Origin of the sequence: Legionella shakespearei DSM 23087, assembly GCF_000373765.1 — a bacterium.
GTDB classification, from domain to species: domain Bacteria; phylum Pseudomonadota; class Gammaproteobacteria; order Legionellales; family Legionellaceae; genus Legionella; species Legionella shakespearei.
This window is the reverse complement of record NZ_KB892436.1, coordinates 1-110,354: the sequence shown is the minus strand read 5'-3', so window position 1 is coordinate 110,354 and position 110,354 is coordinate 1. Positions and strand designations below refer to the sequence as shown.

Below are 110,354 nucleotides of genomic sequence, written 5' to 3'. Positions count from 1 at the left end.
GACTTGTCCTGAGATAAGTTGTGATGTCTTCTTTGATGAATGTGAGTGGAAGTCTGTTTATGCCGTGCTAAAAAAAGAAAAACCACCCAAAGTCCCCCCCTCTCTTAATGATATGATTATAATGATAGCAAAGCTAGGGGGCTTTCTGGCTAGAAAATCTGATGGATTTCCTGGCCCAAAAGTAATGTGGCAAGGCTTACAGCGAATGCGCGATTTTTCCATGGCATGGATAACATTCCACGCCATGGATGGTTATTAAATAAGTTGGCAATACTTATGTATAAAGATATGTCCTGACGGTCGCGGCTCGGTTTCCGGTGCACGATGAAGTCAATACGAACGCACGAAAACCGAGCCGCGACCGTCAGGAAGCGGAAGTTTTGTTGCGGCACAGAGCCTTATTTGTGTCTGATTTAAATCTATTTTCGCTTCTTTCCGACCTTGATTTTAACGCCTTTAATCGTATTATCGCTGACCTTCAATATTTCAATCTGATAATTCTCTATAGTCAGGCAAGATTCTGCGGGAGGGATATAACCTAAATATTCGATGATTAGTCCACTTAAGGTCCTGGGGCCGATTGACGGTAAATTCCAGCTCATCATACGATTCAGATGACGAAGGGTTAAACTTGCATCAACGATAACCGAACCATCATCCTGTGGTGTAATATCACGGCTTAAAGCAGCAATATCAGTTGTAAATTCGCCAACGATTTCTTCAAGTATGTCTTCCATGGTCACCAGGCCTAATATATCCCCGTATTCATCAACCACAAAACAACTGCGTCGTTTCATCTTTCTGAAATTTAAAATTTGAATGTTTAACGGGGTGGCCTCAGGAATAAAATAGGGGGCATCAGCGCTATTCAAAAAACTGTCAATGTCCAATTTATCTTCCAGGGCTAAATTAAGCACATCGCGGGCATGGATCATGCCGACCAGATTGTCGATAGAGCCCCGGTAAACAGGTAGTCGAGTATGTTGTGCTGTTTCCAATTGTTCGAGAAGTTGTAACCAGGGCTGATCCAAATCAATGCCGACAATATCTGATTTAGGCACCATGATGTCTTCGACGGTTGCCTGTTCCAAATCAAGTAAACTGATTAACATACTTTTATGCTCAACCGGTAATAAACCACCCGCTTCATGGACAACAGATCGTAACTCTTCTCCAGTTAACGCTTCTTTTTGAATGCGGCTGATTGAAATGCCAAACAAGCGTAAAATGCCATTGGAAAAGAAACTGATAGCACGGACAAGAGGGGCAAAAATTTTGAGTAACATTTTTAATGGAAATGATGAGGCAAAAGCAACTTGTTGAGGATAAATCGCGGCCAAAGTCTTAGGAGTCATTTCAGCAAAAACCAAAATCACAAAAGTCAAAAGCGCTGTAGCAACGGCAACACCCAGATCACCATAGTATCTCTGGCCTATTAAGGTTGCGATGGTAGAGGCAACAATGTTAGCCAGGGTATTGCCAATCAATATGACGCTTAATAATCGATCAGGACGAGAGAGCATCTGGTTAACGCGGATTGCCTGCTTGTTATTTTTTTTAACCAGATATCTTAATTTATAGCGGTTGATGGACATCATGCCAATTTCGGATCCCGAAAAAAAGGCTGATAAAAAAATCAAAACAAACAGAGCGATTAACAGCGTAGAAAGATGAAGTTGCACCTGATTTCCTTAGGGTCTGTTGACATTTCATTTTAGGCTCAAAATACCCTTCCCTTTTTTGTACCCCGGAGTTTCAAGCTTGAATGAGGAACTCCGGGCTACACATCGATTACTTGTGTGTCTGGTTAAAACGCTCAACGCTGGACATAATCTCTGCACGAGCTTCTTCAGGACCTACCCATCCATCAATTTTAACCCATTTGCCTTCTTCCAGGTCTTTGTAATGGTTAAAGAAATGCTCCAGAGATAATAATAAATGCTGGGGTATGTCTTTATATGTTTCGACCGATTGATACATCTTACTGAGTTTTGTGGTAGGTACTGCCAGTAATTTAGCATCAACTCCTGCTTCATCCGTCATTTTTAACATACCGATTACACGACAGGGGATTACAGCGCCACTAATTAAAGGCACCGGAGTAATAACCAATACATCGACCGGATCACCGTCTTCAGATAAAGTGTTGGGTATGTAACCATAGTTTGTTGGATAAAACATAGCTGTCGCCATAAATCGATCAACAAACAGGGCTCCGGTTTCTTTATCTACTTCATATTTTACCGGTTCGCCATGCATAGGGATTTCAATAATAACGTTGATTTCATTTGGGACATTCCGACCACTCTTGATTTCCATTAAACTCATTTATGTACCCTTATACTAAATAAAACAACTATTATGCGAAAAATTGCGCCAAAAGGCAAAGACAAGCTGTCGCAATCTCATGAAGGAACTGTATAATATCATTTTTTTAATTACGCTCACACCGAGTATACACATCAGGGTTTGTTATGAATTGCTTATTCTGCAAAATTGCTCAAGGTGAAATCCCGGCTACAATTGTCTTTGAAGATGATGATTTAATCGCTTTTCGCGATATACGGCCTCAAGCCCCAACCCATGTACTCATCATACCCAGAAAGCATATTGCGACAATTGATGACGCTCAGGATGAAGACCAGCAACTGCTGGGAAAAATGATTTTAAAAGCCAAACACTTAGCTAAAAGTGAAGGGCTAAGTGACGCGGGTTACCGTTTGGTTTTTAATGTTAACTCTGGTGGCGGGCAGGAAGTTTACCACATTCATTTACATTTATTAGGCGGACGTCAAATGACTTGGCCGCCCGGTTAGGAACTCTTGCTATGGAACAACTGTACAAAAAATTACTCAAAGAACTTGGTGAAGATGTCACTCGAGAAGGGTTGATTGATACCCCCGCCCGAGCGACTAATGCCATGCGTTATCTGACAAAGGGTTACACTGAAAACATTGATGACATCATCAATGGCGCTTTGTTTGAGTCTGAAATGAGTGAAATGGTCATCGTAAAAGATATAGAACTTTATTCATTGTGCGAACATCATTTATTGCCTTTTCTTGGCAAATGCCACGTTGGCTATTTGCCCAATAGTAAAGTCATCGGTTTATCCAAAATTGCTCGTATCGTTGATTTTTATGCTCGTCGCCTCCAGATTCAGGAACGATTAACTGGTGAAATTGCCCAATGCATCGAATCCATTACTGGTGCGCACGGTGTCGCTGTAGTTATCGAAGCCAAACATCTTTGCATGATGATGCGCGGTGTTGAAAAACAAAACTCGGTGATGACAACCTCTGTGATGCTAGGTGAAATGCGTAGCAATGCTGACAGCCGCATGGAGTTTTTAAATTTAACTCGTTGAACTCGCCTGTATCAATGTTCTGTATAAGAATGTTCCGCCCCTCAGATCTACGTCGTCCTGAGCGCGTCTTTTTGCGTAAAGAAAACCGAGCCGCGACCGTAAGGGAGCGGAAATTTTGGAGATACACCTACAATGGAGTACATCGAACTGTTCCGCTTCCTTACGGTCGCGGCTCGGTTTTCTTAGCATGATGCTCTTTTGTATTCTTTATTAGGGAGTCACAATACAGGCCGCGAAGAGTACAACATTAAGGTAAGGCAAAGTGCCAGTCCATTACTTTAGATAAGCCTTCCAGCATCATTTCTCCCCTTATGCTGTTTCCTTTGTCATTCACTCTTGGACTTAAGACTACAATCCCGGCTTTCCCTGGAAGAACAGCAATAGTATAGCCAGATACCCCACTTTTAGCAGGCATACCGGTTTTAACCATATGGGTCCCGCTTTCATCATATAACCCGCAAGTAGCCATAATCGCCAAGGTAATTTTGCAGGTTTCGGCTGAGATGACCCGTTCACCACTGTCTGGCGACACGCCACCATTAGCTAACAAGGTAGGTAAAAAAAGCATTTGTTCTAACAGCGCTTCATAGGAACACAAAGCAAAATACAAATCTAATGTTTCATGGACATCAGTCCCAAGGTTATTTCTGCTTTTAAGTAAATAGGCGAGAGAGCGATTGCGGTTGCCCGTTCTTTTTTCAGAGGCAAAAACCAGGGGATTAATACTGAGCTTTTGATTAAATAATTTTTGCACCCAGTGTTCCAGCCATCCAAACTGCTGCTCACCTGTTCCTGGAATACGCGAACACAAAGTGATGGCACCGGCATTTAACATAGGATTAGACGGCTTGGGGCCAAATTGCTCCAAACGGGTAATGGAAGCAAAATCATCACCTGAAGGCTCTACCTTAACCCATTCAAATAACTGCTCTGCACCACACTCTTCCAGCAGGCCAATCAAAGGGATCATCTTGGCCGTGCTTTGTAACGTAACCGGATGAAGGGTATCGTTACTATAGGACAGCGGACTTTGACCCAATGCATGTACCGCTATTGCTGTTAGCTCCTGATTCACATTCGCTAACTCTGGAATATAATCTGCTGTTTTTCCTTCCTGATTTGGTTCAGCCTTATGCACCAGATCTTCTAATATGTTTTGCGTTACTAATTTAATAGGCATAATACCGTTCGTTTTAAAAAGGGGCATTATGATAAATTTAGCACATCCAGACAACTCTTTTATTATCTATAAGCTCAATTTGGTAATAAAGAAATAAAGAGGTGATGGCTGGACTGTTGTCACTAAAGATCATAAATTATAAGTACAATGGAGGCATAACAGCAAAAGACGTGGGTTATGCAAGAACTCTATTATTTAATCATGCATCACTATAGGACATAAATATGAATGCTGAAACCATCCTTAATTTCTGGTTTAATGATTTAACACCTGAGCAATGGTGGCAAAAAGATCCTGATTTGGATCGCATGATTACCTCGCGTTTCACGTCCGTACATCACAAGGCCAGTCTTGGTGAGCTTGCTGATTGGCGTCATACTGTATCGGGATGTTTGGCTGAGATCATCATACTCGATCAATTCTCACGAAATATCTTTCGCAATAAACCGCAAAGTTTTGCTTATGACGGCATGGCTCTGATATTGGCCCAGGAAGCTATTCGTCGCGGAATACCTGCGCAGTTACCCACAGTACAGAGAACGTTTATGTATCTGCCTTTTATGCATAGCGAATCAATGGCGATACATCATCAGGCCTTAAAGTTATTCTCAGAACCAGGGCTTGAGTACAATCTTGATTTTGAAAAGCAACATGCCAGTATCATTGAGCGCTTTGGTCGCTACCCTCACCGCAACCTCATTTTAGGCAGGCAATCCAGCAAGGAAGAAAAGTTGTTCCTACTTGAGCATCCTGGTTTTTAAATGGTGCTCAAAGCGGTTTATATTTTCGCTCCCCCATATGCTCGCTGAAGCGTAACATGTACCCTGCCTCAGGAATGGTTTAATCAAATAAAAAAGCCTGTTAATGCCCCAACCGAAATGGCAGGACAATTAACAGGCACAATTTATAGATGCTGATTATTCTTCAGCATCATCACTATGGGCATTAACAGGCTCGGATTCTTCTGCATTTGCAACAGCAGGTGCAGACTCACTTTTAGCAGGCGTTGCGGCTTGTGGCTTGTCTTTCCACTCCAGCTTTACTCGGCCTTGCTTATCAATACCTGCTACGAATACTTCAATGTCTTGACCTTCTTTTAAAACATCTTCGACTTTTTGGGTTCTGTCATTACAGATCTGAGAGATATGCAGTAGACCATCTTTGCCTGGCAGTAAATTAATAAAGGCACCAAAATCTACAATTTTGCTGACTTTACCCTGATAGGTTTGTCCTACTTCGACTTCTGCAATTAATGCTTTAATTTGCTTTTGTGCTTCTTCCAGGGCATCAATGTCTGGAGAAAACAGTTGAACCACTCCAGTATCATCAATATCAATTGACACTCCAGTACTTTCAATCAGGCCTTTAATTGTAGCGCCACCTTTACCAATGATAGTGCGAATCTTGTCTTCTGCGACTTTCATAGTAGTAATTCTTGGGGCATGGCGAGACAATTCTTCTCTGTGCTCAGACAGGGAATTATTCATTACACCAAGAATATGCATACGGCCCGCTAAAGCCTGCTCCAGAGCCTGCTCCATAATTTCATTGGTGATACCGGTGATCTTGATATCCATCTGTAAGGCGGTAATTCCATTTTCGGTTCCAGCTACTTTGAAATCCATATCGCCCAAATGATCTTCATCGCCCAGAATATCGGTCAATACAGCAAAACGGTCACCCTCTTTGATCAATCCCATAGCAACACCAGCAACAGGTGCTTTTAAGGGCACACCGGCATCCATCAGAGCCAGACTGGTACCGCATACAGTAGCCATAGAACTTGAACCATTAGACTCCGTAATTTCAGATACAATACGTAATACATAGGGGAAATCACCTGCTTCAGGCAATACTGCCATCAGAGCACGCTTTGCCAAACGGCCATGGCCAATTTCACGACGCTTGGGACTGCCAACTTGTCCGGTCTCTCCAACAGAGTAAGGAGGGAAGTTGTAATGCAACATAAAGCGATCTCTGGTTTCACCATTAATTCCATCAAGAATTTGTGCATCACGATCATTACCCAAAGTTGCAACGACAATTGCCTGAGTTTCACCACGGGTGAATAAACAAGAGCCATGAGTTCTGTCAAGGAACTTGGTGCGTATGGATATAGGGCGAACAGTTTTATGATCGCGACCATCAATACGTGGTTCACCATCAAGAATACGATTACGCACTGTTGCACGCTCGAGTTCGCCAAACATGTCAGCAATAGCATCAGCCTTCAACTCATCATTTTCTACCATTAACGCAGCAACTGTTTGATCTTTTAATTCACCAAGACGCTGGTAACGCTGTTGTTTATCTTTAATCAGATAAGCAGCTTCAACTTCTTGTTTTGCTACGTCAGCAATACGATTTTGCAGCATGGTATCAACTTCTGGAGCAGTCCATTCCCATCGCGCTTTACCAACCTCTCTAGCCAGCTCTTCTATTGCCTTGATAACAGATTTCATCATTTCATGGCCAAACATGATTGCGCCACGCATGATGTCTTCACTTAATTCTTTCGCTTCAGATTCAACCATTAAAATGGCATCTTTAGTTCCGGCGACAACCAAATCAAGTTGTGATTGTTCCAGATCCTTTCTGCTGGGATTCAATAAATAGATACCGTCTTTATAACCCACACGGGCAGCACCTATAGGTCCGTTAAATGGTACACCGGATATTGCCAGTGCAGCAGAAGCGCCAACCATAGCCAATATATCCGAAGACACTTCAGGATTAAGTGACAGTACGGTAGCAATTACCTGAACTTCATTGCGGAAGTTATCCGGGAATAAAGGACGGATTGGCCTGTCGATAAGGCGTGAAATTAATGTTTCGTTATCGCTTGGTCTGCCTTCGCGCTTTTGAAAACCGCCAGGAATTTTACCAACAGCGTAGAATTTTTCTTGATAGTTTACAGTAAGAGGGAAGAAACCATTGTTTTCTCCACCGTCTTTTTTACCGACAACAGTTACCAAAACCTGTGTCCCATTCATACTTACCAGTACAGCACCATCTGCCTGACGGGCAACTTCCCCGGTTTCCAGCACTAAAGTATGATCACCAAATGCTATTTCTTTTGTAATTTTAGTCACGTAATGTTCCCCATTAAGTAATTTTAACGAAAAAAAAGGCGCAGAAAACTGCGCCTTTTTTTAAACGATCATATGTTTGATGCGTCTCCCAAGAGACTGTTGTAACCTCATCAATCAATAAGAATCTCTCAATCCCAGACTTTGGATTAAAGTTTGATAGCGACCTTGATCATTACGCTTCAAATATTTTAATAGTTTGCGGCGCTTGTTCACCAATTCTTGCAAACCACGTCTTGAATGAAAATCTTTTTTATTTCCTTTAAAATGGTCAGTCAAATATTTGATTCTGCCAGTAATTAAAGAAACCTGTACTTCAGGTGAGCCAGTATCTTTATCGGCACGCTTGTAAGTATTAACAATTTCTGCTTTTTCCGCGCTATTTAGCGACATTATATACTCCTGGAACTAAGCTAAGTATTCATTTAAAGGCGGACATTCTACCAAGGCAAGCAAGACGAAACAAGTGCTGGAAATTAATTTGTGCAAAAAATTTCATATTTTCTTTCCAAACACGGTCTAATTGGCTGATCTTAACAACACATATCTGACAATCTTATCTTAAAACAAAAAAATACCTGTTTAAGAAAGCACAGATAATAACAGCCCCATTAATATCATGATGGGAAAGCAAGCAAGCGTTTCGCTTTTAAATGACCATTGGTTTGTTCACCCAATCCAATAAATTGTGCACCTTCATCATACAGGCGTACACAATTTTCTCCATTAACATCCAACTTATTAACAACTACTCTGCCTTGACGAATAGTAAGCACTTCATCCGCTGACAAAGTAACTGCTGTTAAATAATCAACAGCCTTATCCATAGGAATCAGGCAATCTCGCTTCTGTTCTAAAGACATTTCCTGCAATTCGTCTATAGAATACATCGGCATATTTTCAAATCCTGAAGTATAGCACCTGTGTAAACGGGTTACATGAGCACCTATACCCAAGTCATCACCAATATCCTCAACCAGATTACGTATGTAGGTTCCTTTGCTGCATTTAACAGTTAAGGAAAACTGTTTGCCATCAAAGTGATCCAACTGCAATTGGCTAATTAAAATGTCACGGGCCTTACGTTCAATCTCAATCCCTTCCCGTGCGAAACGATATAAAGGTGTTCCATTATGTTTTAATGCAGAAAACATAGATGGTGTCTGTTTTATTGTGCCCTTGTATCGTGACAGGACTTCCAATAATTGTTCTTCTGACACGGTAAATGCATCAACTTGCGCTATTACCTGGCCAGTAGAATCAGAGGTATTCGTCTTTATTCCTAATAACCCTGTTGTTTCATAACATTTATCTGCATCGAGTAAATATTGGCAGATTTTAGTTGCCTCGCCAAAACACAGAGGTAACATTCCGGTAGCCAAAGGATCAAGACTTCCTGTATGGCCAGCTTTTTTTGCACCAAAGAGATGCTTTACCCGCTGCAGCGCTTTGTTAGAAGTGATTCCCTCTGGCTTATTTACAAGTAGAATTCCGTCTATTGCACTAAGGTTTTTAGTTACTTTCATCATCGTCTGAAGAAGGCGGATTGACTTCATCAATCAGGCGGCTTAAGCGTTCACCATATTCTATTGATTCATCATAAATAAAATGCAACTGAGGAACCGTGCGTAAAGTAATGCTTCTTGCCAATGCACTACGCAAATAACTTGCTGCCGCATTTAAAATGCTCGCTGCCAGTTTTTTGTCCTCATCAAGAATAGTAAAATATATTTTGGCATGCCCCAAATCAGCAGCAACTTTTACTGCTGAGATGGTAACAAAACCTTTTAAGCGCGGATCTTTGACTTCCTGAGGAATTATCTGGGCCAACTTGCGCTGGATCATCTCAGCAATTCGATCAGTTCGTTTAAAGTTATTACTCATAATTATAAATCACGCTTTATTTCTACAGTTTCATATACTTCAATCAAATCACCAGGTTTTACATCGTTGTAATTTTTCACTCCGATGCCACACTCAAAGCCTTGACGCACTTCAACCACATCGTCTTTAAAGCGCCTTAATGATTCCAATGTACCTTCATAAATCACCACATTCGAGCGTAATACACGAATTGGGTTATTACGTTTGATAGAACCTTCCGTAACCATACAACCAGCAATAGCACCAATTTTTGGTGATTTGAATACATCACGTACTTCAGCAATACCAATAATTTCTTCTTTAAATTGCGGTGCCAGCATTCCGGTTAATGCACCTTTGATCTGATCAACAATGTCATAAATAACACTGTAATAATGTAAGGACACTGACTCTTGCTCAGCCAGGCGTTTAGCACCAGCATCTGCCCTCACGTTAAAACCAATCAAAATTGCATTAGATGCTATAGCCAAATGAACGTCAGATTCAGTAATTCCGCCCACACCATTGGAAATGACTTCAACTTTCACTTCATCATTGGATAATTTCACCAGAGCATCAGAGATTGCTTCCAGCGAACCTTGTACATCCGCTTTCAAGACTATGTTCAATACCTTGGATTCTGTCGCTGTCATATTTTCCATGATGCCTTCTATTGACGACTTTTGACGGCGCGCTAATTTTACATCACGGAATTTACCTTGACGGAACAGAGCTACTTCTCTTGCCTTTTTCTCATCAGGAACGACTACTGCTTCATCTCCGGCATGTGGAATAGCAGATAAGCCCAGAACTTCAACAGGAATAGATGGTCCGGCACTTTCAACCAAATCACCATTATCACTAACCAGAGCGCGAACGCGTCCATATTGGAAGCCGGCTAATAATATATCGCCCTTTCGTAAGGTACCACTTTGTACCAATACAGTAGCTACAGGACCTCGGCCTTTATCCAGACGTGATTCGATCACAACGCCCTTGGCAGCACCATCCGTCAGAGCGGTTAGTTCCAGTACCTCTGATTGTAATAAAATGGAATCAAGCAAATCATCAATACCCAAACCAGACTTGGCTGAAATATTAACGAACATCGTATCACCACCCCAGGCTTCGGGGATCACTTCGTGAACAGACAGTTCATTCATAACCTTTTCAGGATCAGCATCCGGTTTATCCATTTTATTAATGGCAACGATAATGGGTACTTTTGCTGCTTTCGCATGCTGAATCGCTTCAATTGTCTGAGGTTTGGCGCCATCATCTGCAGCAACGATCAGAATAACAATATCTGTTGCCTGCGCACCACGAGCCCTCATTGCGGTAAACGCAGCATGTCCAGGGGTATCTAAAAAGGTAATATCCCCTTTAGGCGTACTTACGTGATACGCTCCGATATGCTGGGTTATACCTCCAGCTTCACCTGCAGCAACTTTGGTTCGTCGAATGTAGTCGAGTAAAGAAGTTTTACCATGATCCACATGTCCCATAATGGTAACAACGGGAGCTCTGGATGCTGTGTTGCTGCCTTTGGATATTGATTCTCCCAGCCCTACTTCAATAGCATCTTCTTTAATAACAACTGCTTTATGCCCCATCTCTTCGACAACAATAAGCGCTGTTTCCTGATCAATAACCTGGTTTATGGTTGCCATAGCGCCAAGGCTCATCATGATTTTAATCACTTCAGCCACTTTTACTGACATACGTTTTGCAAGTTCAGCAACTGTTATCGTCTCAGGGATAAGGACTTCTCTAATTATTGGCATAGTGGGCAGAGCAAAACCGTGTGTTAACGATTCCTCGGCTTCTCTGTATTTATCTGACTTTTCAGAGCCTTTACGTTTTTTGAATTTGCTGCGGCTACCCCGGCGATGCGCGTCTTGCTCATCGTCTTCGCGATCAAAAGTTTGATATTTGGGTTTCTTTTTACCCTTCTTAAATTCTGCAGATTCAGATTCGCTATTAGTTTGTTCTGTGTGTTTCTTCTTTCCTGGCTTTTCAGATTTAACTTCTTCTTTTTTGGGTGTTACAGGAGCAGCTTCAGCAGCCACTGCAGTTTGAATAACCTCAGCCGAGGAGACGTTCAAAGAGTCTGCTTCCACTGTAGTTTCGGCAGCTTCTGATTGCATCTCTGGAGCAGTTTCTTCGAATTGTTCGTTTGGAACAACTTGCTCTGTATCTTCAGAAGGAACTGTATCATCGACTGGAGATACTGAATGCAAATCTTCAGCTTCTGTAACTTCTGGTTCAGCCAGGACAACTTCCTCAGGCTCTGGCTGTTCTACGATAGTGCTTCGCTTGACAAAGGTTTTTTTCTTACGAACTTCAATATTCACCGTTTTTCCACTATGGGCATCATGGCCAACAGTAACTTGACTCAGGCTTTTACGCCTTAATGTTATTCGTTCAGGTGCAGCACTTGTATCACGTGCTGAGCTGCCTTTTAAATGATTAAGCAAAATACGCTTTTGATCTTCATTCACAGTCTGTTGATCATCATTAAAAGACAATCCTGCTTCCTGCAACTGGTTCAATAAGCGTTCAACCGGAATACCAACGACTTGAGCTAATTGTTTAACCGTCACATCCGCCATATTTAGTCCCCTTTCCGCAGTGTCGATAATAACTGCATATATTCTATACTACTTGCACCAGATTGGTGTGTAGATTATCAAAAAAGCATGGTTTATTGAAACCATGGTTCTCTGGCTTTCATAATTAAAGCTCCGGCTTGTTCCTCAGAAATACCGTCAATTTCCAGCAGCTCATCTACTGATTGCTCTGCCAGTTCTTCCATGGAAGTAATACCTTTACTTGCCAGTTTATTCGCCAGTTCTTCTGTCATTCCTTCCATTTCTAACAGTGAATCATCAGGAGAACCTGCCAGACCTTTACCCGATGTCAGCGCCATGGTGAGCAAAGTATCATTTGCACGATTTCTTAATTCTTCGACTATCTCTTCATCAAATTCTTCTATAGCTAACAGCTCATCTTTTGGTACATAAGCAACCTCTTCCAATGAAGAGAAGCCATGTGCTACCAGCAACGCGGCGATCTCATCATCAATTTCCAATGCTGAAGTAAACAGTTTTACAATTTTGCCGGATTCTTCCTGATTCTTGTTTTCAAACTCATCGGTGGTCATTACATTTAATGTCCATCCTGTCAGCTGACTTGCAAGACGAACATTCTGTCCGTTGCGTCCAATTGCCTGTGATAATTGTTCTTTCTCGACGGCTAAATCCATAGTATGACTGTCTTCATCAACGACTATAGAGGAAATATCAGCAGGAGCCATGGCATTAATCACTAATTGTGCAGGGTTGTCATCCCACAGAATGATATCAACACGTTCGCCACCAAGTTCACTGGATACTGCCTGTACACGAGCGCCTCGCATACCAACACAAGCACCTATAGGGTCAATACGTCCGTCATTTGTTTTTACAGCAATCTTTGCACGATTTCCTGGATCACGTGCCGCAGATTTAACGTCAATAATGTTTTCGCCTATTTCAGGCACTTCTATCCGGAATAATTCAACCAGCATTTCATTACGTGTCCTGCTCACAAAAAGCTGGGGACCACGTGCTTGTGGTGTTATTTCATATAAATAAGCACGAACTCTGTCATTAGGTCTGAACATTTCGTGGGGAAGCATTTCATTACGGGGTAAAAACGCTTCTGCCTTTCCACCTAAATCAATAATAATGTTGTCACGTGTAACCTTTTTAACCGTTCCGTAAATGAGTTGCCCCAGCTTATTGCGAAACTGGTCGATTACTAACTCACGCTCAGCTTCTCTGACTTTCTGCATAATAACCTGACGCGCAGTTTGGGCTTCAATGCGTCCAAATTCGATAGAGGGAATTACCTCTTCTATACGGTCACCGATTTGTATTGACGGATTACGCTCTTTTGCTTGCTCTAAGGTTAACTGGTGATCCGGGTATTCTAATTCGTCATCATTAACCACATCCCAATATCTGAAGGTTTCATATTCTCCAGTCTTGGAATCCATTTTAATGCGCACACCTATGTCCAATCCAAAAATTTTCCGAGTCGCAGACTCCAATGCAGCCTGAATAGCAAGTATAATAACGTCTTTACTAACGCCTCTCTCATTGGATAACGCTTCAGCAACTAATAACAATTCTTTGCTCATTGTTCGCCTCTCTAGACTGTCAAACTCGCTTTCACAATATTTGATAAAAGTAGTTCATGATGTTCATTATTTATATCCAAAACTACTGCATCTTCTGAAGCAGAGACAATAGTTCCCGATAACTTGCGTTTACCATTTACAGGTTTAAAGGTTTTAACCTGGACGACATACCCTATGTAACGTTGATATTGCCAGCTGCTAAACAGAGGTCTGGGAATTCCAGGAGATGAAATTTCCAAACTGTAATTTCCAGGGATGGGATCTTCTACATCAAGTAAGGCACTAACTTGTTTGCTGACCTCCTGACAATCTTCAATCCCTATGCCTTCTGGCTTATCTATGTAAATTCTTAATAGCGAATGCTTCCCCTGTGAAAGGTATTCACAACCCCAGAGTTCGTATCCCATATCACTGATTGTAGGTGATAATAATTGTACTAATTCATCTTGCATCATAATATTAGCAAACAAAAAAAGGGCGCACACGCCCAAGTCTGTTTAACTGACTTAGATTAGCACAATACCCTATTAAACATAATAAAAAACCCCATAAATGGGGTTCTGATAAAGTGGTAGCGGGGGCAGGATTTGAACCTACGACCTTCGGGTTATGAGCCCGACGAGCTACCAGGCTGCTCCACCCCGCGTCAACTGAGGCCAAGTATACTGGGACTTGGCGTTCTTAGCAAGCACTTTTGTTAAAGAATATAAATTAATTAACAAAAGCATTAATACAAGCGGCTATAAGTGCCCCTGGAAATACTCCCAAATATAATAATGAAAGGCAATTAAGTGAATAGACAACATTATTAGCAGTGCTGATTACTACTTTTTCAGGATGAGCAGGTTGATCAAAATACATTATTTTGACAATCCTCAGATAGTAATAAGCACCAATTACCGTAAAGAGTAATCCCAGAATAGCTACCCAGGTTAATTGGACATCTACCAATGCCTTGAGCACCAATAATTTGGTGAAGAATCCAACTGTAGGTGGAACCCCTGCCATTGAAAACATGACAATAAGCATCATGAACGCAAGCCAGGGATTTCTCTTATTCAGACCTTTCAAATCCTCTATGCTATCAATTTCCATACCTTGTCTGGACATTAGAACTATTAATCCAAAACCAGCAGCAGACATTAATGCATAAACTACAATATAGTACAACGCAGCTGCGTATCCTGCGGTACTGGCAGCCAAAACGCCAAATAATGCATAGCCAATGTGTGATATGGCTGAATAGGCAAATAATCGTTTAATTTTGGTTTGTACAACAGCCAGTAAATTACCCAGGCCTGCTGATAATAGGGCCATCACCAGGATTATTTGTTGCCATTGGACGGTAATGTCAATTAAACCAATCGTTAATAATCTGAATGCCATCCCTAATGCAGCAACTTTTGGTGCAGTACTAATGAACAAGGTTACAGAGCTGGGTGCCCCCTGATACACATCAGGAGCCCACATGTGAAAAGGGACAGCTGCCAGTTTGAAACCCACACCTGCCAGAATAAAGACAAGGGCAAAGGCCAACAGCGTATTTTGCTGTTGCCAATTTACAGCAACAGTATTGGCAATTTCCAATAAATCCAGTTTACCAGTCGCGCCATATATTAAAGAAATACCATACAACAGCATCCCCGAAGCAATTGCTCCCATAACAAAATATTTCATAGCAGCTTCAGAGGCATCACTGTCTGTTCGGCGGATTGCAGTCATGGCATATAGAGGCAATGACATTAATTCAAGCCCAAGATATATGGTCAAAAGCGAATGGGATGATACCAGGATCATCATTCCCAATGTGGAAAACAATCCTAATACATAATAATCACCTGCAGGCATTTGTCGTTCATCAATATAATTTCTTGAATAGATGAAGCTCAATAAGACAGTGAGATAAATGAAAAATTTCATTATATGTCCCACATCATCACTGATAAACATACTGTTTAATATAAGCAGCTTGTAACTGCCAATAAAGAGATAACTTACTCCCGCAGCAACAATTAGGCCAGCACAGGCAGTGTAAAATGCTGCTGACTTGCATTTGTGTCGAAAAAATAAGTCGGCAAGCAATGCAAGACACGCAGTGATTAACACTATTATCTCAGGGAGTGCTACATGTATATTTTCAAGTAATGCGATCATATTGATTAACCTTGCAATGTTACAGTTTTGATTTATCAGCCAATGCCAAAGTATGGCTTACAGTTTGATGTACGTATTCCAGCATGGGTTTTGGATACACACCCATTGCTATGACCATCAGGGCAAGCAATGCATAAGCACTGAGCTCAAAACCGGATATATCTTTTAGTGCAGCTACTTTTTCGTTTGCCACAGGGCCAAAAATAACCCGCTTGTACATCCATAATGTATAAGCAGCGCCAATAATTAAAGTGGAAGCAGCCCAAAATGCAACCCAAAAGCCTGCTTTTATACTTCCGACAATTACCATAAATTCGCCAACAAAGCCTGATGTGCCTGGTAAACCTGCATTTGCCATTGCGAACAACATGAAAAATGAAGCAAAGACAGGCATGGTATTCACAATACCGCCAAAGTCAGCCAAATTTCGTGTATGCATTCTGTCGTATATATACCCGACTCCGGCAAACATTGCACTGGAAACAAAGGCATGGGAAATCATAACGACTATAGCTCCCTCCAATACTAATCCAGCACTGCTCAAGCCTGTATTCTTGGCAATAGCAAATATGGCAAAGCAACCTATAGTCACAAAACCCATGTGCGAAATAGATGAATAGGCAATAAGTCTTTTCATATCCTTCTGGATGATAGCTACCAGTCCTATATAAACCACCGCAATCAAAGAAAGGACAACCATCAATGATGCATACTTGCTACAAGCATCAGGAACAATTGGCAGAGAGAAACGAATGAACCCATAAGCCCCCAGCTTCAACAGGATTGCAGCCAGGATCACTGAACCGCCAGCTGGTGCTTCAGTATGAGCATCAGGTAACCATGTATGCACCGGAAACATAGGGATCTTGATTGCAAAACCAAGGAAGAACGCAATAAAGATTAGTGTCTGTGCAGTCATCGATAACTTGATAGCATAGAACGTTTCAATCTTGAATGATCCGGCTATGTAGCCCATATACAAGAAGCTGGCCAGCATGAGTACTGAACCTAAAAATGTATAGAGGAAAAATTTAATCGCTGCGTAAACACGGTTGTCTGAACCCCAAATACCAATGATCAGATACATTGGGATAAGCGTTGCTTCCCAGAATATATAGAATAAAATCGCATCCATTGCCGAAAATACACCAACCAGCAAGCCCTGCATAATGAGAAAAGCAGCCAGATATTGCGCAACCCTCTTGGTTATACTGTCCCATGTCGCCAGAATGACGATTAAATTGGTAAAAATACTTAATACGATAAGTAACAGAGACAAACCATCGATGCCAAGGCTATAGCTTATGCCTAAGGAGGGCATCCACGGAATCTCTTCGATGTATTGCATACTGAAGGTTTGCAAATCAAAGCCCGAAACCAATGGGATGCATATGATTAAACACAATAAAACCGTGAATAAGGATAAATAACGCGATACGTTAGGGTTGTTATCATCCCCGGTAAAGAGGACAAAAACACCACCAATAATCGGTAACCAAACTAATAAATTGAGCAAATGATGCATACCTTCACCTTATCTTCAGCCCAGTATCAACCAGCACAGAAAGCCTAATAATCCCAATACCATTACTGTTGCATAATGGTAAAGATAACCATTTTGAAAAGCACGTCCCTTGGTGGAAAACCAACGAACCAGACGACCGCTTCCATTAACGACAAGACCATCAATTAATTTTTGATCGCCTACACTATAGAACATCCGTCCCATTCCTTTAGCTCCTTTGACAAAAAAGAAGTCATTGAAGCTATCAAATCCATATTTGTTAAGCAGTATCTTATAAATTACTGATAAATGACGAGCCAGATATGCTGGAATCGATGGAATGGCAATATAACAAACCCAGGCAATCACAGCTCCCGCAACAGTCAGCCATAATGTTAGCGAATGAAGCGAGTGAATAGCACTGGCTAAAGGCGAAGTAACCTCTCTGGACAACTCTGCCAGAACATTATGTTCAGGTAAGACAAAAATAGAAGAGCTCAGTAACGTTGGATTATCAAAGAGCATGGGCATATACAGCACATAACCAAGAATTACTGATGGAACTGCCAGAATAACCAATGGAACCCATACTACCCATGGAGACTCATGAACGTGGCTTAATGTTTCTTCATCCATTCTGGGTTTACCATGGAAGGTCATAAACAGAGAGCGGAATGTATACATTGCTGTCACCATTGCGCCGATCAATACACAGAAGTAGGCATAGCTGCTGCCTGGAATTTCCGATAACTGAGCGGCCTCAATAATGGTGTCTTTAGAATAAAACCCGGCAAAAGGAGGGAAGGCGCACAAAGCCAAACTGCCAATCACGAAAGTCACATACGTTATAGGCATTTTATTCCACAAGCCACCCATTTTTCTCATGTCCTGTTCGTGATGCATACCGATAATCACAGAACCGGCGCCAAGGAATAATAATGCCTTGAAGCATGCATGAGTGAGTAAATGGAACATACCGGCACTGTAAGCAGAGGCACCCATTGCAACCATCATGTAACCAAGCTGCGATAGAGTTGAATAAGCAACAACCCTTTTTATGTCATTCATTACAAGTGCCAGAATTCCGGTAAACAGAGCACCTGTAGCCCCTATAACCAATACAACACTCAATGCTGTTGTGGACAATTCTATCAGCGGAGAAATACGTGCCACCATGAACACACCAGCAGTCACCATTGTAGCGGCATGTATCAAAGCGGATATAGGAGTTGGGCCTTCCATTGATTCAGGCAACCATACATGCAGAGGAACCTGAGCTGATTTACCCATGGCACCAACGAAAAGTAACAGACAAATCACGGTCATTAATGACCAGGAATGGCCACTGAATAATTCTATATTTTGGCTGGCCAGATAGCTGGCACTATTAAATACAGTTGCATAATCAAGACTGCCTGTATAAGCAAAAACAAGTGCAATGCCTAAAACAAAACCAAAATCACCCACTCGGTTTACTAAGAATGCTTTCAGACTTCCTTCAAGAGCAGATTCTTTTTGATACCAAAAGCCGATTAACAAATAAGATACCAGGCCAACACCTTCCCATCCAAAGAACAGTTGTAAAAAGTTATTGGATGTGACAAGCATTAACATCATGAAGGTAAACAAGGAAATATAACTGAAGAAGCGTTGGTATCCATCGTCATCAGCCATGTAGCCGATACTGTATATATGTACCAATAGCGACACGAAATTAACGATAACCAGCATGGATACGCTTAAAGGATCAATTAAAAAGCCAATATTGAATTCATATGGAATTAAAAGTCCACCACTCGCCCAGTTGTAAACCAGTTCATTGTGAGTCGGTAGGGTACCAGAGAAAATTCCGCAGGCTACATAGATTGATAATATCAGAGCAATAGATACGCCAAGGATGGTAACTGTATGCGCACCAACGCGACCTATTTGATTACGGAAAAAGCCAGCAATAGCTGAACCAACCAAAGGAGCTAAAACAATTATCAGACAAAGTTGTTGTATACTCACGATTTTAACCTTTTAAATGATTCATTTTATCTACATCAATATTGCCGCGATTGCGATACAGCAACATGACTATAGCGAGACCTATTGCAGCTTCGGCTGCCGCCACTGTTAAAATAAAGAAGACAAAAACCTGGCCGCCTACTTCATTGTAATAGTGAGAAAAGGCTACAAAATTTGTATTAACGGCTAATAGCATCAGTTCAACACAGACAAGTAGCAAAATGATATTTTTGCGATTTAGCATGATGCCAACAAGGCTCAGGCCAAACAAAATCGCACCCAATATCAGATAATCAATAACAGGTATCATAAAGGGTTCCTCAATTTTATTTCTCAGATTTCATACTGACCAATTTAACTCTATCACTGCTTTGAGTCATAATTTGTTGTGTAATATTTTGTCGTTTGGAACGAACTGCCCCTCTGTGTACCAAAGTGATTGCAGAGACTATAGCCACCAATAAAATGACTGCGGCAAGTTCAAAGGCCAGGAAATAATCTGTATACAAAACCATACCTAAAGCTTCTGTATTGGACACAGCAGTTTGAGTCGGTATTGAGTTATCCTGAACTGGCGCATTGATTAGTTGCGATCCGGAAGTAACAATGTCTGGTGATACCTGAGTAGCTGCTTTAAATGAATCGGCAGGTATCGCTACTAATAAAAGTCCGGTAAGCAAGGCAACAATGATCAGGCCGAAAGGGAGATAGCGAATAAAATGGCTTTTCATACTTTCTATATCAATGTTGAGCATCATGACTACGAATAAAAACAATGTCATGACCGCACCGACGTAAACGAGCACAAGTATCAGCGCAAGGAATTCGGCTTGCAATAGCATCCACAAAACGGAGCTTGCGAAAAAAGTGAGAACCAGAAACAGTACGCAGCGCACCGGGTTGTTCTGGCTTATGACCATAAGTGCAGAGCCTACGGCCAGGACAGCGAAAATGTAAAAAATTACCTGCAGTAATAAATCATTCATAGATTACCCCATTAACGGTACTTTTCATCGGCAGTACGATCTGCCGCAAGTTGTGGTTCCATCAAATCGCCAAGTGCCAGCAATTTTTCTTTAGTCATAATATTCTGACCGCGCTCGCTGATATGGTAATGATGTATTGGGGTTACGACTATAGAATCAACAGGGCAAGACTCTTCACATAATCCGCAATTGATGCATTTGAACATGTCAATATCATAACGCGTAGTACGTCTCGAACCATCTTCACGTTCATCCGATTCAATAGTAATTGCCAACGCCGGGCATACGGCCTCACAGAGTTTACAGGCTATGCATCGCTCTTCACCATTAGGATAGCGGCGCAATGCCAACAAGCCCCTGAACCGAGGTGATATGGGCGTATGTTCCTCAGGGAACTGTACTGTGGTTTTCGTCTTGAAGAAATATTTACCTGTCAGCTTTAAACCAGATAAAAGTTCTAACAAAAGAAAACTGCGTATGTAGTGTTTTAAATATCGATATGCTTTTTTCATCGGCTTCTCTATTAACCATTAAAACCAAGGTTTAACGTGAGTAACAACCATTAATGCAGTTACAATAATCCAAACGATGGTAACCGGAATAAGTACTTTCCAGCCCAAACGCATGAGCTGATCATAGCGGTAACGCGGAAATGTAGCTCTTACCCATAAATACACAAAAAGGAAGAAGCTGATTTTTAATAGCAACCAGACAAAACCTGGAACTATAAAAAATATCTCTTCAAGAACAGAAATTCCATCGAAAGGCGATAACCATCCCCCCATGAATAACAGGGCCATCACGGTCGAAATCAAGATCATGCTGGCATATTCCGACAGGAAGAATAAGGCAAAACCTATCCCTGAGTATTCTACATGGAATCCAGCTACAATTTCTGACTCACCTTCAGCCAGGTCAAAAGGAGCACGGTTAGTTTCTGCAATACCGGCAATCCAAAACACCAGGAACAAGGGTAAAAGCGGAATGAACCACCAATGCAAAATACCGCCTTTTTGTGAAAGAACAATGTCAGTCAGGTTCATGCTGCCAGCTGCCAGCAACACGCCAACAAAGGAAAAGCCCATAGCAATTTCATAAGATACTGTTTGCGCTGTACTTCTTAATGCACCAAACATGGCATATTTGGAGTTAGAGGCCCAGCCTGCAATCAGGACACCATAGACACCAAGTGAACTCATCGCAAATACATAAAGTACCCCTGCATTAATATTTGCCAGTACCATACCTTCCTGGAAAGGGATTACCGCCCAACCAGCCAGAGATGGTGCCAAAGCAAACAAAGGTGCAATGACAAATAAATATTTGTTTGATTTAGTCGGTACTATAATTTCTTTAGTAATTAACTTAATCAAGTCCGCAAAAGGCTGTAGCAGGCCTTTCAATCCAACTCGGTTTGGACCTATCCGTACCTGAATATAGCCAATAACCTTACGCTCAGCATAGGTAAGGTAAGCAACGCATATTAGTAGCGGAACTACTATCACGAGGATTTTAATGATGATCCAAATCAATATGCTAATATTTTGAAGCATTTTTTTACCTATCTAGCGCTTAATAGTTATTGCAGCAAATGAATGGCCTAAATCAACTGTCTCAGGCATTGCGTTTGCTACCCACACAACATCTGCCGCAATACGCTCATCACGTTTTAGCGGCAATGTTATCTCAATATCACCCTGAGATACAGTGGCAATTTCTTCTAAATTCAATCTATCTGCAGTAAGGGGATTAATCCTTATACATGCTGATTCAGAAGCTGCACATAATTGCAGGTCTTTTGCATTTCTGACGATTGGATCGATACGATATAGAGGCCACTCGCCTACACGAACTAAAGACTGGTTAATAACAGGTAATGACTCAGGATAATAGGGTGTGTATTCCTGAGTCATGGTCATTGCAACACTGTCTTTTATGTCTGTCAGAATATCTTCAGTGGAAGTATATTCAAATCCTTTGCAATGCAACAGGTTACCAAGTACTCGTAACACTTTCCACGCCGGACGTGCTTCACCATGTGGAAGCATGGCACCTTTTACAGTCTGCCAGGTATTATCAACATTGATATAAGTACCTGAAGTTTCAGCAAAAGGAGCAATAGGCAAGATCACATCGGCGTAATCGCGCATGGAATCATGGTGGTATGCTGAAAGCATCACCACAAACTCTGCAGCAAGCATGGATTGTCTTGCACCATGTGGATTGGCAAAATCAAATCCAGGCTCCACAGCCATGAGGAAATAACCTTTTAACTTGGCATCTAAAGCTTCTTGTACATCAAGCCCTGGTTCAACTACATTCTTGCCCGCAACAGTACGATGTGGCAACATTCCGGCAATACATGCTCCCGCTGAGTTAGCACCAGTGGTTAACCTTAGTACTGAAGCACCGCTTAACTTTTTAATCACCGAAACCAGGGTCCGTAATAAGGAGGCTTCAGGGTGGTTTTCGCACAAAGCGCCGGTAATGATGCAGGCTTTTTCTTCTTTAAGTGCCTTCGCTGCTTTCTTTGATTCTTTATCAACTTCAAGACCTATCAGCAGCTTTTGTACTTCTTCAGGTAATGTTTTAACATCGGAAGCCAAAGCTAAGGCCAGTTTTGCCAATTGCATAGGCATTTCTAAAGGCGAAATGACTGTGTTGGTATCAAGATCAAAACGGTATTCGAAAGATACTGGGTTGATAGCATGTATTTTCGCGCCATTTCGGAAAGCTTTACGTACGCGCACTCCAGCCAGAGGTACTTCGCGGTCAATATTACACCCAATCAGAATAATAGAATTTTGGTGCTCTATTTCTGCATAAGGCAGAGTACTTACTGGCGTTGTAGACTGATTAAACTGATCTCTGAAATCGGTCTGCTGTAATCGGTGGTCAATATTCTGCACACCAATTTCACGCATTAATTTTTGTAATAAATACATCTCTTCAAGAGTAGAAGAGCTAGAAGCGAAAGCAGCCATTTGTTCCGGGCCATTGTTCTTAATGACTCGGCTGACTCCTTCTGCTGCGAATTTCAGCGCTGTTTCCCAATCAACAGTTTCCCATTGACCATTGCGCTTAATTTGTGGCTTGCTGGCACGCGCTTCGCTTTTTAATCCCAGATAACTGAATCTGTCTCGGTCTGACAACCATGTTTCATTAATTGATTCATTTTCTTTAGGAACCACTCGCATCAGCGTGTTATTTCGCGTATGTAAATAAATGTTTGATCCAAGGCAATCATGGGGAGCAACGCCGTCATGCTGTGTTAATTCCCAGGCCCTCGCAGTAAAGCGATAGGGTTTGGAAGTTAGTGCACCTACAGGACATAAATCGATAATATTCCCTGATACTTCTGATGTCATGCTGTGTTTGACATAAGTACCTATTTGCATGTCTTCGCCACGCCCGGTAGCACCGAGCTCTCTCACGCCAGCTACTTCATCACCAAAACGAACACAACGGGTACAATGAATGCAACGAGTCATTTCAGTTGCGATTAAAACGCCCAGGTCATCATCTTCAACCGCTCGCTTGCTTTCGGTGTAATCAGATTCATCATGACCAAAGCCCATGGAAACGTCTTGTAACTCACACTCACCGCCTTGATCGCAGATAGGGCAATCCAAGGGGTGATTTATAAGCAGAAACTCCATAACTACTTTCTGTGAATGCAGTGCCTGTTCCGATTTGGTAAATACTTTCATGCCATTGGTAATAGGAGTTGCGCAGGCAGGAACCGGCTTCCTTCCATTCTCAACTTCAACCAGACACATACGGCAGTTTGCTGCCACTGACAATTTTTTATGGTAACAAAAACGGGGAATATAAATTCCCGCATCATCTGCTACTTCAATAATCATTTTACCGTTATCTACTTCTAATGTTTTACCGTCGATTTCAATAGTAGCCATGGTCTAACCTTCTCAATTATGCTGCAACGATCGAGCGTTTATGCTTAATGAAATATTCAAATTCATTATGGAAATGCTTAACAAAGCTTTGTACAGGCCAAGCTGCAGCCTCACCTAATGCACAGATTGTGCGTCCTTCAATGTTATTTGCCACATTCACTAACTTTTCTACATCACCCGGTTCACCATGACCGTGTTTAATCCGATGTAAAAGCCGTACCAACCAGCCAGTACCTTCGCGGCAAGGGGTACATTGGCCACATGACTCATCCATGTAGAATTCAGAAATGCGGTACAGTGCATCAACCATACAGGTTGTTTCATCCATAATAATCACGGCACCAGAGCCCAGGCCTGAGCCTGCTTTTTGAATACTGTCATAATCCATATCAAGACCCAGCATTACATCGCCAGGAAGTACGGGCATAGAAGTACCACCAGGAATTACAGCCTTGATTTTCCGGTTTTCGAGTACACCGCCTGCTAAATCCAGAAGCGTTTTAAAGGGGGTTCCCAAAGGAATTTCGAAATTACCGGGCTTATTGATGTGACCACTGACACTAAAGCATTTTGTACCGCCATTATTAGGCTTACCCAGTTTTAAAAACCATTCGCCGCCCTTTTCCATAATAACGGGTACTGACGCAAAAGTTTCTGTGTTATTAATCGTTGTGGGTTTACCGTATAAACCATAGTTAGCCGGGAAGGGAGGCTTGAAGCGCGGCTGTCCTTTTTTACCTTCCAGAGAATTCAATAATGCGGTTTCCTCACCACAAATATAAGCGCCAGCACCCAAATGATTATAAAGATCAAAATCGACACCGCTGCCTAAAATATTTTTTCCCAGCAGGCCGGCTTCATAAGCTTCTTTTAATGCTGCTTCTGTACGCTCATAAGGTAACCAGAACTCACCACGAATATAGTTATAGCCAACGGTCGCACCCATGACGTAACCAGCTATGGCCATACCTTCAATAAGCTGATGCGGATTTAAGCTTAATATTTCTCTGTCTTTGCAGGTCCCCGGCTCACCCTCATCGGAATTACATACCACGTATTTTTGAACTGGAGAATTACGGTTCATAAAACTCCACTTGAGGCCTGTGGGAAAGCCCGCACCACCTCGTCCGCGCAGAGCAGAGGTTTTTAATTCATCAATAATTACCTGAGGTGGAGTTTGTTCTTTTAATATCTTTCGCCAGGCACTATAACCACCAACACTTTCATATGCAGATAGAGTCCAGGGCTCTGATAAATGAACTGTTCGATAACATACTTGGTTTAATTCAATCATGGCAGCCACCTCTATCTTATTGGTATTGTTCCAACACTGCATCTATAGATTCGGCAGTCAGATTTTCATGATAATCTTTGTCCACCTGCATCATTGGTGCATTGACACAAGCACCCAGGCACTCTACCGACCTTAAAGTAAATCGACCGTCATCAGTGGTTTCACCCAACTTGATGCCCAGTTTCTTTTCTAAATGCTCAACTACACCTGCTGAGTCTCTTAATAAGCAGGAAATGTTGGTACATACATTAACCAAATGCTTTCCTACGGGCTTATGTTCGTACATAGTGTAAAAGCTGGCTACTTCATAAACTGCAATAGGAGCCATATCAAGATAATCAGCAACCGCATCCATAAGTTCAGGAGTCAAATGGCCATGTTCTTCCTGTACAATGCGCAATGTACTCATCACAGCGGATTGTCTTTGATCTGCTGGATATTTCGCTATCCAATGGTTTATATCACGCATGAGCTTTGCGGGCATAAATTGATGTAATATTTTTGCTGAATTATCAGACATTTCTAAACCTTTATCTCGTTGTAATTACTGATGGCCAGAGTAAAGGACATCAGATTTAAATTATCGGTCTATTTCACCAAACACTATATCCTGGCTTGCTAAAATTGCCACGCCATCGGCCAACATATGTCCTTTTGCCATATCGTCATAACTGGAAAGGTGTGCAAATCCTGGTGCACGAATTTTCATGCGGTAGGGCTTGTTCGCACCATCTGAGATCATGTAGATGCCAAACTCTCCTTTGGGCGCTTCCACAGCAGAGTACACTTCGCCGCGCGGTAAGCAAAAGCCTTCAGTAAACAGCTTAAAATGGTGAATCAAAGCTTCCATATCATGCTTCATTTCAACGCGTCTTGGTGGTGTGATTTTATGATCGTCAACTTTAACTGGCCCTGGATGCTTTCTTAACCATTCAATGCATTGGCGGATGATGCGGTTAGATTGCCTTAATTCTTCAACTCGGACTAAATAACGGTCGTAACAATCTCCGGTTTTACCTACGGGGATGTCAAATTCTACCTTGTCATAAGCGGCATAACTTTGCTTTTTACGTAAATCCCAGGCAATACCAGAACCTCTGAGCATGGGACCGGTAAAACCCCATTGCAATGCATCTTCCGGAGACACAACTCCTATATCTACGGTACGCTGTTTCCAAATTCTGTTATCGGTCAGAAGTGTTTCATACTCGTCAACACAATGCGGAAAACGCTCTGTGAATGCCCAAAGAAAATCCAGGAGACTGCCCTGTCTGTTGGCATTCATTTTCTCTACTTCACGATCATTATGCCATCGGGAGGGCTTGTACTGTGGCATAGTATCAGGCAGATCTCTTGCCACGCCACCAGGTCTATAATACGTTGCATGCATACGCGCACCTGATACAGCTTCATAACAATCAAACAGGTCTTCACGCTCTCTGAAACAATACAGGAACACCGTCATGGCACCGATATCCAGCGCAATGGCGCCAAGCCACAAGAGGTGATTTAATACTCGAGTCACTTCATCAAACATAGTACGAATATATTGCGCACGTATGGGGGCCTCTATACCCAATAGCTTTTCTATTGATCGTACGTAGGCGTGTTCATTACACATCATCGATACATAATCCAGTCGGTCCATGTAACCGATGCTTTGGATGTAAGGTTTGGTTTCCGCAAGTTTTTCAGTTGCCCTGTGCAGCAGGCCAATATGAGGGTCGGCACGAACTATAGTTTCGCCTTCCAGTTCAAGAACAAGACGCAAAACACCGTGAGCTGCAGGATGTTGAGGACCAAAATTTAAAGTATAATTTTTAAGTTCTATCATTTTTCGCCATCCTCATTCCCCATGTACCTGTTATCATTACGGATAACTTTAGGCACTAATATTCTTGGTACTATATCAACTGGGGTATAAATTACTTTTGCGGCTTTTGCATCATAGCGCATTTCCACCTGACCGCTTAAAGGGAAATCTTTGCGGAATGGATGCCCGATGAAGCCATAGTCAGTTAGAATACGTCTTAAATCAGGGTGTCCGTCAAAAAGAATTCCATATAAATCATAAGCTTCACGTTCAAACCAATTCGCACCTTTCCATAAGTCATGCACTGAAGGCACTATTAAATGGCTTTCTTCAATGAATAATTTGACGCGCAAGCGATGATTTTTCTTAGTGGACAGCAAATGATAAACCACTGCAAATCGTGGCTTATCCATTACATAAGCTTTTGCTTCCTGGCGCTCTACACCACGGGAAAAGCCATTTTCTGTAGCGGAATCGGTTTCCCAGTCATATTCACCATAAGTCAGGTAATCTACGCCGCATAAGTCTATCAATTGATCGAAAGAAAATGCTTCATGATCACGTAATTCAATCATTATTGGCTTTAAATTATCCGCATTACATTCCAGCGTCACTTCACCATAAGCGATACTCACTTCGGTTATATGATTTGCTAACTCAGCATTAAGCTGTTCAACCAAATAATCGTTTTTAGTCATCTGTTTTGCACCTTTGATGAGGTCTTATGCTTCTAATACATTTTTGCGTTTGATTTTATTTTGCAATTGGATTATGCCATAGAGAAGTGCTTCAGCAGTCGGTGGACAACCAGGCACATAAACATCTACTGGAACAATACGGTCACACCCGCGAACTACAGAGTATGAATAATGATAATATCCGCCGCCATTAGCACAGGAACCCATGGAAATTACCCAGCGTGGTTCAGGCATCTGATCATATACTTTACGTAAAGCAGGAGCCATTTTATTGCACAAAGTACCCGCTACAATCATAACATCTGACTGGCGCGGACTGGGACGGAAAATAATTCCGAATCTGTCCAGATCATAGCGCGCAGCACCTACGTGCATCATTTCTACTGCACAACAAGCCAAACCAAAAGTCATAGGCCACATAGAGCCACTACGAGCCCAACCGACCAGTTTATCGACCGAAGTCATTCCAAAACCATTTTTTTGCAATTCTGCAACCGCCATAGCAAGCCTCTAAGCAGTTAAATAATAAAAAGAATACTCGGAGAGTGTTCTTGACGTTGAACGAGATAGAGTTATTCCCACTCTAAAGCACCTCGTTTCCATTCGTAAATAAATCCGATGACCAATAATCCCAGAAAAAGCATCATGCCTAAGAAGCCGAACCAGCCAATTTTACGTAAGGCCAGTGCCCAGGGGAAAAAGAAGGCTGTTTCCAAATCAAAAATGATAAATAATATAGCAACAAGATAGAACCGAACATCAAAAGGGATATGCGAACTTTCAAATGCACTGAAGCCACACTCATATGGTGAGTTTTTCTCTGGATCAGGGCTGTGTTTGGAAAATAATGAAGCACCCCCTATCATCGCAAGGCCTAACAACAAGCCTATTATGATGAATACGAGAACGGGTAAATATTGAGATAGCATCAGTTCACCTTGCTCGGATTATATAATGGTGCCGAAGGCCGGACTCGAACCGGCACGGCTTACGCCACCGCCCCCTCAAGACGGCGTGTCTACCAATTCCACCACTTCGGCATAACTCTTGTGCTCTCTCATATTTGGTGCATCTTGAACGATCTGGGTGGGGGGAAAAATGCTCACATACTGATGTATGCTGCGCTTTTTCCCCCCACCCAGATCGTTCAACCTGCACTCAAATCTGAGGATCACATCTTTTTTACTGTTCCTTGGCTAATCATGCAAAGGAAAATACTTACATATTTATTACTGCTGGCTGTTATCAACCGGTACTGGAACGGAGTTCACTGGTACGTTGGTTTGTTGCGGTATTGCTTGTTGTTCTGCTCTTTGGTTCTGCATGGAGACCAAGTAGGATAACGTCAAGCTGGTGACAAAAAATGTCAGGGCTAAACCACCGGTTAATTTAAACAAAAAGCCTCCGGTTCCCTGGCTGCCAAATAATGTATTTGATGCACCAGAACCAAAAGCAGCGCCTATATCAGCACCTTTACCATGTTGTATAAGCACCAGACCAATTAAGGTCACCGCTACTAATACATGAATCATTAATATCAATTGATACATTTCACAATTTCCACAAACTGTTTTGCATTCAACGATGCGCCGCCTACCAAACCACCATCAATATCTGGCATGGCAAATAATGCTCTGGCATTATTTTCGTTTACACTGCCTCCGTAAAGGAGTGTTAACTGTTCAGCATCACTCTTATTTATCTTTGCAACCATATCTCTAATGAAATGGTGAACTTCCTGTGCTTGTTCCGGTGAAGCTGTTTTACCAGTACCAATAGCCCAAACAGGTTCATAAGCGATGATACAATTTTTGAAACAGTCTTTACCGTTTTCGCTTACAGCCAGCAATTGCCTGGCAATTACTTGTTCTGTTTGTTCTTTTTCACGCTCAATAAGCGTCTCACCCACACAAAGAACAGGTATCATATCATGTTCTTTTACATGGTGGAATTTTTGCGCTACAAAATTTTCATCTTCATGAAAATATTGTCTGCGCTCCGAATGTCCTACCAAGACATAACGGCAATTGAAATCCTTTAACATCGGAGCAGAATGCTCTCCGGTATAAGCGCCAAAATCTTTCGGATAAATATTTTGCGCGCCTGTAGCAATAGCTGATGAACGAAGTATCTCACTCACCATGGGAAGATAAACAGCAGGTGGCATCACTACAACCTGGGCTGTTACAGAAGAAGCGATTAATTCGTTTAAGTCATTGGTTAATTGCTTCACCTGTTGAAACTGGCCATTCATTTTCCAATTGCCGGCCACCATTTTTTGTCTCATATTCACTCCCTATTGCAAAGGTGGACTATACCCAAACTTGAGACAGAAGTGTAGCACTATTTATGTGTTTTTTTTAATGAATCTTTTGTCATTTATTTTACATAAATTCTCATTTGCTACTTGCTTAGTCTTCTGATTTGGATAGAATCCTAGTGTCTGTACACGGAGGGTATACCAAATGAACGAACTCATACTGCGTTTAATGAATGACATTTCTGCTTTAACTCAACCTGTTGACCCTTTATTTTTAAAAGTAATTTTTGATTCATACTCACTAATCGAAGAGTCTCCATCTGCTGATGTTGCAGCTCAGCATCAAATTTTATTACACTTAAAAGCACTCACAACTGAGTACTTGAATCTAACTGAGGAATTAAAAGACCAGGAGTTAAACCAGAAAAGGCTAGACACCCTGATCGAAGCAAATAATGAGGCACTACTTACCCGTGATGCTTTATTTAAAAAGATTCAAATATCGCAGCAGCTGTTAACTACTGACTATGCAATAATAGATAAGGCAGCAAATATTTTTTTGCAAACACAAAATCCTTTAGCCACGCCGGTTCATTTTCCTGAATTGAATGATATGCAGCACACTTTTGTTACCGACCTGGATGTGGAACTTGAGAGATTAATCCGGGAAACTGACCTGAAGAGAGCTAAATTACAATTAACTCTGCTTAAGCATAAATTAGCTGCATCCAGTGAAGAATTGATGGCTGCCGGCTTCATTCCTGATGCCGATGTATCATCGCCTCGGTTAAACACCATTGCCGCATCCATTCAAAAAGAAATATTCAAACTGGATCGCACTCTTAAAGACGGTGAACGTTTGCAAAGCCAATTTGCCCGGCAATTATCTGTCACTGAACTGCAGTCAAAGAAAGATGGGGTGATGCGAGAAATACAAGACCTTGAAGAAAAGTTATCCAAGATTGAAAAGGATATTTCTGAGTCGACACTCTCTGCAGAGGTACAATCCCAAATAAGGCAGGAGTTTGAAGAAAGCACGAATATCCCTGAACTTCTTTCTGCTTACGAAAGCAGGCAAAGCAGTGTCTGGTCCTATGTAGATCCCTCTGCGTGGTTCTCATGGTTGAATTCAAATCAGCAATATGATGAACAACAGAATATGTATGCGCAATCATTCATCTTCTTGCAATTATTGGACAGAAGAAAGGAGTTTATTCTCCAAAAGGAAGCGCTCCTCAAAGAGCAGATACAGCTTGAGCGAATCGTCCTGGATAATCCTGAGACTGAAGATCAAGGTTTGATGCAATTAATTACTGATACGATTGTCTTGCTCAGGTCTATACCATCTGGAGTTGATGCAATTAACCTGACTCAAAATACCCCTGCTATCGATTGCTATTTGACATTAATTAAAAGCTTGCCAGCAGTTTCCGATTCGCTTGACCAATGCAAGGCAACCTTAGATAAATTAAGCGAATTAAGTTCTATTGTCCTGACGATAGAAGCTTTGCGAAATGAATTCAGGTTAACCATTGAAAACGATGGTGAACTTCCAACTATAGAAGAAGCTGAAAAGGATGACGGTAACCTGTTGACAGAAGAGCCGCTGCAAAAAGAACGGGCCCTGTTAAAAACATGCAAGCGCTATCTCATTAATTTGCAGCAACTTAATGTTATAATTGAAGAACTTGATGATGCGATTATGGATCAGGAACTTATTATCCAGCACATTGACTCACGAAAAGGACAGCTGCTTTCAAAAGAACAAATAGATAAAATTGGCGCTCATTTAATTGTATTAGCAAAAAATATCGCTGAACAAATTGAAGAACTAAAGCGTCTCCCTCTTCCTCAGGTCCAGGACGAAAAGACTGTAATCCGAGATGCCACAATTTCTGAGTCATTAGTCGATGAAACTCCAGTTCCTGAAGAGAGCCGTGACTTTGTTTCTGAAATGAGTGAGACCTCCGACCATTCATCCTCACCAGAATCTGCAGATGAAGACTCTGACTGGTCAAAGGAGACACAAATTGATACTAATAGTGTTGCTTCACCCTATGAAGCTACTGAAGTAAGCAGCTCAGAGTCATATTCTGATGATTCTGAATCAACGGAGCTATTAGTTTCTCATTCACCTGATTTGATGCTCACAGATACCGCCGATAAAGGTGTTACAGTACCCACTGTTGCTACCTCCTCTGATGCGGATTCCGATGAATATAAATCAATAGAATGTGAACTTATTTCCGTAGGTGACTCACCATCTCAATTGCGTCTATCTGATCTTGATGCTGTATTAGATACTCCAATGGCTTATGATGCAGTTGTTCCAGGTTCTGTACGGGATACTGATATACTCCCTGATTTGAGTGAAGGCTTCTCTCAACAAGACGATAATGAACATCTCAACTCCAATTTTTCAGATAATTCGCCTGCACCTGAACAAATTGGTATGTCAAAGCTTCCTGTCAGAAAATCACTTTTACTTACCACCCTTGATAATATCGATAAGTGGCATCATGAAAATTTGTCTCTATTGGTAAATCATCCTGACGAAGTTCAAAATTGGTATCATGCCTTACATCAATCAATCAAAGAATTATCTTTTGATGAATCTCAATGCCATAAAGCCTCGCAACTTCTACGCGATATTCTCTTCGAATTGCAGAATAAAAAGGACCTGAGTGTTATCCAGGCATACATGAGACTTTGCCCTGATCCAAAATTATCCGTCAAGCCATTGCTGGATCTGAAACCTGCGTTGCTGATCACGGATATGTCTTATAATGAAACCAATGAATTAATGGACTGCCCGCTGGAACTAAGACAGCATTATGCTCACTATTTCAAGTTAAGGAATCAATTCCCTGTTGAAGCAGAATTATTCCTGCAAGCCGTTCGTACAGTTCATTTAATCAAACTCTATATGAATATACCTGGTCATAAAATAACCCCAGATCAAATTCCTTCACTTGCGGCCGATCCTCGCTATGAACCATTAAAGCGTCATCGTGGATTTTTAAGAGTTTGGGAGTTTCTGGAGGATCTGTGCCGATTGATTTTTGCAAAAATTACCGGTCAGCCTGAACATGAATATACAAATCGCCCTTGCCGGTTTTTTAAACCCAAGTCAGCACAGTTAATTGAGGAGGCGGATTTAATGATGCGCAGCGCACTCCCTGAAAGTACGGTTAGCCTAAGTTAGTCCAGATCTACTCCTTCCCGTATTACGGCTAACGCCTAATACGGGCTACGAATCTACATATCTTTACCATTGTATGTGTTCAGCCCTATCTCAACCTGAGCTCAAATCTGACTGTTCGAGTACACATAAGCCCATACCCCCTGAACGGTTACTTACCATTCCCCGATCTACGTCCTCCTGAGCGCGTCTTTTGGCGCGAAGGATCTCCTGAAAGCGGCATGGTGTCAGTATTGGGAGATCCTTCGCGCAAAAAGACGCGCTCAGGACGACGTAGATCTGCGTGGAGCTGAGAGAGACGCTGGCAGGGTCTGCGCACTATTATTTTTTATCCTTAAACAGGTTCTTTGGTATCATTCAAACGTGCGTCAATAAGGCTGATATCATCACATAGTTTTTGTGCGTATTGCCTTACAGAAGCCTCATTGCTGCCTTCTACCATGACCCTTAGTAAAGGTTCGGTGCCAGATGGCCTAAGCAATACTCGCCCCTCACCTTTCAAACTTTTTTCCAAATTGGTGACCGCATGAAGTACTTGGGGATTTGAAGCTAACAGTCCAGCATGATCTGTTTTCAAATTGACTAAAGCTTGTGGTAACAAGGTAATCCCTTGAGTTAATTGTTCCAGGGTTTTGTCTTGTTTGACCATAATGGATAAAACCTGCAAGGCAGCAACGATTCCATCGCCTGTGGTTGTTTTATCCAGACACACGATATGACCTGATGTTTCACCACCAATACGCCAATCCTTTTCTCTCAGAGATTCCAGAACATATCTGTCCCCAACCTTGGAACGAAGAAAAGGAATGCCTAGATCAGCAAGTGCTAATTCCAAACCGTAGTTGCTCATGAGGGTACCCGCAACGCCCCCGTGTAATAAGCCCCTTTGGTGTCGATCTTTGGCAATAATATAAAGGATCTGATCGCCATCGACTATATTTCCCCTGGCATCAATCAAAACAACACGATCACCATCGCCATCAAGTCCAATACCTATATCAGCATTGTGGCTGACTACTTTTTTTCTTAACAATTCAGGGGCGGTTGAACCGCAATCCTGATTGATATTGAATCCATCCGGTTTATCCCCTATGGAAATAACCTGAGCACCTAATTCTGAGAACACATTGGGTGCGATATGATAAGTGGCTCCATTAGCACAATCCACAACGATTTTTAAACCCGACAAACGGGTCATTGAAGGGATGGTCGATTTACAAAATTCGATGTAGCGGCCTGCGGCGTCGCTGATACGTGTTGCTTTGCCTAATTTTACTGACGCGACTGTTTTTAATTGCTTTTCCAAAGCAGCTTCTATATCCATTTCTACACTATCAGGTAATTTACCACCATCAGCTGAAAAGAATTTAATTCCATTGTCTTCGAATAAATTATGCGAAGCACTGATAACGATGCCGGCATTTGCCCTTAGTGTTTGAGTGAGATAGGCAATTCCAGGGGTAGGCATTGGGCCGAGTAAGGCCACATCTACACCTGCAGCTGATAATCCTGCTTCCAAAGCAGATTCAAGCATGTATCCCGAAACACGGGTATCTTTTCCTATGACCACTTTTTTTCTATGGCCATTAGCCAACACTTGTCCGACAGCCCAACCGAGCTTCAAAACAAATTCGGGATTAATACTGGATAAGCCTACGTGTCCACGTATGCCATCTGTACCAAAATATTTTCGTTGACTCATCCTCAATGCCTCTTTATTAATTAAGTCATCCAAAGCTTAGGAATTCCAGCTCTCTAATATACTACAATAAACCTCGGATTTAATATTATATTTCTATTCAGCCTGAGCTACTGCTTCAACCATCTGTAATGCCTGTCTGGTTTCATCAACGTCATGCGTCCTCAAAATTCCGACTCCGCCTTTAATGGTTGCATAAAGGGCCAAAGCGATACTTCCGATTAATCTCTGTGTTACATCCTTATCCAGGACAGCGCCGATAGTACTTTTACGAGAAACACCTAAAAGAAGGGGTAAATTAAAATCATTCAATTCATTGAGCCTTCTTACTAAGTTTAGGTTATGTTTCACTTTCTTTCCAAAACCAAAACCAGGATCCAAAATTAATTGCTTTTTATTCAGACCTGCCAGTTCACAAGCTTCAATACGTTCCGCAAAAAAACGAACCAGCGCGTCCATTATCCCATCAGGATAATCAGGATTATTTTGCATGGTCAGCGGTTCGCCTTGCATGTGCATTAAACATACAGGAACATTGAGCCTGGATGCCATGGCCAATGCTCCCTCTTTTCCAAGCGCATAGACATCATTGATGATGTTTGCACCAGCCTCAATGGCTGCTTCCATTACCTCAGGCTTGTAGGTATCAATTGAGATACATACCTCTGAGTTCTTGCGAATTTGTTCTATCACCGGTATTACCCGTGACAATTCCTCATCCAGAGAAACCTGAACCGCCCCAGGTTTGGTTGATTCACCGCCAATATCAATGATATCAGCTCCATGGTCAATTAAATTAAAGGCGTGCTCACAAGCCCTGTCCATGGATAAAAAGTCACCACCATCAGAAAAAGAATCTGCGGTACTATTTAATATGCCCATTATTAGTGGTTTTTCAAAAACCAATTGCGACTCAGGCTGGCTTTTTCGCTCAAGCCAGCCCGTAAATTGTTCTGGACTCACCTGACTCTCTCTATTTACTCATATTAAAAATGTTTCACCTTATAGCCTGTAACATAACGCGGCGGCAAGGGAAACATCAGGTTCATTGGTGTTGTAATCCCGTATCAGACCAAGCGGATACGGGCTACGAAAGAATCACAGCTCTTCAGCGGGTTTTTCTATGGTTTGACCATTAACAGCTTTAGCAGGTGCTTCATTGACTGCCTCTGATTTCTCAATAGGCTTTGAAGAACCCCAATCAGCAGGTGGTGAAGGTTCTTTTCCAGACATAATTTCTGCAATCTGCTTCGTATCAATGGTTTCATATTTGATAAGGCTTTCTGCCATCAAATGCAGTTTATCCATGTTAGCGACCAGAATTTCTTTAGCTCGCTGATAATTCCTGTCAATAATTGCACGAACTTCATCGTCAATTTGTTGCGCTGTCCGGTCAGACATTTCCTTGCGCTTGTTCATGGAGCGACCTAAAAATACTTCTTCCTCCTCTTCACCAAAAGTAAGAGGGCCTAAAGTAGATAATCCCCAGCTGGTAACCATTTTACGAGCAATCTCAGTGGAGCGCATGATGTCATTTGATGCTCCAGTGGTTACGCTTTCAATACCAAAAATAAGCTCTTCTGCGATACGGCCACCAAACAAGCTGGATAACTGGCTTTCCAGACGGCGTTTACTATGACTGTAGCGATCTTGCTCAGGTAAAAACATGGTCACCCCTAGCGCACGTCCGCGAGGAATAATGGATACTTTGTATACAGGATCATGTTCAGGAACGGATAATCCTACGATGGCATGTCCTGCCTCATGATAAGCAGTCAGTTTTTTCTCATTATCATCCATCACCATGGAACGTCTTTCCGTACCCATCATGATCTTATCTTTGGCTTTATCCAGTTCTAACATGCCTACTTTTCGCTTGTTCGCTCTGGCAGCAAATAGTGCAGCCTCATTGACCAGGTTTGCCAGGTCCGCGCCTGAAAATCCAGGTGTACCTCGTGCAATATCCATAACTTCAACGTTATTATCAACGGGGACTTTCTGTAAATGAACTCTTAAAATCTGCTCACGGCCTCTGATGTCGGGTAAAGGTACAACAACCTGACGGTCAAATCGACCCGGGCGCAATAAAGCAGGATCCAGCACATCAGGACGGTTAGTTGCCGCAACAACTATCACGCCTTCGCTGCCTTCAAAACCATCCATTTCGACCAGCAACTGGTTTAAGGTTTGTTCACGCTCATCGTGTCCACCACCAAGCCCTGCGCCTCTATGGCGACCTACGGCATCGATTTCATCGATGAATATGATACATGGGGCATGTTTTTTCGCTTGTTCAAACATGTCTCGAACACGAGAAGCTCCAACACCTACAAACATTTCCACGAAATCAGAACCAGAAATAGTAAAGAAGGGTACTTTGGCTTCGCCGGCTACCGCTTTGGCTAACAAAGTTTTACCGGTACCTGGAGAACCAACCAACAGTACGCCACGAGGAATACGTCCACCCAGATTTTGGAATTTGGTAGGATCCCGCAAGAAATCAACTAACTCTTTCACTTCATCTTTAGCTTCGTCAACCCCAGCCACATCAGCAAAAGTCACTTTAACCTGATCTTCACCCAGCAAACGCGCACGGGAACGCCCGAACGACATGGCTCCTCGGCCACCGCCGCCTTGCATTTGCCGCATAAAGAATATCCAGACACCGATTAATAACAGCATAGGGAACCAGTTGATGAACAAATGCAAGAGGAAACTCTCTTGTTGCTTTTCCTGACCGCTTACATCAACCTTCCCTTTAAGCAGCTCACCTAACAGGGCGTTATCCTGCATAGGCATGTAGGTGACAAAACGTTTGTTATTTTTCGTCATCCCTTTGATTATTTTGTTATCCTCAATAGTCACTGAGTTAACCATGCCCTGATCAACTTCTTTTAAAAACTGACTGTAGGAAACCTTCTCAGCAACAGAGTTACGAGGGCCAAAATTACTGAAAACAGAGACGAGAACAATCGCTATAATCAGCCATAAAAATAAATTCTTAACCATGTCGTTCAAAGTATTAACCTCGTTAGTTACTTACAGCTTTGTTGTGAGAACGATAAAATAACCTTTCCAAATCAAATTGCCAAATCAGCAGTTCATGATCTATCAAGCTATATATATAAAGCTACTATAAATTATAGCCCTTTGCCAGCAAATAGGTTTCTTTTGAGCGAGATCGTGATGCGGAAGGTTTACGAATCACTACCTTGTCAAATGAAGCGCGAGCCTGTTTTACTAAATCATCAAAACCGGAACCATGAAAAATTTTAACCAGCATGGTTCCCCCCGGCTTTAACATTTTTTCGGCAAAATCAAAAGCCAGCTCAACCAAATACATAGCCCTGGGAATATCAATCGCCGTACTCCCGCTCATATTTGGGGCCATATCTGATAATAACAAGTCTATACTGCGCTCTGGAATCAAATTTATTAATTCCTCAAGCACTTCATCTTCACGGAAATCACCTTGAATAAAATCTACATCAGGCAATGCATCCATGGGCAATATATCAAGAGCCACAATACGCCCTTTACCATTTAATTTTTCAGAGACGTATTGAGTCCAGCCGCCAGGGGCCGCTCCAAGGTCAACAACGGTCATGCCAGGCTTCAGAAGTGACTCTTTTTCATCAACCTCTTTTAGTTTATATACAGCCCGACTGCGATAGCCTTCTGCCTGCGCTTTTTTAACGTAAACGTCATCAAAATGTTCTTGCAACCAACGTTTACTACTTTTAGTACGACTCATAACGGTCAATTAGAAATTCAATTTCTGCTATGATACTGAATTTTACTACCTTTTCCCAGCAAAACGTGCAATAATTTGCCATTTTAAAGATCAGGAAGCAACATACGTGGATAATTCATTCAAACGCGAACTAAAAGCTAAGGCACATCATTTAAAACCAGTGATTTTACTGGGGGCAAAAGGATTAACTGAAGCAGTTATCGCAGAAACCAATATTGCCTTACTCGCACATGAGTTGATTAAAGTAAAAATTAATGGTGCAGAAAAGGAAGGCCGTATCGAAATGGCTCATGAACTCAGCGAACAATTACAGGCGGAACTGGTGCAAATGATTGGTCATACAGTAATCCTCTACCGTAAAAACGAAGAAAATCACAAATAAATGTTTAGGTACGTCATCCTGAGCGTGAAGGGTCTCCCAAAACAAGAATGGTGCCAACATTTGGAGATCCTTCGCAAAGACGAGCTCAGGATCTGAAGTATCCCCACGAAAATGATTTTTTTATGAGCACTACATTTCCTGTTTGCTTATGCTCTCATTACCTAAAGAAAACCGAGCCGCGACCGTGAGGGAGCGGAAATTTTGATTTACACCTAATGAGCAATCAACAATGGAGTGCAGCGAACTGTTCCGCTTCCTTACGGTCGCGGCTCGGTTTTCTTGGCATGATGCTCTTTTGTACTCTTGATTAGCGAGTCACAATACAGGCTCAAGGGGATAGTTCGGGGGATTCCTCAGCTCAGGAGGACATTAATGGGTTACCAAATTCTTTCAAATATAAAGCGCCAAATTGATAGGAAGCGTAATCGGTTATGTGTCCTTCGTCTCTGAAAACGGGAATGCCATTCAATCCCGCATTACATTCTCCGTTTTTGCACTGCACTTTTTTAGGGTCAATGAGAATTAATTGCGGGTATTTCACTTTCATTTCAGCAAATAATCCGTAAATCCAGCGCTCATTTTCTGAAAGCTGGATAGGGAAAGTACACTGACTGGAATCATAAGGCTGCCGCAATTTAACATGTTTAAAAAAGCAGTCATGAACATTGCCATTCGTTGTCGCAGTCGATTTAATGAGAACCGGTTTTGCTCCGGAAGCAACTATTTGCTGCAAGGCTTTATCCAGGGCAATGCTAAAGCGCTGTTTCGCCAACTCCATAGAACGATCATCACCTTCCTGATTAATGAGGCTGGTTGATAAATAATTACCCCAGACTTGCCCAATGATGACATAGTCATAATGATTTTCCTGAATCATACGATAATATCGGGCGGTTTGATCATGACATTCCTGATAAATTTTATCTTTAAAATGCCACCAGTCAAAAAGGTCAACTCCCGGCAAAGTAATGCAAGAAGAAGTTCCCTGAGCCAAAATGGAAACGCCTGCAGCACGCCCCAGAGTATCCATAAACCCCCAATAATGGTTAGAAAATGAATCGCCTATCATTAGCGCCTTTTTATTTTTTGCATCAGCCGCACCGATAGTACACTGCTGTTCATCATCGGTATGGTGCTTACTAATACACAAAGGCCTTCGCTCACTGGCATATCGCTCCAGTTCTTGATAAATAGTCACCAACTCCTGATCAAAGCGCTGAGGAAAACCGGAGTGATTTTTAATTAAATAGGATGCGGCATGAGTAAACAGGACAGGTAACAGAAGCAAACTGGCAAAAGTGTAACGAAAAGGAACTTGTTTTAGTCGCCGCGATGGCTTTTCAATACAACGCCAGGACAAATACCCTGATAGAAAAGTGGCGCTGTACGCAAAAAGCAGTACGGACGACGTTTCATCAATACTTTGATATCTGATAATCGAAAAAATAACCCAGTGCCATAAATAAAGTGAATAGGAAAGCAATCCTATAAAAACCAGGGGTCTGCACGAGAGTATGGCGACACAGTGAATGCCAGGATAAAAACGCCCGAAGGCAATGAGTACACCTGTAGCGACACAAACAGCAAAAGCATACCAATCAGGATATCCAAGTAATATATGATCCCGGCTGGCTATGTAGAAAATAGTCACTACAGCCACCAGAGCAATGCCATTTAACAGAAAATGCTTCATGGACGATAATGCAGATGCGTCAGAAGTGCTGCTCAAAGGCATTAAAGCAACGCAAGCACCAATCAGGAACTCAAAAATACGGCTGGAAAATTGGTAATAGGTTTGAGCAGGGGCATTTTGTGAGTTATAGAGCGCCAGGAACAAGAATATAAAAGTAAGAATAAAGACGACAAAAATAATTTTTCGTTTGCTGAACATTCGGTGCAGACAATACATGGCTATGGGTAAAAGCAAATAGCATTGCCATTCAATAGATAAAGACCAGGTATGCAGTAAAGGAAGTTGGTGAGTATCAGGGGAAAAATATCCCGTCGTTGTCTGGTTAAAAAATAAATTAGAAAGGAACAGGGACGTTTTACGTGCACTACGACTGTATTGAACCAAATCGTCCGGTAGAAAAAAAATCGCCGTCAGGACTGTTGTTAAAAAAATCACACACACGAAAGCGGGCTGAAGTCGCCATAATCTGCGGTTGTAAAAATCGATAAAAGAAAAATTGCCGCTATTTAATGAATTATGAATAATACTCGTAATCAGAAAACCTGAAATAACAAAAAATACATCGACACCAACAAAACCGGAAGGAAAAAGGGAAAGGCCTCCGTGGTAGATTAAGACTAACAGAATCGCAATAGCGCGCAATCCATCAATATCAGGCCTGTAATTCATTGATTCAACCTACCCATAAAACAAAGTAGTGAATTTTATCACCTAAGTGATGAGACAGAAACAGTTACTTAATTCTCCATGACATTCTATATCGTAGTCGTAGCCTGTATTAGCGAAGCGTAATACAGGATCGAAGTAGCAATGTCGTTAATACAGGCTTCGAAACTGCGCCCTACACGGCTCCACGTCGTCCTGAGCGCGTCTTTTTGCGCGAAGGATCTCCTGAAAGCGGCATGGTGCCAGTATTTGGAGATCCTTCGCGCAAAAAGACGCGCTCAGGACGACGTAGAAAGAAGTTGATCAGGAATAGACCGGGCTACAAAACATCTTAAGTACGGCCGGTTCCTTACTGTCATTAATTATTTATATAACATTCTTGCAAATGAGAATGATTATCATTTATATTAATATGTAAGGTATTAAATTCTGGAGATGGTAATGGCCCTGGCATATGGAAGTTTTCATGAACTCAGTCATCAGTTACGGTTTTTATTATTCGAAATTGGCATAGGGCTTCCGCAAAATGCCATAGATTATTTTATTACTCTGGCTCATAAGGAAACATTACGACGCTTACAACACGCAGCGCTCAGTGAGGGCTTGATTAACGCTCCCATCGCAAGCCATCATGTGCATGATTTTATTGATCAGTTACAGTTGAAGTTGAAAAAATCCATGCCAGCCAGCCAGTTTTTTCAATGGGAAACTATTCGAAATGAGTTGGATGAATCTATTGCTAATGAAGCTTTGGCTCAGGCATACAGGCAATGCTGGAACAATCAATTGGCTAATGAAGCAAGCCCATACCAGAGTTTGTGGTCCTGGATAAAGAATAAATTATCAACCCATCAATCATTATTATTTTTAGAACAGTGGGGGGCTAGCGGTCATCATTACCATCCTTCCTTTCAAGCCAAAACAGGATTTACCCGACGTGAAGTACTGCAAAACTCACCTGAGTTCCAGGCCAAAATCAGTATCCACTGGTGTGCCCTGAAAAAGGATAAAACATGCAGTACTGCTGATTCGATGCTTTTTAATACAGTAATAGCCAGAGAGTTCCCCTATGAATATGCCTTGTGGCAAGACAAACTGCGCTGCAATCATTTGAGTCCTCAGGATTACTACCCCGTCCCGGTTCACCCCTGGCAATGGCGCAATCAATTACAGAATTTATGTGCAGAAATGATTGATGACAAGTCACTTGTCTTATTGCCTCATCATCAGACGTTAATCCCTTCCATGTCTTTAGATACTTTGTTATCGGAACGAAATCCCAACTGCTGCATGCAACTGGCAACAAGCGTCAATACCCCCTATGTAAAAGGCACTCAACTTACTGATTTTCAGCCGCAAAAGGCTGAAATTTCCAACTGGATTGAAGCAGTTTTAACTGCGGAAAACCATTATGGCAATACATTATTTATTACCAGAGAGTTGGGAAACATACGATTATTTGACCAGTCACTCCCTCAATATCAAGCCAATAAATTTTCAGCCTGTCTGAAACAGAATCCAGTCCAATTACTGGCAGCAAACCAAAAAGCAGTTCCCTTGAACAGCTTGTTGATGACATCGCCCCTGACAAAGACCACATTACTTCATGAAATAATTAAAGAAAGCACATTGGAGCCCTTAAATTATTTTTCTCTTTATTGTCAAAACATTTTATTTAGCCAAATGCATTTGTTATTAAAATATGGAATAACCCTTAATGCGCAACTGCACAATACTTTAATTGTTTTTACTGATGATAAGCCTCAAGGCTTAATAATCAATAATTCAGACTTCATTAAAATTGCCGATCATCCTTTATATAAAGAAATAGCCAGGCCTGGATCATTAGCCAGTTCGTCTGTAAACATCAGCGATCTCAATGCAATAAGAACTCTTTTCATTCAAAGTACATTACAAAATAACATCAGCTCTCTTATTGATAGTGTGAGCCATGAATTTCAGTTATCTGTTCAAGAATTGTGGAATGAAGTGCGAAGCGTGCTCCTTAGCGTATTCGAGGCATTGCCTAAAGATATTGACCCCAGACTTTTAAGTTGGCAAAAGCATTTCCTATTACAGGAAACCTGGCCACATCTGTGTTCTTTTACTATGAGGTTGAGATCAAATCACGCTCAAAATGTATACATCAAACAGGACAATCCTTTGTATGGTAGTAATCTATAATCGGGTCTGACAAGCACTGCATTAAGTCAACGTGAGTTATGAATAACAAGATTGATTTACTTCGATGTCGTTCGGGCTGAGGAGAGGCGATAGCCTCGTCTCGAAGCCTTAGCACCATGCCAAGGCTTCGAGACAGCGCTATCGCGCTTCCTCAGCCCGAACGACATCGAAGTAACGACTGGATAAAACAAGCTTCTTATCCATAACTCATAAGTTAAGAAATTCCGTCGTCCCGCGACTTGTTTGCGGGGCGGCGGACTGCAAAACAAGATACCTTCGCCAATCACGTGACAGAGGCACTGGTATTGTATAAACTAGATCATACCAATGCCAGCATCCATCCCTGTGGATGCAATTATGGCGCAATATATTCCCTCAGCAGGTTAGGGAATTAAAATCGTATGGGATATGATACTAAAACACTTACCCAATGCATTGACATTGTTTCGGTTAGGACTAATTGTTCCGTTCTTGATGTATTTATTTCATGATGAGTACGTTAATGCGTTTTATACATTTATTCTGGCCGGATTTACTGATGGACTGGATGGCTGGTTAGCCAGGTATTTCCATTGGCAAAGCTTTTTTGGCTCTTTTGTTGATCCTTTAGCAGATAAATTGTTAGTCGCATCCAGCTTTATCTCACTGGCCTTACTGGGTTCATTGCCCTGGTGGCTGGTTATTCTTGTTTTTCTGCGTGATTTGACTATTTCACTGGGAGTTCTTGCCTGGTATTGGTTTATTCAACGTAAGCTGGATTTTGAACCCACTTTGCTCAGCAAATTCAATACAACCTTCCAATTAGCCCTGGTCACCTTATGTCTGTTTGAGCTTGCCTATTTTAAATTCCCCCAATATATAGAAGACATTTTAATTTACTTAACCGCCTTCACTACTGCAACCACTTATGTTGATTACATTTGGACCTGGGGAAAAAAGGCCTGGCCTAAAAAAGAACTATTAAAATGAACAAGCAGCTCGCTCTAGCCATAAAAATAAATGATGAAGCCACTCTTGCTGATTTTAACTGGGAAAATAACGGCCTGTTACAGCAACAACTGCATCACATGCTTACCCTGAAAGAAGACCGGTTATTATACCTTTGGGGCGTTAAAGGTATTGGGAAGTCCTATTTGCTGCAAGCCTGCTGTCAGGCCATCAATTCCACCCAATCAGCAATATACCTGCCATTGGCATTATTAAAGGAATGGGGACCTCAGGCGATTGAAGGACTGGAAGACCAGGCTCTTGTTTGCCTTGATGACATAGACACCATAGCTGGTGATCCGGCCTGGGAAGAGGCGTTATTTCACTTGTATAACAAAATCAAAGATGGGGAAACCGGCCTGTTAATTATTTCTGGAGACCAGCCACCGGCTCAAAGTACCATTCAGCTTGCAGATTTACGATCCAGACTTGGCTGGGGTATGGTTATTCAACTCAATGAACTAAGTGATGAAGAAAAGGTTAATACCTTAAAATTGCATGCAACAAAACGTGGCTTTGATTTGCCAGAAAGCGTAGGGCATTTTTTAATTAATCGTTGCTCACGTAACATGCATGACTTACACCAATTGCTGAACCGCCTGGATGATGCTTCACTAGCGGCTCACCGTAAAATCACCATCCCCTTCGTCAAAGACATTCTGAATATTTGAATTACGCTCTTGCCCGAACGGTCGGATTTGAGTGCAGGTTGATGCGCCAAATACGACCGTTCCCGTTTGACAATTTGAAAGTTATGTCTATATATTAATAGGTCGTACAATTTTTCATGCACTGTACAGCCTGGCTATGGATGGCTTTGGAGATTGTTCAATGGAGAGAACCATGAAGAAGCAAGATGTAATAGCAATTGACTCATATGTAGTTGATTATCAAAATAATATTCCTCAACAGCTATCTACAGATTTATATCACTTTCTCGCTAAATCATATCATCTCGCCGATCAGGATGAATTCGAACACTTGATTATACGTCCTGACATAGATGGTGAATTGACTGTGCTTTATGGTGTCAACGATGAAATCGCGGGTTTTTCACGTACCTGCAGGCAAGTACTGACTATAGGACAAAAGCAGGTAACGACTTACTCTGCATATCTCTATCTTAGCCCCCATTTCAAGACAAGCGCTACAGTAGAAAGTGTAGGCCTTACCGAGGCTATCAAGTATAAACTTGCCAATCCGGATGAAGAAATCATTTATCTGGCTTTTGCAAATACTCCCATAGCTTATGAATTCATTTATCAACTCAGTGATACTATCTACCCTAAACCCAATCAGAATATCCCGGAAAAAATAATTCAGGTAATAGAAGCCTTTAAGAAACAAAATGGCTGGATTTCTACAGGCCCACATCCCATGGTGATTAATTCACCGCTGGTGCCCTTAAGAAGCCAAAGCGCTGAATTAATTGATGAAAAAAGTGAGTTAAATGGATTTTATTTATCCGCAAATCCGGATTTTTTACAGGGACATTCCCTATTAGTGTATATGCCGCTGCATTTGGCAAACATCAGTTACGGCTTAAACCACCAGGACTCTAGCCATTGTTATACGCAAAAACAGCCGCATAATTCTCAGATTCGTCCTGGAGGCGGCGCGGCGCAGTGGCGTTCCTAGAATGGTGAAATGAGTAGATATTAGCCCCTGCTTTTTCTCCTGTTGGCTCAGATTTGACAGGAGAAAAAATACCTGCCTCATCAGAAATTTCTCCGACAGATTCAGCCTGCTCCTGATGATTTGTTATTCGCATCATCAGTTCCCGAGTGCTGGTTATTTTTTCTTTTAAGCTCATTAATTTCTCTTCATTATGTTCTAATTTATTCTCATCACACAACAAAGTGATTTTTTCTTCATCCAGGCCAAACCAACCGCTTATCAGTTGTTTTACCCCTACACGCTGTACATACCAATACAAACTAAACGCAGCAACGCCCACTAACGCACTGAATAATATTACTGGCCAAAAGGTTGGGGTAACTGTGGTGATAAATAGCCCCAAAACATAAAGTGCTACCGATTGGCCCGCAAAAAAGCCGCTGCCGAAAAAGAGTAAGCCTGCGGCAGAAGAAAATACTTCTTTCACTATCAGCATGGTATTACTGTTCAAAGCAGCATCAAATTGCTTGCTCGCTCGCAGGACTGATTGAAAACGTTTTTCCAGTATAGAAACAATGTGTTCTAACTGCTGTAGCTCTTCCAACGACATTGCTGCAAGATTATAAGAATTTATTTTTTTCCTAATCGCTTTGATTTCGTTCATTTGTAATAAATAAATGTCCAATAATTTTGGAGCATCCATTAATTTGATCCCTAAGTTTTTAGAAACCTGAACCAGGTCAAAACCGTAAAAAACAACCAGCGATAATAGAGAAAAAAAGATTCCAGCGCCTAAAATAACTGGCGCTGGCAAGGCAAGCACCGTTAACATGGTGGCCATAGAATCAAAACCCTCACAGGCAGCCAAAAGAGTACCTGCTCCAGCAAGAAGGACAAATTTAATTTTGTTTTCCAAAGTCGACTGTTCTTCCGTATGGTTTAATGCACTAGCCTTTCCTTTCAGGGAAGCAAATAAATCAGTCAACAATTCAGCGTGCAAGGACGCACGGAGAAATTCAATGTCTTCATGATTGTCAGTTGCAGTACAAGCAGGAATAATTTCATCATTCAACAGGGCAAGTAATTGAGTAGCTTCAGAAGCGCCAGAAAAAGTTATCCCGGGATCGCATGCCTGTATATACTGCTCAATCAGCTTTTGAGAACGTTCGCTTAATTCTATTTTGCTCTTCATCCCCCCTCCGGTAATTTAAGAAAAGAGTCGTTTTGAGCATAGTTTACACATTTTTAGTTAAAAAATCATTGTATGGTTAAATTTAACTCAATCCATGGGTTGAAGGCCGATGTAACCGAAGCGGTACTCCACCGTCCCGCGGCTTGTCCGCGGTATCCAGAGATCTAAGTTCGAAGTGAGATTCCTGGATCCCGCGGACAAGCCGCGGGACGGCGTAACTCCTTAACTTAATGGCAGTGAGGCGATAGCCTCGTCTCGAAGCCTAAGTACTATGCCAAGGCTTCGAGACAGCGCTATCGCGCTTCCTCAGCCCGAACAGCATCGAGGTAACGACTGGATAAAACAATCTTAACTCACGTTATTTATAATTACTGTTAATTAATGGCTTGGAATGTAAGTTGTAGAATATTCTACCGCTTCTATTTCATTATTTTTTTTATCACTGTCTGTGCCAATGTAACGACTCAGGCGTGGCGATAAGAACCACATTAACAGGGCTATGCTTAAAGTGACCAGACCAATACAGGCAAAGACATCTGTATAGATAATTAATGATTCGACACCCGGTTTAATGTTTTCTGGAAGAGCCGTATAAGATGCTACAGAAGCACCAATAAAACCGGCAACTGCTGAGGTCAGGAACCACATACCCATCACAAAGCCTGCAATACGCCCCGGAACCAGTTCAGCGACCATGGCCACACCCAAAGCAGAAACCAATAACTCACCAAGACTCTGGAACAGATAACTGAGAATCAGCCACCAGGAAGAAACCATGCCGTTACCTGTATAGAAATATCGGGCAAAATAGAGCATTAAAAAGCTTACGGCACACATGGTCATGCCCAAGGCGAACTTGTAAGGAATGGAAAATACAACGCCTTTTTTATGTAATTGCCCGTAAAAATGCGCTAATACCGGACTCATCAATACAATCCAGATAGGATTCAAAGCCTGAAAGCTCTGCGCATCAATAGTAATACCAAAGAAAGTGGGTATTACGTTATTCACAGCGAACAAATTCAAAGAAGTAGGCATCTGCTGATATAAAGTGAAGAAAATAACCGCCTCCAACATTAAGGCAAAAGCGACCAGCATTTTCATACAAGAAGCTTTTCCTTCTTTCTTCATCATAAATCCATAGGCAACCACCACCAGGATAGTAATACACCATAAGAGGTTTTTAGCGAGCATGACGTGCTGCAGCAAATAAGCAGAAAACTCTGTAAAGGCAGCGACACCGAGAAGTACTATAGCCCAATGACGCAGGGTTATCTTACGCTTGTCAGCGTCAGTATTAATATGCGATACATGCTGATGCTGGAACCAATAATTTGCCAATCCTAAAACCAGGCCTATAGCACTAATCAAATAAGCATAAGAATAGCCATAACGACTGGACACTGCTGGTCCCACAAATAAAGCAACCATACTGCCCAAATTAATGGCCATATAATAAAGGGTAAACCCTCCATGCAAGCGGGGATCATTTTCTTCATAACATTTAGACAATAAATTGGAGGGGTTTGCTTTAAAAAGCCCATTACCTACACAAATCAGCCCTAAAGCCAGAAAGACATGTTCTTTATCTGTTATCGCCAGGGAAAAATAACCCGCAGCTAAAACAACCAGCCCCAAAACTATAGTTCTTTTGGTGCCAAGTACCCGATCACCCAGATAACCACCTATGACCACCATGCCGTACACTAATGCGGAATAAGCGCCAAAAGTGTAATATGATGCAACATCGCTGTATCCGAGATAACGGATGAAATAAAGGGTGAGGATGCCCTGAACGGTATAAAAGCCGAATCGCTCCCACAACTCCAACATAAAAATCATGTGAAACGCACGCGGTTGCTCACGAAATAAATTCAACATGATTTTCTGTTCCTTCTGGGAGGGTAAATTTTTAAATTATAGGAATTTTTTACTTTTTGCAATGTACTTTAATATCTATTTTTCAGGATTTTAAAGTGTATTAGCAGTTACTGTATTTCTTTCTTGCCAATTCAACCCATATTCAACTATATTTCGTATTAATAATTATAAAAAATGTAACGTTATGACGGCAAAAAAAGCCCTTTATTTAGCAGGTGGCGGTGCTCGAGGCGCATATCAGGCTGGCGTTTTGAAAGCAATTGGCCATATTTTACAAGTCAAAGCCCTCCCATTCAAAATGGTTAGCGGTGTGAGCGTTGGTAGTATTAATGCTGCGGTGCTCGTTGAGAATGCGGATGATTTTCCAGCAGGCCTGGATAAACTCGAATCGATTTGGGGTGAAATCCATTGCCAGCAAATTTACAAGGCAAGTAATTATGAATTGGGTAAATCAGTAATGAGAAATCTGAGTACCCTGATTATAAAACAACGTCAATCAGGGCATTTACTGGATACTACGCCTTTACGACAATTTCTTGACGAAACTATAGATTTTAATCGCATTGCAGCAAATATCAGCGCAGGTTATGTAGACACTTTCGAGGTTTTAACCGCCTGTTATGAGACTCACCAAACGATTTCTTTTTATGATCATTGCCAACAAACACCCTTTGAAGATTGGAATTATCCTCGCCATACCAGTCAGCACGCGATTATTAATGCGCAACATATTTTAGCGTCCAGTGCCCTGCCTTTATTCTTTCCTCCTATTCATCTTGATGGTTTTCATTATGGGGATGGGAGTGTTGGGCTTGGTACCCCATTGCGTGGAGCAATTCGCTCTCAGGTCGATAAAATCATGATTTTGGGAACCCGGGAACTGCCAGAGTTTACTGATCCAGAGTCTCTGCGTAATGGCGATATTGCCTTTGCCCATATCTTGGGAAATATGATGAACGGGCTCTTTTTGGACAATCTAGACAGGGACATTGAAATGGTGAATCGCATGAATGAAATTGCGACTCTTCTGTCCATGTGGAAAAAACGCCGTTCACCCTGGCGACCAATTACCACTCTGCATCTAAGACCAAGCAGAGACATGGCATCAGTAGCCCAAGAACATTTTAGCAGCATGCCGGTACTCTTGAGGTATTTATTGAATATCCTCGGGGCAAAAAGCCATTCTGGTGATCTGTTAAGCTTTTTATTGTTTGAAAAGGAATTCACTCGTGAACTGATTGAATTAGGCTATCAGGACACCATTGCCAATGCGGCAGAAGTGACTGCCTTTTTTAATTAAGCCAAGTGATTAATTGGTCTGTTGGCGTAATAGATCAAATATTGTTTCTGTTTCAGGCAAGACTCCATTCCATATAAAAAAAGACTCGGCGGCCTGTTCAACCAACATGCCCAGTCCATCGACAGCCTCACACCCCTGGCTTTTCGCATAATGAACAAAAGAGGTGTCTTCTTTTAGCTTGTAAGACAAATCATAACAAAAGGGATGATGAGACATCAGCGCCTTTGGCAACTCAAGAGCGTCGTCAGATAAACTGGCAGAGGTTGCATTAATCACCAGGTCAAAACGGCTATTTAATTGGTTCAGCCCAATAATCTCTATTTTCGGAAAGGTTTGTTGTAACTCGTCTGCTTTTTCTATACTGCGGATGGCTACCGTCAATGAGGCTGGAGCCATTTCCAGCAAGGGATAAATAATGCCACGTGCCGCGCCCCCTCCGCCCAGAATTAAAATACTCTTCCTATTCAACTCCATATAGCGCAGGAGATCACGAACCAGGCCAATGCCATCTGTATTATCTGCATGCAGTTGCGCATTGCTCATCCATAAAGTGTTCGCAGCGCCCGCACGTTTGCAACGTTCCGTAGCCTGACTGGCGAGAGCAAATGCTCTTTGTTTATAGGGTAAGGTAATATTAAGTCCCGAGCCATTATGTCTAAAAAAAGTGGTAATTTGCTCTTCAAACACTACATCATCTCCCAACATTTTTTCGTAACTCAAAGACATCTTACATTGCTCGGCAAAATGCTGGTGAATCACTGGTGACACACTATGGGCAATGGGATTGCCAACAACTGCAAATCGTTTCAAAGACTATCTCCCGGTTGGGCTAATTCAGAATGTTAATTTAACACGAGTTATGGGTAAGAAGCTTGATTTACTTCGATGCCGTTCGGGCTGAGGAGAGGCGATAGCCTCGTCTCGAAGCCTTAGCACCATGCCAAGGTTTCGAGACAGCGCTATCGCGCTTCCTCAGCCCGAACGGCATCGAAGTAACGACTGGATAAAAAAACTTCTTATCCATAACTCACATTAATTTACAGAATAAAAATCATAAATTAAAGATAGCTTTTTAATAATTTATTAAGTATTTTAGACATACAATCGCAATATTAAACAGATTGAACAGTGGGAGTAATTGAAAATGGCTCTAAGTACGGAAATAAAAGATGCGAGTTTAACCGCTTTGTTGCGGCATTATGACAATGATACCTGGCAGTTAACTGATACAGAAAGACAGATCCTTACCCGCATTAACCAGTTAGCCGCAGAAAACGATATTCCCTTGTCTTCGCAAAGTCGTGACTTGTTGGACACTTTATTAAGAACGGTAAAACAAAGTTCTTCAATAGAGAATCTCACTGCTGAACAAGCGCCTGATGTAATCTTTGGTTTTCTGCTGACCGCCTTGGGAGAACAATCTCTAGCGAACCAAAGCCGACATCGCTCACAAGGACGCTTCGACACGACTCCTCTCTATCTGCGGGCCGCAAGAGATCAGATGCAAGATCATGACATGACCCTCCTGATGCCAAAATCCACTGACCGTATTTCAGTTATGGCCGTGTTAAATACGAATGACAACTCAGCTGCGGCAATCCAGGATAATCTTGCAAGTGAAATTTTTGATGAGCATATCAGGCATATTATTATCCCCATTGGTCCTGGTCATTGGAGAGGCGTCTATTTAACGAAACATGATGGCCTGTTTGATCTTGAATTATTTGATCCCTATGGGGGCACTGGTGCAAGGGCCATTGAATCGTTTATCCTCAGACTATTGGAATCTTGTGGTTTATCCGAAGACCTGTTGCAAATACGTTATTCCGGCCCTGTACACCCGCAGGGTGATGCTTACTCTTGTGGCGATTTTACCTGTGCTTACAGTCACAAAAAGATGAAGGAATTTGGTGCCACAGCAGAGCAGTACAACGAAAATCTGATTGCAACGCTGGATAGTTTGGGTAATAAGGATAATGTTCTTAGATTGGCAACACGGGAAGAAATTCGCAAATTAAGCGAACCCTCAGTAAGCATTGCGGAGCCGGAGGCGTCCATAAGACCAATTCCAGTGCCGGTTCCAGTAATTGTTCAAGAACCTGTATCACTACCAGTTCCAGAACCTGTAAAAGTGAACGTATCAGACATGCCTGCAGCATCAGAAGAATCAAATCCTGTGACACCTGAACCAGTTGTTTCCAAACCCCAAAGTGCGACAACTAATGCACCCTCAACCGGGTTGACTATTGGTACAGCAACCATCATTGGAGCGTTCGCAGGTGCAATTGCCGGATTTGTGATTCTACCTGCGGTTGCAATCGTTACTCTGGCAGTTGTCATTGGAGCCGGGATTGGTGCTTTACTTGGGCTGGCCGTAAATGCTTTAAGCATGTTGTTTGCTTCTCCAAAGGTATCAATACCAGAGAATAAAGTTCAGGCAACTCCCGTTAACCCGACATCAGCAGCAGAAGCATCTTTAAGGTCTGTTGTACAGCCAGAGCAAGAGCCCATTATAAGTGGACCTTTATTTGCACCGGTACCTGCCAGAGGGACGGGAGAAGAGCACGAGGAAGATCCAGGCATTGCATTAAGAAGATCTTGAGAGCAGTCGTAGCCCGGTCTGCTTGCAGCCGGGATCAAAGTGGCACCATGCCACTTTCGGGAGATCAATCCTTCGCGCCAAAAGACGCGATCAGGACGCTATGAATCAGAGTGGTTAACCCGCCAGGCTTTTATCCACCAACTCACGTAAATCCGCTGACAATTCCAATGCAGCTAAGCGCTCTAATTGCTGTTTCATCAACTTCTGTCTTTGGCTATCAAAACGCTGCCAACGCGTAAATGGCGTTGCAAGGCGTGCTGCAATTTGCGAATTGATTTTATCCAGCGTGATCAGCAGTTCTGTTAAAAAGGCATAACCACTGCCGTCAAGAGCATGGAAATTACGCGGATTAGCCATACAAAAAGCGCCAATCAGTGATCGAACCTTGTTAGGATTTTTGATACTGAATGCAGGGTGGTTTGTCAATTGTTTCACACGACTTAACGTATCAGGTAATTCGGAGGTGGCTTGCAAAGCAAACCATTTATCCAGAACCAAATCGTCTTCAGACCATTGGCTGTAAAAGTCATTAATTGCTTTTTCTCTGCAGGTCGCATTGGAAGAATTAACCAATAAACCAAAACTCGCGATTTGATCGGTCATTGTTTTTGCCGCAGTAAACTGATGCTGGCAATTGTCCAAAGCAGACGCTTCATCAGCCTTCATCATCAGCCATAGACAAATATTACGCAATTTTCTTCGCCCATACGCCAGGCCATTCATACTGTGATCTTCTGCCTGCCATAAGTTTTTATAAACCTGAGACAGTGATTCATACAGGCTTAAGCCCAATTGTTTACGGAAAAAATCACGTACCGATTCCAAAAGACTTACATCAACCGAATCTACCTGATTAATCACGTCTTCAAACCCTGGCGGCGTCAATAATTCTGCACGCAGGTCATAATCCAGGGAGTCATTCAGCAGCACATGCTCAAATGCAGCAATTAAGGGCTCAGGTATCTGCCATTGTTCCGATGGTAAACCCATACATTCATTAATACAATTAAGAACCAGGCGTTGTGCCGCATCCCATTTGGCATATCCATCCGTCTCATGACGTAATAAAAATAATAATTCGTCCTGAGTCAATTCATCTTTCAATTTTACTGGTGCTGAGAACTCTCTTAATAAGGACACCACCGGTTTTTCAGACAAACCTGCAAAAACGAAACTCTGTTCTTTCTCCTTTAATTCCATAATGTCGTTGTCAATGGCCATCATATGACCTTTTGAATCAAACAAAGCAATACGAACCGGAATATGGAACGGTTTTTTATCCTTACATTCGGGAGTTGGCGGACAATTTTGTTGCATGGTCAGTGTCAAACGACCGTCAGCATATTCGCTTTTGACGTGAATTTCAGGTGTTCCTGCCTGACTGTACCAACGCTTGAATTGAGTCAAATCAAGACCATTTGCATCTTCCATTGCAGCGACAAAATCATCAATAGTCACTGCGTGGCCATCGTGGCGTTTAAAATATAAATCCATCCCTCGTCTGTAACGGTCTTTACCTAACAAGGTATGTTGCATCCGAATAACTTCAGCACCTTTATTATAGATGGTCGATGTATAGAAATTATTAATTTCCTGATAAGACTCAGGCCTGACAGGATGTGCCATGCTGCCCGCATCTTCGGGAAATTGACCACTGCGTAACAATTTGACATCCATAATCCGATTCACATCACGCGAATTCATATCCCGTGAAAACTCCTGATCACGAAAAACGGTTAATCCTTCTTTTAAGCTTAATTGAAACCAGTCACGGCAAGTGACCCGGTTACCGGTCCAATTATGGAAATACTCATGGGCAACAACGCCTTCAACATCAGCAAAATCCTGATCGGTTGCTGTGTCGGGACGTGCAAGAATATATTTGGAGTTAAAAATATTAAGTCCTTTATTCTCCATAGCACCCATATTAAAGTCACTTACAGCAACTATCATGAAGATGTCCAAATCATATTCACGGCCATAGACTTCTTCATCCCAGCGCATGGATTTTTTTAATGATTCCATTGCATGCAAGCATTTATCTTCATTGCCCGGTTCAACATAAATGCGCAAATCCACTGTACGTCCGGAACAGGTAGTAAATTCATCGTTCAGGCAAGCCAGATCACCCGCAACCAATGCAAACAAATAGGATGGCTTTTTAAACGGATCATGCCAGACAACCCAGTGACGTCCATCAGAAGTCTCACCAGATTCCATGAGGTTGCCATTAGACAGCAATATGGGGTATTGCTTTTTATCTGCAGAAATTTTTGTGGTATACGTAGCCAGTACGTCAGGCCTGTCCAGAAAATAAGTTATTCGCCGGAATCCTTCCGCTTCACACTGAGTACAAAACAGATGATTTGAGCGATATAAACCTGATAATTGGGTATTATTCTGGGGATAAATACGCGTCGTTATTTCCAGAATCATTTCATCAGGGCAACGATCTATAATAAGAGCATCTTCACGAAGAGTATAATCTGAAGCGCCTAATGGAAGTCCGTTCATCCGTACTGAAATCAGTTCCAGCTCATCACCGTACAAATGCAAAGCGCCATCATGTTGACGTGTTAATTTCATGGTACTGTTGACCATTGCGTGGTCGACGTGCAAATCAAAGGCTAACTCCACAGTGTCAATTGCAAACGAAGGTGGCTGATAATTTTTCAGGTAAACGGTTGTATCTGGCATAATCGTTGCTTTCCTTGTAAAAAAACAATTAAGTTTATTGATTTAAGTATTAATTTTATCTGCATAGCTAGCATATTTCGCTGGTTTCGATACTATACTAGAAATATAAAGAGGTATTTTTGTTGTTTTACCAGCGATAAGAAAAAAAAGCAAAAAAATAATAAGCGAATATAAGATATATCCTTCTCAGGGATTAAGCAAAAGGGGATAGCAATGAATACACAAGACTTTTTGGCCGGTTATACCAAACGCTTTGTTGATAACAAAGAAGAAGAAATGAGTTTGGACGAGTATTTGGAGCTCTGTAAAACAGACCCTTCGGCTTACGCCAATCCCGCGGAACGCCTGTTGATGGCCATCGGTGAACCTGAGATGGTTGATACTCGACATGATCCTGTTTTATCACGCATTTTCTCCAATAAAGTCATTCACCAATATCCTGTATTTAAAGATTTTTACGGCATGGAAGAGCCCATAGAACAAATTGTAGGGTTCTTAAAACACGCGGCTCAAGGTCTGGAAGAGACCAAGCAGGTACTTTATCTTTTGGGTCCTGTGGGTGGTGGTAAATCGTCTATTGCGGAAAAATTAAAAGATTTGATGGAAAAAACTCCTTTTTATGCCATCAAAGGATCACCAGTTTTTGAATCGCCACTAGCCCTGTTTAATCCCCAGGAAGACGGTGAATTGCTGAAAGAGCGTTTTGGCATACCCACTCGTCACTTGCGCTATCTCATGTCTCCATGGGCAGTGAAACGCCTGCAGGAATTTAACGGTGACATAAGTCAGTTTCGTGTAGTCAAAATCAAACCCTCTCGCTTAAAGCAAATTGCTATAGCCAAAACAGAGCCTGGAGATGAAAACAATCAGGATATTTCTTCATTGGTTGGTAAAGTCGATATTCGTAAACTTGAAGAATTCTCTCAGGATGATCCGGATGCTTACAGCTTCTCTGGCGGATTATGCCGTGCAAACCGCGGTTTGTTAGAATTCGTGGAAATGTTCAAGGCACCCATCAAAGTATTACATCCTTTGTTGACAGCAACACAGGAAGGAAACTACAACGCGACTGAAGGCTTGTCTGCAATACCCTTTGAAGGCATCATTTTAGCACACTCTAATGAATCAGAATGGCAAACGTTCAGAAACAATAAAAACAACGAAGCCTTTATAGACCGAATTAATATAGTCAAAGTACCTTATTGCCTGCGCGTTTCTGAAGAAACCAAAATTTATGAAAAACTGATTGATAACAGTTCTTTGTCTAAAGCCCATTGCGCACCAGGTACTCTTGATATGCTGGCTCAGTTTTCCGTTCTTACCCGACTCAAAGAACCACAAAACTCAAGCATCTATTCTAAAATGCGCGTGTATAATGGCGAGAGTTTAAAAGATACCGATCCTAAAGCAAAATCCTATCAGGAATACCGTGATTTTGCCGGCGTTGATGAGGGAATGAGCGGTATATCCACGCGTTTCTCCTTTAAAATTCTGTCTAAAGTATTCAATTTTGATCACAGTGAAATTGCGGCCAACCCCGTTCACCTGATGTATGTGCTGGAACGTCAGATCGAACAGGAACAATTCCCTCAGGAGGTTCAGGAAAATTATTTAAGCTTTATTAAAGAATACCTGGCAACCAAGTATGTGGAATTTATTGGTAAAGAAATTCAAACCGCCTATCTGGAATCTTATTCTGAATACGGACAAAATATTTTTGACCGTTACATTACGTATGCAGATTTCTGGATTCAGGATCAGGATTATCGTGATCCTGACACCGGTGAAATTTTTGACCGAGGCCTGTTAAATCTGGAACTGGAAAAAATTGAAAAACCGGCAGGAATTTCCAATCCTAAGGATTTTCGTAATGAGGTAGTCAATTTCGTTTTACGTGCTCGTGCGAACAACCGAGGCAAAAATCCGGTATGGAACAGTTATGAAAAGTTGAAAACGGTCATTGAGAAGAAAATGTTCACGAATACCGAAGACTTGTTACCTGTCATTTCTTTCAATGCAAAAGCATCAGAAGATGATAAGAAAAAACATGAGGAATTTATCTCTCGCATGGTGGAAAAGGGCTACACACGAAAACAAGTTCGGCTACTTTGTGAATGGTACTTAAGAGTACGAAAATCACAATAAGGCTTGAACCCATAAGACAGTCAAGGTTTGATGTCTGTGCGTTAAAGAAAGTTGACGCAAATGACCTGTGAGATAAAACTCACAGGGCCTTGACCATAATAACCTGTTCAAGGTGTGGAGCTAATTATGTCGCAATTGATTGATAGACGACAAAATGCCGGCAAGAAAAGTACGGTGAACCGCCAGCGCTTTTTGCGCCGTTATAAAAACCAAATCAAACGCGCTGTTTCAGATGCTGTGGGTAAACGCAGTATTACTGAAATTGATCAAGGCGAACAAATTACTATTCCGGCAAAAGATATTTCCGAACCCGTGTTTCACCGTGGAAGAGGGGGGCATGTAGAACGGGTGTTACCTGGAAACGACAATTTCATTACTGGTGATCGGATTAAACGCCCTAATGGCGGTGAAGCCGGTGGTGGCGGAGGTGATGCCAGTGACAGCGGTGATGGAGAAGATGATTTCGTATTTGAACTCTCGCGTGAAGAATTTTTAGAATTGTATTTTGAAGATTTGGAGTTACCTGACTTAGTCAAAAAGGAACTGGCTCGTATCAGCACCTTTAAAACCGTGCGTGCCGGCGTTTCCACCAGCGGAATTCCAAATAACATCAATGTGCTACGCTCAATGAAACAAGCTACAGGACGTCGTGTCGCTTTAGCCTCACCCTATAAAAAGCAATTAAAAGAGGCAGAGGCTGAATTGGCTCGCCTGAAAGAACAACCTGATCCCGATCAAGTGGCCCTGTCAGAACTAGAGCGAAGTATTGAGGTATTAAAAAGAAAAATAAATAATGTACCTTATATAGATACTATAGATCTCCGTTACAACCATCGTGTCCGTATCCCGGCGCCTTCAACCCAGGCAGTCATGTTTTGCATTATGGACGTGTCTGGTTCTATGGATGAAGCCAAAAAAGATATTGCAAAACGCTTTTTTATTTTACTTTATATGTTTCTGACCAAAAACTATGACCGAATTGAACTGGTGTTTATTCGTCACCATACCTCGGCAAAAGAAGTGAATGAAGAAGAGTTTTTCTATTCAAGAGAAACCGGAGGTACCGTAGTTTCCAGTGCCCTGGAATTATTAAATACGACAATAGAAGCACGCTACCCTCCACAGGCATGGAACATTTATGTAGCCCAGGCTTCAGATGGAGATAACTGGAATGCAGATTCCCCTTATTGTCAGGAGTTGCTCCAGGAAAAAATTATGCCTTTATTACAATATTTTGCTTACATAGAAATCATGCCCAGGCATCATCAGAGCCTTTGGGAAGTATATCAACAGGTGAAAGAGCGTTATCCTAACTTTGCTATGGAAAATATTGATACTGTGGCCGATATTTATCCTGTATTCCGCGAATTATTTAAAAGGAAAACCGCATGAAAAGAAAGCCTCTATCAACTGGCGCAGAATGGACTTTCGAGTTAATACAGGCCTATGACCGGGAAATTGCCCGTATTGCCAAAGAGTTTAAACTGGATACCTATCCGAACCAGATAGAAGTAATTACTGCCGAACAAATGATGGATGCCTATGCCTCAGTTGGAATGCCTATAGGATATCACCACTGGTCCTTTGGAAAACATTTTGTCGGCGTAGAAAAAAATTACAAGCGGGGACAAATGGGTCTGGCCTATGAAATGGTCATTAATTCAGATCCCTGTATTTCTTATCTGATGGAAGAAAACACCATGGCCATGCAGGCTTTGGTTATAGCCCACGCCTGTTACGGTCATAACTCCTTTTTTAAGAACAATTACCTCTTTAAAATGTGGACTTCTGCCGATGCCATCATTGACTATCTGGTCTTTGCGAAAAAGTACATCAGTGAATGCGAAGAACGCCATGGAATTGATGAAGTTGAAGCGGTGCTTGATGCCTGCCATGCCCTGATGAATTATGGCGTGGATCGCTACAAACATCCTACCGCCTTATCCATTCAGGAAGAAAAAATAAGACAACAAAACCGCGAAATTTACATGCAGTCCCAGGTGAATGAATTATGGCGCACCATACCGCACAGCAAGCAATTAGATGAAAACGGCCGTAAAAAACGCTTTCCAGAAGAGCCTCAGGAAAATATTTTATATTTCATTGAAAAAAATGCGCCACTGTTGGAACCCTGGCAAAGGGAAATTGTACGTATAGTAAGAAAATTGGCACAATATTTTTATCCCCAAGGCCAAACCAAGGTTATGAACGAAGGCTGGGCCTGTTTCTGGCACTATACCCTTTTACATACCATGTATGACGAAGGCCTGGTCACCGATGAATTTATGTTGGAAATCTTGCAAAGCCATACCAATGTCATCATGCAACCTGCCTATAATAGCCCGTATTTCAGCGGTATTAACCCCTATACTCTGGGCTATCATATGATGCAGGACATCAAACGCATATGCGAAAACCCTACGGAAGAAGATAAAAAATGGTTCCCGTATCTGGCAAATACCGATTGGTTAACCAGTCTGGATACTGCGATGCGCAATTACAAAGATGAGAGTTTTATTGCCCAATATTTATCGCCTAAATTAATTCGTGATTTAAAATTATTTCACATCGTGGATGATGATCGCAGCCCGGAGCTTTATGTACACGCCATTCATGATGAACCGGGATACCAGCAAATCAGGGAAGCTTTATCCAGACAATATAATCTGGGTTATCTGGAACCCGATATCCAGGTCTATTCAGTTGATTTACAAGGCGACCGTTCACTTACCTTGCGATACACCCAGCAAAATCGGGTGCCTTTAGGTGAAACTACCGCCGACGTACTGAAACATCTTCACTCATTATGGAAATTTCCTGTCATACTGCAATCAGTTGATTCAGAAGATAAAATTGCCGCTGAATTCAGATGCCCTCCCCTTTCAGCCAAAACCAGCTAAAAACCCTCAGGTCTGGCAACGGACCTGATTTTAACACCAGGGTGGTAACCTAATAATTTCTTAATAATTGTGAGCTATAATTAGGCATAAATTCTCAGCGGAGGACATCATGCCTTTAAGTCAAACCAAAATTCTGGTGAATACTTACGGTCGTAAGTTGCAAGATGGCAGCATTTCAGATGCTGAAATAGATTATCTGCTACAGAATGATACGTTTAAAAAGTCAGAAGGGTATGTTGACACATCCAAACCACTTTCAGATTCCAATTTCAGTAAAATGGACTCCATCAAAGATTTTGTTCTTACCATTGCTCCGACCATACCGCAGGACAAGCTCCATGATTTAACCGCCCGACTTATTGCGCGCTCACCTGAGGGTGATAAAAACACCTTCATGAGAGGTTCTTCTCTGGAAAAAGCTTTTTTGGCTTATGAATTGCTGCATTATCCAGCAACAGCAGAGGCTCATTTTGATTCTGAACGTGTGAAAAAAGAGTTTCCCGGAGCAAATGATATTCCCAACCTGAAGGCAGTTATTTTAGAACCTATTATTGCATTTTATCGTACTGCGCCCCCTCCTGCAAAATTACAGAATCTCATCAAACTCTGCTCTGATTATAAATCACATTTAGAGTCCTCTGTTGGTATTGAGAAATTAAAACAATCCGCTAATGAAGTTCCCACTCTGGCTCAGGCAAAATACCAGATCGTGAATCAAATGCTGGATAAACTTAATGACAAGACTCTGGAGAGTGCCGATCGTATTAAAAAAATGTCAGAAGTACTCACCCCGCAAAACAGGGAAACACTCAAGAACAGGCGAGATTCATCAGCTGGTGCTCGTTTTCTCGAGAACATTTTACATGTTTTAACGCTGACACTTTATTCCGTATTTTCCAAAGGTACAGCAAGTTTTTGGAAATCGCATGGCGAAGCATTAACTGACAACATTGATAAGGAAAACGAAGCGGATAATTCTAATAAAATGAAATAGATCGTTTCACATACATGAATGGGGGTAAAATGTCTTTAAAACAGTGGGTTGTATCTGCCACCGCAAGCTTGGTACTGGTTAGTAATTTAGCGTTTTCGCAAAACCTGTCACCGCAACAAATCCAGGCATCTCAGGCTTTTAATCAACCAATCAGCCATCAAAAAGAAATTAACACCGCCTTGAATGAAGTAGTAGCCGCCAACATTTGGCAGACCTTAGCTCATTTAACGGCCTATCCTAACCGTTCTGCGACCAAAGAAACGGGTGTTGAAGCAGCAAATTGGTTAAAAGCGACCATAGACGCAATGATTGTTGAATCAGGACGTAGCGATACTGAAACCTATTTTGTTAAAACGGGTTGGTACAAACAACCCTCTCTGGTGACCGTCATAGGTAAAGACTTAAAGGCTCCAGCTATTGTGATTGGTGCTCATATGGATACCCCGGATGGACATATGCCAGGTGCTGATGAAGGAAGCGGTGCTGCCATTATTATGGAAGCTGCCCGTGTTTTATTATCCTCTAAAACTGCATTAAAGCGCCCGGTTTATATTATCTGGTATGCTGCGGGCAATAGAAAATACGCAGGAGCTCAGTATGTAGTAGAGCATTTTCAACAAAAGGACATTGCAGTTAAAGCAGTACTCCAGTTTGATAAGAACGGCTACCGCTCCAATCCACGAGATGCCACCATGTGGGTCTTTAGTGACAGCAGTAATAAGGATTTAGGTATTTATACCGCAAAACTGATTGATACCTATATTCATGTTCCTATGGATTATTCAAGTTGCAGTAACGAGTGCAGCGACCATAGTGCCTGGACAGAAGAAGGAACTGCGGCGGCTTTCGCGACCGAATCCAATATAGAAAATATGAGTCCTTATGTAGGGACTTCTTCAGATACTATGGCTTTGTTGAGTCTGGAACACATGACCAACTTCTCCAAACTGGCGGTGGCTTTTGTTATGGAACAGGCGCTGTAATAAAGAATTATCAGCAATCCGTAGATCACATCATTTACGTCGTCCTGAGTGTAGTGGTTTAATGGACGACGTAAATCATCCCGTATTACGGCTATCGCCTAATACGGGCTACACACTCCATCTTTGCCATTCTCCGGGGAACCGGGATGGATAGAACTCCACCAGACGCTGTGCCTCAATAAAAGTTCCGCTCCCTGACGGTCGCGGCTCGGTTTTCGTGCATTGTATTTACTCTGTCTTGCCCCAGAAAACCGAGCCGCGACCGTCAGGGAGCGGAACTTTTTGAAATACGAAGAAACAAAGCTGTAGCCCTGATGCGGGCTACGAGTCAAGATTATTCAGATGCCAGCTCAATAGCAAAAGCTACTGCCAGTTTGGAGAAGTTGGTCATGTGTTCCAGACTCAACAAATCCATAGTATCTGAAGAACTGTGAATGTAAGGGTTGTGTTCATCAAAGTTGGATTCACAAGGGAATGCAGAAGGAATGCCTTCTTCAGTCCAGGAAGCATGATCACTGCATCCATAACCACATCGTGAATAATCAACAGGTACATGAACATAAGTATCAATCAATTTCGCAATATAGTTACTCAAGCCCTTGTCAGTGTAGTCAGTGAAAACCCACATGGTAGGATCTTCGGCATGAACACGATAACCCGTCATATCAAATTGCACAACCGCTTTGACAGGAATGGATTTGTCCAGGAAATGTTGTACAACGTACTGGGATCCGACTAAACCACGCTCTTCAGCAGCATACCAAATGAAGTATACCGGGCGTTTTAATGCGGTTTTGGAGGACAATAAAACACGGGCTGCTTCCATAATACTTGAAGAACCACTGCCATCATCACCCGCACCAGGCATACGGCCATCAAGGGTATCCATGTGTGCACCAATCACAATACCCGGAGCCTTGATGTCTTTACCTATAACAGTAACCAGTGAAGGTTGCTTGTACCAACCGGTTTTAACAAAATAGGTTTCTGTATCAGTACGGCCATACTGAACTGCCATGGCTTCAAAAGAAGTCTTTAACCAGTTCGCAGCTTCAACTCCAGTATCTTTAGTCGCAGAACGATTGGTATAAGAAGTCAAATGAGTCAGTGTTTGCCAAATGTTATCAGCTACTACTTCTTTCAAAGCAGCATTCACTTCATCCTGGTGCTTAATTTCATACACTTCGCTGTTTGATTTAACTGGCATCAGCGATTTTAATTGAGTTTTGTGCAGAATGTTTTGAGCTGACTGTTGCTTGTCAGCGATCAATGCACCATTCATTTTATGACTGACATTCACAAAATGACCACAGTTCACCTGATCGGCCAAACGAGTGAGATACTCTACATCGCCCGACTGCAGCTCAATAATTTTAAATTGCTTGTTCTCTGCCAACACTTTATGGGCAACAGTTATTTTTGCTGCCAGACATTGTGGCACTTGCAATTGCTCAGGTACAACAGATATCGTTGCAAACAGTGAATTACTCGCAAGTACACACCCTGCAGTAACTGATATCATCCATTGGTTCAATCGCATATACTCTCCTAAGTTTATTTGAATCATTGACGATACTACATGATGAAATAAATCATGCAAGTAAACTTTTTCAAAATCATAAAAGGTGTAAAAATGTTTTAAATTTATCCTCAATGCTATTGATAATCATTTTCATTTGTTATAAAGTTCAGCTTTAAACTTTTATGGGCAAATATATTACAATGAAATCAAAAAACACGCCAGTTAATCTAAAAAAAATCCCTTATAATCTTGCCCTTATCTTATTAACCCTGGGCGCCAGCTTGATTCTCGGCTTTTTAAGCTTTAGTGGCATGTACGCCTTGCTGCCTGTGCTACCTTTTGCTATTGCTGCATTTGGATTATCAGTGGCTTACGAAGGAGAGATTTACCTACAGAACATTAAAGGTGCTCTTAAAAAATTATTTAAAAGCAATTATCTTGAAAATTCCCTGGCTAAAGAATACTTGCTCACCCATTTTCCTGAACAGACTCATGATGAAGACTGCCCTCAATTTTTCAGGGACTATAAAGCACAGCTCAAACTGCTGGCCAAGTTTAACCATAAAGAATTGAATGCGGACAGTAAAAAGCGTAAAAAACAAATTGAAAAAACGCTGAGCGACATGGAAAAGTGGTTTGCCCTGCAATTATTTTCAGCTCAAGATGAAACAAACAGCGAAAAGTCAGAATACGCCAAAAAATTACAGCTTTGGCTGGCTGAGCATCATCAGGAAGAATGGCAACAGCGTTTGGAACAGCGTGGCTTTTACTACAATATAGCCAAGGGCTTCAGCATCTTTGCTGGAATATTCATGGGCTTGGGCAGTACCTATCTTATAGTGGAAGCTTTTGCAGTTATCCCGTTTTTTGCCGCCATTCCCTTCGCATTCTGGCCAATACTCATTCTTCCTATGGCCGCCATTGCAGGTGCAGCATACGCCATGCTCACCTTTAATTCGATTACCGATATGATTAACAACGATACTGTAGTCAAATGGTATCAGCGTATTCGCGATGACTTAAGTGAAGGCATCACATTACGAAGTGTCTTTATGGCGAGCACGGCCATACTCCTGGTTGGCCTTGCCCTGGCCCTGACTGTTTGCACAGCCGGAACATGGTGGACTATAGCAACGAATGCACGCCCCCTGTTTGACTGGATGAAAAAAATACCCAGCTTTGTGATGGGAATCATCAACCCAATCATTACAGGATTGTCTGCAATATCCTTTAATATTCAAAATTCTGCTGAATCACTGGAAATGATCGATGAGGCAACCCGCAGTGAAACCAACATATTTCAGTCTGTCTATGATGGTGTAGTCAATGGGTTTAAACATTTGACCGAAACAGAAAACTGGCTGCAAATACTCAACCCTTTTCGCCTTATTCTTAAATTAACCGTTACACCACTGCGTATTCTGCTATTTTTAGGCCATCTGCTCAGTATTGCCCTGACCGCTGATCGCATGCCTGGCGTTCCTCAAATTGTCGCCATGTTAATTGCAATTATCAGTGAAGGTTTTGAGGATGCCCATTATTTTATAGGAATGGGACATTCAGAAGAAGAACACGGTCATGAGGGCCATGAACATCGTACAAATAAAGAATTACTGGAAGAGCATCTGGATGAAGATGCCGGACATAGCCATGACATGGATATTCCAACCTGGCTATTGGTCACCGTAGCATCGCCTCTTTACGCCCTGGCGGCTTTGTGGGACAGTGCTGCAAGTCAATTAAATTCGGCCAGTGACACAGAGAAAAAACCACAGCCCCTATCTTTTGCACAAGCCTGGAATAAGCAAAGAGGGATTTTGGAAGAGCAGGATGTAGTGCTTGAACCAACCGCTAAACGTCCTTCTGCAGAATGGCAGGTAGAGCATGCTGTCGCTCGAATCGAGAAACAGGAACGAAAATTGAGTAATGTCTCTGTTGGACGTGAAGTAGCTGATGAAAAAATCACTGCCCTGAACGAATTAAAAAGAGACCTGCGTACTCCAAAGAAAGGCCAAACGCTGGCAGAAACATTGCATAAAGCAACTGAAAATCCAGTGTATAACAAGCATCGGATGTTCGCACCAGCAGGCACCAATACCAGTACTCAAGACTTTATTGAAGACCTGGCGCCACGTGTTAATGCGGTTCAGGCTTAGAAGGTAGAACCGAGCCGCGGCCAGGATTTGCGAGATACCTTAACATCGTCCGATTCACGTCGTCCTGAGCGCGTCTTTTGGCGCGAAGGATCTCCTGAAAGCTGGCAGGGGTGTGTAGCCCGGTCTGCTTGCAGCCGGGATCGAAGTGGCACCATGCCGCTTTGGGGAGATCCTTCGCGCCAAAAGACGCGCTCAGGACGACGTAGATCGGAGAATAGCAAAGATGTGTAGAAGAATCAGCTGCTTGCAGTTTCGTAGCCCGTATTAGCGAAGCGTAATACGGGAAATTACTACTTCGATCCTGTATTACGCTCCGCTAATACAGGCTACAAACCCACGTCCCGGTAGCAATAACGTATCTCATACAGGTCTTAACTTAACGTGAGTTTCTTATCCATAACTCACGTTAACTCAACATGCTTTTCAAGCCTTCCAAATGCGACTTGGCCAGATTTTTGGATTTCTCTTCACAACGTTCGCTGTTTTTACCAAACCATTCCAGGCTTTCCTGAGGCAGTTCGTCTAAAAATCGGCTTGGGGTGCAATCCTGCAATTCTCCGCCTCTGCGCCGTTGTTTTGCAAGAGTAAAACACAAGCCTTTTTGTGCCCGGGTTATTCCCACATAGGCCAAACGCCTTTCCTCTTCAATTTGATCATCGTCTATACTGACTCTGTGCGGTAAGAGATCTTCTTCCATTCCCACCAGATACACATAAGGAAACTCCAGGCCTTTTGATGCGTGTAAGGTCATTAACTGCAAGGTCTCTGTATCTTCCTCATCGGACTGTTCCAGAATATCAATCAGAATTAATTTATTCACCACATCAGCCAAAGTGCTTTCCGGTTTTTTTTCTAATAATCGCCCTACCCAGTCCAGTAACTCCCAAACGTTATCCATCCGCTTCTGTGCTTTGGCAGGAGAATCACTCTGTTCGTAAATGTGCGCCTCATAACCGCTGTCCTCCACCATTTGCCGCAGGTGTTCCAAAATGGATCCAGAAGCCAGTTTGGTCTTCACTTCATCTATCCAGGCTTTAAACATCTGTAAGGCTGCTCGAGGCTTTTCAGCAATATGTTCACTAAGCGCCAAATGATCTGAGCCGGCATACAAACTGATTCCCCTGCTTTGCACATAACGCCCCAATGCATCAAGACTGGTTTCACCAATACCACGTTTAGGCGTATTAATTACCCGTAAAAAGGCGGCATCATCTGCTTCATTACACAGTAATTTTAAATGGGCGAAGACGTCTTTGACCTCTGCCTTGGCAAACCAGGATTGGCCGCCGCTGATATGGTAGGGAATACCGTAATTTCTTAATACCTTTTCAAATATGCGCGATTGATGATTGCCCCTGTATAAAATAGCGTAATCACCATACTCAGTCCGCGTACGCATTTTATGACTGATCAAATCAGAGACTACATGCTCTGCTTCATCGTTTTCATCACGGCAACTGATCACCCGCAACGTTTCACCATGCCCCAAATCGCTCCATAACTTTTTTTCGAACAAATGAGGATTATGGGCAATCAAATAGTTAGCTGCATGCAAAATTCGACTGGTAGACCGATAGTTTTGTTCCAGTTTGATTATTTTCAGCTTAGGGTAATCTTTTTGTAATTGCGCCAGGTTTTCAGGTTTTGCGCCACGCCATGCGTAAATGGACTGATCATCATCCCCTACAACCGTGAAATGAGCACGGACACCGACTAATTTTTTTACGAGCAGATACTGGCTGGTATTGGAATCCTGATACTCATCTACTAATAAATGGCGAATTTTATTCTGCCAGTATTCCAATACGTCTGGATGCTCGGTAAGCAAAGCAACAGGAATACGAATTAAATCATCAAAATCAACAGCATTATACGCTTTTAAAGCCTGTTGATAGCGGGGATAAACCAGTGCAGCCTCAGCAAACAGGGGAACATCAGAGGCAAGTCCCATCACCGCTTCAGGGCTTAAAAGATCATTCTTCCAGCGTGAAATATGCTGCTGGATTTGCATCATGAAATCACGTTCATTCGCTCTGTTCGCTGGCAGGAACCCACGCATCACCTGCAAACAGTCTTCACTGTCAAAAATGGAAAAGCCTTTCTTCAAGTCACACAATGCCGCATCGCGCTTGATCATACTTAAACCTAAAGTATGAAAGGTGGCAACCTTTAATCCTCTCCGGCTGGCTGCGGGTAAAACCGTAGCAACACGGGCACGCATTTCATTAGCGGCTTTGTTAGTAAAGGTTACGGCACAAATGGATTTGGCAGAATAACCACAGTTATTGATCAAATAACCGATCTTTTGGGTAATAACCCGGGTTTTACCGCTTCCAGCTCCAGCAAGAACCAACAATGGCCCATCTATATAATGTACTGCAGCCATTTGTTGGCTATTCAACATAGTATGCTCTCGTTCAATAAAGAGGCATTATCTCTTAGACCCGGTTTTTGACGCAACTGTTAATTGGAAGAAGGCTCGGCATCAAACTCTTCTTCATTGTCACTTTGCGAAAATTCAGGTTGATTTTCCAGCTCATGCAGATCGTCAATGCCAAAAAGCACTTTATCTATTTTTCTGAATAAGGGGACTAAGATACTGTTATTTTTCATTTTTATTCCTTAGGGTTTTCTCAGGGGGTTTTTTAAGAATAGTTCAAGAAATTCATTTCTCAAGAAAATCAGATTAATTATTTTTAAGATAAAAATTAAACCTGTCTCGCTATAATCTGTACATTTTATGTTAGAATACCTCCCTTTGTTTGATGAGTTAATTCTGATGAAAGATCCAGATACCCTGCAAAGATTTATTTTTGAACACGCTCATATTCGAGGAGAGATTGTTCACATAGAGCACACCTTTCAAACGATAATGAATCAGCGTGACTACCCGCCCATGGTAAAGAATTTACTGGGCGAAGCCATTGTTTCCTGCCTGCTTTTGGCAAGCAGCATTAAATTTGAAGGCAGCCTGAATGTGCAGTTTCAAGGCGATGACCGATTGCCTTTGCTTCTGGTGCAATGTGATCATCATCTCAATATTCGCGCCTTTGCCAAATTTACTCCAAATCTTGAAATCATTGATTACGCCACTGCTTTTCTTCAAGGGCAAATGGTAATGACCATTAACCAGGACAATCAGACTCAAACCTACCAAAGCATGATTCCCATTCAGGCAACGTCCATGAGTGAAAATCTGATGCATTATTTTGCCCAATCAGAACAGATTGCAACACGAGTATGGCTGGCCGTGAACGACACTATGGCTGCCGGAATGTTGCTGCAACTCATGCCAGGTGAAGATACGGCGCAACGGGAACAATTTTGGGAGTACGCCGTACAGTTAGGACAAACAGTCAGTGAAGAAGAGTTACTTACACTGGATAATCCGACCTTGCTTTATCGACTTTATAATGAAACGGACATCCGGATTTTTGACAGCCGCAGTACACAGTTTAAATGCCGTTGCAGTCCTGAAAAAATGAAGCAGGTACTTAACGTCTTAGGTGAAGAAGAAGCTAAAGAGCTTTTAAAAGAGCAGGAAGTGATTACCGTGAATTGTGATTTTTGCAATCAAAAATATACTTTTGATCCTATTGATATCACCATGATGTTTCGTAAATAAGCACCTGTCATCCTGAACACTGCCATTAAGTTAAGCGCTACTCCGCCGTCCCGCGGACAAGCCGCGGGACGGCGGAACTCCTTAATGACAATGGCCATCCTGAATGCCGCACAGTGCACATTCAGGACACTCAGGGTAACCGTTCAGGGAGTATGGGCTTATGTGTACTCGAACAGCCAGATTTGAGCTCAGGCTATTCCTCAGAAAAATATGTTTTGTACAGGCTCAAATAGACATTATCCTTTTCCATGGTCTCTAATAACTGATTGATACGTTGTATCAAAGCCTGATTTTTAGGCAAGGACATAATACCAATGCCATCACCAAGAGTAAGTACATCTCCAATAGCTTTAAATTGCCCGCCTCCGTTTTCCACCCAGTAGACAACAGAGGAGCGATGAAGAAAGGCTGCTGAAATCTGGTTGTTATTCAAAGCGGTTACCAGATCTTCCATATCATTGAATTGAGTTATTTTAAATTTTCCACCATACGTGTCGAGCAAATAATGATACGAAACACCCCCTTGCGGATCCCCTTCAATTACCCCTACAGTAGTCCCGCTTAAATCATTAACAGAAGTAATAGTGCTGTTTTTTAACACCATAAACTGTCTTTTACAGAGCATGTAGGGCAAGGTAAAAATATAATGCTGTTCGCGTTGTGGAGAAATGGAAATACCACCTATTGCGATATCAATTGTTCCATCATCCAGTGCGGTGTATAGCTTATTAAAATCCATGGGAATTATGATGCATTGTTCATTTAACCCCTTACACAACAGGTGGGTCAGATCAATGTCAAAGCCTTCACCCAGGGAGAGAACAAAAGGGGGATCAAAGAACAAGGTACCCACTTTAATATTGGAATAACTGGCAGAGGAAAATAAAAAACAAAACAGGAGCGGTAATAACATTTTGGTTTTCATTGGTTCAATTCCTTTTGTACGGTCTTGCTATCCAGATCAGATAATTTAAGTTTAGCTGATAAACTGGAAGTGTACTTTTTGAATACCGATCCACGTCTCCAAATACTGGCACCATGCCACTTTCAGCTTGTAGCCCGGTCTGCTTGCAGCCGGGATCGAAGTGGCACGATCCCGGCTGCAAGCAGACCGGGCTACAGATTATGCCAAATCAAGGCTCCTTTGTTTCCCCCAGGAGGACGTACTCTTTTACTGCAAGGTCATGGCAGTGGAAGACAAAATCCCGCTGTCTCTTTGGCTAAATTGTAAATATTCACCACGCATGGCCTGCAATATTTGTTGCAAAGTGACAAATTGCGCACTTAATTGCAAATATAAGTCTGAAGTTTGACTGTCTTGCAATTCGCCAACAGTCAAATAAGCCGCTTGTCCCATATCCGAAAAGTAACTCAAACTCACATGACGCCTTTGCGCCATGCCGGGGAAAAGACCGCAAAACAACAAACTTTTATCACCCACATCGCGTAATAATTCTAATTGTAATTGTTTGGGTTTGCGCATGGACTCCAGAAAATCGAGAGCAACTACAGATTCAATCAACTTGGGGCCTTGAGAAAAACGCATTAACAGAAAAACCAGGTAACTTTCCGTATTTTCATTGAGGACAAGCCGAGTCGCAGCCTGCGCTTCATTAACCAGGGCATGCCATTGGCTAATATCGGTGGGATGTAAAATTAGTTGCTTCATAAATACCCCCCTTTTCTTTACTTCTCACTTTTAGTGTAGCAAAACATGTACCAAAGATCGGTAAATGTCAGGTAAATAAATGAATTATTTTAGGGAGATGAATTATGTGAATTGTATCGTCTAAGCCTCGACTCCACATCATTTCAAGGATCCACGTCACTCCTCCGATCCGCGTCGTCCTGAGCGCGTCTTTTTGCGCGAAGGATCTCCAAATATTGGCACCATGCCACTTTCAGGAGATCCTTCGCGCAAAAAGACGCGCTCAGGACGACGTAGAGCTGGGGGGCGACCTGGATCTGGGGGGCAACGTGGATCTGAGGGACGACCTGGATCTGGGGGCGACGTGGAACCAGAATGGTCGTTGTCACAACCACTGCCATTAAGTTAAGCGATACTCCACCGTACCGCGGCTTGTCCGCGGTATCCAGAGATCTAAGTTCGGAGTGAGATTCCTGGATCCCGCGGACAAGCCGCGGGACGGCGGAACTCTTAATTATTCATTGCCTTCCATATTATTCATTGCCTTCCATTCAGACCAGGTACCGGTATAACCCGCTAAAACCTGCTGGGAATAATTATAAAACTGTCTTAAAAACTCAAGCCTGAGAATATAATAAGGTGTAAGTTCAATATCATTCCTGTAGATTTCCAACAAATTATAATAAGGTGAAATGGACGCCTGGCGGGCTATTATTTCATCAAAACTGACTTTGTCAGCATTTTTTAGCATATCAAACATGGCTAAAACAGTTGAAGTTCGTCCTTTGCCACCGCGGCAATGTACATGATACCAGGTGTTCTCCGGCTTGCTTTTGACCAAGCGCAAAAAGGCATCCACCTCTGAATCCAGTGGGGCACGATGATCGGAAATATAAAGGCGCTGGTATTCAAAACCCCATCTCGAAACATAGTATTCTTCATTTTTTATAGATCCAACAGCCATTGATTTACCGCGGATATAGTCTTTTTCACGGTATTGTGCCAAGGTCAAAATTCCATTAACTATTTTTTTGGCTGCCAAAGAGGACAGCCATTTTACCTCATCAGCATGGCTTTGCTGATTCGATTTTCCCAGGTTAATCCAATTGTAATTGGTGACCAGAGTAATTGCCCGGCCGTTGATGTAGCCATGACTTTCCTGTCGTAAGTCCAAAACCACGACTGGGTGCCCCCCCTTGGGCTTTCTCATTGCAATGTACCCGGCGATAGAACGCCAGCCTTTCTCACTGGGCTCTTCACTTCCCGAGACATGTATGTCTTTTATTCCCAGAGTATTCCCCTGGTATACATCAGCGATCACAGCAACATCTCGCATCCATTCCACAGGAGAGGATTTGGTCTTACTGTCTTGAACGATACAGGGATGTGCCTCAGTCGAATCACAGACATGAGGGGGGAGGGATTCAGCAAAAGAAAAATTTTGCAACAAAGTGAACAACATACAGACAACTTTAAATCCTTTAAAGCTTCTCATATACGCAGCCTGAAAATAAAACTCAATCCATTCTATTTAAAAGATTTTTTTACTTCAAGCTGAATCCGGTTAAAATAAAGAAAGAAATTGAATTATCACTATGGGCGGATAGGATTTAAGCAGCAATTCATGTATAATGTCGAATCTATGAACAAATGCTCAGCTTTTTACCCGGGTTCTGTGTGCTTATTGCCAGTCAGAAAACCCAGGGCACTGCTATTTCCAATTAGGGTTACTTATGATAGAAAAGATACGCAATATTGCCATAATCGCACACGTTGACCATGGCAAAACGACTCTCGTAGACAAATTACTCCAACAAACCGGTACCTTAAACGAAAGAGCACCTAAAGTTGAACGTGTGATGGACTCCAATGCTTTGGAAAAAGAAAGAGGAATCACTATTCTTGCCAAAAACACCTGCGTGTATTGGAATGGTTACCAGATTAATATTGTGGATACTCCAGGACATGCTGATTTCGGCGGAGAAGTAGAGCGTATCTTATCTATGGTTGATTGTGTTCTGTTGCTGGTGGACGCAGTGGACGGCCCTATGCCGCAAACTCGCTTCGTCACTCAAAAAGCCTTCGCGCGAGGATTAAACCCGATTGTTGTCATCAACAAAATAGACCGGCCAGGCGCAAGACCACACTGGGTTATGGATCAGGTATTTGATTTATTTGATAATTTGGGTGCCAATGATGCCCAGCTGGACTTCCCGGTTGTTTATGCCTCGGCTTTAAATGGTTTTGCCAAGCTGAACCTTGAAGATGAAGCAACGGATATGACCGCACTGCTGCAAACCATTGTAGATAAAGTTGCTCCGCCAGATGTGGATGAAAGCGGCCCGTTCCAAATGCAAATCAGTTCTTTAGCCTATTCATCTTATGTAGGTACTATTGGTATCGGACGCATTACACGCGGCCAAATCAAAACAAAATCCGCAGTGAAAATTATTGATAAAGACGGCAATATGCGTAGCGGCCGCCTGCTGCAACTACTCGGATTCAAAGGTCTGGAACGGGTGGAAATTGAAGAGGCAGGTGCTGGAAATATTGTCGCAATTACCGGTATTGAAAACCTTAATATCTCCGATACAGTTTGTGATCCCAACATGGTAGAAGCCTTACCTGCCTTGATGGTTGACGAACCAACCATTAGCATGACCTTCCAGGTCAATGATTCACCTTTCGCAGGGCAAGAAGGCAAATTTGTTACCTCCCGTAAAATACGTGAGCGACTGGATACAGAATTATTGCATAACGTAGCCTTGCGTGTTGAAGATTGTGACGATCCGGACAAGTTCCGCGTATCGGGCCGAGGCGAATTGCATTTATCTATTTTGATTGAAAACATGCGCCGTGAAGGATATGAATTAGCAATATGCAAACCGGAAGTGATTATTAAAGAAGTCGATGGCGAGCAGCAAGAGCCTTATGAGCGTCTTACTGTGGACGTTGAAGAAAATCACCAGGGTACCATTATGGAAAAACTCGGTGAGCGCCGTGGCGAAATGCAGGACATGGTTCCAGACGGTAAAGGCCGGGTACGCCTGGATTATATTATTCCTACTCGCGGCCTGATTGGTTTTCACAACGAATTTTTATCCTGTACTTCAGGTACGGGTTTAATGTATCACGTTTATGATCATTATGGTCCAGCGATTAAAGGCCGTATTGGCAAGCGCATTAACGGGGTACTGATCGCCAACTGCCAGGGTACTGCACGTGGTTTTGCCCTCTTTAATTTGCAGGAACGTGGCCGATTATTCCTTGATCCACAGGCTATTTGTTATGAAGGGATGATTGTTGGTATCCATGCCAGAGATAATGATTTAGTGGTCAACGTAACTAAAGAAAAACAATTAACCAACATGAGAGCTTCGGGTACTGATGAGAATATCATTCTGACTCCGCCAGTGAAAATGTCTCTGGAACAAGCTCTGGAATTCATTGATGATGACGAATTGGTTGAAGTAACGCCTGTTTCGATTAGATTACGTAAAAAAGCACTCAAAGAGCATGACAGGAAAAAAGCATCGCGAATCGCTAATAGTGAAGAATAATAACAACCATGAAACAAAAATTTAAGCGGGTTATCTTATACGCTCGTCAACACAGAGCCAATCAGGGTGTAAGTGAAAGCTTACACCGATTGGTTGATTTTTTAGAACAGCAGAACATTCAGATTTTTCAGGATATTGACACTACCGCAAGTTTTGAAATGAACATTCCTGTATTACCCAGAGAAAACATGGGTGACAAGAATGATTTAATCATTGTAGTAGGCGGCGATGGCAGTCTGCTTTCCGCCGCCCGCATGGCAATCAAGGTAAATACCCCGGTAATTGGAATCAACCGTGGCCGCCTGGGTTTTCTTACTGACATACTTCCTCAGGACATAGAAACGCATTTAACTGCTGTTTTAGCGGGAAAATATGAAGAAGAAAAACGCTTTCTGCTACGTACCCGAATTTTTGACGATGAAAATACCTATTTCGAAGGTGATGCACTGAACGATGTCGTTTTAGGCCGTGGCAGTGAAACGCATCTGATTGAATTTTCTGTCCATATCAATCAACAACTGGTCAGCCATTACCGTTCTGATGGAATGATTCTTTCCACACCAACCGGGTCAACAGCTTATGCCTTATCAGCAGGTGGACCTATCATGCATCCGCAACTCAATGCTATTGTGCTAGTCCCCATGTTTTCTCATAGCTTAAGTTCCCGGCCGCTGGTTATTGACGGAGAAGCGCAAATCGAACTGCATATCAGTCCATTTAATGAAACTGAATTACGTATCAGTTGTGATGGTCATGAATCCAGAATGGTGAAACCAGGAGAAAAGGTTTCTATCCAGAAAAATAGCAACCAGCTGCGCTTGCTGCACCCCCTTGATTACCATTATTATGATACATTACGCAGTAAACTTGGCTGGGAATCCAAACATCAGGGATAAATCATGCTCACAACCTTGTGCATTGAACAATTCGCTATCGTAAAACAACTGGAGTTAGATTTTACTCAAGGCATGACCGCTTTTACAGGCGAGACTGGTGCGGGTAAATCGATAATGATAGACGCGCTTATGCTCGCTCTTGGCGGCCGTGGAGATGCATCGGTAATTCGGCCAGGCCAGGAGAAATGCGACATCACGGCAGGATTTACCTTTGATAAGGCATCTGAACCGGCACAATGGCTGGCAGAACATGACATTTCATGCGATGACGGAGAGATTTATCTCCGGCGTATTATTTATGCCGAAGGGCGTTCAAAATCCTACATCAATGGACAACCTTTTCCACTGCAAAAGTTAAAAGAACTCAGTGAAAAACTGGTTCATATCCATGGCCAACACCAGCACCAAAGTCTGATGCAACACCCGACACACAGACAACAACTGGATCAATATGCCAGCAACCAAAATTTATTGGATGAAGTAGCCAAACGTTACAAACAATGTCAACAGATCAAACTTGAAATAGATACTCTGGAAAATCAGGAGCAACAGGCTGACAAAATCAGGTTACTGCAATTTCAAATTGAAGAACTGGCAGCATTGAATTTACAGGAAGGTGAAATCGAGGCCTTGCATCAGGAACATCAGATGCTGCATCATGCCCGTGAATATCTGGAATACAGCCAGCAAATAAACAACCTTTTAAACAGCGAAGATCAACCTGACATTTGTTCGGGTCTTAATCAGATACTGCAGTTAATCAGTCAGCTTCCCCAGGATCAGGCTCAAATAAAAAACAGTTATGAATTAATTAATGGTGCATTAATTCAATGTGAAGAAGCCATTGATGAAATGCAACAGTTTGCAGAGCGGGTACAACTGGATCCAGAGCGCTTGCATGATGTAGAAACCCGTATGAGTGCCATACATCATTTAGCACGCAAATATCATATTGATAGCAGCATGCTGCGAGAACATGAATTGCACCTGAAACAAGAACTCAAAAAATTATCTGATGCGGAAGGACGGCTTGCTCAATTGCAAGTGCACTATCAACAATCACTCAAAGAATATGAAAATACCGCGTTAAAGCTCCGCGAGGCACGACAGCTGCATGCGAAAAGATTAGCGAAAGAAATCACTGCAAGCATTCAAAAATTGGGGATGCCCAAAGGTTGGGTAGAAATAGAGATATCGCCTCTGGAAAAAATGCAGGTGCATGGTTTGGATAAAGTTGAATATAAAGTCTGTACCAACCCAGGCATGGAACCAGACTCGCTGGGTAAAATTGCATCTGGAGGCGAATTGTCACGTATAGGCCTTGCAATACAAATGATCACGGCGCAAAGAGGCTCAACTCCTACCTTATTATTTGATGAGGTCGATGTTGGCATTGGCGGAGGCACTGCGGCTCTGGTAGGACAAATGTTGCGGAAATTGGGTGAGCGCTTGCAAGTATTCTGTGTGACACATCAGCCGCAAGTTGCAGCCAGTGCCCATCATCATTTTATGGTTGAAAAGCAAAGTGACAATAAACAAACAGTCACCCGCATTACCTTATTACATTCTGCAGATAAGATTGATGAAATTGCGCGCATGTTGGGTGGATTGACGATTACAGATCAGACTCGATCTCACGCAAAAGAGTTATTATTACAAAGCACAGAGTGACCTTTTGAGCCAAATTAGGCTCACTAAGGGCAAAATAAACCCAAAAATAGACTATTTTTAAAAAGAATTAAAAATATTTAATAAAAAAACAGCACAAATAATAAAATAATGCTACAATGGGCTGGTAACAATTTAGGAAATTAACATGTCAGAAAAAATTCGTGGTACAGTAAAGTGGTTCAATGAGTCCAAAGGTTTCGGTTTTCTAGAAAGTGGCGGTAAAGATTATTTTGTGCATTTCAGCGCAATCCAAAGCAGTGGTTTCAAAACACTTGCTGAAGGTGCAACTGTAATGTTCAAGGCTAGCAATGGACAGAAAGGTCCTCAGGCTGAAGAAGTTGAAGTAGTCTAAATCATTTATTTTCGCCCTGTTCATCTTAAGATAGAAATATCTCACGATAAACAGGGCGTTTTTTTTGTCTGAAATTCCTGCTCGGGAGTTTTTATGTCATTAAAAAGTTCGACTGTTTTAATGGTTCCTCCAAACAGTTTTCAATTTAATCCTGAAACTGCAACAAGCAATACTTTTCAATCAGAACTGCACATAGACAACATTGATGAAATCGCATCCCGGGAATTTACCGATATGGTTGCACGTTTAAGAGCGGAAAACATAAACGTTCTTATCCTGGAACAAAATAAAGAACTCCCTGATGCAGTATTCCCTAATAATTGGTTTTCCACTCACTGTGATTCTGCCGGAAATAATCTTTTGATTATTTATCCCATGCTGGCCAGAAATCGTCAGGCTGAGGTTAATATTGATGGCTTAACCCGAGTATTTACAGAAGCACAATTCAAGATCGATCAGATTATCGACCTGAGAAATCAAAAAAATGAAATACTTGAAGGTACTGGCAGCCTGGTTTTAGATAGGGAAAACCGCTTACTTTACGCCGCACTATCTCCTCGAACATCAGCCAATCTGGTAGAGAAGGTAGCTCGAATATTAAATTACAAGGCTATTGTATTTCATAGCGTTGATGAACATAATCATCCCATATACCACACCAATGTAATCTTAAGTGTCACCCGAAATTACGCCATTATTTGTTTGGATTCGATTAAAAGTGAACTGCAAAAAAAGGCTATTCTCCGTAGTTTTGACATAACCAATAAACTGGTAATCAACATTAGTCTGGATCAGGTAAGTCATATGTGTGGGAATGTTTTTGAACTTTATGATGAGCAAAGCAAAAGCATTCTTGTTCTTTCACATCAGGCAAAAGAACATTTCACTGCAGAACAGCTCAACCTTATGCAAAAATATTCAAAACTGATTTCTGTAGAAATACCGGTTATCGAAACAGTGGGGGGAGGCAGTTCTCGTTGCATGATGGCTGAAATTGATTTTGGTATGTAGCAATTAGAAAACGACGCCTAATGCCTTTTCTTTACATCGTGAGCGTTTGCGTAGATTCCGTAGCCCGTATTAGCGATAGCGTAATACGGAAATTAGTCCATTGCCACTTCGATCCCGTATTACGGCTGACGCCTAATACGGGCTACACTCGCTAAGAAAACCGAGCCGCGACCGTAAGGAAGCGGAAATTTTGGATGTACACCTAATGAATAATCAACAATGAAGTGCATCGAACTGTTCCGCTCCCTTACGGTCGCGGCTCGGTTTTCTTAGCATGATGACAGCATAAGCAAACAGGAAATGTAGTGCTCATAAAAAAATCATTTTCGTGGGGATACTTCAACTCAGAACGACGTGCCCCACTTTAACCCAGTCAATCCACCTTACTTTTTTCAAAGATCGCCCAAGCCTTATGAAAAATTAAATAAGCAATAACTGCAATCCCCCCTGCAATAACCCCAGTAACAAAATCAACTGCCAAGGAAACAAGGGACGGCAAATTCTGTGCGTAATGGTGAATAGCAGGAATTCCGTGAGCAATAATACCGCCACCGACTAAAAACATAGCGATGGTTCCCACCACACCAAGTACTCTCATTAATACAGGAGCAGTACCAATCAAAAGCACACCAAGCTGTTTGAAAGGACGCTTTTTTTCACGCAACAAAAAGCCCAAATCGTCCAGTTTCACGATACAGGCAACCAGTCCATAAACACCAACAGTCATGATGAGTGAAATTAAAACCAATACCATTACCTGATTAGCTAATGAAGTAGTTGCCACTACACCCAAAGTAATGACAATAATTTCAGCTGACAATACAAAATCGGTGCGCACTGCACCTTTAATTTTTTGTTGCTCGAACAAAACCAGATCCCCATTCGTTTCATCGAGTGTTTTTATCGGATGATCATTTTTCTTATGAACAATTTTTGCAATAATTTTCTCAAAACCTTCAAAGCATAAATACAAGCCACCAGCCATCAATAAAACAGTGACCAGAGGGGGTACAAAGAAATTAATCAACAAAGCCAGTGGAATAAGTATTAATTTATTCACCGCAGAGCCTTTGGCTACCGCCCATACAACAGGCAATTCCCTATGGGCATGGATGCCTATCACCTGTTCTGCATTAAGCGCCAAATCATCCCCCAGAACACCTGCTGTTTTTTTAGTGGCAACTTTGGTCATCGCAGCCACATCATCCAGGGCGCTGGCAATATCATCTATCAACGTTAACAAACTCGAACCAGCCATATCAGGCTACCTCAATAAACCAAGGGTTTAATCATATTAGAATAAATTCATCTGATTGAGTAGGGACTGCTACTGTGAAGAAAAATCCAAACCATCTACAGTCCGGATTTAAAATGGAACCAGCCTTGACTCTATTTCATCAAAACAATTTTGGCTTTTCACCCTCGTACCAAGGTCTCATACCCTCAATATCTTTCTTGGCCTCAGCTCCCTCCGCACTGGAAACTGCAAAAAAGCGATGTGCTCTATCCGGTTTAGTGCCCCTGAAATGCCACGGCATACGATATTTTGCGAAAATAAAGGTGCGGTTAGGTAAACTCGATTATATGGGTAATAATTGTAGCCCGGTCTGGATTTAATGGGGTTACAGGACGGGCTACGCTTTAGGCCAAGTTCTTGCTGTGTCTCTTAAAATCCAGTAATAATTCACGCACTGTATTCAAAGGCAAGCCCATTACCGAATCAAAACAGCCTTCGATGCGGGAAATGAATTGACCGATATAACTTTGAATCCCGTAACTGCCTGCTTTATCTTTGTAATTACCACTGGCCAGATAATGTTTAATCTCTTCATCAGTCATAGCTGAAAAAGTTACTTCCGTCGTGTTCATTATTATTTTTTGATAATCATTATAAATTAAACCAACACTGGTAATGACTTGATGACTGCGATTAGCGTAACTTTTTAACATCTGATAAGCATCTTGCTCATCCTGCGGTTTTCCCATTATTTTGCCATCTAAAATGACTTCCGTATCGGCACAGAGCACTGGCATTAAGGGCAGTTCATTTTGAATAACCGTATTCCAGGAAGCACTCATTTTTTCCTGGGTAACACGTTTGGAATACTCTTCAGGTAACTCACCCGGTTGCACAATTTCCGGAGTATCAACAAGCAGCAGTTCAAACGCAACATCCATTTGCCTGAGCAATTCCTGACGTCTCGGGCTTTTTGAAGCCAAATAAATGTTCATAAATCACATACAACAATTGAGAAAATTTATTTTAACATAATTACAGTCAGAAAAGCGTGTTGATAATTCAAGGTGCGCTAATTGCTATACACCTGAATCAGCAGAAAGAATCTTATGCCCATTTCGTTTATTTTATACTTATTCAGTGATACATTGATGAGTACTCTCCGCCAATAGTAAATCATTGGCTGCTGTTAACAGAAAGGGACATTCTGGCATACATGTTAAAAATACTTCTCATCACAAGTTGTTTTTTTCTTAGTTCATGTATGGTTGGACCCAACTTTAAAGAACCGCAAAAAAACATCAGTAATCATTGGCTCATATCCAGCAAAGCTGTCCGCTCAGCCCCTGTTCGCAGTGCAAACTGGTGGAAGGTTTTTAATGATAGCACGCTGACTTCTCTTATTGAGAGGGGCTATCATAACAATCTGTCCTTACAAAGTGCCGGAGTTAAAGTATTACAGGCAAGAGCCCAGCTGGCTCAATCTGTGGGTGAGTTATACCCCCAACAACAGGCGCTTGCGGGCAATTACACTTACAATCGTATTGGCGGCAGCCAATTACAAGGTCTTCTACCACCCGACTTCCTTACAGCGGCAACCGGCTTTTCTGCAAGCTGGGAAATTGATTTCTGGGGCAAATACCGCCGAGCCATTCAATCCAATGATGCTGTTTTTATGGCTTCCCTTGCTGCCTACGACTCAGCCCTGGTTACCCTGACCTCAGATATAGCCCGTACCTTTGTACAGCTCCGTACCGATGAAGCATTAATTAAGGTAACGCAGGAAAACATCAGAATTCAGACCATCAGCCTGCAAATAGCCAAAGCGCGTTACAAAGGCGGCCAAACCAGTTTGCTTGATGTGGAACAGGCGTCTACTGAACTCGCTGAAACCCAATCCAAACTTCCTCAATACGTGAGCGATCTGCAGCATCAGAAGGATTCACTGGCAGTATTGCTGGGAACAACTCCGGACAGGGTCAATGGGTTTCTTAAAAAGAATCATGGCATACCTAAAGCTTCGGCCCAAATTGCTGTAGGCATTCCTAAAGAAATTATAGTCCGTCGACCCGACGTTTTTCAGGCACGTATGGAAGCCGTTGCACAATCCGCAGCGATTGGTGCTGTAAAAGCCAACCTTTATCCATCCCTGTCCTTGGCAGGAACCTTTAATTTCTCTTCCAATAATATTGGCAGCTCCACCATCAGTGATTTATTCAACTGGTCAAATCGCTCCATTATGGCAGGTCCTGCTGCCACATGGCCCATCTTGAACTATGGCCAAATTACCAATGCGGTGCGCGTACAGGATGCGGCATTCCAGCAGTCGTTATTGTCTTATATGAATCTCGTCCTGAAAGTACAACAGGAAGTTCAGGACAATATCACTCGTTATATAGAATCAAAGAAAACCGAGTATTCACTCACTGTTGCCAATGCTGCTGCCATTCGTACGACCAAACTGGCATTAATACGATATAAAGAAGGTGAAGCCAGCTATACCACCGTCTTGAATGCTGAGCAGCAACAATTACGGGTACAGCTTTCGCTGGTTAATGCCCGCGGAGAAGTATCCCAATCAGTCATTGCCCTGTATCGCGCACTGGGTGGCGGATGGCAGATAAGAGGACATAATGACCTCGTTGCAGAGCAAATTAAAGAAGAAATGGCCGCCCGCACCAATTGGGGCAGTTTACTGCAACAGAGAAATCATCAGCCCCCTGCAACCAAAGGGCAAAAAATAAAACAACTCTATTTACCAACCTGGTGATGAGAATGAACGTTCAAGACCGAACACAAGTAATTAAATATGCAGGTATTGTATTCATTGGATTGTTTCTCCTTTACTTGCTGATCCACTCTTTTTCCAAACCACAGCCCAAAGGCCCACCGCCACCTATGGTGGAAGTACAAAAGCCTCAGATGAAAGAAATGGCAGAGTACGTCATCCAAACGGGCAACACCGTTGCATATCAATCCGTTAATTTGGTCGCCCGTGTTGAAGGTTATCTCGATTCTATTGAATTTACCGATGGCGCTTTTGTTAAAAAAAATCAGCCTCTCTTCGTCATCGAGCCACAACCTTACATGGAGCAAGTACGTGCAGCGCAGGCAACTGTTGCGGCACAAACGGCCGCATACGAATACTCAAAGCTGGAATACGCGCGCCAGCAACAAATGTACAAACAAAATGCTACCTCGCTTAAAAACGTGGAAAAATGGAATTCCAAGGTAGCTGAATCCAAGGCAGAGGTAGATAAAGCAGTAGCCGATGCTAAAAACACAGAAATTACTTATGGCTATACCCATGTCTCAGCTCCATTTGATGGCAGAATGGGACGTCATTTAATCGACGCAGGCAACCTGGTAGGTAATGGTAAAGCTACTGATTTGGCCACCATAGAACAAATTAATCCCCTTTATGTGTATTTCAATTTGAATGAGCTGGAACTGATTAAGATCAGAAATGCCGCCAGGGCAAAAGGCTTAAAACCCATGAAGGTAGCAGAGATTCCCATAGCTGTAGGTATGCAGAATGAAGAAGGCTTCCCGCATAAAGGGACTCTGGATTTCATAGATACCGGTTTAAACGCCTCGACTGGAACCATGACCTTTCGTGCCTTGTTACCCAATGATAATTTTGATTTAGTTCCAGGCTTATTTGTTCAGGTCAGGGTTCCAATATCCAAGCCAACACCGCAGCTGACTATCCCCGACACCTCCGTGCAGTATGACCAAATTGGCGCCTACGTTCTTGTGGTAGATAAAGACAACATTGTCGTTTTAAAACGGGTCACCCTTGGCAGCACCGAAAATGGTGCCCGGGCCATAACCAAAGGGCTGGAGCCTCAGGATAATGTCATTGTCTCCGGATTACAAAATGCGATCCCCTCCCATAAAGTAACACTGAAAACAAACCAGGGAGTGGAACAAGCAAAATGATGTCACAATTTTTCATTGAAAGGCCAGTACTGGCCAATGTTATAGCCCTGTTTATCGTTTTTTTGGGATTAATCGCTATAGCTATTTTGCCAGTGGCTCAGTACCCAGCCATTGTGCCACCTACCATTCAGGTAACCACCAGTTATCCGGGTGCTGATGCCAAAACCATGATTAATACCGTTGCCTTACCTATTGAGCAACAGGTCAATGGTGTAGAAGACATGCTGTACATGCAATCAACGAGCACCGATAACGGTACTTATAATTTGATTGTTACTTTCAAAATAGGCACTGATCTCAATTATGCCCAGGTATTGGTGCAGAACCGTGTTCAGGCAGCTATGGCGCAATTGCCAGAATCAGTGCAAAAGCAAGGGGTAGTTGTTCAACAAAAATCTACAGCCATTCTGCAGTTTATTACCCTGACTTCTAAAAATAATGAATACGATGGTGTCTTTCTTAATAGTTATGCCGTGATCAATATGCAGGATGAATTATCACGTTTACCCGGAGTAGGGAATGTCCTTGTTTTTGGTTCTGGAAGTTATGCTATGCGGATCTGGCTTGATCCTAAAAAAATGCTCGCTTTTGGATTAAACCCCAGTGATGTATTAAATGCCATTAATTACCAGAATAAAGAAGTTTCCGCAGGTCAGTTGGGGGCGCCACCCACTGCGGGCGCACAACCCTATCAATTTACGGTCAATGTTCCAGGGCAACTTTCAAGTCCTGAAGAATTTGGCAACATCATTATAAAAACCAGTGATACAGATCCGGATCAAAATGCGAATGCAAGCAGTTCTGCACAGGTAGTGCGTATCCGCGATGTAGGACGGGTCGAGCTGGGTTCTTCCAGCTACAATCAGCTGGCTAAATTGAATAACAAGGCCACTGCCGCGATTGGTATCTTCCAGTTACCCGGCGCGAATGCCCTTCAGGTTGCAAAAGAGGTACGGGCAACCGTTGCTAAAATGGCCAAAAATTTTCCTCCCGGCCTGGAGTATTCTATTCCCTTTGATACCACTATGTTCGTTACGGCATCCATATCAGAGGTGTATAAAACCCTTTTTGAAGCAGGGATTCTGGTATTGATAGTTATTGTGGTGTTTCTGCAGAATTTTCGTGCGTCTTTAGTGCCAGCTACTACGGTGCCAGTTACTATCATCGGGACATTTTTCGCACTATTACTATTAGGCTATAGCATTAACTTGCTTACCTTATTCGCATTGGTTCTTGCCATAGGAATTGTGGTAGATGATGCCATTGTAATTGTTGAAGGGGTAACGCAACACATAGAAAAGGGCACACCGCCTAAAGAATCTGCCATTATAGCAATGAAAGAATTATTTGGTCCTATTATAGGGATTACACTGGTGTTAATGGCTGTCTTTGTCCCTGCCGGATTCATGCCCGGTTTGACGGGCTCCATGTATGCCCAGTTCGCCCTAGTGATTGCAGCAACAGCCTTTATCAGTTCGATCAATGCAATGACACTAAAACCCACCCAATGTGCTTTATGGCTTAGGGCGCCCGATCATACCAAACAAAAAAATATAGTCTTCCGTGCTTTTGATCGCATGTATCTGCCTGTTGAAGCGGCTTACGTCAGACTTATGGACAGACTGGTACATCATAGCGGAGTAGTATGTCTTGCAGGGGTTATTTTGGTTGGCCTGGCTATATTTGGTTTAACCCGTATTCCAACCGGCTTTATTCCTATTGAAGATCAAGGCTATTTAATCCTGAGCGTCCAGTTGCCTGATGGAGCCAGTCTGGGCAGGACTGATACTGTTTTAAATCGCTTAAGTAAGCAGGTTTCCGAAGTGGCCGGTGTGGATAATATTATTGCCATCGATGGTGTATCCCTTCTGGATAATAATGCCAACCTTGCCAATGCCGGGGTTTTATACGTTATTTTTAAGGACTGGGATGAACGCGGCAAGTCAGAAAATCTGATGGCTCTTTATACCCATCTCAATAAAATTGCGCAAGAAACACTGGATGCCAAGGTTTTGGTGGTTGTACCGCCCCCTATTCAAGGTTTAGGTTTATCAGGCGGCTTCCAAATGCAGTTAGAGTTACAAGATGGCACTTTTGATTACCGTAAATTACAGCAGGCAACCGATCAACTGATAGCTCAAGGCCGTGAAGAGCCACAACTGCAAAATCTGATGACTTCATTCCGTGCCAGCGTGCCGCAAGTCGCGGCCCCCATCAACAGGACTAAAGCAGAGTCTCTGGGTGTAAAAATTGATGATGCGTTTGGAACCTTACAGACTTATCTCGGTTCCTCTTATGTGAATCTGTTTACCAAATTCGGCCAGGTTTTCCCCGTATACGTACAGGCAGAGGCGTCATCACGGGTTAATAGTAGTGACTTAAAAAATTATTATGTAAGAAATCAATCGGGTTCCATGGTTCCTTTAGGTACTCTTACAGACGTAGGACCTGCGGTCGGTCCTTCCATTATTTCGCTTTATAATCTTTACCCGTCCAGCAATATTAATGGTGCGGCTGCAAAGGGATTTAGTTCAGGGCAAGGGATTAACGTTATGGAGCAATTGGCCCAGGATCAACTGCCTCCAGGCATTTCCTACGAATGGACCAGCACTGCGTATCAGGAAAAAATTGCTGGCAATATGAGCTATTTCATCTTTGCTTTATCACTGGTTTTTGTTTACATGATTTTGGCAGGTCAATATGAAAACTGGCTGACACCCTCATCTATATTGCTCAGTGTGCCGTTGACTCTGATTGGTACGGTACTGGCGCTTGGCAGTCTTGGTATGGACAACAACATGTACACCCAAATTGGCTTATTGCTGTTAATTGCTCTTGCTACCAAAAACGCTATTTTGATTGTTGAAGTGGCTAATGAACAGCATTTAATCCATGGCAAATCCATCATAGAAGCAGCAGTTCTTGGCGCCAAAACACGTTTTCGCCCCATCCTTATGACTTCTTTTGCATTTATTATGGGAGTAATGCCTTTGGTTTTTGCCAGTGGTGCCGGAGCAAATTCGCGTAAATCTATAGGTATTGCTGTTTCCAGCGGGATGTTGGCGTCTACCTGTCTTGCTGTGGTTTTTGTCCCTGTCTTTTATGTGCTATTGCAGACCTGGCAGCAAAAGAGGAAAGCAGCACGGACTGATAAAGCGGAAATGGCGTTGAAAGAAGCAGATCACCATTGAGTGGGCTGAGTATTTATTATTTATATTAAGGAGTTTTATTATGGCTAAAAAAATTGCAGTTATAGTTGGAAGTCTCCGTAAAGATTCATTAAATAGAAAGATGGCCAAAGAGTTGATTAAAATGGCTCCGGCGTCTATCAAATTGGACTTTGTGGAAATAGGCGACTTACCTTTATACAATCAGGACTTTGATGATGAAGGACAGGTACCAGCGGCCTGGACAAAGTTCAGAGAGCAGATGAAAGGATATCAAGGAGTGCTGTTTGTGACTCCTGAATACAATCGGACCATACCAGCCCCTTTAAAAAATGCCATTGACGTGGGTTCGCGCCCCTATGGGCAGAGTATCTGGGGCGGCAAGCCTGGCGCTATCATCAGCGTATCACCCAGCGCCGCAGGTGGATTTGGTGCCAATCACGCTTTAAGGCAAGCACTGGTATTCCTGGACGTTCCCACTCTGCAACAACCCGAAGCCTACATTGGCAATGCCGGAAATCTGTTTAATGACAAGGGTGAAATTGCTAATGAAGACACCCGTAAATTCGTGCAAAAATTTATAGATGCTTATGCCAAGTGGGTTGAGACTAATTCTAAATAACGCAAGCCCTGTATAAAAAAGTAACTTTCTTGCATTCGCACAATCCGTTCGTGCTGAGGAGGGGGGGATAACCCTGAGTGATCCTCTCATATTGAGTACCACTCAGACCTATGCAGGATCGCCTTCCCCTCTCCGGGGGAAGGTGCCCGACAGGGCGGATGGGGGGATCAAAAAAGGAGTTTCTATNAAATAGACCNTNTTNTTTTAGACCTTTCTACCTTAAATAAGTTCTCTTTTTGATCCCCCCACCCGCCCTGTCGGGCACCCTCCCCCGGAGGTGGAGGGGCTACTTGCGCTGATCATCCTGCTTATTTGCATCTTTTTACAGGTTAAAATTATGAGAGGATCACTCAAGGTTATCACCCCTCCTCAGCACGAACGGTTCAGTGAGTGGGATGAGATAATAAAATCCTTATTTCGGGTTAACATCAGTTCTGAATAACACCATAACTTTTTTGCACTCGCACAATCCGTTCGTGCTGAGGAGGCGCGGCCTTTTGCGCCGTCTCGAAGCATGGCACAGACCCTTTGCTCTGATGCATGCTTCGAGACGGGGTTTCCACCTCTCCTCAGCACGAACGGGCCGGTGGGTATGTGGTTTTTCTTAACTGGTTCAGGGGATGAGATCCCGTATTACGGCTATTCGCCTAATACGTGCTACGAGACTGTTTTATTCCTGGCTGAGATGCGTTCGTCGTTCGCGCATTGTTTCTACGCTATTAATGACGGTTTGATAGCAAATTTCTTTCATTACTGGAATATCCTGCAAAGGAGTTCCTGAGTGGATGGTATAAGCAATTAAAAAGCTGTCCTGCCATACTTTTTCATTCAATTTTGCTTTTGCCTTCGCCCATAATGCAATCCATAAAAAATGGAATTGCCATTGTTCTCGATGTAACTCCATTTCTTCTGCGAAAACAGCATCCATTGCATCAGCCAGACGACATACTTTTACCCCGTCCACAAAACTGCTGTTATGATTCACAATTTTATCAATCAATGGACTTTCCAAATACCAGGATTCAGTGAATTGCTTGTTCTTCAGCCATAACTTTGTTCTCTGTAATGACTCCTGAATCACCTCTTCCGTAAAAGGAGTGATTTGAATGCTTAACTGGTCAAAGAGATAATCCAAATCCAGCTTGTTTGGCCTTAAACGAAGTCCCAGCAACTCCTGGATTTCAAGAAAATGGAGATAAGGAACTTCTCCTTTTTCCACCGTAATTGCAAGAAAGTGCTCTATCATTAATTGCAGATAATCAATATCTACTTCACGCAGGGTTACATTTTCGTCAAAAGCCTGTCTGTAATAATCAGCCACTTCTTTAGCTGAAATCGCTGGGGTTATCCAGGCATCTTTCAAACCCAAATCATATTTCAGCAATAAACCACACAGCCGGTTTTTCCGTTTATGGCGCACATGGATAAAAATCCCCTGAGAACCACTGCCATCCACTTCGGTCGCTTTAATCGTCATGGTTGCAGTTTGTGGTTCTGGTTCGAATACCACCCCTTTTTTACGCTGAACTTTAATCCATCGGTCAAAGATTGAATGATAACTTTCAGAATACCAATTTCTGATCACCTGCAAGCGGGAAAGCGAGGCAGATGACAGTGTAATTTTATCCATCAAATGATTCAGGGTAGCCAGAGCAATTTCCCTGACTTCCGCCTTGGGATGGAGCAAAATCAATAAGGCAATATCCTGACCTTCTTTTATACTGTACAAATCAATAATCAAATCAGAAAAAAAGTCAGGGGGCATTGCATAACTTTGAGCAAAGAAGTTTTCGGCTATGTCAAAAACAGAAAGATCAGACAATTCGTGTATTAAATCCCGGATTGAATCCAGATGGGTCACCTCATCCATTTCCTCCATACCATCATCTTCCTGGCTGGCCAATTCGAAATAAGCGTCTTTTAATTCCGGAGTCAATTCCACATGCACTTCGTAAAATGCATTTAGCACAGGCAGCCAAAAACTTAACGTATGTTTTTTAGTGTTGATGACTTCGGCCAGATAATTCATTAAAGCAGTCAACGACTTGGCTATCACCTTATTATTTGCTTCGGTAGCAGCCTGCAATTGTGCAACACAAATATCCAGGCCAAAAACACAGGCCGAATAAACCGGAGGACTGTCCTGCGTTACCTCTTCATCAAGATTATTAATAATATTGATTAAGTCAATTGAATATTCAGGATGCTGGAAAAAGAGAGCATACAATTGAGGATCAGGATCATCATTTCTTTCAATTAATACCGCCATTTCGGCAATAAGACGATGCAGTTGTTCTGGATGAGTACTCATACGGCTTCACGTACCTTTCTTGGTTTTCCATGTTCATCTATGGCAACAAAAACAAAGGTGCCCTCTGTTACCTGATACTTTTCAGATTGAGTTGCAGGAAGTACCCATACCTCAACACCTATAGTCATTGACGTTGTGCCCATTTTAATCAACTCGACATGACAGCTGACAACGTCTCCGACATGAACCGGTTTTAAAAAAGTCATGGAGTTGATTGCTACGGTTGCGACTCTGCCCTGGGCCAGTTTTTTTGCCAATACTCCGGCTGCCAAATCCATTTGTGACACCAGCCAACCGCCAAATATATCACCGTTTGCATTGGTGCTTGCCGGCATGGCTAAAGTCTGGATGGTTAACTCTCCCTTAGGCAGTTTCGTCATCACTATCCACCACGCTTTAATTTGGATAAAGCATCAGCCATAGCCGTATTAAATACTGTTTTTTTAACGGGTTCAGGCTTTTTCACCATCTCCGGTTTTTTCTTGTGTTCCGGTTTTTTAGCTTCAGTTTGCTTTTCCTGTCTTTTAGCTTGCTGAGGCTTAGCCGCCTTTTTCTCAGGCGCCGCATTATTTTCATCGCCTAACTTCATACTTAAACCGATACGTCTGCGTTCTTTATCTATTTCTACCACCTTAACCTTCACTATATCACCGGCCTTTACTATTGCTCTTGGGTCGGTAATAAAGCGGTTAGTCATGGCTGAAATATGCACTAAGCCATCCTGATGTACGCCTATATCAACAAAGGCCCCAAAGTTGGTGACGTTGCTTACCACTCCTTCCAGGATCATTCCTTCATGCAGGTGGTTAATGTCTTCGACACCCTCTTTAAACTGTGCTGTTTTAAATTCAGGTCTGGGATCGCGGCCTGGCTTTTCCAGTTCGCGTAAAATATCTCTGATCGTAGGAAGACCATAATGCTCATCAATATACTGATCGGCATTGATACTTTGCAGGATTTCTTTATTGCCAATAAGCTGAGGTATTGCCACTCGCTTGTCAGCAACAATTTTTTCTACCAGAGGATAAGCCTCAGGATGAACACAGGAAGCATCCAAAGGATTCTCACCATTCATAATACGCAAAAAGCCTGCGGCTTGCTGAAATGCCTTTTCACCCATACGGCTGATATTTTTTAATTGTTCCCTGTTGCTAAATGCACCATGCTCATCACGGTATTGCACTATATTTTTAGCCAAACTGTCATTGAGTCCGGAAACATGGGAAAGCAAAGCAGCAGAGGCAGTATTCACATCAACGCCAACAGCGTTCACGCAATCCTCAACCACTCCATCCAGGCAACGTGCTAATCGTGCCTGATTCACATCATGCTGGTATTGGCCTACGCCTATAGATTTGGCTTCAATTTTAACCAGTTCCGCCAAAGGATCTTGTACTCTGCGGGCAATAGAAACCGCACCTCTTAAAGTCACATCCAAATCAGGGAATTCATTGGCTGCAATTTCTGAAGCAGAATAAACTGAAGCGCCGGCTTCACTGACAATAATTTTGGAAAGGTTCATGTCAGGATACATTTTAATTAAATCAGCAACCAAACGTTCTGTTTCTCGTGAGCCAGTCCCATTTCCTATACTGATTAAATTCACCTGATATTTGACTGCAAGCTTCGCTAAATCAGCTATAGACTGATGCCATTCGTTTTGCGGTGCGAAGGGGAATATTACAGTGTAATCCAGCAGTTTACCGGTGGTATCAACTACTACAACTTTTACTCCGGTTCTTATTCCTGGATCAAGGCCTATAGTAATTTGAGGGCCAGCTGGAGCTGCAAGCAATAAATCCCTTAAGTTTCTTGAAAAGACTTTAATGGCTTCTTCATCGGCCATTTCACGTAAACGTGTTAATAATTCAAGCTCAAGTTTGGTAAATAATTTTACTTTCCAGGTCATACGCACAGTATCAAGTAACCAACTGTCTGCTTTACGTTGCTGATCAGCGATTTTGAAATGAGCTGCCACTTTATTTTCGCCATAATTTAAATCACTTTCAGGCAAGCTCAAAGTAACTTGTAATACGCTTTCCCGGCGACCACGGAATAAAGCCAAAGCGCGATGCGAGGGAATTTTTTTAATTGCTTCTGAATAATCAAAATAATCGGAAAATTTATTGACCGCTTCTTTTTTCTTACTGCTTCCAGTGGATTTGACAATGGCATGTTGCCATAAGTATTCACGTAATTCATTAATCAAATCTGCATCTTCGGCAAAATGCTCCATCAGAATATGTCGCGCACCTTCAAGCGCTGCTTTGGCATCTTCAACAGCCAGTTCAGCATTGATAAACTGTGCTGCATGCTCTTCCGGATCCAGAGCAGGATCTTGCCATAGTGCGTGAGCTAAAGGCTCCAGACCCGCCTCAACAGCAATCTGGGCTTTGGTACGGCGTTTAGGCCTGAAGGGAAGATATAAATCTTCCAGTCGCGTTTTTGTATCAGCCGCTAAAATGCTTTGTTCCAATTCCGGGGTTAGCTTTTCCTGCTCGCGTATGGATTCCAGAACTACGGTTCTACGTTCATCCAGTTCCCGTAAATAAAGTAATCGTTCTGCAAGAAAACGCAATTGCACATCATCAAGTCCTTCAGTTGCTTCCTTTCTATAACGTGCTATGAAAGGAACAGTTGCCCCCTCATCCAGCAGCCGAATAGCAGTCTCAACCTGAGATACCTTAACTTTAAGTTCCTGCGCAATAATTGCAGCCGACGCCAACATCTCTTGAGCCATTCACATCCCCGTAGTACATGATAAAAAATCGACACATTATATACTTATCATTATCGATATTGCGATATAAAAAATGTCCAATTATACAAACAAAAAAACCAATTTTAATCCAATATGAAAAACAAGCAATCAAAAAGAATACGGTATTCAAATTGATTAAAGATTTTTCTCACTTCTTCATACACCAAACACTGTTCGTCGCCTTGTGCAAACCACGATCGTGCAAGTGATTGCTTTTTTCCACTGCTTCTGTACTTTGCTTTACACAACGAATCTCACTGCATGATTTATATAATTCCCGAACCTCCTCATCGGACACGCTATAAGGCGGCCCCTCCATTGCTTCCTGGTCATAATGCATGGTTTTAAGCAAAATACGCCCTTCATGTTTAAGCCAATTCAGACAGCGCCTGGCATAAGCTGAACGTAATTGTTGTGGCAATGCAATCAAAGCGGCGCGATCATAAAGAGCATCAACGGATGAAATCAGAGAAGGTTCAAGAATGAATACATCTGCAACCCAGATTTGGAGTCTGTCGGTAAAAAAACGCCTGGTTGTTCCGAAGCGTTCTTGTTGAAACTCTATTTGATGTTCATCTGCAAATTGCTGCACGGCCTGCTCACTGAGCTCTATACCCGTAACATACAAACCCTGCTGACAAAGCCAGAGCATGTCCAGACTTTTACCGCACAGGGGAACCAGAACGCTGGAATCCGCAGGCAAATTCATCTCAGGCCAAAAAGCTGACAAATCAGGATTCACTTCCCCCTTATGGAACGAAGTGCGTCCTTCATGCCATAAATCAAGCCAAAATTGCTGCCCCTTATTCACTCAACGGTCACCGATTTTGCCAGATTACGTGGTTGATCCACATCAGTTCCTTTTGCTACAGCGACATGATAAGCCAATAACTGCAGAGGAAGAGTGTATACTATTGGAGCTATCCAGGAACCACAGGAGGGGACTTTAATCAAACGTGCACCATTTGCCTTCCAGGATTGGGAATCGTCTACAAATACGAATAATTGTCCGCCGCGGGCACTGACTTCATGTAAATTGGATTTTAATTTGTCCAGCAATTCATCATTAGGTGCGACAGCAATAACAGGCATGTCTTTATCTACCAGAGCTAAAGGTCCATGTTTTAATTCACCCGCTGGATAAGCCTCCGCATGAATATAAGAAATCTCTTTGAGTTTTAATGCTCCTTCGAGCGCAACAGGGTATTGCACGCCACGGCCTAAAAACAAGGCATGAGCTTTATTGACAAATAAAGCAGCCAGAGATTCAATTTCCTCATTCATGAGCAATGTACGTTCACAACAGGAAGGTAATTCCTGGAGTTGTTTTAACACATCCTCTGCCCGGTCATCATGGCAAAGAGCCGCTGCCAGCATTAAAAAGGCCGCAAGCTGGGTGGTAAATGCCTTCGTTGAGGCAACGCCTATTTCTATTCCAGCGCGCGTCAGAAAGACACAATCCGCTTCTCTGACCAAAGTACTGGTTGCCACATTACAAATTGCCAGACTGGCAAGATAATTCATGGTTTTGGCTTTATATAAGGCAGCAAGCGTATCTGCTGTTTCGCCAGACTGGGAGATAGTAATAAATAATGTCCCATCAGGAACGACCACATCGCGATAGCGATATTCGCTGGCAATTTCTACCTGTGTTGGAAGCCCGGCCAGAGATTCCAGCCAATATTTGGCAATCATCCCTGCATGATAGCTGGTACCGCAAGCCACGATATGAATTTGTTTTACCTCAGGGAACACATGTGATGCACGCTCGCCAAAACTGGATCGCAACACGTCCAGGCTATTGATTCGTCCTTCTACTGTATCAGTCAACACCTTGGTCTGCTCAAAAACTTCTTTGAGCATGAAGTGACGATAAGGACCTTTGGTAGCAATCTCGGCATCACTGTTTAAGGCATGCATGGGTCTGTCAACCCGGGTATGGCTGACATCATAAATTTTTATTTCATGCGCACTGATGCAGGCACTATCGCCTTCTTCAAGATACATCACTGATTGGGCAAAAGATCTTAAAGCCAGTGAGTCAGAAGCAATGAAATTTTCACCTATGCCCATCCCAACGACTAAAGGGCTTCCTTTACGGATAGCAACTAATTCCAGTGGTCTCTGCTGATGGATTACACCTAAAGAAAAAGCGCCATGCATTTCTGCAGCGGCAGTCTGAACAGCATGAAGCAGATTTTCATTTTGATTGTAATAATAATGAATCAAATGGGCTGCTACTTCGGTATCGGTTTCAGATGTAAACTGATAACCATTGGAAACCAGGCGTTGTCGCAATTGATCGTGGTTTTCAATAATACCATTGTGAACCAAAGCAATTTGTCCATGTGACAAATGCGGATGGGCATTCTGTTCAGAGGGTTTGCCATGAGTGGCCCAACGGGTATGTGCAATTCCGGTATTTCCGGCAACAGCCGTTTCCAGCATGGCGTCAGCCAGATTTTGAACTTTGCCCTGGATTCGTACGCGCTTTAAACGCGCATTGTTATCGATCACAGCGATACCGGCAGAGTCATAGCCCCTATATTCCAAACGACGTAAACCTTCCAGCAAGACCTTGCTAATATCCCGTTCTGAAACAGAACCCATAATTCCGCACATAAGCTGCTCCTCTTTCCAGCAATTGCTTTATCCGATCCGTTATCCTGTCACCTTAAAATATCAACAGATCCTGGATACGTTAATTTTTATTTAAGGAATTATGCCATAAACATCAATAAATCACTAAGGCAATTACTTCAATAGCAAAAAGGCTGTTTCTATTTTGTCTTGTGCCTACAAAATAAAAACAGCCTTCCTATATATTATTCAGACAACCACTCGTTATCGTTGAGCTATTTCGGGTGCTTTACAGGTCACCTCATAACCATGTTCTTTCATTGCAGTACATATTTCAAAGGCAAGAAATTGATGGGCTCGAGTACTGGGATGAATTTCGTCCCAGAACAAATAGCTGTCTGGATCATCGCACATATGGTAGTTATTTTCACCTGCTGCAAAACGCTCATCTCTATACTGTAATACATGGGCATTATTCAGCACCAGGTTACGGGCAAAGGGAGAATGAACAAAGGCATTCAACATGGGGAATGTAACATCGATACACGCCTCGGTCACATTGTTAAATCCAAATTGCTGTGGATCATTTACTGCCCTTTCCAGATACGTTTCTGTATTGATAAACAGAAAATCAGCATCGGGATACTGGGTTTGCCATTCTGCTACACGTAATGCCAGGCGCTCATTGTGTTTTTCAGCCGCGGCATTCAACACTTCCCTGTCATTGGTATTAATGAATTTAGGTGTTTCTCCAACATGAGGAATACCCAGAATAACGAAACGACGAGCTCCGGAATAAGCCAGTTTTAAAACTGAAGATCCTAAACCATCCAGTACGTTATCAATGTAATTACTCATTACGGTTGGATCGTATTTATCTTCGAAGGCAAGAGCATTGATGTAATCATTACCACCTGCATAAATAAAGTAGACCGACTGATCATTTAACTGTTGGTGCTCCAGCAAATAAGCCTGTACGGTTAAACCAAGACTTGGTGGAACCAGCTTGCCAACAATAATCGTTTTAATCATGGTCAATGGATGGCGAATCAAATTCCAGACGGTTAATTGCGTGTCATAGGTTGCCGCCCAGCTGCCGCCAAAGGCACGGTTCAAATACGCATCTTCATCGCTTTTTTGGATGGAAAGCATTTCAGCCAGATACTCATTCCAGACACGGCCATTAGAAAAGCGTGATTTCCAATAGGGCTGTCCGGGCAATATCGGGACCAATCTGACCTGAGCAACCAGGTTCACTATATAGGGTGCCAAATCGTTATCAAAAAAATCGGTTACCACAGAGATACCAGCGTCCAGAACCATTTGCGGAACATAATAGTCATTGGCAAAATCTATCATCCTATTAATGACAAATTTTTTGAAAGGAGCAACGATATAGGCAGGATGTTCTTCTCTTCTTAAGCTTTTCAGCAAATGAGTGGTATTGCCTATATCCGATAAACTGTCCCCAAATACGACCATTGATTTGACCGGCATGGAAGCGAAACTGAATGAGGTAAAGAAAAACAGTGCTGCAAACAACCAACGGCACATCCTGTGGTTAGCCATATAATCTCCTTATTAACTGCAAAGCAAAAAAACCATAGCCCGATCCCAAGAGTACGATCAGTTACAAATTTTTGTCAATGAATTCTGATGGATAAAAATCAATACCTTACAGATTACGTCACAGGGAGTAGCCGACTCACTTTGTCCTGATAAACTACGTCGTCCTGAGCGCGTCTTTTGGCGCGAAGGATCTCCAAATATTGGCACCATGCCACTTTCAGGAGATCCTTCGCGCCAAAAGAAGCGCTCAGGACGACGTAGAGCTGGTGACGACGTGGATCAGGGAATGGCCCAGGAGCCGTAGCCCGGTCTGCTTGCAGCCGGGATGGTGTACGTACCACTGCCATTAAGTTAAGCGCTACTCCGCCGTACCGCGGCTTGTCCGCGGTATCCAGAGATCTAAGTTCGGAATGAGATTCCTGGATCCCGTGGACAAGCCGCGGGACGGCGGAACTCCTTAACTTAATGGCAGTGGGTGTACGTACACCTCCCGGCTGCAAGCAGACCGGGCTACACAGTCCCACTCCGAATCCAGGTAAATTTCCTGCGTTTAATTCATTCCTATTGATTAAATTGTGAGTAAATGGTAATTTTTGCCAATTATTTTTGTTATTTTTGGGTTAGCACGTGAAAGAGATAGTTATTACTTCATTTTATAAATTTATTCCTCTTGATGATTTTGAAAGCATGAGAGAGCCTATACTGGATAAAATGAGGGAAATTGGTATTAAAGGTACGATTATTCTGGCCTCAGAGGGGGTCAATGGCGGCTTTGCTGGCAAACGGGAGGACATGGATCTGTTTTATCAATACATGCACAGCGATGCGCGTCTGGCAGATCTGAATTTCAAAGAAACTTTTGATGATAAAAACCCCTTTGATAAAGCCAAGGTGAAACTGCGCAAGGAAATTGTTACCATGGGCATCAAGGGAGTAGATCCTACAAAAACTCCTGGTACTTATCTTAATCCGGAAGAATGGAATGCACTGCTGCAGGATCCTGAAGTGATTTTAATTGATACCCGTAATGATTATGAATTTGAATTGGGTACTTTTAAAAATGCGATTAACCCTAATACAGAAAATTTCAGAGAGTTTCCTCAATACGTGAAAGAACATTTGAGCGATAAGAAAGATAAAAAAATCGCTATGTTTTGTACTGGCGGCATTCGCTGTGAAAAATCCACTGCGTACTTAAAAGAGCAGGGTTTTGAAAATGTATATCAACTCCATGATGGAATCCTGAAATACATTGAAGTGATGCCATCAGAAGAATCGCTCTGGGAAGGCAAATGTTTTGTTTTTGATGATCGAGTAGCAGTGGATGAAAAGCTGGAACGCGTTTATCCTCAATTGCCGCAGGATTATAAGGACGAACGGTTTCCGAAGTAAATTCGTAGCCCGTATTAGCGAAGCGTAATACGGGAAATTGCCACTTCGATCCTGTATTACGCTTCGCTAATACAGGCTACAACTCCGATTAAATCGTTAACTCGTCCTTGTATCTGTCCTCAATTGCCCATACATCAGCTATAATAACTTTTTTCTACAGTTCAGGTGTCTCATGACTACCAAAAAACAAACAGACTCATCGATTGTTTTCAACAGGAAAGCAGGCTTTGATTATTTTATTGAAAATCAATTTGAGGCAGGCCTTGTACTGCAGGGTTGGGAAGTAAAAAGTTTGCGTGCTGGAAAGGTCAATCTGTCCGATGCGCATGTGATTATTAAATATGGGGAAGCTTTTTTACTGGGCGCGCAAATCCAGCCGTTACAGACCGCATCAACTCATACAATTCCGGAACCGGACAGAACCAGGAAATTGCTGTTAAACCGCAAGGAACTCAGTCAGCTCATCGGTAGTGTGGAACGACAAGGTTACACTATAGTGCCCTTATCCTTATATTGGAAAAAAAATAAGATAAAGATAAAAATTGCGCTTGCCAAGGGTAAGAAGGAACATGATAAGAGAGATACTATAAAAGACCGTGATTGGCACAGAGACCGATCGCGGCTGATGAAAAACAAATAACGGACAGATACAGGCCAGATAACAGTCAAAGCATGATCAAGGAGAAAATGAATGAACACAGGCGATACAGTACCTGATTTTGAATTTACAGCAACAAGTAACCTGACAGCGCATTTAAGTGATTATAAAGGGCAGACTGTTATCCTTTACTTTTACCCTAAAGATGCAACACCAGGCTGCACTACTGAGGGACAAGATTTCCGTGATGCCTATCCACAGTTTAAAGCATTAAATGCCATAGTGTTTGGCGTGTCACGAGACAGTCTCAAATCGCATGAAAATTTTAAAGCCAAACAGAATTTTCCTTTTGAGTTAATCAGCGATAGCGATGAAAAATTATGTCAGTTATTTGATGTGATTAAAATGAAATCGATGTACGGCAAACAGCATCTTGGTGTTGAACGCAGTACATTCCTCATCGACAAGACAGGTGTGTTGAGACAGGAATGGAGAAAAGTCAGCGTTAAGGGACATGTAGAAGACGTTTTAAATACCTTAAAGACCTTGGTTTAATTTTAAAAAATTTAATGAGCTGTAAAGCGTCTATCTGGATTACTTCACTTTAATAAAAGGTCAACCCTTATCAGGGAAGGGCTGTAGCCCGGTCTGCTTGCAGCCGGGTAATAAGTCACCCCTACCAGCGCTGCCATTAAGTCAAGCGATACTCCGCCGTCCAGCAGCTTGTCCGCGGGCTCCAGAAATCTCACTCCGAACTTAGATCCCTGGATCCCGCGGACAAGCCGCGGGACGGCGGAGTTCCTTAACTTATATGAGTTTCGGATAAGAAGCGTGTTTTATCCAGTCGTTACTTCGATGCCGTTCGGGCTGAGGAGAGGCGGTAGCCTCGTCTCGAAGCCTTAGTACAGTGCCAAGGCTTCGAGACAGCGCTATCGCACTTCCTCATCTCGAACGGTTCGAGGTAAACACTGGCTCAAACAACTTTCTTATCCAAAACTCACGTTAATTTAAGCATTACACTTGGAAAATGCTTTACAATGGAGGACAAAACTTTGTACCTTTAGGAAAATGGATGCAATTTCCGTGCTTTTTCAGTATGGGGTAACAAGCCTCAGCAGTTTTGTGTCCCTCTTTACCGCATTCGGCCATTATCAGACCAGCCTGATCTTGTGTCATACTGGGTACTTTTGCTTTTAAAAATTCATAATCAGCAACAGAAGCAGATTGAGCATTTACTGTCACTGATGCAAATAAGAAACTCAATAATATCAAACATCTTTTCATACCATTCTCCTTGGTAATTAACAAAATGATGTAATCATTAAAGCATTACACCTTATAAAGGGTAGTCTACCCTCTATATTTAGTCAAAAAATGACTCATATCGTTCCAAAAAAAACCCTCCATGCTCAAACTCACTGACTAAGTTCTTCTGGCCTAAAATAAACATTTTGTAGAATATTTAATTAATTTTTGTTATTATAGGTTCGCCCAATGATCTGCAATAATCAGCTGTCAAGAGTCCACTATGTTAAATCGCAATGTTCAACTGTTTATAGTTATTGCCTCGTCAATACTCAGCCTGATAGCAACAGATATTTTATTACCCAGTTTGCCACAAATAGCCCTGCATTTCTCAGTGTCATCGAATGATGCCAAAACACTGATATCCATTTTTATGATCGGCCAATTTTCTACTGTTCTCTTCTGGGGGATGATCGCTGACCAATTGGGAAGAAGGCCCGCTCTGTTTTTAGGTATGGGAATATTTTGCATTGGTTCTTTGCTCGGGATTTATTCAAACTCAATTAACTTACTTTTAGTCAGCCGTTTCCTGCAGGGAACTGGTGCAGTCGTAGTTCCGGTTGCCGGATGGGCTTTAATTCAGGATCTCTTCCCCAAAGATGAAGGCGCACGCATCATGGCCTGGATTGGCAGCCTGACCTCAATACTCCCTTTATTCGCTCCGGCTGTAGGCGGAAAACTCGATGTACTTTACGGTTGGCAAGCCAATTTATACTGCATTGCCATCTATTCAGCCATTTTATGTTTCTTTATGTTCATTTTGCCACGGCAAAATACTGTTCACAGAGCAACACCATCCAGCTTAAAAGAACGCTTTAGCATTTATGGGCTAATTATCAGAAATAAAACCTTTATTTCCTACATAGCTCTTTTTGGCTTGTTAAACAGTGGGGAATGGTGCTTTCTCACCATGGCACCTTTCTATTATTCACATGCCAATATTAGCCCGGATACCATGGGCTTGTTATTAATGCTCACCGCGACAGGTTTTGTGTTTGGTTCACTCTTGGCATCCAAATTATTCAAGCGTTTTGGTGTAGATAAAACCATTGCTCTAGGGATTCAAATAGCCCTGCTGAGCAGTTTGATCCTGTTGGCCGGTGAATATTTACATTGGACTGATTATCAGATTTTTAATGCCGTAATGCTAGGCTTCTATATTTTCAGCTCCGCATTACTTTGGGGAGGAACCACCTCCAGAGCCCTGCAATGCTTTGATAATTACCGTGGCTCTGCCTCAGCTATACGCAGTCTTGTTTTACTCTGTTTTGCTGCCTTTGGAACTTATGCGGGAAAATTGGTAAACCATACCACGCTTTATCCAGTTGGACTCTACCTGTTTTTTGCAGCCTTATGTGCTTTGGTCATCTTTAACAATAAAGAACTAAGAGCAGGACGCATGACAAGATTCACGGCATAAAGGCTTTATCAGGGAATGGAAGCTGCTCTTGCAGCTGTCTCTTCTACACCCCTCTGAGCACACAATCCGGGATTGACTCCGACATCCCTCGGCTTGTCCGAGGGATCCAGGGGTTCAGGGCAGAAACACAGTCCCTGCCAGTATCACTGTTCCGCTTCCTCACGGTCGCGGCTCGGTTTTCGTGCGTTCGCAGATACTTCATCGTGCACCGGAAACCGAGCCGCGACCGTGAGGAAGCGGAATTTTTGTTGCGGCACAGAGCATGATTTAACATTGAGCAAGAGAAGATCACCCCCGGACCAATTATCTTGCTGCCTTAATCATCATCCTTATCTTCAACGCAGGCTCCATTAGACCAAATACAAATGAACCCATCTTTCATACTGGCGCAATCTGCTGAAGAAGTGTAATCACTACAGTTTTTTGGCGGATCGTTACTGTCTTCATCTGCATAGCTGAGCTGACCTAACAGTAAGAACCCCAGACCAATGAACGCTGCTTTCATTTTATAATTCATTTTCTGACCCTTTTAATGTACACCTCTTTAATTATAGATATGAATCGAAGATCATGTATTATTTTTGCTCCGACATATTTTTGCGAGTCTATCCTCCCGCTCCACGTCGTCCTGAGCGCGTCTTTTTGCGCGAAGGATCTCCTGAAACCGGCATGGTGCCTGTATTTGGAGATCCTTCGCGCAAAAAGACGCGCTCAGGACGATGTGGTTACCCGTTACTGGTCAGGAAAATAACGGGTAAAATTGGAGGACTCTTTGGATCAACAGCGGGGTTGAATTTAATCAGTGCATAACCTTTAAATTGTTCTGGGAGTTTTTTGATTTGGTTAATATCTATTTGCTCACTGCTTTTATCTTTTGATTTCAATAGTACTTCCGCCTGCAGTTTTGCAGAAAGATCCATCAACGAAACCGTAATCGTCTTTTCTTCATTAAGCTGATTCGTAAAATAAATGGATAAAATCGCTTTATCACCATTTTTGGCAATAGCAGGTTGCAGATAGGTTAAAGAATCATATTTCATCGCCGGAATAATCTGTAAAACGGGTTCAGGCTTACCTGCCAACTGTTGCTCCAGGCTATCTATTCTATCACTCAAACAGTTGATTGCCTGATAGACCATTAACGTCGTAGCAACAAAATTATCGCGCTGAGGGATATTTTTTGCGCAATGTGAGCCACCGCCACCAGCACCATGACTTACTGACTGAAGAAGAAATAACATCAATACTAAAAACTGTCTCAATTTAATCATCCCGGCTAAAACTCATCAATAGAGCCATAATTCTCATCCATAGCCCAATCCACAAAGACTTTATTATAAAAATCACTATTAAACACTTTATTTGTCGTATAAATATCATTTTTAGCCAAGTGTTTTAACAAGACTGGCAAACTCGAAACAGGATTAATATATTTCGTAATATAGCGTCTGATGTCATTACTGTAATTATCAGGAGCATATTCAGGATTTTTGAACGACGTGTAATACTGAGGGGTCAACAGAACCAATAATGAAGTATTTTGTCTCTTTTTACTTTTTCGGTTAAACGCGTAACGCAACAAAGGAAGATCACCTATGCCTGGTGTTTTATTACCGGTAGCAGAATTAAAGTCTTCTGATAAGGCGCTAAGGATGACTGTTTCGCCATAGCGAATATTCACGGAAGTATGGGTGTTTTCCTTAATGGTGCGGGCGGCAGTTTCAAACGTGCCTACGGTGGAACTTGCGCCTTCGGTGAGAAATTCACGACCTATATTCACATCCAAATCAAGAGATCCATCCTTTAAAAAAGTAGGGGTGACCGTCATTCTCAAGCCAACCGGGATTATTTGTACTTCTCCAATATTGACCCCGGCAACGCCAATTAACAAATCCGAACCCGAAAAATACTCTGCAGTTTTGCCTTCTCTTGCTAATAAAGTAGGGCGAGAAAGAATTTGATCATGTTCAGAGAAATCATTAAATATATTCATGTTATAAGTAATGGTTGGAATAGATAGGGCATTAGTCACTAATGAGGAATAGTTTAAATCCGGGTTGACGCCTGTAGTTCCCAAAACAGGATATTTATTCAATGCATCAGCATACTGCCCCCAGTTACTGGTACCAAATCGTGTAGTTCCGGTAGTCAGGGCATATTGTAATTGCAAGCCATTGAGCAGATTAACCCCTCTGCTTTTTTCATCCGTTTCCCGCGACAGGATAATAACCGCATCCACAAATACTTGTTTGTTATCTTTACGATGACGTACAGGTTTGGAGCCAAATTTTGGATCAGAGGTATCCATGGCTATTTTTTCCTGGATGAATTGAGCCCGTGGCATACGTCTGGCAATGACTTTTATCTCTTTCAACACCGGTGATTTTGGAGAAAGGTATTCCAGCTGTTTTATCATCACCTCAATATTTTCATGGTCATTATTTTTTTGCGCGCTTAAAACATAAGCTTTAAAAAACGGGACTTTGCTTTTACCTTTACCCAATTTCAGCGCTTTGGCCAGATTAAGCTCTGCTGCAGAATACTCTTTTTTCTGGTAATAGATTAAGCCAAGGTAATAATATGCCCAGGGATCCTGAGGGCAAAATTTTATGGTTGTCTGATAGCCTGCTGCCGCCAGATCAAGGAAACGATAATTGCCTTTCCCCTCAAGCTGATAAGAAAGCGCATTTAAAAAATGCAAATGACAATTTTTAGGATCGCTTTTCAAGGCACGTGAAAAGTATTGGCGTGCTGCCGCGTATTGCCCTGCTTTGCTGAGTTGTACTCCCTTTTGAGCCAACTCCCTGGTAGACATCTGTGTTTGTATTTCAACTTCTTTTGTTGTGCTGGCACATGAAGTCAGCATAATTGCTAAAAACGTGACTAAAAAAAATCGCATATCCGTATTTTCCCTACAACATTAAAACTTAACCATGTAACCACCATAAATGTGCTGCATATTACCGTAAATTTGGCGAACAAAGCAAAAGATATTGAATATTTTTATCAAGCATTCTAATATGGCCTTCAACAATGAAATGGTATTCACAATCAGGTGTAATCACGCATGGACAATAATAAATTTTTAATCTCTTTTCTGATACTTGCAACATCTACAACACAAGTTTATGCTTTAAAAACCTATTCCGAGGTACGGGGTAATTTTTTTGATTTGACCGCCTTTCAAATGAATCTGGGCGCCTCGAGTTTTCACACCAACAGCAATACCCACTTTCTTCCACAAAACGTATTCAATGCTGATTCCTTTAGAAGCAGCGGCTTGCATGGCGCGCTGAATATTACTGATCTCAAATTTTTTGCCCCATGCTGGCTCATTGGTGCACGTATTGGAGCTGAAGGTTTTTCCAATTTGAAAAATGATGTCTATTCCCCACTGGTTGTTAATGGAATCCCTACGGGCTATTCTTATCAGCGTCAGGGCGGTGGTTTTGTTGATGTGGTTCTTGAAACCATGCAAAATCAGCATTGGTATCTTGATGCTTTCGCAGGAGCAGGCTATAACCGATACTCTTTTAAAGAATTTAATACACCCCTTACAGACAACTACAACTGGACTGTTAATGCCCGTGTCGGTGTTGGCGCTGGACTGGTGTTGCAGGAATATTATAGTGTCGGGATTGAATATACTCATGATTTCGCTATCAAACAGTCTTTTTCGTCAGTCAATCTGAATAACTATCAATACGGAAATTATTCATTTAATTCAAATGGAAACAGTATTGATTTGACCTTTAGAGCTTATATGAATTAAACAACTGCCAAAACTATTGGATGCAGGAAAAAGTATCTGAATTGATTTTTTGTTATCTCACTTCTATACTCAATATCATATGGATACGATATAAGTCCAGTAATCCCAATCTGCAAAGGAGATAGTTATGGTTTATTTTAGAAACTTATTATGTGCTTCTTTGATTTTGTTACTACCATTTTCAGTCAATGCGGGATCAAAATTTTTTTTCAAACTGTTAAATAACTGCCAGTGTATTAATCTGAAAGCAAAAGTAGATACAGGATATTCTAAAGTTTCTTATAATAGTGGCCAAAATCCTATGAAAATTGAGCCAGGTCAAGCGCAGCAAAGTGTTTGGTATGTAGAACGAGGTGAAAGTAATCAGCAAATATCCATTACAATTGCAAAAGACAGTAAAAATACTGGTTCTTCTAAATGTCTGACAAAGAGTTCAGATAGTGGTGACGAGTATGTAGATGAAGAATGGAATAAGGCACCTGTTGCCGTATTAACGTTTTATCTTACTGGTGCAAAACGCGATATGGATGGTAAAAGTAAAAAGGGCTCAAATTCTGCCGGTAGTGCCGTAACCGTAAGTGGAAGTGATAAAAATTACATTATTAACTATAAATGTGGCCATTAAGCCTAATTGGTCAGATAATGTAGGCTGCAACACTAGCTTGCGGCCTGCATCAGTTTTTATTTTGTGAATTTCTTATCCTCAACTACCATTTTTGAACCAGTGCCTAAAGAAAGTAATAGGTCAGGGAGAGATCTTGTCTCTTGCTCGATAGGAACTGACCTTTTACTGAAGAAAAGCATCTGTTCATTCCTCTACAGTAAAATATAATTCTTGACGTAATTCTCATAGCTCAGCACAATGAAGATAGGTAATTCAAAAACTTAAAGCTCATTTGAATTATCAAAAACCTTATTTTAGCTGAAAGGGTGAATATTATGGATACTATCAATACTGGTTCTAAGCTGTTTGTGCTGGATACTAATATTTTAATGCATGATCCTACAGCTATATATCATTTTGATGAGCATGATATCTATCTGCCTATGGTCGTGCTGGAAGAGCTGGACCGACATAAAACCGGGACTTCTGAACTAGCGCGTAACGTTCGACAAACCAACCGTATGTTAGTAGAGTTAATGAGCAACGCCTCTCATGAACAAATTGTCTCAGGATTAGCCATCCCCAGTTTTATCAGTTCAAACAACAAAAGAAGCAGCGGCAAGCTGTTTTTTCAAACCGATGAGTTTGATCAGGTAGTTCCTTCCACTTTGCCCGGACACAAAGTAGATAATACCATCCTTGCAACCGCTTTGGGATTACAGAAAAAGTTCAAAGGCAACAAGCAGGTTATTATTATTTCCAAAGACATTAACCTGCGTATTAAAGCAGGTATCCTGGGCATACCTGCTGAAGATTATTACAATGATCAGGTACTTGATGACGTTAACTTGCTGCACCGCGGTTTACACATCCTCGATAACAATTTTTGGGATACTCATGCCAAAGACATGGGTTCATGGCAAGAAAGCGGCAAAACCTTTTATCGGGTTTCAGGCCCACTGGTAGCCCAATGGAATCCTAATGATTGCATCAGTACCGAAGACAATGAATTCCAGGCTATAGTGAAAAAACTGGATAAAGAAAGTGCAGTCGTGCAACTGGTACGTGACTACACGCAAACCAAACATTCAGTCTGGGGCATTACGGCCAGAAACAGAGAGCAAAACTTCTCTTTAAATTTACTGCTGGATCCGGATATTGATTTTGTCAGCCTGCAAGGTTCCGCAGGAACAGGAAAAACCTTGTTAACCATTGCTGCCGGTCTGACTCAGGTTATGGATCAAAACCGTTACAATGAAATATTAATGACCCGGGTGACTATTCCTGTTGGTGAAGACATTGGCTTTTTACCTGGTACAGAAGAAGAAAAAATGACTCCCTGGATGGGCGCCTTAATGGATAACCTTGAAGTGCTGCATGGCTCACAGGTTGGCGGTAGTTTTGGCCGCGGCGCGACTCAGGACTTGTTGCAAAACAAAATTAAAATTCGTTCCTTAAACTTCATGCGCGGACGTACCTTCCTTAATCGCTATATTATTATTGATGAGGCGCAAAACCTTACCTCCAAACAGATCAAAACTCTGGTAACCCGGGCAGGCCCAGGCAGTAAAATTATTTGCCTGGGGGACATCAAGCAAATAGATACCCCTTACCTGACTGAAACTACTTCAGGCTTAACCTTTGCTGTGGACAGATTTAAGCACTGGGAACACAGCGCGCACATGACTTTAACACGTGGAGAACGTTCAAGACTTGCATTTTATGCCGCTGAGCATTTATAGTACGCGTTTTACGAGGATATAATATGACTGACCAGGCCATCACCTTTGATGACGTACTACTTGTGCCTTCGTACAACCACCATGAGTCAAGACGGGTGGTTGATACGAGCAGTACGGATCGTTTAGGTAAACTTAGTCTGAATCTTCCAGTAATCAGTTCCAATATGGACACCATTACTGAAAGTAATATGGCTAATTTTATGCACGAGAAAGGAGCCATGGGCGCTCTTCATCGCTTTATGACCATCGAAGAAAACATCCTCGAATTCAAGAAATGTAAAGGCAAGGTCTTTGTGTCCGTTGGTTGTACTGATGCAGACTTGCAAAGGGCGGAAGCACTGCGTGATGCGGGTGCTGATTATTTTTGTGTTGACGTAGCTCATGCCCATGCCAAATATGTAGGTAAAACCTTAAAAAACTTACGCCAACTGCTTGCTGATCGCTGCATTATGGCCGGAAATGTCGCAACTTATGCTGGTGCAGATTATCTGGCATCCTGCGGTGCGGACATCATTAAAGCAGGAATTGGCGGCGGTTCTGTATGCAGTACACGAATCAAAACCGGTTTTGGTGTTCCCATGCTGACCTGTATTCAGGATTGCTCACGCTCTGATCGTTCTATTGTCGCAGATGGCGGCATTAAAACTTCTGGAGACATAGTTAAAGCACTGGCGTTTGGCGCTGACTTTGTCATGATTGGCGGAATGTTGGCAGGAACAGCTCCAACTCCAGGCGAAGTCATTCTCAATAAAGACGGCAATAAAGTAAAACGCTATCGTGGTATGGCTTCACGAGAAGCCCAGGAAGACTTCCATGGCCAAATGAATGAGTGGAAAACCGCTGAAGGCGTAGCTACAGAAGTGCCCTACAAAGACAATACCGACTCTATAATCGCCGACATCGTTGGTGGTTTGCGCTCAGGTTTAACTTATGCAGGTGCGGATACAATCAGTGAATTACAGCGTAAGTTAAATTATGTTGTAGTGACGCAAGCTGGCCGCATCGAAAGTTTACCGCACAAATTAATGGAACGATAATCCCACCGCCAGCGAAAGGAATTATATTAATAATCATACCTTTATCGCGGGAAAGGGTTGGGAACACTGCCATTAAGTTAAGGAGTTCCGCCGTCCCGCGGCTTGTCCGCGGGATCCAGGAATGTCACTCCGAACTTAGATCTCTGGATACCGCGGACAAGCCGCGGTACGGTGGAGTATCGCTTAACTTAATGGCAGCGCGTGGGGCTTAGCCTGACAGCTATGGGCGAAGCACCTGACCTACGATCCACTCGACATCCTCGTGACTTATTACTTTACTAAGAGATCAAAAATTAGAATGATCACGTAATTATGCAGTCCCCACCGCTCTGGTACTGTGTGATTCATCGGGATGCTGTAGATCAGGCAGCCCCATTAATTTATCTTGTTTGTTATTATGTGCTCTCGCCTGCTCATCATATTGGCTAGAAGATGATGCTTCAAAATCAGCCGTTGCTGAAGTTGTGGTACTTGGCATAGGCGTCATTTTTGCTGAAGATGATGGCATAGCTGACATTGAAGAAACTGAGTCATCATGTTCACTGCTCGGTGAACTGGAACCACTACCCGAACCAGGAGAACTGGAACCACTATCACTGCTCGGTGAACCTGAGCCACCGCCCATGCTGGGGGAACTGGAGCCACTGCCCATACTGGG

89 protein-coding genes, 2 tRNA genes and 2 pseudogenes are annotated in these 110,354 nt (G+C 42.3%); 36 read left to right on the top strand and 57 right to left on the bottom strand.

Annotated elements, in window-relative coordinates; all coding sequences use genetic code 11:
* Window positions 1–259: IS4 family transposase (locus B094_RS0114975; protein WP_018578637.1), on the top strand; the 259-nt coding region annotated here is incomplete at its 5' end.
* A 160-nt stretch (window positions 260–419) separates the two neighbouring features.
* Here B094_RS0114975 and B094_RS0114970 read toward each other — a convergent pair.
* Both B094_RS0114970 and ppa read right to left on the bottom strand, forming a co-directional pair.
* Window positions 420–1,682, bottom strand: a complete 1,263-nt coding sequence (locus B094_RS0114970) for an HlyC/CorC family transporter (RefSeq protein WP_018578636.1) — start codon at window positions 1,680–1,682, stop codon at window positions 420–422.
* A gap of 109 nt (window positions 1,683–1,791) precedes the next feature.
* Window positions 1,792–2,328 (bottom strand): inorganic diphosphatase, encoded by a 537-nt coding sequence (gene ppa / locus B094_RS0114965; RefSeq protein ID WP_018578635.1) that lies wholly within the window; start codon window positions 2,326–2,328, stop codon window positions 1,792–1,794.
* Window positions 2,329–2,474: 146 nt separating this feature from the next.
* Here ppa and B094_RS0114960 point away from each other — a divergent pair, with 146 nt between their 5' ends.
* Together B094_RS0114960 and folE are read left to right on the top strand one after the other, a co-directional pair.
* Window positions 2,475–2,816: a histidine triad nucleotide-binding protein gene (locus tag B094_RS0114960; RefSeq protein ID WP_018578634.1), complete on the top strand. Its 342-nt coding sequence runs from the start codon at window positions 2,475–2,477 to the stop codon at window positions 2,814–2,816.
* Window positions 2,817–2,827: 11 nt separating this feature from the next.
* Window positions 2,828–3,367 carry a GTP cyclohydrolase I FolE gene (folE, locus tag B094_RS0114955; protein ID WP_018578633.1) on the top strand — a complete coding sequence of 180 codons (540 nt, stop codon included), beginning with the start codon at window positions 2,828–2,830 and terminating at the stop codon, window positions 3,365–3,367.
* Window positions 3,368–3,614: 247 nt separating this feature from the next.
* On the opposite strand, the gene glsA is transcribed toward folE, so the two are convergent.
* Window positions 3,615–4,547 (bottom strand): glutaminase A, encoded by a 933-nt coding sequence (gene glsA / locus B094_RS0114950; RefSeq protein ID WP_026254057.1) that lies wholly within the window; start codon window positions 4,545–4,547, stop codon window positions 3,615–3,617.
* 224 nt (window positions 4,548–4,771) lie between these two features.
* Here glsA and B094_RS0114945 point away from each other — a divergent pair, with 224 nt between their 5' ends.
* Window positions 4,772–5,308 (top strand): DUF924 family protein, encoded by a 537-nt coding sequence (locus B094_RS0114945; RefSeq protein ID WP_018578631.1) that lies wholly within the window; start codon window positions 4,772–4,774, stop codon window positions 5,306–5,308.
* Between the two features lie 156 nt (window positions 5,309–5,464).
* Here B094_RS0114945 and pnp read toward each other — a convergent pair whose 3' ends face one another.
* The 26 genes and pseudogenes from pnp to tpiA all read right to left on the bottom strand — a co-directional run bounded on the left by pnp (window position 5,465) and on the right by tpiA (window position 30,345).
* The gene (gene pnp / locus B094_RS0114940; RefSeq protein ID WP_018578630.1) at window positions 5,465–7,639 is read right to left on the bottom strand and encodes a polyribonucleotide nucleotidyltransferase; all 2,175 of its coding nucleotides are present in this window, start codon (window positions 7,637–7,639) and stop codon (window positions 5,465–5,467) included.
* Between the two features lie 114 nt (window positions 7,640–7,753).
* On the bottom strand, window positions 7,754–8,029 hold the full coding sequence (rpsO, locus tag B094_RS0114935; RefSeq protein WP_018578629.1) for a 30S ribosomal protein S15: 276 nt from the start codon (window positions 8,027–8,029) through the stop codon (window positions 7,754–7,756).
* Between the two features lie 224 nt (window positions 8,030–8,253).
* Complete coding sequence (truB, locus tag B094_RS0114930) at window positions 8,254–9,162, bottom strand: tRNA pseudouridine(55) synthase TruB (protein ID WP_018578628.1); 909 nt, start codon at window positions 9,160–9,162, stop codon at window positions 8,254–8,256.
* A complete protein-coding gene (rbfA, locus tag B094_RS0114925; protein ID WP_018578627.1) occupies window positions 9,149–9,520 on the bottom strand; it encodes a 30S ribosome-binding factor RbfA in 372 nt (123 codons plus the stop codon). The genes truB and rbfA overlap by 14 nt, the downstream gene beginning before the upstream one ends.
* Window positions 9,521–9,522: 2 nt before the next feature.
* Window positions 9,523–11,628: pseudogene (gene infB / locus B094_RS0114920) on the bottom strand (translation initiation factor IF-2); the annotation flags it as partial.
* A gap of 80 nt (window positions 11,629–11,708) precedes the next feature.
* A pseudogene (locus tag B094_RS17725) lies at window positions 11,709–12,111 on the bottom strand (translation initiation factor IF-2 associated domain-containing protein); the annotation flags it as partial.
* 92 nt (window positions 12,112–12,203) lie between these two features.
* On the bottom strand, window positions 12,204–13,682 hold the full coding sequence (gene nusA / locus B094_RS0114915) for a transcription termination factor NusA (protein WP_018578625.1): 1,479 nt from the start codon (window positions 13,680–13,682) through the stop codon (window positions 12,204–12,206).
* 11 nt (window positions 13,683–13,693) lie between these two features.
* Window positions 13,694–14,137 carry a ribosome maturation factor RimP gene (gene rimP / locus B094_RS0114910; protein ID WP_026254056.1) on the bottom strand — a complete coding sequence of 148 codons (444 nt, stop codon included), beginning with the start codon at window positions 14,135–14,137 and terminating at the stop codon, window positions 13,694–13,696.
* 114 nt (window positions 14,138–14,251) lie between these two features.
* Window positions 14,252–14,328, bottom strand: a tRNA-Met gene (locus tag B094_RS0114905).
* A gap of 65 nt (window positions 14,329–14,393) precedes the next feature.
* Entirely contained in the window at window positions 14,394–15,836 is a 1,443-nt protein-coding gene (gene nuoN / locus B094_RS0114900) for an NADH-quinone oxidoreductase subunit NuoN (RefSeq protein WP_018578623.1), read from the bottom strand.
* Between the two features lie 19 nt (window positions 15,837–15,855).
* The gene (locus tag B094_RS0114895) at window positions 15,856–17,361 is read right to left on the bottom strand and encodes a complex I subunit 4 family protein (protein WP_018578622.1); all 1,506 of its coding nucleotides are present in this window, start codon (window positions 17,359–17,361) and stop codon (window positions 15,856–15,858) included.
* Window positions 17,362–17,376: 15 nt separating this feature from the next.
* Window positions 17,377–19,350, bottom strand: a complete 1,974-nt coding sequence (gene nuoL, locus B094_RS0114890; RefSeq protein WP_018578621.1) for an NADH-quinone oxidoreductase subunit L — start codon at window positions 19,348–19,350, stop codon at window positions 17,377–17,379.
* A 4-nt stretch (window positions 19,351–19,354) separates the two neighbouring features.
* Complete coding sequence (gene nuoK, locus B094_RS0114885) at window positions 19,355–19,660, bottom strand: NADH-quinone oxidoreductase subunit NuoK (protein ID WP_018578620.1); 306 nt, start codon at window positions 19,658–19,660, stop codon at window positions 19,355–19,357.
* A 16-nt stretch (window positions 19,661–19,676) separates the two neighbouring features.
* On the bottom strand, window positions 19,677–20,336 hold the full coding sequence (locus tag B094_RS0114880) for an NADH-quinone oxidoreductase subunit J (RefSeq protein ID WP_018578619.1): 660 nt from the start codon (window positions 20,334–20,336) through the stop codon (window positions 19,677–19,679).
* An 11-nt stretch (window positions 20,337–20,347) separates the two neighbouring features.
* On the bottom strand, window positions 20,348–20,848 hold the full coding sequence (nuoI, locus tag B094_RS0114875) for an NADH-quinone oxidoreductase subunit NuoI (protein ID WP_018578618.1): 501 nt from the start codon (window positions 20,846–20,848) through the stop codon (window positions 20,348–20,350).
* 18 nt (window positions 20,849–20,866) lie between these two features.
* The gene (gene nuoH / locus B094_RS0114870; protein WP_018578617.1) at window positions 20,867–21,889 is read right to left on the bottom strand and encodes an NADH-quinone oxidoreductase subunit NuoH; all 1,023 of its coding nucleotides are present in this window, start codon (window positions 21,887–21,889) and stop codon (window positions 20,867–20,869) included.
* Window positions 21,890–21,901: 12 nt separating this feature from the next.
* Window positions 21,902–24,253, bottom strand: a complete 2,352-nt coding sequence (gene nuoG / locus B094_RS0114865) for an NADH-quinone oxidoreductase subunit NuoG (RefSeq protein ID WP_018578616.1) — start codon at window positions 24,251–24,253, stop codon at window positions 21,902–21,904.
* A 16-nt stretch (window positions 24,254–24,269) separates the two neighbouring features.
* Entirely contained in the window at window positions 24,270–25,547 is a 1,278-nt protein-coding gene (nuoF, locus tag B094_RS0114860) for an NADH-quinone oxidoreductase subunit NuoF (protein WP_018578615.1), read from the bottom strand.
* Window positions 25,548–25,563: 16 nt separating this feature from the next.
* On the bottom strand, window positions 25,564–26,067 hold the full coding sequence (gene nuoE / locus B094_RS0114855) for an NADH-quinone oxidoreductase subunit NuoE (protein WP_018578614.1): 504 nt from the start codon (window positions 26,065–26,067) through the stop codon (window positions 25,564–25,566).
* 60 nt (window positions 26,068–26,127) lie between these two features.
* The gene (locus tag B094_RS0114850) at window positions 26,128–27,381 is read right to left on the bottom strand and encodes an NADH-quinone oxidoreductase subunit D (RefSeq protein WP_018578613.1); all 1,254 of its coding nucleotides are present in this window, start codon (window positions 27,379–27,381) and stop codon (window positions 26,128–26,130) included.
* The gene (locus B094_RS0114845) at window positions 27,378–28,058 is read right to left on the bottom strand and encodes an NADH-quinone oxidoreductase subunit C (RefSeq protein ID WP_018578612.1); all 681 of its coding nucleotides are present in this window, start codon (window positions 28,056–28,058) and stop codon (window positions 27,378–27,380) included. Before B094_RS0114845 ends, B094_RS0114850 begins: the two co-directional genes overlap by 4 nt.
* A 24-nt stretch (window positions 28,059–28,082) precedes the next feature.
* Window positions 28,083–28,559 carry a NuoB/complex I 20 kDa subunit family protein gene (locus B094_RS0114840; RefSeq protein ID WP_018578611.1) on the bottom strand — a complete coding sequence of 159 codons (477 nt, stop codon included), beginning with the start codon at window positions 28,557–28,559 and terminating at the stop codon, window positions 28,083–28,085.
* A gap of 71 nt (window positions 28,560–28,630) precedes the next feature.
* Window positions 28,631–28,987 (bottom strand): NADH-quinone oxidoreductase subunit A, encoded by a 357-nt coding sequence (gene ndhC, locus B094_RS0114835; RefSeq protein ID WP_018578610.1) that lies wholly within the window; start codon window positions 28,985–28,987, stop codon window positions 28,631–28,633.
* Between the two features lie 26 nt (window positions 28,988–29,013).
* Window positions 29,014–29,098 (bottom strand) — tRNA-Leu (locus B094_RS0114830).
* 189 nt (window positions 29,099–29,287) lie between these two features.
* Entirely contained in the window at window positions 29,288–29,608 is a 321-nt protein-coding gene (gene secG / locus B094_RS0114825) for a preprotein translocase subunit SecG (protein WP_018578609.1), read from the bottom strand.
* The gene (gene tpiA / locus B094_RS0114820) at window positions 29,596–30,345 is read right to left on the bottom strand and encodes a triose-phosphate isomerase (RefSeq protein WP_018578608.1); all 750 of its coding nucleotides are present in this window, start codon (window positions 30,343–30,345) and stop codon (window positions 29,596–29,598) included. Before tpiA ends, secG begins: the two co-directional genes overlap by 13 nt.
* Window positions 30,346–30,523: 178 nt before the next feature.
* On the opposite strand from tpiA, the gene B094_RS0114815 reads away from it, so the two are divergent.
* A complete protein-coding gene (locus B094_RS0114815) occupies window positions 30,524–33,523 on the top strand; it encodes a coiled-coil domain-containing protein (protein ID WP_018578607.1) in 3,000 nt (999 codons plus the stop codon).
* Window positions 33,524–33,854: 331 nt separating this feature from the next.
* Here B094_RS0114815 and glmM read toward each other — a convergent pair whose 3' ends face one another.
* The 4 genes from glmM to rlmE form a co-directional block, all read right to left on the bottom strand.
* Window positions 33,855–35,222: a phosphoglucosamine mutase gene (glmM, locus tag B094_RS0114810; RefSeq protein WP_018578606.1), complete on the bottom strand. Its 1,368-nt coding sequence runs from the start codon at window positions 35,220–35,222 to the stop codon at window positions 33,855–33,857.
* 93 nt (window positions 35,223–35,315) lie between these two features.
* Window positions 35,316–36,182 carry a dihydropteroate synthase gene (folP, locus tag B094_RS0114805; RefSeq protein ID WP_018578605.1) on the bottom strand — a complete coding sequence of 289 codons (867 nt, stop codon included), beginning with the start codon at window positions 36,180–36,182 and terminating at the stop codon, window positions 35,316–35,318.
* Window positions 36,183–36,317: 135 nt separating this feature from the next.
* The gene (ftsH, locus tag B094_RS0114800; RefSeq protein ID WP_018578604.1) at window positions 36,318–38,228 is read right to left on the bottom strand and encodes an ATP-dependent zinc metalloprotease FtsH; all 1,911 of its coding nucleotides are present in this window, start codon (window positions 38,226–38,228) and stop codon (window positions 36,318–36,320) included.
* A 124-nt stretch (window positions 38,229–38,352) separates the two neighbouring features.
* Complete coding sequence (gene rlmE, locus B094_RS0114795) at window positions 38,353–38,973, bottom strand: 23S rRNA (uridine(2552)-2'-O)-methyltransferase RlmE (RefSeq protein WP_018578603.1); 621 nt, start codon at window positions 38,971–38,973, stop codon at window positions 38,353–38,355.
* Window positions 38,974–39,079: 106 nt separating this feature from the next.
* Between rlmE and yhbY the strand changes: the two genes are divergently transcribed.
* On the top strand, window positions 39,080–39,355 hold the full coding sequence (yhbY, locus tag B094_RS0114790) for a ribosome assembly RNA-binding protein YhbY (protein WP_018578602.1): 276 nt from the start codon (window positions 39,080–39,082) through the stop codon (window positions 39,353–39,355).
* A gap of 358 nt (window positions 39,356–39,713) precedes the next feature.
* On the opposite strand, the gene B094_RS0114785 is transcribed toward yhbY, so the two are convergent.
* Window positions 39,714–41,717, bottom strand: coding sequence for an acyltransferase family protein (locus tag B094_RS0114785; protein WP_018578601.1), 2,004 nt, complete (start codon window positions 41,715–41,717; stop codon window positions 39,714–39,716).
* A 438-nt stretch (window positions 41,718–42,155) separates the two neighbouring features.
* Here B094_RS0114785 and B094_RS0114780 point away from each other — a divergent pair, with 438 nt between their 5' ends.
* The 4 genes from B094_RS0114780 (at window position 42,156) to B094_RS0114765 (ending at window position 46,523) form a co-directional block, all read left to right on the top strand.
* Window positions 42,156–43,898 carry an IucA/IucC family protein gene (locus tag B094_RS0114780; RefSeq protein WP_018578600.1) on the top strand — a complete coding sequence of 581 codons (1,743 nt, stop codon included), beginning with the start codon at window positions 42,156–42,158 and terminating at the stop codon, window positions 43,896–43,898.
* Window positions 43,899–44,306: 408 nt separating this feature from the next.
* Window positions 44,307–44,867, top strand: coding sequence for a CDP-alcohol phosphatidyltransferase family protein (locus B094_RS0114775; protein ID WP_026254054.1), 561 nt, complete (start codon window positions 44,307–44,309; stop codon window positions 44,865–44,867).
* A complete protein-coding gene (gene hda, locus B094_RS0114770) occupies window positions 44,864–45,556 on the top strand; it encodes a DnaA regulatory inactivator Hda (RefSeq protein ID WP_018578598.1) in 693 nt (230 codons plus the stop codon). The genes B094_RS0114775 and hda overlap by 4 nt, the downstream gene beginning before the upstream one ends.
* A 172-nt stretch (window positions 45,557–45,728) precedes the next feature.
* Window positions 45,729–46,523, top strand: coding sequence for a hypothetical protein (locus B094_RS0114765; RefSeq protein WP_018578597.1), 795 nt, complete (start codon window positions 45,729–45,731; stop codon window positions 46,521–46,523).
* On the opposite strand, the gene B094_RS16350 is transcribed toward B094_RS0114765, so the two are convergent.
* Both B094_RS16350 and B094_RS0114755 read right to left on the bottom strand, forming a co-directional pair.
* The gene (locus B094_RS16350; RefSeq protein ID WP_018578596.1) at window positions 46,444–47,694 is read right to left on the bottom strand and encodes a hypothetical protein; all 1,251 of its coding nucleotides are present in this window, start codon (window positions 47,692–47,694) and stop codon (window positions 46,444–46,446) included. The genes B094_RS0114765 and B094_RS16350 overlap by 80 nt on opposite strands.
* Before the next feature lie 378 nt (window positions 47,695–48,072).
* Entirely contained in the window at window positions 48,073–49,575 is a 1,503-nt protein-coding gene (locus B094_RS0114755; protein ID WP_018578595.1) for an oligopeptide:H+ symporter, read from the bottom strand.
* Between the two features lie 184 nt (window positions 49,576–49,759).
* Here B094_RS0114755 and B094_RS0114750 point away from each other — a divergent pair, with 184 nt between their 5' ends.
* A complete protein-coding gene (locus tag B094_RS0114750; protein WP_018578594.1) occupies window positions 49,760–50,875 on the top strand; it encodes a patatin-like phospholipase family protein in 1,116 nt (371 codons plus the stop codon).
* A 9-nt stretch (window positions 50,876–50,884) separates the two neighbouring features.
* Here the strand turns inward: B094_RS0114750 and aroE are convergent, their stop codons facing one another.
* On the bottom strand, window positions 50,885–51,685 hold the full coding sequence (aroE, locus tag B094_RS0114745; RefSeq protein ID WP_018578593.1) for a shikimate dehydrogenase: 801 nt from the start codon (window positions 51,683–51,685) through the stop codon (window positions 50,885–50,887).
* Between the two features lie 334 nt (window positions 51,686–52,019).
* Between aroE and B094_RS16345 the strand changes: the two genes are divergently transcribed.
* Window positions 52,020–53,477, top strand: a complete 1,458-nt coding sequence (locus tag B094_RS16345) for a DUF456 domain-containing protein (RefSeq protein ID WP_018578592.1) — start codon at window positions 52,020–52,022, stop codon at window positions 53,475–53,477.
* A gap of 114 nt (window positions 53,478–53,591) precedes the next feature.
* On the opposite strand, the gene pepN is transcribed toward B094_RS16345, so the two are convergent.
* On the bottom strand, window positions 53,592–56,174 hold the full coding sequence (gene pepN / locus B094_RS0114735; RefSeq protein ID WP_018578591.1) for an aminopeptidase N: 2,583 nt from the start codon (window positions 56,172–56,174) through the stop codon (window positions 53,592–53,594).
* 213 nt (window positions 56,175–56,387) lie between these two features.
* On the opposite strand from pepN, the gene B094_RS0114730 reads away from it, so the two are divergent.
* The 5 genes from B094_RS0114730 (at window position 56,388) to B094_RS0114710 (ending at window position 63,196) form a co-directional block, all read left to right on the top strand.
* A complete protein-coding gene (locus B094_RS0114730; RefSeq protein ID WP_018578590.1) occupies window positions 56,388–58,319 on the top strand; it encodes a PrkA family serine protein kinase in 1,932 nt (643 codons plus the stop codon).
* A 126-nt stretch (window positions 58,320–58,445) separates the two neighbouring features.
* Window positions 58,446–59,711, top strand: coding sequence for a YeaH/YhbH family protein (locus B094_RS0114725; protein ID WP_018578589.1), 1,266 nt, complete (start codon window positions 58,446–58,448; stop codon window positions 59,709–59,711).
* Entirely contained in the window at window positions 59,708–61,219 is a 1,512-nt protein-coding gene (locus B094_RS0114720; RefSeq protein ID WP_018578588.1) for a SpoVR family protein, read from the top strand. The genes B094_RS0114725 and B094_RS0114720 overlap by 4 nt, the downstream gene beginning before the upstream one ends.
* 109 nt (window positions 61,220–61,328) lie before the next feature.
* Complete coding sequence (locus B094_RS0114715) at window positions 61,329–62,213, top strand: hypothetical protein (protein WP_018578587.1); 885 nt, start codon at window positions 61,329–61,331, stop codon at window positions 62,211–62,213.
* A gap of 29 nt (window positions 62,214–62,242) precedes the next feature.
* Window positions 62,243–63,196 carry a M28 family peptidase gene (locus tag B094_RS0114710; RefSeq protein WP_018578586.1) on the top strand — a complete coding sequence of 318 codons (954 nt, stop codon included), beginning with the start codon at window positions 62,243–62,245 and terminating at the stop codon, window positions 63,194–63,196.
* A gap of 334 nt (window positions 63,197–63,530) precedes the next feature.
* Here the strand turns inward: B094_RS0114710 and lapA are convergent, their stop codons facing one another.
* Window positions 63,531–64,736, bottom strand: a complete 1,206-nt coding sequence (lapA, locus tag B094_RS0114705; protein WP_018578585.1) for an aminopeptidase LapA — start codon at window positions 64,734–64,736, stop codon at window positions 63,531–63,533.
* 182 nt (window positions 64,737–64,918) lie between these two features.
* Here lapA and B094_RS0114700 point away from each other — a divergent pair, with 182 nt between their 5' ends.
* On the top strand, window positions 64,919–66,874 hold the full coding sequence (locus tag B094_RS0114700) for a hypothetical protein (protein WP_026254053.1): 1,956 nt from the start codon (window positions 64,919–64,921) through the stop codon (window positions 66,872–66,874).
* Between the two features lie 406 nt (window positions 66,875–67,280).
* Here the strand turns inward: B094_RS0114700 and B094_RS0114695 are convergent, their stop codons facing one another.
* Window positions 67,281–69,278, bottom strand: a complete 1,998-nt coding sequence (locus B094_RS0114695) for a UvrD-helicase domain-containing protein (protein WP_018578583.1) — start codon at window positions 69,276–69,278, stop codon at window positions 67,281–67,283.
* Between the two features lie 59 nt (window positions 69,279–69,337).
* Window positions 69,338–69,487: a hypothetical protein gene (locus B094_RS17475; RefSeq protein ID WP_018578582.1), complete on the bottom strand. Its 150-nt coding sequence runs from the start codon at window positions 69,485–69,487 to the stop codon at window positions 69,338–69,340.
* A gap of 166 nt (window positions 69,488–69,653) precedes the next feature.
* Between B094_RS17475 and hslO the strand changes: the two genes are divergently transcribed.
* Window positions 69,654–70,499, top strand: coding sequence for an Hsp33 family molecular chaperone HslO (hslO, locus tag B094_RS0114685; RefSeq protein WP_018578581.1), 846 nt, complete (start codon window positions 69,654–69,656; stop codon window positions 70,497–70,499).
* A gap of 193 nt (window positions 70,500–70,692) precedes the next feature.
* Here hslO and B094_RS0114680 read toward each other — a convergent pair whose 3' ends face one another.
* The 3 genes from B094_RS0114680 to B094_RS0114665 form a co-directional block, all read right to left on the bottom strand.
* A complete protein-coding gene (locus tag B094_RS0114680) occupies window positions 70,693–71,424 on the bottom strand; it encodes a transporter substrate-binding domain-containing protein (protein WP_018578580.1) in 732 nt (243 codons plus the stop codon).
* Between the two features lie 246 nt (window positions 71,425–71,670).
* Window positions 71,671–72,168, bottom strand: coding sequence for a hypothetical protein (locus tag B094_RS0114675; protein WP_018578579.1), 498 nt, complete (start codon window positions 72,166–72,168; stop codon window positions 71,671–71,673).
* A 493-nt stretch (window positions 72,169–72,661) separates the two neighbouring features.
* On the bottom strand, window positions 72,662–73,642 hold the full coding sequence (locus B094_RS0114665) for a phosphatase domain-containing protein (RefSeq protein ID WP_018578577.1): 981 nt from the start codon (window positions 73,640–73,642) through the stop codon (window positions 72,662–72,664).
* Between the two features lie 238 nt (window positions 73,643–73,880).
* Between B094_RS0114665 and typA the strand changes: the two genes are divergently transcribed.
* From typA to B094_RS0114640, 5 genes are all read left to right on the top strand, one after another.
* Window positions 73,881–75,707, top strand: coding sequence for a translational GTPase TypA (gene typA, locus B094_RS0114660; RefSeq protein ID WP_018578576.1), 1,827 nt, complete (start codon window positions 73,881–73,883; stop codon window positions 75,705–75,707).
* Window positions 75,708–75,715: 8 nt separating this feature from the next.
* The gene (locus tag B094_RS0114655; RefSeq protein WP_018578575.1) at window positions 75,716–76,603 is read left to right on the top strand and encodes an NAD(+) kinase; all 888 of its coding nucleotides are present in this window, start codon (window positions 75,716–75,718) and stop codon (window positions 76,601–76,603) included.
* 3 nt (window positions 76,604–76,606) lie between these two features.
* Entirely contained in the window at window positions 76,607–78,274 is a 1,668-nt protein-coding gene (gene recN, locus B094_RS0114650; protein ID WP_018578574.1) for a DNA repair protein RecN, read from the top strand.
* Window positions 78,275–78,419: 145 nt separating this feature from the next.
* A complete protein-coding gene (locus tag B094_RS0114645) occupies window positions 78,420–78,626 on the top strand; it encodes a cold-shock protein (protein ID WP_018578573.1) in 207 nt (68 codons plus the stop codon).
* 93 nt (window positions 78,627–78,719) lie between these two features.
* The gene (locus B094_RS0114640; RefSeq protein ID WP_018578572.1) at window positions 78,720–79,637 is read left to right on the top strand and encodes an arginine deiminase-related protein; all 918 of its coding nucleotides are present in this window, start codon (window positions 78,720–78,722) and stop codon (window positions 79,635–79,637) included.
* Window positions 79,638–80,010: 373 nt separating this feature from the next.
* Here the strand turns inward: B094_RS0114640 and B094_RS16340 are convergent, their stop codons facing one another.
* Both B094_RS16340 and B094_RS0114630 read right to left on the bottom strand, forming a co-directional pair.
* The gene (locus tag B094_RS16340; protein WP_018578571.1) at window positions 80,011–80,895 is read right to left on the bottom strand and encodes a DUF808 domain-containing protein; all 885 of its coding nucleotides are present in this window, start codon (window positions 80,893–80,895) and stop codon (window positions 80,011–80,013) included.
* A 383-nt stretch (window positions 80,896–81,278) separates the two neighbouring features.
* Entirely contained in the window at window positions 81,279–81,869 is a 591-nt protein-coding gene (locus tag B094_RS0114630) for a Maf family protein (protein WP_018578570.1), read from the bottom strand.
* 221 nt (window positions 81,870–82,090) lie between these two features.
* Between B094_RS0114630 and B094_RS0114625 the strand changes: the two genes are divergently transcribed.
* From B094_RS0114625 to B094_RS0114610, 4 genes are read left to right on the top strand one after another with little or no spacing between them, the layout of a single operon-like run.
* Window positions 82,091–83,644 (top strand): efflux transporter outer membrane subunit, encoded by a 1,554-nt coding sequence (locus tag B094_RS0114625; protein ID WP_018578569.1) that lies wholly within the window; start codon window positions 82,091–82,093, stop codon window positions 83,642–83,644.
* 5 nt (window positions 83,645–83,649) lie between these two features.
* On the top strand, window positions 83,650–84,816 hold the full coding sequence (locus tag B094_RS0114620; protein ID WP_018578568.1) for an efflux RND transporter periplasmic adaptor subunit: 1,167 nt from the start codon (window positions 83,650–83,652) through the stop codon (window positions 84,814–84,816).
* Window positions 84,813–88,007, top strand: coding sequence for an efflux RND transporter permease subunit (locus B094_RS0114615; protein ID WP_018578567.1), 3,195 nt, complete (start codon window positions 84,813–84,815; stop codon window positions 88,005–88,007). Before B094_RS0114620 ends, B094_RS0114615 begins: the two co-directional genes overlap by 4 nt.
* Window positions 88,008–88,047: 40 nt before the next feature.
* Window positions 88,048–88,605 (top strand): NADPH-dependent FMN reductase, encoded by a 558-nt coding sequence (locus B094_RS0114610; protein WP_018578566.1) that lies wholly within the window; start codon window positions 88,048–88,050, stop codon window positions 88,603–88,605.
* A 670-nt stretch (window positions 88,606–89,275) separates the two neighbouring features.
* On the opposite strand, the gene B094_RS0114605 is transcribed toward B094_RS0114610, so the two are convergent.
* The 6 genes from B094_RS0114605 to plaC form a co-directional block, all read right to left on the bottom strand.
* Window positions 89,276–90,916 carry a hypothetical protein gene (locus B094_RS0114605; RefSeq protein WP_018578565.1) on the bottom strand — a complete coding sequence of 547 codons (1,641 nt, stop codon included), beginning with the start codon at window positions 90,914–90,916 and terminating at the stop codon, window positions 89,276–89,278.
* Entirely contained in the window at window positions 90,913–91,296 is a 384-nt protein-coding gene (gene yciA / locus B094_RS0114600; protein WP_018578564.1) for an acyl-CoA thioester hydrolase YciA, read from the bottom strand. Before yciA ends, B094_RS0114605 begins: the two co-directional genes overlap by 4 nt.
* Before the next feature lie 2 nt (window positions 91,297–91,298).
* Window positions 91,299–93,656 (bottom strand): Tex family protein, encoded by a 2,358-nt coding sequence (locus B094_RS0114595; protein ID WP_018578563.1) that lies wholly within the window; start codon window positions 93,654–93,656, stop codon window positions 91,299–91,301.
* Between the two features lie 169 nt (window positions 93,657–93,825).
* Window positions 93,826–94,488, bottom strand: a complete 663-nt coding sequence (locus tag B094_RS0114590) for a thiopurine S-methyltransferase (RefSeq protein WP_018578562.1) — start codon at window positions 94,486–94,488, stop codon at window positions 93,826–93,828.
* Entirely contained in the window at window positions 94,485–96,299 is a 1,815-nt protein-coding gene (gene glmS, locus B094_RS0114585; RefSeq protein ID WP_018578561.1) for a glutamine--fructose-6-phosphate transaminase (isomerizing), read from the bottom strand. The genes B094_RS0114590 and glmS overlap by 4 nt, the downstream gene beginning before the upstream one ends.
* Window positions 96,300–96,521: 222 nt before the next feature.
* Window positions 96,522–97,826: a lysophospholipase/glycerophospholipid:cholesterol acyltransferase PlaC gene (gene plaC / locus B094_RS0114580; protein ID WP_018578560.1), complete on the bottom strand. Its 1,305-nt coding sequence runs from the start codon at window positions 97,824–97,826 to the stop codon at window positions 96,522–96,524.
* A 627-nt stretch (window positions 97,827–98,453) separates the two neighbouring features.
* On the opposite strand from plaC, the gene trhO reads away from it, so the two are divergent.
* The 3 genes from trhO (at window position 98,454) to B094_RS0114560 (ending at window position 100,371) form a co-directional block, all read left to right on the top strand.
* A complete protein-coding gene (gene trhO / locus B094_RS0114570; RefSeq protein ID WP_018578558.1) occupies window positions 98,454–99,218 on the top strand; it encodes an oxygen-dependent tRNA uridine(34) hydroxylase TrhO in 765 nt (254 codons plus the stop codon).
* 172 nt (window positions 99,219–99,390) lie between these two features.
* On the top strand, window positions 99,391–99,858 hold the full coding sequence (gene smpB, locus B094_RS0114565; RefSeq protein ID WP_018578557.1) for an SsrA-binding protein SmpB: 468 nt from the start codon (window positions 99,391–99,393) through the stop codon (window positions 99,856–99,858).
* A 51-nt stretch (window positions 99,859–99,909) separates the two neighbouring features.
* Window positions 99,910–100,371 (top strand): peroxiredoxin, encoded by a 462-nt coding sequence (locus B094_RS0114560; RefSeq protein WP_018578556.1) that lies wholly within the window; start codon window positions 99,910–99,912, stop codon window positions 100,369–100,371.
* A gap of 477 nt (window positions 100,372–100,848) precedes the next feature.
* Here the strand turns inward: B094_RS0114560 and B094_RS0114555 are convergent, their stop codons facing one another.
* Window positions 100,849–101,100 (bottom strand): hypothetical protein, encoded by a 252-nt coding sequence (locus B094_RS0114555; protein WP_018578555.1) that lies wholly within the window; start codon window positions 101,098–101,100, stop codon window positions 100,849–100,851.
* Between the two features lie 244 nt (window positions 101,101–101,344).
* Between B094_RS0114555 and B094_RS0114550 the strand changes: the two genes are divergently transcribed.
* On the top strand, window positions 101,345–102,541 hold the full coding sequence (locus B094_RS0114550) for an MFS transporter (protein ID WP_018578554.1): 1,197 nt from the start codon (window positions 101,345–101,347) through the stop codon (window positions 102,539–102,541).
* A 316-nt stretch (window positions 102,542–102,857) separates the two neighbouring features.
* Here the strand turns inward: B094_RS0114550 and B094_RS0114545 are convergent, their stop codons facing one another.
* The 3 genes from B094_RS0114545 to B094_RS0114535 form a co-directional block, all read right to left on the bottom strand.
* Window positions 102,858–103,058 (bottom strand): hypothetical protein, encoded by a 201-nt coding sequence (locus B094_RS0114545; RefSeq protein ID WP_018578553.1) that lies wholly within the window; start codon window positions 103,056–103,058, stop codon window positions 102,858–102,860.
* A gap of 208 nt (window positions 103,059–103,266) precedes the next feature.
* Entirely contained in the window at window positions 103,267–103,812 is a 546-nt protein-coding gene (locus tag B094_RS0114540) for a hypothetical protein (protein ID WP_018578552.1), read from the bottom strand.
* A gap of 5 nt (window positions 103,813–103,817) precedes the next feature.
* Window positions 103,818–105,440: a hypothetical protein gene (locus B094_RS0114535; protein ID WP_018578551.1), complete on the bottom strand. Its 1,623-nt coding sequence runs from the start codon at window positions 105,438–105,440 to the stop codon at window positions 103,818–103,820.
* 168 nt (window positions 105,441–105,608) lie between these two features.
* Here B094_RS0114535 and B094_RS0114530 point away from each other — a divergent pair, with 168 nt between their 5' ends.
* The 4 genes from B094_RS0114530 (at window position 105,609) to B094_RS0114515 (ending at window position 109,696) form a co-directional block, all read left to right on the top strand.
* Window positions 105,609–106,313, top strand: coding sequence for a hypothetical protein (locus tag B094_RS0114530; RefSeq protein WP_018578550.1), 705 nt, complete (start codon window positions 105,609–105,611; stop codon window positions 106,311–106,313).
* 127 nt (window positions 106,314–106,440) lie between these two features.
* On the top strand, window positions 106,441–106,938 hold the full coding sequence (locus tag B094_RS0114525; protein ID WP_018578549.1) for a hypothetical protein: 498 nt from the start codon (window positions 106,441–106,443) through the stop codon (window positions 106,936–106,938).
* 314 nt (window positions 106,939–107,252) lie between these two features.
* A complete protein-coding gene (locus tag B094_RS0114520) occupies window positions 107,253–108,659 on the top strand; it encodes a PhoH family protein (protein WP_018578548.1) in 1,407 nt (468 codons plus the stop codon).
* Between the two features lie 23 nt (window positions 108,660–108,682).
* Window positions 108,683–109,696: a guanosine monophosphate reductase gene (locus B094_RS0114515; protein ID WP_018578547.1), complete on the top strand. Its 1,014-nt coding sequence runs from the start codon at window positions 108,683–108,685 to the stop codon at window positions 109,694–109,696.
* Window positions 109,697–110,006: 310 nt separating this feature from the next.
* Here the strand turns inward: B094_RS0114515 and B094_RS16335 are convergent.
* A partial coding sequence (locus B094_RS16335; protein WP_040524399.1) for a hypothetical protein occupies window positions 110,007–110,354 on the bottom strand: 348 nt, incomplete at its 5' end.

Excerpts from the sequence above, each read along its gene's own strand:
- nuoF (WP_018578615.1), bottom strand. The coding sequence starts at position 25,547 with ATGATTGAATTAAACCAAGTATGTTATCGAACAGTTCATTTATCAGAG.
- B094_RS0114720 (WP_018578588.1), top strand. The coding sequence starts at position 59,708 with ATGAAAAGAAAGCCTCTATCAACTGGCGCAGAATGGACTTTCGAGTTA.
- B094_RS0114615 (WP_018578567.1), top strand. The coding sequence starts at position 84,813 with ATGATGTCACAATTTTTCATTGAAAGGCCAGTACTGGCCAATGTTATA.
- pepN (WP_018578591.1), bottom strand. The coding sequence starts at position 56,174 with ATGCCAGATACAACCGTTTACCTGAAAAATTATCAGCCACCTTCGTTT.
- B094_RS0114645 (WP_018578573.1), top strand. The coding sequence starts at position 78,420 with ATGTCAGAAAAAATTCGTGGTACAGTAAAGTGGTTCAATGAGTCCAAA.
- B094_RS0114715 (WP_018578587.1), top strand. The coding sequence starts at position 61,329 with ATGCCTTTAAGTCAAACCAAAATTCTGGTGAATACTTACGGTCGTAAG.
- B094_RS0114525 (WP_018578549.1), top strand. The coding sequence starts at position 106,441 with ATGGTTTATTTTAGAAACTTATTATGTGCTTCTTTGATTTTGTTACTA.
- folE (WP_018578633.1), top strand. The coding sequence starts at position 2,828 with ATGGAACAACTGTACAAAAAATTACTCAAAGAACTTGGTGAAGATGTC.
- B094_RS0114540 (WP_018578552.1), bottom strand. The coding sequence starts at position 103,812 with ATGATTAAATTGAGACAGTTTTTAGTATTGATGTTATTTCTTCTTCAG.
- B094_RS0114655 (WP_018578575.1), top strand. The coding sequence starts at position 75,716 with ATGAAACAAAAATTTAAGCGGGTTATCTTATACGCTCGTCAACACAGA.
- B094_RS0114895 (WP_018578622.1), bottom strand. The coding sequence starts at position 17,361 with ATGCATCATTTGCTCAATTTATTAGTTTGGTTACCGATTATTGGTGGT.
- B094_RS17475 (WP_018578582.1), bottom strand. The coding sequence starts at position 69,487 with ATGAAAAATAACAGTATCTTAGTCCCCTTATTCAGAAAAATAGATAAA.
- B094_RS0114785 (WP_018578601.1), bottom strand. The coding sequence starts at position 41,717 with ATGAATTACAGGCCTGATATTGATGGATTGCGCGCTATTGCGATTCTG.
- nuoE (WP_018578614.1), bottom strand. The coding sequence starts at position 26,067 with ATGTCTGATAATTCAGCAAAAATATTACATCAATTTATGCCCGCAAAG.
- recN (WP_018578574.1), top strand. The coding sequence starts at position 76,607 with ATGCTCACAACCTTGTGCATTGAACAATTCGCTATCGTAAAACAACTG.
- B094_RS0114665 (WP_018578577.1), bottom strand. The coding sequence starts at position 73,642 with ATGAGAAGCTTTAAAGGATTTAAAGTTGTCTGTATGTTGTTCACTTTG.
- B094_RS0114775 (WP_026254054.1), top strand. The coding sequence starts at position 44,307 with ATGATACTAAAACACTTACCCAATGCATTGACATTGTTTCGGTTAGGA.
- B094_RS0114535 (WP_018578551.1), bottom strand. The coding sequence starts at position 105,440 with ATGCGATTTTTTTTAGTCACGTTTTTAGCAATTATGCTGACTTCATGT.
- B094_RS0114695 (WP_018578583.1), bottom strand. The coding sequence starts at position 69,278 with ATGTTGAATAGCCAACAAATGGCTGCAGTACATTATATAGATGGGCCA.
- B094_RS0114945 (WP_018578631.1), top strand. The coding sequence starts at position 4,772 with ATGAATGCTGAAACCATCCTTAATTTCTGGTTTAATGATTTAACACCT.
- rlmE (WP_018578603.1), bottom strand. The coding sequence starts at position 38,973 with ATGAGTCGTACTAAAAGTAGTAAACGTTGGTTGCAAGAACATTTTGAT.
- ftsH (WP_018578604.1), bottom strand. The coding sequence starts at position 38,228 with ATGGTTAAGAATTTATTTTTATGGCTGATTATAGCGATTGTTCTCGTC.
- B094_RS0114850 (WP_018578613.1), bottom strand. The coding sequence starts at position 27,381 with ATGATAGAACTTAAAAATTATACTTTAAATTTTGGTCCTCAACATCCT.
- B094_RS0114610 (WP_018578566.1), top strand. The coding sequence starts at position 88,048 with ATGGCTAAAAAAATTGCAGTTATAGTTGGAAGTCTCCGTAAAGATTCA.
- B094_RS0114725 (WP_018578589.1), top strand. The coding sequence starts at position 58,446 with ATGTCGCAATTGATTGATAGACGACAAAATGCCGGCAAGAAAAGTACG.
- B094_RS0114555 (WP_018578555.1), bottom strand. The coding sequence starts at position 101,100 with ATGAAAAGATGTTTGATATTATTGAGTTTCTTATTTGCATCAGTGACA.
- nuoK (WP_018578620.1), bottom strand. The coding sequence starts at position 19,660 with ATGATACCTGTTATTGATTATCTGATATTGGGTGCGATTTTGTTTGGC.
- B094_RS0114520 (WP_018578548.1), top strand. The coding sequence starts at position 107,253 with ATGGATACTATCAATACTGGTTCTAAGCTGTTTGTGCTGGATACTAAT.
- typA (WP_018578576.1), top strand. The coding sequence starts at position 73,881 with ATGATAGAAAAGATACGCAATATTGCCATAATCGCACACGTTGACCAT.
- B094_RS0114530 (WP_018578550.1), top strand. The coding sequence starts at position 105,609 with ATGGACAATAATAAATTTTTAATCTCTTTTCTGATACTTGCAACATCT.
- glmS (WP_018578561.1), bottom strand. The coding sequence starts at position 96,299 with ATGTGCGGAATTATGGGTTCTGTTTCAGAACGGGATATTAGCAAGGTC.
- B094_RS0114515 (WP_018578547.1), top strand. The coding sequence starts at position 108,683 with ATGACTGACCAGGCCATCACCTTTGATGACGTACTACTTGTGCCTTCG.
- plaC (WP_018578560.1), bottom strand. The coding sequence starts at position 97,826 with ATGGCTAACCACAGGATGTGCCGTTGGTTGTTTGCAGCACTGTTTTTC.
- B094_RS0114840 (WP_018578611.1), bottom strand. The coding sequence starts at position 28,559 with ATGGCGGTTGCAGAATTGCAAAAAAATGGTTTTGGAATGACTTCGGTC.
- nuoH (WP_018578617.1), bottom strand. The coding sequence starts at position 21,889 with ATGCTTCAAAATATTAGCATATTGATTTGGATCATCATTAAAATCCTC.
- rpsO (WP_018578629.1), bottom strand. The coding sequence starts at position 8,029 with ATGTCGCTAAATAGCGCGGAAAAAGCAGAAATTGTTAATACTTACAAG.
- rimP (WP_026254056.1), bottom strand. The coding sequence starts at position 14,137 with ATGATGCAAGATGAATTAGTACAATTATTATCACCTACAATCAGTGAT.
- B094_RS0114730 (WP_018578590.1), top strand. The coding sequence starts at position 56,388 with ATGAATACACAAGACTTTTTGGCCGGTTATACCAAACGCTTTGTTGAT.
- B094_RS16345 (WP_018578592.1), top strand. The coding sequence starts at position 52,020 with ATGGCTCTAAGTACGGAAATAAAAGATGCGAGTTTAACCGCTTTGTTG.
- B094_RS16350 (WP_018578596.1), bottom strand. The coding sequence starts at position 47,694 with ATGAAGAGCAAAATAGAATTAAGCGAACGTTCTCAAAAGCTGATTGAG.
- glsA (WP_026254057.1), bottom strand. The coding sequence starts at position 4,547 with ATGCCTATTAAATTAGTAACGCAAAACATATTAGAAGATCTGGTGCAT.
- B094_RS0114630 (WP_018578570.1), bottom strand. The coding sequence starts at position 81,869 with ATGAACATTTATTTGGCTTCAAAAAGCCCGAGACGTCAGGAATTGCTC.
- B094_RS0114620 (WP_018578568.1), top strand. The coding sequence starts at position 83,650 with ATGAACGTTCAAGACCGAACACAAGTAATTAAATATGCAGGTATTGTA.
- B094_RS0114780 (WP_018578600.1), top strand. The coding sequence starts at position 42,156 with ATGGCCCTGGCATATGGAAGTTTTCATGAACTCAGTCATCAGTTACGG.
- B094_RS0114845 (WP_018578612.1), bottom strand. The coding sequence starts at position 28,058 with ATGACTAAAAACGATTATTTGGTTGAACAGCTTAATGCTGAGTTAGCA.
- nusA (WP_018578625.1), bottom strand. The coding sequence starts at position 13,682 with ATGAGCAAAGAATTGTTATTAGTTGCTGAAGCGTTATCCAATGAGAGA.
- B094_RS0114765 (WP_018578597.1), top strand. The coding sequence starts at position 45,729 with ATGAAGAAGCAAGATGTAATAGCAATTGACTCATATGTAGTTGATTAT.
- truB (WP_018578628.1), bottom strand. The coding sequence starts at position 9,162 with ATGAAAGTAACTAAAAACCTTAGTGCAATAGACGGAATTCTACTTGTA.
- B094_RS0114675 (WP_018578579.1), bottom strand. The coding sequence starts at position 72,168 with ATGAAGCAACTAATTTTACATCCCACCGATATTAGCCAATGGCATGCC.
- hslO (WP_018578581.1), top strand. The coding sequence starts at position 69,654 with ATGAAAGATCCAGATACCCTGCAAAGATTTATTTTTGAACACGCTCAT.
- B094_RS0114595 (WP_018578563.1), bottom strand. The coding sequence starts at position 93,656 with ATGGCTCAAGAGATGTTGGCGTCGGCTGCAATTATTGCGCAGGAACTT.
- B094_RS0114550 (WP_018578554.1), top strand. The coding sequence starts at position 101,345 with ATGTTAAATCGCAATGTTCAACTGTTTATAGTTATTGCCTCGTCAATA.
- B094_RS0114960 (WP_018578634.1), top strand. The coding sequence starts at position 2,475 with ATGAATTGCTTATTCTGCAAAATTGCTCAAGGTGAAATCCCGGCTACA.
- nuoN (WP_018578623.1), bottom strand. The coding sequence starts at position 15,836 with ATGATCGCATTACTTGAAAATATACATGTAGCACTCCCTGAGATAATA.
- B094_RS0114755 (WP_018578595.1), bottom strand. The coding sequence starts at position 49,575 with ATGTTGAATTTATTTCGTGAGCAACCGCGTGCGTTTCACATGATTTTT.
- ndhC (WP_018578610.1), bottom strand. The coding sequence starts at position 28,987 with ATGCTATCTCAATATTTACCCGTTCTCGTATTCATCATAATAGGCTTG.
- B094_RS0114700 (WP_026254053.1), top strand. The coding sequence starts at position 64,919 with ATGAAATCAAAAAACACGCCAGTTAATCTAAAAAAAATCCCTTATAAT.
- nuoG (WP_018578616.1), bottom strand. The coding sequence starts at position 24,253 with ATGGCTACTATTGAAATCGACGGTAAAACATTAGAAGTAGATAACGGT.
- B094_RS16340 (WP_018578571.1), bottom strand. The coding sequence starts at position 80,895 with ATGGCTGGTTCGAGTTTGTTAACGTTGATAGATGATATTGCCAGCGCC.
- lapA (WP_018578585.1), bottom strand. The coding sequence starts at position 64,736 with ATGCGATTGAACCAATGGATGATATCAGTTACTGCAGGGTGTGTACTT.
- B094_RS0114710 (WP_018578586.1), top strand. The coding sequence starts at position 62,243 with ATGTCTTTAAAACAGTGGGTTGTATCTGCCACCGCAAGCTTGGTACTG.
- tpiA (WP_018578608.1), bottom strand. The coding sequence starts at position 30,345 with ATGAGACAAAAAATGGTGGCCGGCAATTGGAAAATGAATGGCCAGTTT.
- hda (WP_018578598.1), top strand. The coding sequence starts at position 44,864 with ATGAACAAGCAGCTCGCTCTAGCCATAAAAATAAATGATGAAGCCACT.
- B094_RS0114640 (WP_018578572.1), top strand. The coding sequence starts at position 78,720 with ATGTCATTAAAAAGTTCGACTGTTTTAATGGTTCCTCCAAACAGTTTT.
- nuoI (WP_018578618.1), bottom strand. The coding sequence starts at position 20,848 with ATGAAAAAAGCATATCGATATTTAAAACACTACATACGCAGTTTTCTT.
- B094_RS0114605 (WP_018578565.1), bottom strand. The coding sequence starts at position 90,916 with ATGAGTACTCATCCAGAACAACTGCATCGTCTTATTGCCGAAATGGCG.
- B094_RS0114880 (WP_018578619.1), bottom strand. The coding sequence starts at position 20,336 with ATGAATGATTTATTACTGCAGGTAATTTTTTACATTTTCGCTGTCCTG.
- B094_RS0114680 (WP_018578580.1), bottom strand. The coding sequence starts at position 71,424 with ATGAAAACCAAAATGTTATTACCGCTCCTGTTTTGTTTTTTATTTTCC.
- glmM (WP_018578606.1), bottom strand. The coding sequence starts at position 35,222 with ATGAGTCAACGAAAATATTTTGGTACAGATGGCATACGTGGACACGTA.
- B094_RS0114560 (WP_018578556.1), top strand. The coding sequence starts at position 99,910 with ATGAACACAGGCGATACAGTACCTGATTTTGAATTTACAGCAACAAGT.
- B094_RS0114815 (WP_018578607.1), top strand. The coding sequence starts at position 30,524 with ATGAACGAACTCATACTGCGTTTAATGAATGACATTTCTGCTTTAACT.
- yciA (WP_018578564.1), bottom strand. The coding sequence starts at position 91,296 with ATGACGAAACTGCCTAAGGGAGAGTTAACCATCCAGACTTTAGCCATG.
- rbfA (WP_018578627.1), bottom strand. The coding sequence starts at position 9,520 with ATGAGTAATAACTTTAAACGAACTGATCGAATTGCTGAGATGATCCAG.
- B094_RS0114545 (WP_018578553.1), bottom strand. The coding sequence starts at position 103,058 with ATGAATTATAAAATGAAAGCAGCGTTCATTGGTCTGGGGTTCTTACTG.
- smpB (WP_018578557.1), top strand. The coding sequence starts at position 99,391 with ATGACTACCAAAAAACAAACAGACTCATCGATTGTTTTCAACAGGAAA.
- secG (WP_018578609.1), bottom strand. The coding sequence starts at position 29,608 with ATGTATCAATTGATATTAATGATTCATGTATTAGTAGCGGTGACCTTA.
- B094_RS0114750 (WP_018578594.1), top strand. The coding sequence starts at position 49,760 with ATGACGGCAAAAAAAGCCCTTTATTTAGCAGGTGGCGGTGCTCGAGGC.
- ppa (WP_018578635.1), bottom strand. The coding sequence starts at position 2,328 with ATGAGTTTAATGGAAATCAAGAGTGGTCGGAATGTCCCAAATGAAATC.
- B094_RS0114625 (WP_018578569.1), top strand. The coding sequence starts at position 82,091 with ATGTTAAAAATACTTCTCATCACAAGTTGTTTTTTTCTTAGTTCATGT.